Origin of the sequence: Aquimarina sp. AU58, assembly GCF_900312745.1 — a bacterium.
Classification (GTDB): domain Bacteria; phylum Bacteroidota; class Bacteroidia; order Flavobacteriales; family Flavobacteriaceae; genus Aquimarina; species Aquimarina spinulae.
On the sequence record NZ_OMPD01000009.1, the window covers coordinates 1 to 115,343 of the forward strand.

The 115,343-nt window shown below is 32.8% G+C and carries 112 protein-coding genes, 1 tRNA gene and 1 pseudogene (1 of these 114 running past the window's edge); 39 read left to right on the forward strand and 75 right to left on the reverse strand.

What is annotated here, in order from left to right:
• Nucleotides 1-202 precede the first annotated feature (202 nt).
• The 4 genes from DK441_RS06660 to DK441_RS06675 are packed head-to-tail and all read right to left on the reverse strand — an operon-like array spanning nucleotide 203 to nucleotide 4,718.
• On the reverse strand, nucleotides 203-1,879 hold the full coding sequence (locus DK441_RS06660; RefSeq protein WP_109098027.1) for a 3-coathanger stack domain-containing protein: 1,677 nt from the start codon (nucleotides 1,877-1,879) through the stop codon (nucleotides 203-205).
• Nucleotides 1,880-1,882: 3 nt separating this feature from the next.
• Entirely contained in the window at nucleotides 1,883-2,635 is a 753-nt protein-coding gene (locus DK441_RS06665) for a hypothetical protein (protein WP_082994807.1), read from the reverse strand.
• Between the two features lie 29 nt (nucleotides 2,636-2,664).
• Nucleotides 2,665-3,666 carry a hypothetical protein gene (locus DK441_RS06670; protein ID WP_109098028.1) on the reverse strand — a complete coding sequence of 334 codons (1,002 nt, stop codon included), beginning with the start codon at nucleotides 3,664-3,666 and terminating at the stop codon, nucleotides 2,665-2,667.
• Between the two features lie 32 nt (nucleotides 3,667-3,698).
• A complete protein-coding gene (locus DK441_RS06675; RefSeq protein ID WP_109098029.1) occupies nucleotides 3,699-4,718 on the reverse strand; it encodes a hypothetical protein in 1,020 nt (339 codons plus the stop codon).
• Between the two features lie 214 nt (nucleotides 4,719-4,932).
• Between DK441_RS06675 and DK441_RS06680 the strand changes: the two genes are divergently transcribed.
• From DK441_RS06680 to DK441_RS06690, 3 genes are all read left to right on the forward strand, one after another.
• Entirely contained in the window at nucleotides 4,933-5,304 is a 372-nt protein-coding gene (locus DK441_RS06680; RefSeq protein ID WP_025663470.1) for a BlaI/MecI/CopY family transcriptional regulator, read from the forward strand.
• A complete protein-coding gene (locus DK441_RS06685; RefSeq protein ID WP_109098030.1) occupies nucleotides 5,301-7,172 on the forward strand; it encodes a M56 family metallopeptidase in 1,872 nt (623 codons plus the stop codon). Before DK441_RS06680 ends, DK441_RS06685 begins: the two co-directional genes overlap by 4 nt.
• A 115-nt stretch (nucleotides 7,173-7,287) precedes the next feature.
• Nucleotides 7,288-8,388, forward strand: coding sequence for a DUF4407 domain-containing protein (locus DK441_RS06690; RefSeq protein WP_109098031.1), 1,101 nt, complete (start codon nucleotides 7,288-7,290; stop codon nucleotides 8,386-8,388).
• A gap of 241 nt (nucleotides 8,389-8,629) precedes the next feature.
• Here DK441_RS06690 and DK441_RS06695 read toward each other — a convergent pair whose 3' ends face one another.
• Nucleotides 8,630-10,837: a leucine-rich repeat domain-containing protein gene (locus DK441_RS06695; RefSeq protein ID WP_109098032.1), complete on the reverse strand. Its 2,208-nt coding sequence runs from the start codon at nucleotides 10,835-10,837 to the stop codon at nucleotides 8,630-8,632.
• 426 nt (nucleotides 10,838-11,263) lie between these two features.
• Between DK441_RS06695 and DK441_RS06700 the strand changes: the two genes are divergently transcribed.
• Together DK441_RS06700 and DK441_RS06705 are read left to right on the forward strand one after the other, a co-directional pair.
• Complete coding sequence (locus tag DK441_RS06700; RefSeq protein WP_160111973.1) at nucleotides 11,264-12,910, forward strand: AraC family transcriptional regulator; 1,647 nt, start codon at nucleotides 11,264-11,266, stop codon at nucleotides 12,908-12,910.
• A 132-nt stretch (nucleotides 12,911-13,042) separates the two neighbouring features.
• Nucleotides 13,043-13,225 carry a hypothetical protein gene (locus DK441_RS06705; RefSeq protein WP_109098034.1) on the forward strand — a complete coding sequence of 61 codons (183 nt, stop codon included), beginning with the start codon at nucleotides 13,043-13,045 and terminating at the stop codon, nucleotides 13,223-13,225.
• A 63-nt stretch (nucleotides 13,226-13,288) separates the two neighbouring features.
• On the opposite strand, the gene DK441_RS06710 is transcribed toward DK441_RS06705, so the two are convergent.
• The 5 genes from DK441_RS06710 to DK441_RS06730 form a co-directional block, all read right to left on the reverse strand.
• Entirely contained in the window at nucleotides 13,289-14,536 is a 1,248-nt protein-coding gene (locus DK441_RS06710) for an FAD-binding oxidoreductase (protein WP_109098035.1), read from the reverse strand.
• An 81-nt stretch (nucleotides 14,537-14,617) separates the two neighbouring features.
• Nucleotides 14,618-15,628, reverse strand: a complete 1,011-nt coding sequence (locus DK441_RS06715) for a 4-hydroxyproline epimerase (RefSeq protein WP_109098036.1) — start codon at nucleotides 15,626-15,628, stop codon at nucleotides 14,618-14,620.
• Complete coding sequence (locus DK441_RS06720; protein WP_109098037.1) at nucleotides 15,621-17,351, reverse strand: DUF885 family protein; 1,731 nt, start codon at nucleotides 17,349-17,351, stop codon at nucleotides 15,621-15,623. The genes DK441_RS06715 and DK441_RS06720 overlap by 8 nt, the downstream gene beginning before the upstream one ends.
• A 39-nt stretch (nucleotides 17,352-17,390) precedes the next feature.
• On the reverse strand, nucleotides 17,391-18,974 hold the full coding sequence (locus DK441_RS06725) for an aldehyde dehydrogenase (NADP(+)) (protein WP_109098038.1): 1,584 nt from the start codon (nucleotides 18,972-18,974) through the stop codon (nucleotides 17,391-17,393).
• A gap of 90 nt (nucleotides 18,975-19,064) precedes the next feature.
• Complete coding sequence (locus tag DK441_RS06730; protein WP_109098039.1) at nucleotides 19,065-19,991, reverse strand: dihydrodipicolinate synthase family protein; 927 nt, start codon at nucleotides 19,989-19,991, stop codon at nucleotides 19,065-19,067.
• Nucleotides 19,992-20,126: 135 nt separating this feature from the next.
• On the opposite strand from DK441_RS06730, the gene DK441_RS06735 reads away from it, so the two are divergent.
• The gene (locus tag DK441_RS06735; RefSeq protein WP_109098040.1) at nucleotides 20,127-20,987 is read left to right on the forward strand and encodes an AraC family transcriptional regulator; all 861 of its coding nucleotides are present in this window, start codon (nucleotides 20,127-20,129) and stop codon (nucleotides 20,985-20,987) included.
• A 12-nt stretch (nucleotides 20,988-20,999) separates the two neighbouring features.
• Here the strand turns inward: DK441_RS06735 and DK441_RS06740 are convergent, their stop codons facing one another.
• The 25 genes from DK441_RS06740 to DK441_RS06860 form a co-directional block, all read right to left on the reverse strand.
• Entirely contained in the window at nucleotides 21,000-22,232 is a 1,233-nt protein-coding gene (locus DK441_RS06740) for a phytanoyl-CoA dioxygenase family protein (protein ID WP_109098041.1), read from the reverse strand.
• 212 nt (nucleotides 22,233-22,444) lie between these two features.
• A complete protein-coding gene (locus DK441_RS06745; protein WP_109098042.1) occupies nucleotides 22,445-22,933 on the reverse strand; it encodes a GNAT family N-acetyltransferase in 489 nt (162 codons plus the stop codon).
• An 8-nt stretch (nucleotides 22,934-22,941) separates the two neighbouring features.
• On the reverse strand, nucleotides 22,942-23,430 hold the full coding sequence (locus tag DK441_RS06750; RefSeq protein ID WP_109098043.1) for a hypothetical protein: 489 nt from the start codon (nucleotides 23,428-23,430) through the stop codon (nucleotides 22,942-22,944).
• Nucleotides 23,431-23,706: 276 nt separating this feature from the next.
• Complete coding sequence (locus DK441_RS06755; RefSeq protein ID WP_109098044.1) at nucleotides 23,707-24,210, reverse strand: GNAT family N-acetyltransferase; 504 nt, start codon at nucleotides 24,208-24,210, stop codon at nucleotides 23,707-23,709.
• Between the two features lies 1 nt (nucleotide 24,211).
• The gene (locus DK441_RS06760) at nucleotides 24,212-24,643 is read right to left on the reverse strand and encodes a MarR family winged helix-turn-helix transcriptional regulator (RefSeq protein ID WP_109098045.1); all 432 of its coding nucleotides are present in this window, start codon (nucleotides 24,641-24,643) and stop codon (nucleotides 24,212-24,214) included.
• A gap of 85 nt (nucleotides 24,644-24,728) precedes the next feature.
• Nucleotides 24,729-25,094 (reverse strand): cupin domain-containing protein, encoded by a 366-nt coding sequence (locus tag DK441_RS06765; RefSeq protein ID WP_109098046.1) that lies wholly within the window; start codon nucleotides 25,092-25,094, stop codon nucleotides 24,729-24,731.
• A 79-nt stretch (nucleotides 25,095-25,173) separates the two neighbouring features.
• Nucleotides 25,174-25,587: an OsmC family protein gene (locus tag DK441_RS06770; protein ID WP_109098047.1), complete on the reverse strand. Its 414-nt coding sequence runs from the start codon at nucleotides 25,585-25,587 to the stop codon at nucleotides 25,174-25,176.
• 12 nt (nucleotides 25,588-25,599) lie between these two features.
• Nucleotides 25,600-26,205 carry a TetR/AcrR family transcriptional regulator gene (locus tag DK441_RS06775; protein WP_109098048.1) on the reverse strand — a complete coding sequence of 202 codons (606 nt, stop codon included), beginning with the start codon at nucleotides 26,203-26,205 and terminating at the stop codon, nucleotides 25,600-25,602.
• A 198-nt stretch (nucleotides 26,206-26,403) separates the two neighbouring features.
• Nucleotides 26,404-26,844, reverse strand: a complete 441-nt coding sequence (locus DK441_RS06780; protein ID WP_109098049.1) for a carboxymuconolactone decarboxylase family protein — start codon at nucleotides 26,842-26,844, stop codon at nucleotides 26,404-26,406.
• A 63-nt stretch (nucleotides 26,845-26,907) separates the two neighbouring features.
• Nucleotides 26,908-27,483: a Crp/Fnr family transcriptional regulator gene (locus DK441_RS06785; protein WP_109098050.1), complete on the reverse strand. Its 576-nt coding sequence runs from the start codon at nucleotides 27,481-27,483 to the stop codon at nucleotides 26,908-26,910.
• Between the two features lie 63 nt (nucleotides 27,484-27,546).
• Nucleotides 27,547-28,488 carry a threonine/serine dehydratase gene (locus DK441_RS06790; protein WP_109098051.1) on the reverse strand — a complete coding sequence of 314 codons (942 nt, stop codon included), beginning with the start codon at nucleotides 28,486-28,488 and terminating at the stop codon, nucleotides 27,547-27,549.
• A 134-nt stretch (nucleotides 28,489-28,622) separates the two neighbouring features.
• Entirely contained in the window at nucleotides 28,623-30,392 is a 1,770-nt protein-coding gene (locus DK441_RS06795; RefSeq protein ID WP_109098052.1) for a DNA mismatch repair protein MutS, read from the reverse strand.
• 112 nt (nucleotides 30,393-30,504) lie between these two features.
• Complete coding sequence (locus DK441_RS06800) at nucleotides 30,505-30,861, reverse strand: MmcQ/YjbR family DNA-binding protein (protein WP_109098053.1); 357 nt, start codon at nucleotides 30,859-30,861, stop codon at nucleotides 30,505-30,507.
• 9 nt (nucleotides 30,862-30,870) lie between these two features.
• Nucleotides 30,871-31,275, reverse strand: a complete 405-nt coding sequence (locus DK441_RS06805; RefSeq protein ID WP_109098054.1) for a GNAT family N-acetyltransferase — start codon at nucleotides 31,273-31,275, stop codon at nucleotides 30,871-30,873.
• Between the two features lie 6 nt (nucleotides 31,276-31,281).
• Complete coding sequence (locus DK441_RS06810; protein ID WP_109098055.1) at nucleotides 31,282-31,899, reverse strand: DUF4230 domain-containing protein; 618 nt, start codon at nucleotides 31,897-31,899, stop codon at nucleotides 31,282-31,284.
• A gap of 48 nt (nucleotides 31,900-31,947) precedes the next feature.
• Nucleotides 31,948-32,322, reverse strand: coding sequence for a hypothetical protein (locus DK441_RS06815; RefSeq protein WP_109098056.1), 375 nt, complete (start codon nucleotides 32,320-32,322; stop codon nucleotides 31,948-31,950).
• An 84-nt stretch (nucleotides 32,323-32,406) separates the two neighbouring features.
• On the reverse strand, nucleotides 32,407-32,769 hold the full coding sequence (locus DK441_RS06820) for a DUF4260 domain-containing protein (protein ID WP_109098057.1): 363 nt from the start codon (nucleotides 32,767-32,769) through the stop codon (nucleotides 32,407-32,409).
• Between the two features lie 2 nt (nucleotides 32,770-32,771).
• Nucleotides 32,772-33,518, reverse strand: coding sequence for a cyclase family protein (locus tag DK441_RS06825; protein WP_109098058.1), 747 nt, complete (start codon nucleotides 33,516-33,518; stop codon nucleotides 32,772-32,774).
• A 30-nt stretch (nucleotides 33,519-33,548) separates the two neighbouring features.
• On the reverse strand, nucleotides 33,549-34,685 hold the full coding sequence (hemW, locus tag DK441_RS06830) for a radical SAM family heme chaperone HemW (protein ID WP_109098059.1): 1,137 nt from the start codon (nucleotides 34,683-34,685) through the stop codon (nucleotides 33,549-33,551).
• 61 nt (nucleotides 34,686-34,746) lie between these two features.
• Nucleotides 34,747-35,304: a crossover junction endodeoxyribonuclease RuvC gene (gene ruvC / locus DK441_RS06835; RefSeq protein WP_109098060.1), complete on the reverse strand. Its 558-nt coding sequence runs from the start codon at nucleotides 35,302-35,304 to the stop codon at nucleotides 34,747-34,749.
• Nucleotides 35,305-35,572: 268 nt separating this feature from the next.
• Nucleotides 35,573-37,189 carry a discoidin domain-containing protein gene (locus tag DK441_RS06840; protein WP_109098061.1) on the reverse strand — a complete coding sequence of 539 codons (1,617 nt, stop codon included), beginning with the start codon at nucleotides 37,187-37,189 and terminating at the stop codon, nucleotides 35,573-35,575.
• A gap of 261 nt (nucleotides 37,190-37,450) precedes the next feature.
• Nucleotides 37,451-37,930, reverse strand: a complete 480-nt coding sequence (locus DK441_RS06845) for a hypothetical protein (RefSeq protein ID WP_109098062.1) — start codon at nucleotides 37,928-37,930, stop codon at nucleotides 37,451-37,453.
• Nucleotides 37,931-38,069: 139 nt separating this feature from the next.
• A complete protein-coding gene (locus DK441_RS06850; protein ID WP_109098063.1) occupies nucleotides 38,070-39,839 on the reverse strand; it encodes a M56 family metallopeptidase in 1,770 nt (589 codons plus the stop codon).
• A gap of 5 nt (nucleotides 39,840-39,844) precedes the next feature.
• Nucleotides 39,845-40,204 carry a BlaI/MecI/CopY family transcriptional regulator gene (locus DK441_RS06855; RefSeq protein ID WP_109098064.1) on the reverse strand — a complete coding sequence of 120 codons (360 nt, stop codon included), beginning with the start codon at nucleotides 40,202-40,204 and terminating at the stop codon, nucleotides 39,845-39,847.
• A gap of 153 nt (nucleotides 40,205-40,357) precedes the next feature.
• Nucleotides 40,358-40,810 carry a hypothetical protein gene (locus DK441_RS06860; RefSeq protein WP_109098065.1) on the reverse strand — a complete coding sequence of 151 codons (453 nt, stop codon included), beginning with the start codon at nucleotides 40,808-40,810 and terminating at the stop codon, nucleotides 40,358-40,360.
• Between the two features lie 169 nt (nucleotides 40,811-40,979).
• On the opposite strand from DK441_RS06860, the gene DK441_RS06865 reads away from it, so the two are divergent.
• Nucleotides 40,980-41,480, forward strand: a complete 501-nt coding sequence (locus DK441_RS06865) for a DUF456 domain-containing protein (RefSeq protein WP_025663438.1) — start codon at nucleotides 40,980-40,982, stop codon at nucleotides 41,478-41,480.
• A gap of 26 nt (nucleotides 41,481-41,506) precedes the next feature.
• Here DK441_RS06865 and DK441_RS06870 read toward each other — a convergent pair whose 3' ends face one another.
• The 4 genes from DK441_RS06870 to DK441_RS06885 all read right to left on the reverse strand — a co-directional run bounded on the left by DK441_RS06870 (nucleotide 41,507) and on the right by DK441_RS06885 (nucleotide 44,062).
• Nucleotides 41,507-42,238 (reverse strand): SIMPL domain-containing protein, encoded by a 732-nt coding sequence (locus DK441_RS06870; protein WP_109098066.1) that lies wholly within the window; start codon nucleotides 42,236-42,238, stop codon nucleotides 41,507-41,509.
• 325 nt (nucleotides 42,239-42,563) lie between these two features.
• Entirely contained in the window at nucleotides 42,564-42,821 is a 258-nt protein-coding gene (locus DK441_RS06875) for a GIY-YIG nuclease family protein (protein WP_109098067.1), read from the reverse strand.
• A gap of 151 nt (nucleotides 42,822-42,972) precedes the next feature.
• Nucleotides 42,973-43,046, reverse strand: a tRNA-Asp gene (locus DK441_RS06880).
• 86 nt (nucleotides 43,047-43,132) lie between these two features.
• Nucleotides 43,133-44,062, reverse strand: a complete 930-nt coding sequence (locus DK441_RS06885; RefSeq protein WP_109098068.1) for a DUF58 domain-containing protein — start codon at nucleotides 44,060-44,062, stop codon at nucleotides 43,133-43,135.
• Between the two features lie 639 nt (nucleotides 44,063-44,701).
• On the opposite strand from DK441_RS06885, the gene DK441_RS06890 reads away from it, so the two are divergent.
• The gene (locus tag DK441_RS06890; protein ID WP_160111974.1) at nucleotides 44,702-45,424 is read left to right on the forward strand and encodes a hypothetical protein; all 723 of its coding nucleotides are present in this window, start codon (nucleotides 44,702-44,704) and stop codon (nucleotides 45,422-45,424) included.
• Nucleotides 45,425-45,570: 146 nt separating this feature from the next.
• Here the strand turns inward: DK441_RS06890 and trxA are convergent, their stop codons facing one another.
• From trxA to DK441_RS06910, 4 genes are all read right to left on the reverse strand, one after another.
• The gene (gene trxA, locus DK441_RS06895) at nucleotides 45,571-45,888 is read right to left on the reverse strand and encodes a thioredoxin (protein ID WP_025663434.1); all 318 of its coding nucleotides are present in this window, start codon (nucleotides 45,886-45,888) and stop codon (nucleotides 45,571-45,573) included.
• 186 nt (nucleotides 45,889-46,074) lie between these two features.
• Nucleotides 46,075-46,761: a hypothetical protein gene (locus DK441_RS06900; RefSeq protein ID WP_109098070.1), complete on the reverse strand. Its 687-nt coding sequence runs from the start codon at nucleotides 46,759-46,761 to the stop codon at nucleotides 46,075-46,077.
• Between the two features lie 275 nt (nucleotides 46,762-47,036).
• Complete coding sequence (gene dnaE, locus DK441_RS06905; RefSeq protein WP_109098071.1) at nucleotides 47,037-51,422, reverse strand: DNA polymerase III subunit alpha; 4,386 nt, start codon at nucleotides 51,420-51,422, stop codon at nucleotides 47,037-47,039.
• A 216-nt stretch (nucleotides 51,423-51,638) separates the two neighbouring features.
• Entirely contained in the window at nucleotides 51,639-52,478 is an 840-nt protein-coding gene (locus DK441_RS06910) for a DUF6252 family protein (protein WP_074407190.1), read from the reverse strand.
• A 343-nt stretch (nucleotides 52,479-52,821) separates the two neighbouring features.
• Here DK441_RS06910 and DK441_RS06915 point away from each other — a divergent pair, with 343 nt between their 5' ends.
• From DK441_RS06915 to DK441_RS06925, 3 genes are read left to right on the forward strand one after another with little or no spacing between them, the layout of a single operon-like run.
• Nucleotides 52,822-53,367, forward strand: a complete 546-nt coding sequence (locus DK441_RS06915; RefSeq protein WP_109098072.1) for a 30S ribosomal protein S16 — start codon at nucleotides 52,822-52,824, stop codon at nucleotides 53,365-53,367.
• A gap of 14 nt (nucleotides 53,368-53,381) precedes the next feature.
• Complete coding sequence (gene rimM / locus DK441_RS06920; protein WP_109098073.1) at nucleotides 53,382-53,906, forward strand: ribosome maturation factor RimM; 525 nt, start codon at nucleotides 53,382-53,384, stop codon at nucleotides 53,904-53,906.
• Nucleotides 53,907-53,938: 32 nt separating this feature from the next.
• The gene (locus DK441_RS06925) at nucleotides 53,939-54,652 is read left to right on the forward strand and encodes a tRNA1(Val) (adenine(37)-N6)-methyltransferase (RefSeq protein WP_109098074.1); all 714 of its coding nucleotides are present in this window, start codon (nucleotides 53,939-53,941) and stop codon (nucleotides 54,650-54,652) included.
• Nucleotides 54,653-54,760: 108 nt separating this feature from the next.
• On the opposite strand, the gene DK441_RS06930 is transcribed toward DK441_RS06925, so the two are convergent.
• A complete protein-coding gene (locus DK441_RS06930; protein WP_074407194.1) occupies nucleotides 54,761-55,078 on the reverse strand; it encodes a hypothetical protein in 318 nt (105 codons plus the stop codon).
• Nucleotides 55,079-55,519: 441 nt separating this feature from the next.
• Between DK441_RS06930 and DK441_RS06935 the strand changes: the two genes are divergently transcribed.
• Entirely contained in the window at nucleotides 55,520-56,698 is a 1,179-nt protein-coding gene (locus DK441_RS06935) for an acyl-CoA dehydrogenase family protein (protein ID WP_074407195.1), read from the forward strand.
• Between the two features lie 183 nt (nucleotides 56,699-56,881).
• Here DK441_RS06935 and DK441_RS06940 read toward each other — a convergent pair whose 3' ends face one another.
• The 3 genes from DK441_RS06940 to DK441_RS06950 all read right to left on the reverse strand — a co-directional run bounded on the left by DK441_RS06940 (nucleotide 56,882) and on the right by DK441_RS06950 (nucleotide 58,806).
• Entirely contained in the window at nucleotides 56,882-57,124 is a 243-nt protein-coding gene (locus DK441_RS06940; RefSeq protein WP_051576040.1) for a hypothetical protein, read from the reverse strand.
• A gap of 349 nt (nucleotides 57,125-57,473) precedes the next feature.
• The gene (locus tag DK441_RS06945; protein WP_109098075.1) at nucleotides 57,474-58,220 is read right to left on the reverse strand and encodes a hypothetical protein; all 747 of its coding nucleotides are present in this window, start codon (nucleotides 58,218-58,220) and stop codon (nucleotides 57,474-57,476) included.
• A gap of 1 nt (nucleotide 58,221) precedes the next feature.
• On the reverse strand, nucleotides 58,222-58,806 hold the full coding sequence (locus DK441_RS06950) for an RNA polymerase sigma factor (protein WP_108808967.1): 585 nt from the start codon (nucleotides 58,804-58,806) through the stop codon (nucleotides 58,222-58,224).
• Nucleotides 58,807-59,131: 325 nt separating this feature from the next.
• Between DK441_RS06950 and DK441_RS27255 the strand changes: the two are divergent.
• From DK441_RS27255 to DK441_RS06965, 3 genes and pseudogenes are all read left to right on the forward strand, one after another.
• Nucleotides 59,132-59,248, forward strand: a pseudogene (locus DK441_RS27255) (glycerophosphodiester phosphodiesterase family protein); the annotation flags it as partial.
• Between the two features lie 145 nt (nucleotides 59,249-59,393).
• Nucleotides 59,394-60,608, forward strand: coding sequence for an NAD(P)/FAD-dependent oxidoreductase (locus DK441_RS06960; protein ID WP_109098077.1), 1,215 nt, complete (start codon nucleotides 59,394-59,396; stop codon nucleotides 60,606-60,608).
• Between the two features lie 159 nt (nucleotides 60,609-60,767).
• On the forward strand, nucleotides 60,768-61,556 hold the full coding sequence (locus DK441_RS06965) for a hypothetical protein (protein WP_109098078.1): 789 nt from the start codon (nucleotides 60,768-60,770) through the stop codon (nucleotides 61,554-61,556).
• A 90-nt stretch (nucleotides 61,557-61,646) separates the two neighbouring features.
• Here DK441_RS06965 and DK441_RS06970 read toward each other — a convergent pair whose 3' ends face one another.
• Together DK441_RS06970 and DK441_RS06975 are read right to left on the reverse strand one after the other, a co-directional pair.
• Nucleotides 61,647-62,216 carry a TetR/AcrR family transcriptional regulator gene (locus DK441_RS06970; RefSeq protein ID WP_025663419.1) on the reverse strand — a complete coding sequence of 190 codons (570 nt, stop codon included), beginning with the start codon at nucleotides 62,214-62,216 and terminating at the stop codon, nucleotides 61,647-61,649.
• A 26-nt stretch (nucleotides 62,217-62,242) separates the two neighbouring features.
• Nucleotides 62,243-62,716 (reverse strand): TspO/MBR family protein, encoded by a 474-nt coding sequence (locus DK441_RS06975; protein WP_109098079.1) that lies wholly within the window; start codon nucleotides 62,714-62,716, stop codon nucleotides 62,243-62,245.
• Between the two features lie 272 nt (nucleotides 62,717-62,988).
• On the opposite strand from DK441_RS06975, the gene DK441_RS06980 reads away from it, so the two are divergent.
• From DK441_RS06980 to DK441_RS06990, 3 genes are all read left to right on the forward strand, one after another.
• Entirely contained in the window at nucleotides 62,989-64,074 is a 1,086-nt protein-coding gene (locus DK441_RS06980) for a diphosphomevalonate/mevalonate 3,5-bisphosphate decarboxylase family protein (protein WP_109098080.1), read from the forward strand.
• A 149-nt stretch (nucleotides 64,075-64,223) separates the two neighbouring features.
• Nucleotides 64,224-65,159, forward strand: coding sequence for a mevalonate kinase (locus DK441_RS06985; RefSeq protein ID WP_025663416.1), 936 nt, complete (start codon nucleotides 64,224-64,226; stop codon nucleotides 65,157-65,159).
• Between the two features lie 11 nt (nucleotides 65,160-65,170).
• Nucleotides 65,171-66,079 (forward strand): geranylgeranylglycerol-phosphate geranylgeranyltransferase, encoded by a 909-nt coding sequence (locus tag DK441_RS06990; RefSeq protein WP_109098081.1) that lies wholly within the window; start codon nucleotides 65,171-65,173, stop codon nucleotides 66,077-66,079.
• A 58-nt stretch (nucleotides 66,080-66,137) separates the two neighbouring features.
• Here DK441_RS06990 and DK441_RS06995 read toward each other — a convergent pair whose 3' ends face one another.
• Nucleotides 66,138-66,482 carry a hypothetical protein gene (locus DK441_RS06995; protein ID WP_109098082.1) on the reverse strand — a complete coding sequence of 115 codons (345 nt, stop codon included), beginning with the start codon at nucleotides 66,480-66,482 and terminating at the stop codon, nucleotides 66,138-66,140.
• Between the two features lie 450 nt (nucleotides 66,483-66,932).
• On the opposite strand from DK441_RS06995, the gene DK441_RS07000 reads away from it, so the two are divergent.
• Entirely contained in the window at nucleotides 66,933-67,886 is a 954-nt protein-coding gene (locus tag DK441_RS07000) for a carbon-nitrogen hydrolase family protein (RefSeq protein WP_109098083.1), read from the forward strand.
• Between the two features lie 51 nt (nucleotides 67,887-67,937).
• On the forward strand, nucleotides 67,938-68,822 hold the full coding sequence (locus tag DK441_RS07005; RefSeq protein ID WP_109098084.1) for a pseudouridine synthase: 885 nt from the start codon (nucleotides 67,938-67,940) through the stop codon (nucleotides 68,820-68,822).
• 96 nt (nucleotides 68,823-68,918) lie between these two features.
• Here the strand turns inward: DK441_RS07005 and DK441_RS07010 are convergent, their stop codons facing one another.
• From DK441_RS07010 to DK441_RS07050, 9 genes are all read right to left on the reverse strand, one after another.
• Entirely contained in the window at nucleotides 68,919-69,746 is an 828-nt protein-coding gene (locus DK441_RS07010; protein ID WP_109098085.1) for an alpha/beta hydrolase, read from the reverse strand.
• Nucleotides 69,747-69,759: 13 nt separating this feature from the next.
• A complete protein-coding gene (locus DK441_RS07015; RefSeq protein ID WP_235015721.1) occupies nucleotides 69,760-71,049 on the reverse strand; it encodes a mannosyltransferase in 1,290 nt (429 codons plus the stop codon).
• Between the two features lie 107 nt (nucleotides 71,050-71,156).
• On the reverse strand, nucleotides 71,157-72,629 hold the full coding sequence (locus DK441_RS07020) for a cellulose synthase family protein (protein WP_109098087.1): 1,473 nt from the start codon (nucleotides 72,627-72,629) through the stop codon (nucleotides 71,157-71,159).
• Nucleotides 72,629-73,321 (reverse strand): glycosyltransferase family 2 protein, encoded by a 693-nt coding sequence (locus DK441_RS07025; RefSeq protein ID WP_109098088.1) that lies wholly within the window; start codon nucleotides 73,319-73,321, stop codon nucleotides 72,629-72,631. The genes DK441_RS07020 and DK441_RS07025 overlap by 1 nt, the downstream gene beginning before the upstream one ends.
• Nucleotides 73,322-73,801 (reverse strand): toxin-antitoxin system YwqK family antitoxin, encoded by a 480-nt coding sequence (locus DK441_RS07030; RefSeq protein WP_160111975.1) that lies wholly within the window; start codon nucleotides 73,799-73,801, stop codon nucleotides 73,322-73,324. It lies immediately after the preceding gene.
• A 302-nt stretch (nucleotides 73,802-74,103) separates the two neighbouring features.
• Nucleotides 74,104-75,561, reverse strand: a complete 1,458-nt coding sequence (locus DK441_RS07035) for a S41 family peptidase (RefSeq protein WP_109098090.1) — start codon at nucleotides 75,559-75,561, stop codon at nucleotides 74,104-74,106.
• Between the two features lie 162 nt (nucleotides 75,562-75,723).
• On the reverse strand, nucleotides 75,724-77,325 hold the full coding sequence (locus tag DK441_RS07040) for a 4Fe-4S dicluster domain-containing protein (RefSeq protein WP_109098091.1): 1,602 nt from the start codon (nucleotides 77,323-77,325) through the stop codon (nucleotides 75,724-75,726).
• A gap of 80 nt (nucleotides 77,326-77,405) precedes the next feature.
• Nucleotides 77,406-78,707, reverse strand: a complete 1,302-nt coding sequence (locus DK441_RS07045; protein ID WP_109098092.1) for an NAD(P)/FAD-dependent oxidoreductase — start codon at nucleotides 78,705-78,707, stop codon at nucleotides 77,406-77,408.
• A 441-nt stretch (nucleotides 78,708-79,148) separates the two neighbouring features.
• Nucleotides 79,149-80,426: a T9SS type A sorting domain-containing protein gene (locus DK441_RS07050; protein ID WP_160111976.1), complete on the reverse strand. Its 1,278-nt coding sequence runs from the start codon at nucleotides 80,424-80,426 to the stop codon at nucleotides 79,149-79,151.
• A gap of 251 nt (nucleotides 80,427-80,677) precedes the next feature.
• Between DK441_RS07050 and DK441_RS07055 the strand changes: the two genes are divergently transcribed.
• The 5 genes from DK441_RS07055 to DK441_RS07075 all read left to right on the forward strand — a co-directional run bounded on the left by DK441_RS07055 (nucleotide 80,678) and on the right by DK441_RS07075 (nucleotide 85,986).
• Entirely contained in the window at nucleotides 80,678-81,388 is a 711-nt protein-coding gene (locus tag DK441_RS07055) for a DUF547 domain-containing protein (protein ID WP_109098094.1), read from the forward strand.
• A gap of 107 nt (nucleotides 81,389-81,495) precedes the next feature.
• Nucleotides 81,496-82,410: a hypothetical protein gene (locus tag DK441_RS07060; RefSeq protein WP_109098095.1), complete on the forward strand. Its 915-nt coding sequence runs from the start codon at nucleotides 81,496-81,498 to the stop codon at nucleotides 82,408-82,410.
• Between the two features lie 45 nt (nucleotides 82,411-82,455).
• The gene (locus tag DK441_RS07065; protein WP_109098096.1) at nucleotides 82,456-83,457 is read left to right on the forward strand and encodes a glycoside hydrolase; all 1,002 of its coding nucleotides are present in this window, start codon (nucleotides 82,456-82,458) and stop codon (nucleotides 83,455-83,457) included.
• A 23-nt stretch (nucleotides 83,458-83,480) separates the two neighbouring features.
• Nucleotides 83,481-84,713, forward strand: coding sequence for an FtsQ-type POTRA domain-containing protein (locus DK441_RS07070; protein ID WP_235015722.1), 1,233 nt, complete (start codon nucleotides 83,481-83,483; stop codon nucleotides 84,711-84,713).
• Between the two features lie 199 nt (nucleotides 84,714-84,912).
• A complete protein-coding gene (locus DK441_RS07075) occupies nucleotides 84,913-85,986 on the forward strand; it encodes a hypothetical protein (protein ID WP_109098098.1) in 1,074 nt (357 codons plus the stop codon).
• Nucleotides 85,987-86,258: 272 nt separating this feature from the next.
• Here DK441_RS07075 and DK441_RS07080 read toward each other — a convergent pair whose 3' ends face one another.
• Entirely contained in the window at nucleotides 86,259-86,453 is a 195-nt protein-coding gene (locus tag DK441_RS07080) for a hypothetical protein (RefSeq protein ID WP_160111977.1), read from the reverse strand.
• Nucleotides 86,454-86,765: 312 nt separating this feature from the next.
• Between DK441_RS07080 and DK441_RS07085 the strand changes: the two genes are divergently transcribed.
• The 3 genes from DK441_RS07085 (at nucleotide 86,766) to DK441_RS07095 (ending at nucleotide 88,964) form a co-directional block, all read left to right on the forward strand.
• Nucleotides 86,766-87,179 (forward strand): nuclear transport factor 2 family protein, encoded by a 414-nt coding sequence (locus DK441_RS07085; protein WP_200822830.1) that lies wholly within the window; start codon nucleotides 86,766-86,768, stop codon nucleotides 87,177-87,179.
• Nucleotides 87,180-87,338: 159 nt separating this feature from the next.
• The gene (locus DK441_RS07090) at nucleotides 87,339-88,316 is read left to right on the forward strand and encodes an alpha/beta fold hydrolase (protein WP_200822831.1); all 978 of its coding nucleotides are present in this window, start codon (nucleotides 87,339-87,341) and stop codon (nucleotides 88,314-88,316) included.
• 162 nt (nucleotides 88,317-88,478) lie between these two features.
• The gene (locus DK441_RS07095) at nucleotides 88,479-88,964 is read left to right on the forward strand and encodes a hypothetical protein (RefSeq protein WP_160111978.1); all 486 of its coding nucleotides are present in this window, start codon (nucleotides 88,479-88,481) and stop codon (nucleotides 88,962-88,964) included.
• On the opposite strand, the gene DK441_RS07100 is transcribed toward DK441_RS07095, so the two are convergent.
• From DK441_RS07100 to DK441_RS07155, 12 genes are all read right to left on the reverse strand, one after another.
• On the reverse strand, nucleotides 88,954-89,667 hold the full coding sequence (locus tag DK441_RS07100; protein WP_370444305.1) for a TIGR04283 family arsenosugar biosynthesis glycosyltransferase: 714 nt from the start codon (nucleotides 89,665-89,667) through the stop codon (nucleotides 88,954-88,956). The genes DK441_RS07095 and DK441_RS07100 overlap by 11 nt on opposite strands.
• 78 nt (nucleotides 89,668-89,745) lie before the next feature.
• Nucleotides 89,746-90,495, reverse strand: a complete 750-nt coding sequence (locus tag DK441_RS07105) for a DUF547 domain-containing protein (RefSeq protein ID WP_109098103.1) — start codon at nucleotides 90,493-90,495, stop codon at nucleotides 89,746-89,748.
• 379 nt (nucleotides 90,496-90,874) lie between these two features.
• Nucleotides 90,875-91,771 (reverse strand): DUF547 domain-containing protein, encoded by an 897-nt coding sequence (locus tag DK441_RS07110; protein ID WP_235015723.1) that lies wholly within the window; start codon nucleotides 91,769-91,771, stop codon nucleotides 90,875-90,877.
• A 212-nt stretch (nucleotides 91,772-91,983) separates the two neighbouring features.
• Nucleotides 91,984-93,489 (reverse strand): hypothetical protein, encoded by a 1,506-nt coding sequence (locus DK441_RS07115; RefSeq protein WP_109098104.1) that lies wholly within the window; start codon nucleotides 93,487-93,489, stop codon nucleotides 91,984-91,986.
• A 179-nt stretch (nucleotides 93,490-93,668) separates the two neighbouring features.
• Nucleotides 93,669-94,787, reverse strand: a complete 1,119-nt coding sequence (locus tag DK441_RS07120) for a histidinol-phosphate transaminase (protein ID WP_109098105.1) — start codon at nucleotides 94,785-94,787, stop codon at nucleotides 93,669-93,671.
• A gap of 101 nt (nucleotides 94,788-94,888) precedes the next feature.
• A complete protein-coding gene (locus DK441_RS07125) occupies nucleotides 94,889-96,007 on the reverse strand; it encodes an inorganic phosphate transporter (RefSeq protein WP_109098106.1) in 1,119 nt (372 codons plus the stop codon).
• A gap of 149 nt (nucleotides 96,008-96,156) precedes the next feature.
• Entirely contained in the window at nucleotides 96,157-97,125 is a 969-nt protein-coding gene (gene arsM / locus DK441_RS07130) for an arsenosugar biosynthesis arsenite methyltransferase ArsM (RefSeq protein WP_109098107.1), read from the reverse strand.
• Between the two features lie 98 nt (nucleotides 97,126-97,223).
• Nucleotides 97,224-98,036 (reverse strand): purine-nucleoside phosphorylase, encoded by an 813-nt coding sequence (locus DK441_RS07135; protein ID WP_109098108.1) that lies wholly within the window; start codon nucleotides 98,034-98,036, stop codon nucleotides 97,224-97,226.
• An 8-nt stretch (nucleotides 98,037-98,044) separates the two neighbouring features.
• Nucleotides 98,045-98,650: a TIGR04282 family arsenosugar biosynthesis glycosyltransferase gene (locus tag DK441_RS07140; RefSeq protein ID WP_109098109.1), complete on the reverse strand. Its 606-nt coding sequence runs from the start codon at nucleotides 98,648-98,650 to the stop codon at nucleotides 98,045-98,047.
• Nucleotides 98,647-99,144 carry a rhodanese-like domain-containing protein gene (locus DK441_RS07145; protein ID WP_109098110.1) on the reverse strand — a complete coding sequence of 166 codons (498 nt, stop codon included), beginning with the start codon at nucleotides 99,142-99,144 and terminating at the stop codon, nucleotides 98,647-98,649. The genes DK441_RS07140 and DK441_RS07145 overlap by 4 nt, the downstream gene beginning before the upstream one ends.
• Before the next feature lie 18 nt (nucleotides 99,145-99,162).
• The gene (gene arsS / locus DK441_RS07150; protein WP_109098111.1) at nucleotides 99,163-100,230 is read right to left on the reverse strand and encodes an arsenosugar biosynthesis radical SAM (seleno)protein ArsS; all 1,068 of its coding nucleotides are present in this window, start codon (nucleotides 100,228-100,230) and stop codon (nucleotides 99,163-99,165) included.
• A 132-nt stretch (nucleotides 100,231-100,362) separates the two neighbouring features.
• A complete protein-coding gene (locus tag DK441_RS07155; RefSeq protein ID WP_024771685.1) occupies nucleotides 100,363-100,698 on the reverse strand; it encodes an arsenosugar biosynthesis-associated peroxidase-like protein in 336 nt (111 codons plus the stop codon).
• Between the two features lie 281 nt (nucleotides 100,699-100,979).
• Here DK441_RS07155 and DK441_RS07160 point away from each other — a divergent pair, with 281 nt between their 5' ends.
• On the forward strand, nucleotides 100,980-101,990 hold the full coding sequence (locus DK441_RS07160; protein ID WP_109098112.1) for a LacI family DNA-binding transcriptional regulator: 1,011 nt from the start codon (nucleotides 100,980-100,982) through the stop codon (nucleotides 101,988-101,990).
• 123 nt (nucleotides 101,991-102,113) lie between these two features.
• Here the strand turns inward: DK441_RS07160 and DK441_RS07165 are convergent, their stop codons facing one another.
• Both DK441_RS07165 and DK441_RS07170 read right to left on the reverse strand, forming a co-directional pair.
• The gene (locus DK441_RS07165) at nucleotides 102,114-102,995 is read right to left on the reverse strand and encodes a phosphatase PAP2 family protein (protein WP_109098113.1); all 882 of its coding nucleotides are present in this window, start codon (nucleotides 102,993-102,995) and stop codon (nucleotides 102,114-102,116) included.
• A gap of 101 nt (nucleotides 102,996-103,096) precedes the next feature.
• Nucleotides 103,097-103,978, reverse strand: coding sequence for an AraC family transcriptional regulator (locus tag DK441_RS07170; RefSeq protein ID WP_109098114.1), 882 nt, complete (start codon nucleotides 103,976-103,978; stop codon nucleotides 103,097-103,099).
• A gap of 99 nt (nucleotides 103,979-104,077) precedes the next feature.
• Here DK441_RS07170 and DK441_RS07175 point away from each other — a divergent pair, with 99 nt between their 5' ends.
• The 9 genes from DK441_RS07175 (at nucleotide 104,078) to DK441_RS07215 (ending at nucleotide 113,308) form a co-directional block, all read left to right on the forward strand.
• Nucleotides 104,078-104,491 carry a DUF983 domain-containing protein gene (locus tag DK441_RS07175; protein WP_109098115.1) on the forward strand — a complete coding sequence of 138 codons (414 nt, stop codon included), beginning with the start codon at nucleotides 104,078-104,080 and terminating at the stop codon, nucleotides 104,489-104,491.
• 10 nt (nucleotides 104,492-104,501) lie between these two features.
• The gene (locus tag DK441_RS07180) at nucleotides 104,502-105,326 is read left to right on the forward strand and encodes an AraC family transcriptional regulator (protein WP_035094620.1); all 825 of its coding nucleotides are present in this window, start codon (nucleotides 104,502-104,504) and stop codon (nucleotides 105,324-105,326) included.
• Nucleotides 105,327-105,427: 101 nt separating this feature from the next.
• Entirely contained in the window at nucleotides 105,428-106,156 is a 729-nt protein-coding gene (locus tag DK441_RS07185; RefSeq protein WP_109098116.1) for an isochorismatase family protein, read from the forward strand.
• A gap of 183 nt (nucleotides 106,157-106,339) precedes the next feature.
• Nucleotides 106,340-107,443, forward strand: a complete 1,104-nt coding sequence (locus DK441_RS07190; protein WP_109098117.1) for an AraC family transcriptional regulator — start codon at nucleotides 106,340-106,342, stop codon at nucleotides 107,441-107,443.
• Nucleotides 107,444-107,524: 81 nt separating this feature from the next.
• Complete coding sequence (locus DK441_RS07195; RefSeq protein WP_109098118.1) at nucleotides 107,525-109,933, forward strand: TonB-dependent receptor; 2,409 nt, start codon at nucleotides 107,525-107,527, stop codon at nucleotides 109,931-109,933.
• A 5-nt stretch (nucleotides 109,934-109,938) separates the two neighbouring features.
• Entirely contained in the window at nucleotides 109,939-110,811 is an 873-nt protein-coding gene (locus tag DK441_RS07200) for a DUF4249 family protein (RefSeq protein WP_109098119.1), read from the forward strand.
• A 101-nt stretch (nucleotides 110,812-110,912) separates the two neighbouring features.
• Entirely contained in the window at nucleotides 110,913-111,521 is a 609-nt protein-coding gene (locus DK441_RS07205; protein WP_109098120.1) for an alpha/beta hydrolase, read from the forward strand.
• Between the two features lie 6 nt (nucleotides 111,522-111,527).
• Complete coding sequence (locus tag DK441_RS07210) at nucleotides 111,528-112,403, forward strand: hypothetical protein (protein ID WP_109098121.1); 876 nt, start codon at nucleotides 111,528-111,530, stop codon at nucleotides 112,401-112,403.
• Nucleotides 112,404-112,615: 212 nt separating this feature from the next.
• Complete coding sequence (locus tag DK441_RS07215; protein WP_109098122.1) at nucleotides 112,616-113,308, forward strand: intradiol ring-cleavage dioxygenase; 693 nt, start codon at nucleotides 112,616-112,618, stop codon at nucleotides 113,306-113,308.
• 160 nt (nucleotides 113,309-113,468) lie between these two features.
• On the opposite strand, the gene DK441_RS07220 is transcribed toward DK441_RS07215, so the two are convergent.
• Nucleotides 113,469-114,041 (reverse strand): hypothetical protein, encoded by a 573-nt coding sequence (locus tag DK441_RS07220; protein WP_109098123.1) that lies wholly within the window; start codon nucleotides 114,039-114,041, stop codon nucleotides 113,469-113,471.
• Between the two features lie 337 nt (nucleotides 114,042-114,378).
• On the opposite strand from DK441_RS07220, the gene DK441_RS07225 reads away from it, so the two are divergent.
• Nucleotides 114,379-115,343, forward strand: partial view of a helix-turn-helix transcriptional regulator gene (locus DK441_RS07225; RefSeq protein ID WP_109098124.1) — the 5' portion only. It continues 736 nt past the right edge of the window; only the first 965 of its 1,701 coding nucleotides appear in the window; it begins with the start codon at nucleotides 114,379-114,381; its stop codon lies beyond the right edge, outside the window.

Here is a 115,343-nt window from a genome sequence, read left to right on the forward strand (position 1 = left end):
AAACCCTGGAGTACTTCCTTTTGGAGGAGCAATAACCGAAAAAGGAAACTATTTCGTAAAAATAACATCCAAAGGAACTTCAGAAATACATACCATTGTAAAGAAATAACCTAATAAATCTGGTTGTAAATGAAGAAACATAAAGCGGGTGTCAGTTATATACTGTACACCCGCTTTTTTATGTAGAAATAAAATAAATTAGTTATCGTTTGATCAGTAATTTTTTAGAAATCGAAATTCCGTTATTAGTTGATATAATAATATAATACAAACCTTCTTTAAGAGTTTGAACATTTACATTGTTTTTGGTAGATGAGATATCTTGTTTTAGTTTTATAGCCCCCAAAATGTCATAAACTTTAACAGATGCATTATCTAGATTTTTTAGAGAGTATGTAGAAATAGTGAACTCATGATTTGTAGGATTTGGGTGTATTACAAAACCCTCAAATTCAGGTTTGTCTATGGCAGAAACACTTTTATTTTCTTCTATTGATGTGGATTCTACTTCTCTAGAAGTTGTACAATTTTGGATTTTTGCAGTAAATTTTGACCCACTTGAAGCTTTGAAACCAGTTGAGAGTGTCACTTTTTGACCAGCAGTATATGTTGCAATACCACCATTTGAGATGGTATTATTTGCAGTTAACATATTTGCGGCTTCTTGATTATCAGTGGTTCCTGACGGAACATTTTGAGTCACAGTCAAATTATCAGGACATCCGTTTGATGGGAGAGCATTTGGAGGTAAGTCATTACCCAAATTCTGAATAATTTCTTCAATAGGTACTCCTCTGTTTGGGCAATTGGCGCAATGATGTAAAGCAACTACAAGATCATCACCATATCCCAAAACAGGAGATCCAGAAGATCCACCTTGGGTATCGGCAAAATATCCTATATCATTACCACTTCCACCACAACGAGGTCGAGTTAAAGAAAATATACGGGCTACACCTCCTTGATCATTTGTATTTGTAGAAAGTAATGCAATTCGTTTACCCCAAGCTCGTGGATGTTGAGGGATATAGATACGTTCGTTTATAACCGCACCAGTATTTCTTAATTGTAAAAACCCATAGGTTTGCGGTAAATTAGTAGTCGTGTTTAATTGTAAAAGAGCATAATCTAATGGTGCATTTGCACGAATAAGATTTGCAGAAGTAGCCTCAACGGTACCTGAGCAGGCAAGCCAAGAATCACAATTTGAATTACAATTTGCACCTTGTGCCATGAATTCTACAGTCACATTATTAGCATCAGCTTGGTTTTGGATACAATGTTCATTGGTCATTAATTGACCATTATCTCCGATTAACCAACCTGTACAAGCAGATGTTCCGTTAATTAGTAATCTGGCTACTGCGCGTGAACGATTATAGGCATTAGGCTCGTTATTTGAATAACAAATAGCATTTCTAGAGTCATCAGCTCCACAAAGAGCTTCATCCTGTTCAGCTCGTATTGATTCTAAAGGATATCCTTTTGCAACTATATCAATAATATACCCAAATCCTCCTTTAGGATTACTACTAAATATCTCAATGATCATTTTATCATCATAAATAGGAATACTCCAAAAACTATTACCTCTTTTCTGAATTGTATTATCAGAGTATTTCCAGGATCTAGTATTGTTTACATCTCTTACAACGATATAGTCATTTGCTGCTAATTGTATTTTACTGAAATGTACTGCCACATAACCTGCATCTTTTTGAGATACTTCTTGACTCCAGACCATTTTATGTACACTGGTCATGTTACCTTGATAAGGATGCGGACTTTGGTGAGTGCTAGTAACTTCTTCTCCTACTTTGGTCTGCGCTTGAATACTACAAGCAATTAATAAACAGATACCGTATAAATATTTTTTCATCGTTTAGTTTTGATTTTTTAATTGTAAGTTTTCCTTTTCTAATTCATCGACCCTTTTATTTATTTCGATAATGTATAGAGTTAACTCTTCAATTTTTTGAAGAAGTTTTGCATCCATTTCTCCTAAGAAAATTCCATTTTCTTGCACTTCTGATGCACTGGGAATATCTTTTAAATGTCTATTTTCTTTAATATGATTTTCAACTTCTTTTAGAGTAGGTAATTTGTAATCGTCATAGAAAACAAAATCAGACCAAGTCCCCGCTTCTACAACCATTTCTCTTGCACCTATGGATCCTTCGACAGCTAACCTGTGAGAACCGGTATTTGTTGTTCCTATTCCTACATTTCCTGTCTGTCCATCTATAGTCATTCTGGTGATTCCGCAACAGGTGCTAGTTCCTCCTATTCGAAAATTCATTCTGGCAGGATAATTACCAGGTGTAAATGCACCTGTTGTAGTAACCGATATTCGTCCTATTTGTACGTTTGATTGTCCATCAAATCCAGAATAAATAATTGTCCCTAATAATCTACTTGCAGGAGTTGATGTAGGTGTAGTAGAGTTTCCTCCTGTGTTTAAAAAATACAAATGTGGGTGTCCTCCATTAAATAAACCTTGTCTAGTTGTAATATTTAAAGATGGATATTTATTGTTTAACTGATTGATGGTTATTTTATCATCAAAAGTTTGCTGACTGTAGGATGTCGTTTGAATTGTTATGATTAATAACAAAATGCTTAATATTCTTTTCATCTGTTATTTTATTAAGTTTAATTAGGTTTTTATTTTTTAGATTCTATTAGCTTTTCAAGCTGATCTAATCTTTCCTCAATAGATTTTAACCTTTTGATTTCTTTTTCTTGTTGAATGGTGTATAGTGTTAATTCTTCAACTTTCTGAAGAAGCTTAGCATTCATTTCTCCTATCGAAATTCCTTTTTTAAATACTTCTTTTTCTGAAGGAATATTTTTTAGGTGCCCGTTAGTTTTTATATGCCGTTCAACCTCTTCTAAACTCGGTAGTATATAATCAGATTCGAATACAAAATCTGACCAAACATTAGGCTTTACTATGACTTCTTTGGTTTTTGTGGTTCCGTCAATGGCTAAATTCCCTCCAGAAACACCAAGAGTATTATTATCTCTTAAAATTAGCCTCATATCATAGTCAGTTGTAGGATCATTAGAGAAATCAAAATAGGGAACTCCATTACCTCTTAGTTCAATAGAAGCACCTTGATCTGTATTTATTATAGCTCCGGTATTTCCCCAACTAATACTCTGGCCTGTAGATAGCTTATTACTCATTTTAACATCGCCGCCTTCAAAAGAAAGTAAGTTATCATTCCTAAGGATTAATCTCATATCATAGTCGGTAGTAGGATCATTAGAGAAATCGAAATAGGGAACTCCATTACCTCTTAGTTCAATAGAAGCACCTTGATCTGTATTTATTATAGCTCCGGTATTTCCCCAACTAATACTCTGGCCTGTAGATAGCTTATTACTCATTTTAACATCGCCGCCTTCAAAAGAAAGTAAGTTATCATTCCTAAGGATTAATCTCATATCATAGTCGGTAGTAGGATCATTAGAGAAATCGAAATAAGGAACTCCATTCCCCCTTAGTTCAACAGAAGCACCCTGGTCTGTATTTATAATGGCTCCTGTGCTTCCCCATTTGATTTGTTTAGTCACAGTAAGTTTGCCATTAATAGTTTGATCTTGAGCCGTAAGGTTAAATACAGCTACAATGCATAGAATTAAGCTTGATAATTTTTTCATCGTTTTGGTTTTAAGAGTTATAGAATGAATTTTTATTCGCTGAGGTTTTGGATTTTATTTTGAAGAGCAGATACTGTTTTTCGCAAAGTTTTCAATTCTTCATCCTGTTGAATTGTGTAGAGCATTAGTTCTTCTATTTTTTCGAGTAATTTTGCATGCATACTTCCGATTTGAATTCCATTTTCTCGAACTTCTTTTTCACTTGGTATATTAGGAAGATGCCCTTTGTTTTTAATATGTTCTTTGACTTCATTTAGCGAGGGTAATTTGTAGTCAGAACGAAATACATAGTCTGGCCATGGTGAGGCTTCTACTACAATCTCTTTGGCTCTAATATTGCCATTTACGGCAAGCTTATAACCTCTTGTATTAGTAGTTCCTATACCAACAGTGCCATCGGTATCAATAATTCTTAAACGTTCGACTCCTTTGGTTTTTAGAATTAGATCATTGTTGTAAGAAGAAAACGCATTTGTAGTTGTATATACATCTTTGTTAAAGATAAACTTGGGCATATCGGTGTAGATATGTGCCCAACTACTGTTAAGAGGACCAACATCGATGTATCCATAAGTTCCGTTAACTCGTAATGCCCCTCCTGCAAGATTTCCTCTAATACTTCCATTAATATGGAGTCTAGTTTGAGGATTAGAAATACCGATCCCCATATATCCGTTTTCGTCTTTAATCCTTAAACGTTCGGTTCCTTTGGTTTTTAAGATGAGGTCATTGTTGTAAGAAGAAAATGCATTTGTAATAGTATATACATCTTTATTAAAGATAAACTTTGGCATATCGGTATAGATATGAGCCCATCCGCTGTTAAGAGGACCAACATCTATGTATCCATAAGTTCCGTTAATACGCAGTGCTCCTCCTGCAAGGTTTCCTCTTATGTCTCCGTTGATATGTAGTTTGGCTGCCGGATTGGTGACTCCTACTCCTACATTACCACTTAAGCTGTAAATGGTGTTCTGATTGTCGTAATTGTGCTGTGCAGACAATCCTATAGCGCTCAAGAGAGTCACTATTGATAAAATAATTTTTTTCATTGTGTAATAAATTTATTGGTTAAATCTTATTTCTAAAGGTACAAATTCCCTATTTCTATTCTTTTTTTTTAAATGTAAAGTATATGTTAAATAATTGATTATTAATATGTTACATATGGGTTTTCCGTAAAAATAGTAATGTAATCACAAATAAGTTTTGTATGTAAAATATTTTATTCTACATTTGTAGAGTTAATTCTAATAGTGTAGAACAATGCAATTATCAAAAACTGAAGAACAATTAATGCAATATCTCTGGAAATTGGAGAAAGCCTTTATGAAGGATTTATTAGATTCTTTTCCAGAACCTAAACCTGCAACTACTACTGTAGCTACACTATTGAAAAGAATGATTGATAAAGGTTTTGTGAATTATACGTTATATGGAAAATCAAGAGAATATTATCCATTAGTAAAAAAGACAGATTATTTTTCTAAACATGTAAATGGACTGATTAAGAATTTTTTTAACGATTCGGCTTCACAGTTTGCATCATTTTTTACATCAGAAACCAACTTATCTACTACAGAATTAGAAGAACTTAAAAAGATAGTAGATAAACAAATCCAAAAACAAAAGCAATGATTATATATATAATAAAGTCATCTCTTTGTTTGGTGCTATTATGGTCTTTTTACAGGCTATTTTTAGAACGAGAGAATATGCATCATTTTAAAAGGTTTTACCTTCTTTTTAGCTTGATTTTTGCATACACGATCCCTCTGGTTACTATTACTTATGAAACAGATACAGTACTTAATCAAGAAAATATTCAACAACCTGTAAATCATCTAATCCTATCAGATAATGTACAGGTAGAAGCCACGTCTTCAGACTATTTTTCGACAATTATATGGATCGTTTATGGTATAGGTGTTTTGATTTTTGCAATTAGATTTATAAAAAATATATACCATTTGATTAAGAAGGTAAGAAGAAATGAAAACCTGAAAGAGTCCTCACATATTAATGTGCTACTTACAAATTCTATTATTCCGCATACATTTTTACATTACATATTTGTTCCTAAAAAAGAATTTCAGAAAAAAGCTATTCCGCAAGAAGTATTATTACATGAGAAAACTCATGTACAACAAAGACATACTTTAGATATTCTGTTTGTAGAGATTTTTCAAGTGATTTTTTGGTTCAATCCAATATGGTTTTGGGTAAAAAAATCAATTAAGTTAAATCATGAATTTCTTGCAGATCAAAAAGTATTGAAGCAACAGTTTTCAATACATCAATATATGGACCTACTCGTTAATTATCCAAACAGTTCTCATCAAGCTGTATTAGCGAGCCCTATCAATTATTCATTAACCAAAAAACGAATCGTTATGATGTCGCAACAATTTTCTAAAACTAAAGCAACAACTCGATTGTTGCTGTTTCTACCTATCCTTTTAGGATGTATTCTTTTGTTTAACAATAAGATGGTAGCTCAACAAAAAAGTACTACAATCAGTACTACTGTAGCGCCAACTCACCCTGATAAAAAAATAAAAATCAGAGTTAGTGGAGAACAAATTAATATTAATGGAATTACCACCGATTTATCTGGTGTGGCTGCCGTTATTGATAATGCTACAAAACAGTGGAAAGACCATGAGTTAACAGAGTTTCAATTTAGTGTTAAACTAGAAAACACGAATGATAAGTTTCTCAAAAAACTCAATAAGGTATACCGAAAAACAAGGTTATATAAAGCTAATCCAGATGGGCATGATCTTATTCCACCTTCACCTCCGGCACCACCAAAAATGAGAACGAGTGTCGTTCCTGGACCTCCGCCTTCTCCTAAAGCACATAAAAAATTAAAAGCTCCAAAGCCTCCAAAACCGCTTAAGGCGCCAAAAGTGTCAAAGCTTCCGAAAGCACCTTCTTATTCTCGGACAGAACTTGAAGAACTTGAAAGAGAAGCAGAACTTATAAAGGAAGAAGTAGAAAGAGAAAAAACTGAACTCGCAGAACTGGCAGAAATAGATAAAGCTATCGCTATTGAACGAGCAGAGGAAGTAAGGTATGAAGCAGAGGAAGTAAAAGAGGAAATAGCAGCCTTGGCAATGGAGAGGGCAGAAGCATCAAGATATAAAGCAGAACAAGTAAGAGCGGTAGCGATGGAACAGGCTGAGAAAGCCAGAGTAATCGCTATGGAAGAATCAAATAGAGCCCGGGAGCAATCTTATAAGATAAGAGAAGAAGCCATGAGAAATGCTGAAAGAGCAAGATTTGAAGCTGAGAAGGTAAGAGCTATGGCGCGAGATAATGTAGAGAAATCAAGAAGACAAGCAGAAAAAGCCCGCAGAAAAGCTATAGACCAAGCTAAAAGGGCTCGTGATGTAGTAAGAAAAGAGGCTATCGAAGAGAGAAAAGAAGCGCGAAAGCGTATACAAGAAGCCAGAAAAGAACAACAAAGAGCTCGGGAAAAAGCGCAAAAAGAGAATAATTAACAGATCAATTTTCTGATAATTTTAAAAACGAAAACTCCCCTTAGGGAGTTTTTTTGTGCAACATATCGCTATAAATCAGCGTTATACTTATTATCAATCAAAAAACCCTTAGATGATGTTAAAACGTTTTTTTATTTTATGCTCCGGCGCAGATGCCGATATATTAGCAGATAGTTCTGATGGAGAACAGAATAAATATGCTGGTATCGGAGCAACAGTTTTCTTTACGGCGGTAATGGCTTTTATTGCTGCCAGTTATGCCTTATATACCGTATTTGATACTTATTTTACTGCTATCTTCTTTGGTTTAATCTGGGGCTTGTTGATCTTTAATCTGGATCGATTTATTGTATCTACTATTAAGAAGAAGGATAGTTTTATGGATGAACTCCTACAAGCTTCACCAAGAATTATTTTGGCCGTAATTATTGCAGTTGTTATTTCTAAACCTTTAGAATTAAAGATTTTTGAGAAAGAAATTGATCGTGTTTTACTCGAGCAAAAGAATGATTTTACTTTAGCGAATAAAGAACAAATCGCAACACAGTATACTCCGGCTATTGCTACAATTGATTCTGATATTAATACACTTAAACAAGAAGTAACAACCAAAGAAACCGAGGTTAACGATCTTTATGAAACCTATATTGCTGAGGCAGAAGGAAGAAAAGGTACAGAGATTATTGGAAAAGGACCTGTATATAAAGAAAAACGTGAGAAGCATGATACAGCTTTGGCAGAATTAGCCGAATTGAAAAAAGCGAATGCAGAGAAAATAACTACCTTAGAAATTCAAAAAACAGAATTGACTGCCGAGTATGCTAATCAAGTGACGACATCTCAACCTATTATTGATAATTTTGATGGATTAATGGCTCGAGTAAATGCTTTAAATGAGTTACCCTGGTTACCTTCATTTTTTATCTTTTTATTATTTCTAGCTATAGAAACCTCACCTATTTTTGCAAAATTATTCTCTCCAAAAGGAGAGTATGACTTTAAATTAGAAGATGTAGAAGGTGAAATAAAAACATGGGTTGCTCAGAAAGAAGATCAGCGAAAAGTACTATTAGAAACAGATCATACGATTAATGATAGAGTATATGGTGATCTTTCTGAAGAAGAGGAATTATATGCATATAAGAAAAAGATTGCCCGAGAAATGATGAAAAAACAGCAAGATGCTTTTTATAAAAAGCAAACGGGCATTTTATAAATTTGGTACTTCTCAAAATAAAAATAGACCTCACAAGCTCATACTATGGCTTGTGAGGTCTGTTCGTTTAACAATGTTTTATATAAGAAAGATAGGTTATACTATGTGTAGAAAAAAAGTTGTGAATATGTATTCTTCATCTTATGACAGGTGTTTTGTACTTCTAACTCAACCTATTTCCCTGATCATTTACAAATAATAGCGAATAACACAACCTCTTTTCTTTAAGTAGTATCGCGATTTAGTTTTTAATAAATTTCGTTGTTAATAACCCTTTACTGGATTGAAGATGAAGAATATATTGGCCAACAGGCAATTCAGTAACATTAATCAAAACAGAATTAAGACCCATTAATATATCATTTGTGCCTTTTGGAGTTGGAGCAGCAAAAGGATCTTCTTTTATAAGTTCGTCTCTAGGATCAACGGTAAATTTAACAATTACTTTTTTTACAATTTCCCCAGAAAGCCTTAGTATAGTTACAGTAGCATTACCAGTAGTTAAAGGGTCTTTAGGAGTTATTGCTAAATAGTTACTTGCCGGATTTGGCGAAAGTATAAAGTGATTATCAAAAGCACTTGTTTTGGTAGGTTTACAACTAGTATTAACGTTACATGTAGAGTACCCCAATGTAAATCTTATATAGTTGCTAATCTCGTTTAAAAAAGATACCGAATTAACACAAACAAAATTTAGTTTTGGGCATCCATCTAAGTAAAGACGTCTAGCATGATGAACTACCCCAGAGAAATGCTGGTAACTTTGGTAAAAAGAATGATTTCCTGTTAGATATGCTTCTCTTAGATTTGGATTGTTGCTAATGTTTAATTTATTTACAGATTTACAATTTCTAATATCAATTTTGGATATTAAGTTTCTACTAACATCCACAGTTTCTAAATTAGTATTTGATGTAATATCTAATGTAGTTATTTGGTTATTAGACAATCGTAGTACTTGTAAATCTACACTACTGTTTAGAGATATTTGCAATAATTGGTTGTTATCAAGAGTAAGATAACGTAATAGAGTCTTATTGCTAAGATCGATTGAGGTTAGCTTATTATTGGCTAGATCTATGGTGTTTAGTTTATTGTTTTTACTAAGGTTTACAGAAGAAATTTGATTGTTTTTAAGAAGAAGAACTCTTAGGTTAACAAAATATTCAATCCCAATTATATTACTAATGTTTTTATTTTCAAGATTGATAACACCTACCTTTTCTGCTTCGTCTACAGAGATTTGATTATCACTGTCAATATCATATTTAGATACGAGTCCAGCTTTAAAATTAGGGTCATTAAAATTAATGATTTTAGAAGTAGGAGCTAAGCTACAGTCACTACTAATAACACAATTATAACCTAATGCATCAACTCTATTTTGTATGTATGCAGTATCAGAATAATATTTGTGTAAGCAAATAAATTCTAGTTTCGGGCATTTTTCGATCTTAATATATTTACTTAGGTATCGATGTGTTAAAAACATGGTCTTTAACTCACTATTGTCACTAACATCTAGGTTAACTATTTTACAGTTTCTGGCATCTAGTTTAGTTATCTTGTTTTTTGAACAATATAGAGAAACGAGGTTGATATTTTTAGAAAGATCTATTTCTGTTAAAACATTAGAGCCTATATCTAATCTTTCTAGATTTGAGTTTCCGGTAAGATTGATAGACGTTAATTTGTTTTTCTCAACGTTTATACGTCTCAATGTTGAAGTTACAGGCAATTTTAAACTAGTCAGTAGACTTTCTCTTACATCTAGATGAGTAAGCATTGTATTTTTAGAGGCGTCTATGTTGGTTAGTAAGTTGTTACCGATATTTAATTCATCTAATTTTGTGTTTTTGGAAACATCTAAGCTTGTTAATTTATTCCCCCACACATATAACCTGGTTAAATTTAGGTTTTTAGTACTATTTAATTCTTCTAATTGGTTAGTCCATGCATGAAGTATCGATAATTTTGTATTACTATTAATATTAATTCTTTTAAATCTATTATTGTATATTTTTAATTCAAATAATATCACATTTTTAGATACATCCAATTGTGCTAATTGATTGCTATTTGCATCCAATCGTTCTAATTGCGTACATGCGGATATATTTAAATTAGTCAACTGATTTTGACTAACATCCAAGTATTGTAATTTTGTGTTTTTTGTTAGATTTAAAGAGGTTACCTTATTCTTAGGAATAGTGAGGTATTTTAAATTTATAAAATGTTCTATTCCGGTAAGATTTTCAATATTCTTATTTACAGCTTTTATGGATATAGCTTTTTCTGCTTCTTGCTTACTTATGTTTGCATCATTATTGGTATTTATTGATGATGCTAGTAAAGCATTTTTAAAATTAGCATCAGGGATATAAATATTTTGCGCATAAGAGGTTAGGGTAAGGCATAGTAGTATACCCAAAAAGATAATTTTTTTCATAAGTACGAATGAGTTAGTTTTAATTTGATAAATAGTTAATAGAATTTGTTTTTTAGGCTTTGTATTGAGGATGTTTTTTGATTATTTATATCAAATTTTGTGTAGATCTTGCTGGCTTATTTGAAACAAAGATAAAGGTGGAAATTGCACTATAACAACAGGAGTAACTTAGGATTTATAAATCTTGATCAGTATATTTATAAATCTTAACCATTGTTTTTAGCTTCAAAATGCTTTTTATCAGAAGGTTTGTTTTTTTTAAGAAAGTTTCATGATTTGTTATTGAAATCATACTCTATTTATATGGTTATCCCTTATCTTGTCAACAATTTTTAACTATTCACTTTGAATATAAGAATGAAGAATATTTATAGTATTGTTTTAATTTTTATAAGTTTCACCTTTCTCTATGGTAAAGGAGTAAGTATGATAACGAAAAACAGGATTAGTGAAAAGCAATATTCAGTTTCGGATTCTTTAAATCATAAAACCTTTGATGAATTGCGGTCGCTTTTTATTAAACACTACAAAGATTCAGTTTTTATAAAAAAATTATCGAATACATATCTTACCAGAGCAAAGAGAGATAAGGATAGTATTGAAATAGCAAATGGATATCAGATATTCTTTGAAATGAATATAAATAATCCAAAAGCAGCTTTGGCATACACAGATTCTATGATTGTTGTTACCAAAGGCGTAAAAGATGAATTCTACCCTGCAAGAGGTTACCTTTTAAGAGGTTATCTTTTACAAAAATTAGAACGATATAATGAAGCTTTAACTTCCTATTTAATTTCGAAAAAACATGCAGAGATCAATGATAATATTGGTCATATCATTGCTATAACACATAATATTGCAATACTTAAGACCATCTTAGGAAAAGATGGAGAATCTTTAGAAATCTATAAAAAAAATTTAGACCTCCTATCGACTCAGGATACTATAGGTAAATTTAGGTCACATTATATAGCTACTCTCTGTAAATTGTCGGATAGTTATAATTTATTTAAAAAATATGATACCGCACATTTCTATTTGAAAAAAGGAATTACATCCACTCTATCAGGAGATATCCCACATTTCTATTCTGAGTTACTTTCATCATATGGGGTTAATAGTTATTATAGAAAAGAATATAACATAGCACAGGATAGTTTAAAAAAGTCTCTATCTCTTTCCAAAAAGACTCCATATACTAATATACTTATTACCTATTTGTATTTAGGAAAAACACTGTTAGAACTAGAACAGGAAGAAGAGGCTATAGGGTATTTTAAAAAAATAGACTCTGCGGTACACGTTTCTAATTATATATTAGAAACCAGAGAAGCATTTACATTACTTATAGATCATTATAAGAGGAAAAATGATAAAGCAAATCAGCTAAGAATCATGGAAAAACTGATAAAACTAGATAGTAGTTTTTCTGTAAAGTATAAAAAGTTACACATAGATATTGAAAAAAAGTATGATAACGTACAACTTATTAAAGACAAAGAACGATTAATAGATAGTATTAAAAATCATAGTAGAACAACCATAAACCAGCTATGGGTTTTTGGTGGATTAACCATCGTATTGATAAGTCTGGGGTATTTATATTATTACAAAAAGAGAAAGAAAAGCTATGAAAAAGTATACCAGGAAAAATTACTAAATGCAGAACATCTAAATAAAAAGAAAACGCAGAAAACAAAAGATATTGAAATCGCACCAGAATTAAGAGACGATATTTTAAAAAATTTAGAAGAATTTGAGAAAAATAAAACTTTTTTAAAAAATGGCTTAACATTAGCCATAGTTGCCAAAAAACTAAAAACAAATTCTACATATTTATCCAGGATTATTAATATGGATAAACAAAAAAACTTTGCTAACTATATTAATGATTTACGTATTGAATATTGTATACAACAAATAAAAAATAATAAAAAATTTAGACACTATTCTATAACATCTATGGCAAAAGAAGTAGGCTTTAATAATATTCAGTCTTTTGTTAAAGCATTTTATAAAAAAAATGGTTGTAATCCTGCTGAATACATAAAAGAGTTTGTCAGTGAGTGAGTTATGGGATTTCAACGCTTGATAAATACCACTAAATATTTATAAATCTTACCCAGAACATAAAGGGATATGTCTAACAATTAGTGTTTGTTAGTTACATTTACATTATAACAAAGTTCAAATTAACTCATCATGAAAACGAATAAGAAAGTAAAACTAGAATTTAAAAAAATTAATGTAACCAAACTTACCGATTCTAATATCGCCAGAATAAAGGGAGGAAATAAGGATGATCTTATTAGAGTTGACGGTACAGATGGTGGTAGCCTGATATCTCGTATTATAAATGGCGTGAATCATTCATGCAATAGATAATAAGATCTAAAAATATTACTTATAGAAAATAAAAACCTTCTTTGAATATAGAACTTTCTTTGATTAAAACTTACGATCGGGATGATAAGCTTCTAGATTCAAAGAAGGTTTTTTATCAGAAATAATTTCTGAAACCAATTTTCCCGTAGAGGTTCCCATGGTCCAGCCCATCATAGCATGCCCTGTAGCAATAGTAAGATTATTGCAAGTGTTAGATTTACCAATATAGGGTAGTCCATCTGGAGAAACAGGCCTAAGACCAGATGTAGCTGCCTCTTTTTCTGCATTAGAAAGTTTTATATCGGGATAGTATCGTTGCGTGGCGTTTGCGATAGTTTCTACTCTCACCTTATTAATCTTATGGTTAATACCCGCTATTTCCATAGTACCGGCAAATCTGGTAAATCCCTGCATTGGGGTTACTGCAATTTTAGCTTCAGTTAGTATAGCCGGCATAGTTATTCCTAAATCTCTTTCAGTATTAATACGGTACCCTTTTCCGGCTTCTAATAACAGTTTGATTCCTAGTTTTTTGCTTAGCAAATTCGACCATGATCCTGCCGCTAGTACAAATTCATCTGCTGTGTAGGATGTATTCTTAGTATGTATCGAAGTAATTTTATTGTTCTGCGTACTAATATCTTCTACTTTTTCATTTTTGTGAATTGTTACCCCAGAAGCTTCAAGAAAAGCTTTCATTTCATCCATAAAGGTTTGTGGGGTGGTATGCCAATCACATTCATACAATACAGCTCCTTTTGCTTGCAATTGTACATTGGGTTCCATTTGTTTTAATTCGTCAAATGAAAGCTCTTTTACGGGCAATCCTTCTTTGGTTGCCATCTTGCCAACATGAATTTCTTCTTCGAGCATTTTTTCGGTTTGACAGATCATTAAAAGCCCTTTTTTTTCTAACTGAAACGTAAAATTTTCATCAGATCTGATTTCAGAATACAAATCTCGACCTAATACTGCAATATCTTTAATGGCAGCAATACCTTGATTTACATTTTTTACCGAGCAAGATTTGTTAAATGCCCATGTCCAACGTAAGAAATCTGAATTGAGACGGGGCTTTATAAATAATGGGCTAGTGGGGTTAAACATCCATTTTAGTCCTTTTTTCATTACACCAGGTGCTGCAAGAGGGATGATATGGCTTGGCGAAAGATAGCCTGCATTAACGTAAGAAGCACCAGAATCCATTGCAGATTGATCAATTACAGTAACATGATGCCCTTCTTTATGTAAATAATATGCAGAACATAATCCTATGATTCCGCCTCCTATGATAATAACTTCTTTGCTCATAATTGTAATACACTTAGACAAGCTTAGTGTGGTATTCTGTTGTGTTTACTTAGTATTTTATTACGTCTTATTTAGTTTTGTCTAAATAACCTGAAAACCATGTGCATAAGGATCATCTTCATCATCAATAACGATAGTATTGTATCCATAAACTTTTGCCCAGCCCTGAATACTTGGGATAATGGCTTTTATGTCACCTAATTGTGTTTCTTCTTCGATTCTACCAATGAATGTACTTCCGATAAAACTTTCATGAACAAATTCTTCTCCTTGTTGTAGTTTTCCTTTGGCATATAACTGTGCTATTCTTGCAGAGGTTCCTGTTCCGCAGGGAGAACGATCAATGGCTTTGTCTCCATAAAAAACAGCATTTCTACCCGACGAATCAGGATTGATAGGATCTCCTGTCCAAAGCATATGACTTACATCTCTAATCGTATCATTTTCTGGGTGAATAAATGCATTAGGATATTTTTTGTTAATACGTTCTCGTACTACTTGAGAATACTGAATTAACTTACTTGCTGTAAAATCATGAACCCCGCTAAAGTTTTTTTGAGGATCTACAATAGCATAAAAATTTCCACCATAAGCAACATCAAAAACCAATTCTCCTAGTTCTGGACATTCTATAGTTAAATTTTCTGCTGCTAGATATGATTTTACATTTTTGAGTTTTACCCAATCTACTTTTTTATTGGTTTGCTGATATTCTATTTCTACCAAACCTGCCGGAGCTTCCATTCTAATTTTTCCAGGAGTTTTGGGTTGTATCAATCCTTCTTCTATTGCTATGGTGATGGTTCCAATAGTGCCATGACCACACATAGGAAGACACCCAGAGGTTTCTATAAATAGAATAGAAAAATCATTATCGGGATGGTGGGGTTCGAATAAAAAACTACCACTCATCATATCGTGTCCTCGAGGCTCATACATTAGCCCTTTTCTTATCCAATCATAAGTGGTGAGAAAATGTTGCCGTTTTTCACTCATCGTTTTTCCAATTAGATCAGGTCTACCTGTTGTAACTACTCTTACTGGGTTTCCACAGGTATGAGCATCGATACATTTAAAAGTGGTTCTAGCCATTTTTTGTTTTTTCGATATAAGTATTAATTCTATTTTCTAAAATTGAAAGCGTAACTGTACCTTGCTCAAGAACGACTTCATGAAATTCGCGGATATCAAATTTATTTCCCAATGCAGTTTCAGCTTTTTTACGCAATTCTCTAATTTTTAATTCACCAATTTTATAAGACAAAGCCTGGCCTGGCCATGAAATATATCGATCGGTTTCTGTATGTATTTCATGTAATGATAATGCTGTATTCGAAGACATAAAATCGATGACTTGTTCTCGTGTCCATCCTTTTGCATGGATTCCTGTATCTACTACCAAGCGACATGCTCGCCACATTTCATAGGTTAGTTTCCCAAATTGCTCATAAGGAGTAGTATACATTCCCATTTCTTCTGCCAGAAACTCAGCATATAATCCCCAGCCTTCTCCATATGCAGATAGATATAGATCTTTTCTAAATTGTGGTATGCTATCTCCTAATTCATTGTTTAAACTACCTTGCAAATGATGCCCGGGTACAGCTTCATGTACGGTAAGCGACGGTAGTGTATATAGTGTTCTGCTTGGTAAATCATAAGTGTTTACCCAATAATATCCTGGATCGGTACTATTGGCTTCTGTTCCTACATATCGACCACTGGTGTATTTTGGAGCAATAGCATCTGGTACAGGGGCTACCCCATATGGTTTTCTGGGTAATGTTTTAAAAAAACGAGGTAGTTGTTCATCTGCTCGCTTGGCCATATCTCGGGCAATCATAAGCAACTCATCTGGTGTTTTTGCATAGAATTGCTCATCGGTACGAAGAAATTTAAAAAAGTCTGAAAAGCTACCCTGAAAATTAAGCTCTTTTATGATGATCTCCATTTGCGCTTTTATTCTGGCAACTTCTTTTAATCCGATATTATGAATCTCATCTGCAGTATATGTAGTGCTTGTAGTATAAAAGTTAATCCTGTTTTGATAATAAGCTTCGCCATTTGGAGTTTGAGATACACCAATGGCTGTTCTTGTCTTAGGTAAATATTCGGTTTCAAAGAATGTCTTTATTCTTTTAAATTGAGGGATAACCTTATTTTTAATTACTTCTTTGGCCGCATTATGTATTGAATCCTTTTGAACCTTTGTTAGTATTTCTGGCAAGCTTTTAAAAGGAGAATAAAAATAACTGTTTTTAACACTATCAACGATATGGTCATTATATGTTGATTCATATCCTTTAAAAATAACTCTTGGTTGAGAGACTCCTTTTTCAAGACCTTCTCTTAGATTTATAAAATGCTGATCAACAAATTCGGGGATTGCATTAAGTTTGTTTAGGTAATTTTTAGCTTGTTTATAATTGGCCAATGGTCTAACCATATAATTGAGATTGCTATGAAATCCAGAATCAGATAATAAGGGATTGAGATAGGCTTCAAACTCATAAAAATCAACAGTTCTTTGTAAAGTGAATTTTAATAACTCAAGAGATATTTTATCGGTTTCTTTAAGTAATGTAGCATCAATACCATTTAGTTCTTCTATCTTTTTTTGAGCAAAATCAGCTTCTTTTTTGAAATACTCTTTGGTAAAAAGACCTAGAGGATATGCCTCTTCATCATACCCTTCTCTTTCTTCAATTTCTGTAATAATTTGATGTAATGAAGCCGATGGGTTTTTCTGTTTTTGTTCCTTACAGCTAAAACAGAAAAACAATATTAGAATTGCTATGATTTTAAAAAATTTCATGCTAAACGAGTATTATTTTTTTAATATTAATTCTAAAAATTAGATTTTAGAATCTGTATGCTTACCATTTACTAACCTGGAAATCCCTAGAGGGTTTTCATTCTTAAGTTCGTTAGGTAATAAATTATTAGGCCAGCTTTGATAGCTAAATGGACGCACCCATCGTTTAATAGAATGAATACCAACTGCTGTAAACCTACTATCTGTTGATGCAGGATATGGACCACCATGTAACATAGATGGGCATACTTCTACGCCTGTAGGAACACCATTAAATATGATTCTTCCTACCCTGTTTTGTAATGCATCAATTACTGTATTGTATTGTAGTGCTTCTTCGCTTTCTGCAATAATGGTTCCTGTGAGTTGCCCTTCTAAGGTGTTAATTATGGTTTCTAATTGTTCGATATCCTGGCATTGCACAACCATAGAGAATGGCCCAAATACTTCTTGATGTAAGGTTGTGTTTTCTAAAAATGTTTTTCCTTCTACTGTGGTAACTGTTTGTCTTGCATAATTTACGGCAACATCACTATCAAGCTCTGCGGTGACAGATAGTCCACTTTGTTGTAATGCATTTGCTTTGTTTCTTTCAAAATTTCCAATAATGTTGGGATGCAACATACAGGAAGGTTCAATTTTTATAATTTCTTCAGAAAGTGTTGTTATAAAATTAGTTAAGGCTTCTCCTTTAATACCAATAAGCAAACCAGGATTTGTACAAAACTGGCCAGCTCCTAACGTTATTGATTTTGCGTAGGTTTTAGCTAAATCGACTCCTTTTGTAATTGTTGCTTCGGGTAATAAGACTACAGGATTTATACTTCCCATTTCTGCAAATACCGGAATTGGCTCTGGTCGTTTTGAAGCTAAATCAAATAAAGCTCTACCTCCTCTAATACTTCCTGTAAAACCAACAGCTTTTACTGCAGGATGTTCTACTAATTGAACACCTACTTCGATTCCTGAGCTATTGAGGTTAGAAAATACTCCATTTGGCATTCCTGTTTTTGTGGCAGCTTTGATAATTGCGGCAGATACTAATTCTCCCGTTCCTGCATGCATAGGATGTGATTTTACAATAACAGGACATCCTGCGGCAAATGCAGCGGCAGTATCACCTCCGGCTGTAGAGTAGGCTAGAGGAAAATTACTTGCTCCAAAAACAACAACGGGTCCTAAAGGGACCAGCATTTTACGAATATCTTGTTTAGGAATAGGACTGCGATCTAAATCAGCAGTGTCTATAGAAGCTTCTACCCATGAGCCCTCGGCTACCAGATCAGCAAAGGTTCTTAATTGTCCTATAGTTCTACCTCGTTCACCTTTTGCTCTTCCTTCTGGCAAACCAGTTTCCGATCTATATGTTTCTATTAGAAGATCATCTAAAGCCAGAATCTCATCGGCAATTGCATTTAAAAATTCAGCTTTTTTAGCGCCAGAAACCTTTCTGAAAATTTCAAAAGCTTCTGAAGCTAATGATACGGCTTTTTCGATTTCTTCTTCTGAAGCTTCAAAAAATGTATGTTCATTTTCAATATTCAACTTAGGGTTAAAAGTCGTGTAGGTTTTACTTCCTATAGCCGAAAGTTGATTTCCTATATAATTTTTGCCTGTTATCATAGTTTCAAAATGATTTAATGTGAAAATAGATCAATTTCTAATGAAAGAATGATGCTGTCTTTATTATTTTTTGATACATCACTTTAAAGACTAATCTATTAATTCAATGTTTTTGTATTTGGGTAATTGTGGTCTTGTTTTTAGGCCGGTTTCAATAATTTCTAATACTTTTTTACGTTCATCTCCAACGAGTGGTAGCCTGGGTGGGCGCACATACTCTGTGCCGATTCCGGTAGCTACTTCTGCCAGTTTTATATTTTGTACTAATTTAGGGTTTATGTCTAACTCCAGCAAAGGTAAAAACCAACGATAGATTGCTATAGCTTCTTTAATCCGACCAGCTTTCTGAAGCTCATAAATAGCTACAGTTTCTTCTGGGAAAGCATCTACTAGTCCTGCAACCCAACCATCGGCACCCATCAATAAACTTTCGAGAGCTAATGTATCTACTCCACTTAGGATTTTTAATCTATCACCAAAGCGATTTTTAATTCGTGTTATATTAGAAATATCTCTTGTAGATTCTTTTACGGCCTGTATATTATCTAATACTAATAGCTCTTCAAACATATCCAAAGAAACTTCTATCTTATAGTCAACAGGATTATTATAAATCATTATAGGTAGATCTGTACTTTTGGCCACTTCTTTAAAATACACTACAGTTTCTCGATCTCCTGCTTTATATCGCATTGGTGGGAGCATCATCAAACCACTAGCTCCATCTTCTTTTGCTTTTTTAGCAGCTTTAATCGCTCCTTTTGTAGTTTGTTCTGCAATATTAATGATTACAGGAACTTTGTTTTTAACGATATCAACAGTGGTTCTAACCAAAATTCTTTTTTCATCATCACTTAATGTACTTGCCTCGCCTAAGGTCCCGCCCAATATAATTCCGTGAACTCCGGCTTTAAGTTGTGCATTGATATTAATTTCAAACATTTCTAAGTCTAGTGTATCGTCTTTTGTGAATTTTGTAGTCACTGCAGGCATTACACCTTTCCAATCTATAGCCATATTTAAATTTTTTCAAAGATATTATGAAAGCGATGAAAGATACATTGAGAAATTATCTATATCTGATACTATATTACCTTTTATTGTTAATATATGCATAATTATGATTAATATTGATTCATAGATGAATTAGAAATGAAAGCATTACCTTTTAAAATACCAAAGTCCTCGACAGACACCCTAATTGTTCAGGAAGATAAGGAAGTTGTCTTTTATGATAAATTTCATCAGCATGAGGAGATACAGATATCGATCATAATATCGGGAGAAGGGAGTTTAATTGTTGGAGATACGATTACCGATTATAAAGCTAATGATATTTTGATTTTTGGGAGTAATGTTCCTCATGTATTAAAAAGTGCCTCTTCTCCTGTAAAGTCATATATGATTTCTCTTTTTTTTACCAAAGAATCCTTTGGGAATCTATTTTTTAAACTTCCTGAGTTTAATGATTTGTCGGGATTTTTTAGAAGCTCGGTATATGGGATTAGGGTGTTTTCTAAAAAAGAGAAGTTAAAAAAACAGTTTTTGAAAATTGTTGAGAAAAAAGAAAAATTAGATCGTTTTACCATTTTTTTGAAGATCTTAAAAATACTGAAAACATCAAAGACCAAAACCATATCATCGTTCATTTCAAAAAGAGCATATACCGATAATGAAGGAAAAAGAATGGCTAAAGTTTTTCAGGTGGTGATGAATGAGTTTAATAGAGATTTTTCACTGAAAGAAGTTGCTGATCTGGCAAATATGACACCTAATGCTTTTTGTCGGTATTTTAAACAACGAACCAATAAAACCTTCTTTCAGTTTTTGATCGAGGTACGAATTGAGAATGCATGTAGGTTAATATCGAGAGAATTGGATATCACTATTTCTGAAGTTTCTTATCGGAGTGGTTTTAAAAATCTCTCTAATTTTAATAGAAAATTTAAGGAAATAAAAGGAATGACTCCTTCTGATTATAAAAAAAGATTACATGAGCCGAGTTTTGGTTAATTTTGACTTCTTTCAGGACGAGGGATATTCTGCTATAATATTATTAGTTTTTGAATGTTTAGGGTTACCACATACAGGGATAGAAGGTTCTTTATGTACATTATACGGAATACCACCACTTTTGGTTGGTAATACAGAAGTAGATTCATGTTTAAATATATGAACATCTGATCGAGTATATCTTCCTGCCAAAGCAAGACGTACACGATCATTAGAAGTATTTGCATACGACGCATGAGTATTTAAAGAAGTAAAAATAATTGCCTCACCTGCTTTCATTTCCAGGTCTCTAATAATAACATTCTCAAAAAGAGATGGCACTTTTTTTTTAATTTTTTCGAATACTAGTTGTGCTTTCTTGAAATTACCTGTAGTATACCAAATAGTTTTTAAGGTTTTGATAATTTCTGAGTAGGGCAGTGACATTAGATAACCAGATAAATCATCTTGGATATTCGTTACAATTCTTTCGAAACGCCCATCCCGAAATGAGCCTTCTATCATACGTAGGCATCCTGTCTCTTTATTGGTATCCCGTAGAGCAATCCATACAGATAGTTGCGCAATTGCAGGGTGTGTAGGATGAGTGGGTTCTAATTTTGGCTTTTCATCAGATTCTCGAAATGTACCCGTTTGATGCCAAAATGTACCTTCCTGGTCTGGCTTTTTTTCAAAAAACTGGGATCTCCAACATAATAAATCATCACCCAAAATACTTTGAAGAGGTTGTGATAATTTAGGATGTATTAATACATCCCAAAGCCTTTTGTATTTTGATCCCTGAAAAAACCCCAGATAATTAATAGAGTAATCACCAGATGCTTTTAACGAACTCAAAATATCTTTACCAAATAGAGTAGTTTTATGAAAGTGTTTTCTAAATAGGTCATCACTTTCATTTGCAAGATTTTCGGCTTCTATAGTGTCTAATACACGAAATGGCCCATGAATACCACTACTTATAAATTTGTCTATTTCTGGTTGTGTAAGGTAATGTTGTCCAAATTCTTCTTTTCTTTTACTCCCTAATATGTCAAATTCACCTAAATCCTCATCAATATTAGCGAGTAAATTAAAGTTTTTACCAAATATGAATCTGATAGGTTTAATGATAAATTTAAATACGGTAATTAAAATAGCAGCAGCATGTACTTTTAGTTTCTGTAGCAAATTTAATTTTGTTCTTGCCCAGTAATCATTTAGGCTTTCATAGCCATCCATCATAAAATTATCTTTGGTATTCACTTGCTTTATTAATTCGTTAGAGCTATTATTAATCTAATAATCTAGACATAATGGAGAAAAAAGATAGCGTCTAATCTACTAAATTTTGTTTGTTTTATTCGTTTAAAAACTTCAACATATTTAAAAATCCCCCTTAAGTTCTCAATATATAAATAGAAGAGATGATCTATTTTGCATATTTCAGGAGCCATTTAGGTAATTCATGAATTATTTTATACTTTTTTTTCGAGGATGATCATATGTTTACATTGAATTCCGTTTTCAAAAATTGGTTCATCATAATTATTGATAAAAAAATCTTTTTCAATACTACAAATCTCGAACCCCTCTTTTTGGTATAAAGCTAGTTGTTTAATACTTGAATTACCGGTACCAATAACAATTTTTTCATACATAGATCTTGATGCTATTTCATGTATATGCCTCAATAATTGTTTGCCATATCCCTGATTCTGGAAAGATTCACTAACTACTATATTTTTTATTTCTATAGTAGTTGATGTTAATTCTTTTAACACAATACTTCCAACAAGTTTAGAGTTTAATTTTGCAATATAACATTGCCCAGTCTTTACATATTCTTCTATTTGATTTCTTGATGGATCAGCCAACTCAAGTAATTCGAAAGGAATTTTATGAGTATTGTCTACCTGTTCCAGAGTCAATTTTTTTTCTTCACTTCCTGGTTTCTTTAGATTCATCTTTGAGGCTAAAAAATAACAGGTATTTCAAAATGTATTGATTCTCCTGCTTCGTCACCGTCTCCTTCTCCCGGATTGTTATGAACGATTAGTTTACCAGTTTCTATATTTTTTGAATCAAAGGTTAAGGTGGCCGAAAACATTACAGGGCCACTTTTCATCCAATCCCCATCTGCACTTAATATTCCTTTTGCTAATTCATTTCCTTTGTCATCAATTAACTGGATCCATCCAAGTTCTCCTTCACTGGCAAACCAAACACCTTCAGAATTCACTTTTATTTCGATGGGGGAGTTTATTTGATCATTTGGCTTAATGTTTAATGTAGGATATTTAGTTGGTTTAGGTTCTTCTTCTGTTAGTGTAGTATTTTCTTTATCTTCTTGCTGAGGTACGGGACTTTTACTTTCCTGAGCATTCGAATTGTTTTTACAAGAATTCAGTGAAACATGAACGATACAGATGAGTAGGATATAGATTATGTTTAATTTTTTCATATCACTTTTTGTTGATAACGACGTTTTGGCTATAAAGGAGATACTATTTTTCAATCATAGCCATGATTTATACTACTGTTTTGGTAACGATATTATTTCTACCAGTATTTCTTAGCTATACAATTTTATGAAAATTTAATTGAAATATTGACGTGAGGGATGTATAAAATTTCTGAAAAGGGAGATATAAATTATCGTCAAAAAGAGAAGAATACATCATGATGATTCATTATGTATTTCTTTATCTTCTTCAATAGTTTTTATTAAAACTTACATCTAGTTTTTAGGTATAGTCGACAAGTCATAGCGATTTTCTATCAGAGGTTTTTCAAAAGCGATTGATTTTTTTGACTCTGTTAATTTAAATCCATGCTTTTTATATAACGAAGCCGCAGCAGATAATTCATCGGTAGTCCATAAATAGGCCGATTGATACCCTTTTTTATGAAAGAAATCCATAAAAAGAGACATTAATTTTTTCCCCAGTCCTAATCCTCTATATGCTGGTTCGAGATAGAAATATCGAAGTTGAGCAGTTTTATTCTCTCTATGCATTAATAGAACAAAACCTACAATTTTGTCATCATGCTCACATATCCAGACTCGGTCCATTTCGGGATTATAATTCATATAAAATTCGTGCATTCCTTCTCCAACATAGGTTTCGAATGCTACGCCATAATTATATTCTTCTCCATATATTTTACCATGACGATGAATGATATACCCCAGGTCACCGGGTTTGATGGTCGTTCTGATAGAAATGTCATTAAGCTGCATTTTAATTTCTTTTTTTAGTTAGTAAAATTTCTATTTTTTCATACAATAGAATTAATTCTTCCTGCTCTTTTGGGTTAAGATGTTGGATGATCTCAGAAATAGCATTTGATGAGCGTTGATTAAGGGTTAAAAATATTTTTTTACCATTTTCTGTGAGATTTAAGTATGATATCCTATAATCGTCTTGCGATTTTATTTTATTGATGATGTTTAGTTTAACCATTTTTTTTATCAAGCGACTTAAGTAGCCCTCGTCAACTTCAATAATCTCTTTTATTTGTCGAGCTGTAATTTGAGGATTATGATAAATCTCGTACATAACACGAACCTCAGAAAGTGAATATTGACTTTCTAATATGTGATTATTAATTACCCCTATAACTCTGGTATAAAAGCGATTAAATCTTCGAATTTTGTTGACTATGTTTTTCATAATACAAATTTAATAAATACTTGCCTTAAGCAAGTATTTATTAAAAATATTTTATACTATTAATTTTGAATTTAGAATAGATTTTTCATGATTCTAATTGTTGTTCTTTAATATTTTTAGTGATTTCGGAGTTTACTTTTCCTGTATGTGCTGTCGTTTTGTTTTCTATTAGCATAATTTTACATTCCTCTGTTGAAGATACTCTATGATTAATACCTCGTTTTACAATAAACAAATCTCCTTGATTCATGACAAAAGGGTCTTGCCCTTCTACTTCAAAAAGAAGGCTTCCTTCGATAATGTAGAAGAGTTCGTCTTCATGTTCATGGTTATGCCAGGGTACTTTATCACCTTTTATTTTTGCTAGCTTAACATAAGTATCATTAACTTCTCCAATTATTTTTGGAGAGAAGTAGTCTGTAATGTCTTTAAATTTTTCTATAAGTTTCATATTCTCTTCATTTTAAATTATGTGATTAATTGTTATTGCATATAAACATTGTGCTGGGATGAATAATTTTTTTCATCTTTTATTTTTGATGTACTTTAAGCCCCATTCCTTCTTTAATGGTATTAATTGATATACAACCCATTTCTGCAATTCTGAGTAGCTTTTTAAAAACTACTGGATCACTGCATTTTTTATAAGATACATCAAGGCGTATATCTGTAAAACGCTTGGGTAAGTCTTCACTTTTAGTTGCGATAACATCAACCTGAAATCCTTCAATTTCGAAACTTCTGGATTGTGCTGCAGCAAAAAATGTACTACAAAAACAGCCACCAATACCTGTCAATAAGTATTGACCTCCCATTAACCCATTACCGCCACCACTTTGACTTATAGGTCGATCTACAATAACTTTTATGGTGTCATTGTTTAATTGCATTGCTGTATTTGATATTTGTTCTAGTGTTATTCGAATTGCTTCCATTTCATTCATCTAATTAAAAAATTATGCTAACTGCTCTATATAACTTTTTACAGCTATAAGATATTCGTCTAATATTTTATCATTATTATATACTTTTCTAATACCTCTTACCCCTTCAAAAGCACTTATCAGAAAAATGGCTGTTGCCGATGTGTCAACATTTTTTCTAATTTCACCCTTAATTTTGCCTTGCTCTAATAGATCGACCATGATCTTCTGCCAATGATCAATTATATCTCTAAGCATTTCCCTGAATGAATTTTCTGAATACCCAATTTCGTTAATCAAGTTATTAGCAGGGCAACCTAAATCTTTTTCCAAGTCAGAATACCCCTCGATACGTTTGATAAAAACATCACATAACAATGGTATTACAGGTGCGCTATCCGGATTTTTGAGAGGTGCAACCATTCTTTCATAGACTCTTTTCCTTACGGTAAGATCAATTACTTTTTCTCCAATATTTTTCTTGCTATTAAAATGATGATAAAAAGCACCTTTAGAAAGCCCTGTGCCCTTTATGATTTCAGGAATACTGGTCTTGTTATAACCATGCTTGTAGAATAGTTCAAAAGCGCTATTAATGATCAAATTCTGAGTTTCTTTGGATTTGATTTTTTGGTTCATATGACAAATATACAAAAAACATTCTTATCGGTATGTTTTTAAAACTCATATTACTTAGTTGATGTTGAGAATGGCTATTACTCTCTATGTTACTTGTATATTCTATGTAAGTCACAAAAGAGATAACGATTTGATTATAAAGTCAAATCGTTATCTCTTTTATGAAGTATTATGAACATTATGTGTACTAAAGACGAGTTATTGATCGATAGGTTTATGAGTACTTATTGCAATTCTGTTCCATGCATTTATATTTATTATCGCCATTATTATTTGGGATACATACTTTTCATCAAAATTTTCAATAGCTTTTTGATATGTTTTGGTTGTTAATCCGTTATTATGGATCATTGTTACTTCTTCGGTAATTTGCAGAATAACCTTTTCTTCTTCTGTAAATATATCGGTTTCCTGCCAGGCATCAAGTAAAAAAATACGTTGTTGGGCCTCACCATTTTCAAGGGCATCCTTGGTGTGCATGTTTATGCAAAAAGCACAGCCGTTTAGTTGCGATACTCTTATGTTTATAAGTTCTTTATGAATATCACTTAACTGGCTTTGTCTTACATAATTTCCAAGGGTATACATGGCTTTATATGCTAAAGGCTCGCTTACATCAATTTGAATTCTTTTTTCCATTGTTTTAGTATTTGAATTTGATGTAAAGGTATTTGCTGTCGTCAAGAAAAAACTTAAACTGGTTTAAGAACGTTTTTTATTTCTGATTTCGCTTACATATTCTGGTGTAAGTCCTAAAAAAGAAGCAATTAAATACTGCGGAACTCTTTGGGCAAATTCGGGAAAATGTTCTGTGAAATGAAAATAGATTTCTTCTTTAGAAAGATCAAGTAAATACTTCGTTTTGATCAGAGATGCTCCGTATGAAATTTGATAAATTACTCTAAAATACTTTTCGAGTTTTGGAAATTCGTATAATAAATCTTCTTGCTTTTTGTAAGAGATAGTAAGGATTTTTGTGTTTTCGACTGCCTGAATATAAAAGCCTGTTATATTTTGGTTATGATAGGCCAAAAAGTCTGTCATCCACCAATTCTCAATGGCAAATTGAATAGTTCGTTCTGTTCCTTTATCATTGATATAAAACATCTGAAGGCACCCATTTACTACAAAATGATTGAAATTACATGTATCTCCTGCCTTAACAATAATTTCTTTTTTGTTTACGCTACGCAAATCAAAGAAAGTTAGTATTCTTTGAAAATCTTTTTCGTCAATTTTGACAAACTTGTTAATATGTTCAAAAAATTGCGTAGCCATTTTATTTTCAATACTAAGTTTGCTAACTACTTCATTAAAAATGGTAGATTTTTTTCTTATTGGTTAAAGACTAAAAGGTAATTGATTTAGATCAACATTTCCTCCTGAAATAATAATACCTATTTTCTTATTTTTGAAACTATTTTTCTCTTTTAGCATAGCTGCCAACGCTACAGCAGAAGATGGTTCTGAAACAATTTTTAAGCGTTCCCAAATTAGTCTCATGGCCTCTACAATTTCTTCTTCTGTAACTCGTGTTATCTTTTTTACATATTGCTGGATTATAGGAAAATTTTTATTTCCTAATTGTACTCTAAGCCCATCTGCAATAGTATTTGTAGTCAAATTAGACTCGATAACTCCGCTTTGTAAAGATCGATATGCATCATCAACTTCAAAAGGTTCTCCTCCAATTACAGTACAATCATTTCCAAAATGAAGAGCAGATAAAGCTGTCCCTGCAATTAAGCCTCCGCCACCAACTGGTGTAAATATGTAATCTAAATCAGGTTGTTTTTCTAACAGTTCTTTACAAGCTGTTCCTTGTCCCAGGATAACGTTATTATCATTATAGGGATGCACAAAAGTAGCTCCTTCTTTTTGTGAGATTTCTTTGGCTGTATTTTCTCTTGCTACTAGTGTAGGTTCGCATTCGATGATATTTCCTTGATAACCTTTAACCGCATCTTTTTTAACTTGAGGGGCATTAGAGGGCATTACGATAAATGCTTTGATGCCCAATTTTAGAGCTGCAAGAGAAAGTGCTTGTGCAAAATTCCCTGAAGAATGCGTAACAACACCTTTTTGTTTCTGTTCCTCGGTAAGTTGCATAATTGCATTTGTAGCCCCTCTCATTTTAAACGCTCCTGTTTTTTGAAAGTTTTCACATTTAAAATAAAGAGTTGCTCCTGCTATTTCATCAATTAATTGAGAGCTAAACACAGGTGTTTTATGAATATATGGCTCAATTCTTTGATGGGTTTGAATCAGGTCTTCTTTTTGCATGAATTTAGTATTGAATCTAGTTGAGAATTAGAGAATTTTGCATCAAATACTTATTTTGATGGTTTTACTCTTCAAATCTAAGATTATATTTTATCTATAACTATCGAATTGATAGTTGTTTTTCGATTTCAGGATCACACAATCCCCATTTTCTTTAATAAGAATGAAGCATTCATATTCTGACAAACTCCATCTTTAAATTTATAGTCAAAGAATAACTCGTCATTTACAATTTGAGCATCAAAAAAGCGGTTTTCTACTTGACGTAATTCTGATGCAATCTCACAAAGACTTAGATCATGTGTTGCTATAATACCTGTTGCTTTTGCCTTAACCAGTTTTTCTACAAATTTACGTGATCCTGCAGCTTTGTCTTTACTATTGGTACCTTTTAGAATTTCATCGAGGATGATAAAGTATTCATCTTTTTCCAGGGCATTTACAATTTTTTTAAGCTGTGTTAATTCTGAAAAGAAATAAGAGGCGTCATCACTTAATGAGTCTGATGTTCTCATGCTACTAATCAATTTAATAGGGCGATATTCGCATGATTTTGCACAAATAGGCAATCCTATGTTTGACATCACAATTTGTAAAGCAACGGTACGCAAAAAAGTACTTTTCCCAGCCATATTGGCTCCAGTGATGATTAAAAACTGCTCTTTGTCTATAGTAATGTCATTATCTATTCTTTTATGAGCATTAAGCATTGGATGCCCTAATTCTTTGGCTTGGAGTATACTATTGTTTGATGTTATCTTAGGGTATACATAGTCAGGGTGATTAAAGGCAAAATTACCCAGGGAGTTATACGCATCAAAAAAGGCAATAACCTCGAACCATTGTGCTACTTTAGTATGATTTTTGGCAATCCATTGTTCGATACGATAACTCTGTAGGATATCCCATAATAGTAATCCGTTGGCAAGAACTCCAAACATCATATTATTACGTTGATCAAAGGCATTAAGAATACTGGCAAACTGTTTTAGGGTTTGCGAAGCTTTTTCTTTGTCGCTAATTACCAATTGCTGCTTTTCTTGTAATAGAGTGGCTTCAAAATTCGCATTTTCAATTTTATCGACTAGTTTATAATACTGCTCAAAGGTATCTTTTACTTTATTGGCGTTACTATATAATTTGTTGATTTTTTTAAGCTGTGTCCCGGTTATTCCTAAGCCAATAAAAAACCAAATCAAAAACATAGTAAAAGTAATCATATCCAGAAATAATAGTGTTAATAGTATCAACGAGATACCAGATACTATTGCAGGAAGTATGCGCATTATCTTAGGGACAAAAGCGGTGTAGCTTTGCAACCATTTTTGTATTAACGAAACCGAAACACTTACATTAACCAGTGATGCAATGGCACTAAATTCTTGTCGCCATTCGGGAAGTTTTGAGGCATTTTTTATTGCTTCTTGTTTTTTCTCGATATGCTCAATAGCATTAGCGCTAAGGATAGTTGCTAATTTGTTTTTTCCGGCCAAAGTAGTTGTGCGATTGGCGTATTGAAAAAAAGATTGTTCGCCAAAAAGGTCGATATCATGACTGTAAGGATGTGTAGCATCGATATACTCTTTTCCTGGAGTGAGGTTTGTTACATCACCTTCAAAAACATCAAGTTCTAGTGTATTGATATCGATTAGTTTTTGTAGTTTGTTTTTGGAATAAGAAAGATCAGTATGTCGATTTACTAAAAATATAAAAGCTGTAATTCCTATAATAATACTACCAATGATAATCTGGGTATTGGGATATCCAAAGTATATCCCAGCTACTATTGCCAAAAAAACAAACAGACGAATAGTGCTAGAGATGGTGAGTTGTTTTTTTATTTTTTTTAGTGATACAGTATGAAGAGAAATTTGCTCTTTATAAAATTGTTGTGGGTTGTTCATTTTGTACTTATCAAATGAGAATGTTGATACCTCTCTGTAAAAAGGGTCGGGGGTATAAAACTCCCTTATTATCCCTAGAGATGATTATCAATGATTCTACTATTTTTTACTATTAAAGATTTTCTAATTCTTGTTTTACCTTTTTGGTCAAACCACTTACTACTAGGTCATAAGAGTGATTGATCAATTCGAGTATCATATTAGTAGGTAAACTACCAGAAAAGTTAACAGTATTCCAATGTTTTTTACTCATATGGTATCCTGGAGTTATTTCTGGGTGATATTCGCGAAGTTCGATAGCACGATCAGGATCACATTTTAAGTTTACACTAAAAGGCATTCGATTTAATCCTGTTAAAGCAAACATTTTACCCATTACTTTAAAAACCAAGGTGCTTTCATCAAAAGGGAATTCTTCTGTAACTCCTTTTTTTGATAAACAATAGTTTCTAAATGCTTCGATGTTCATTTTTAAAGTTTATATATTTAATTTCCCCATCACCCACGAAGGGTTGTCTATACTATCAAATCCAAACTGCTGATACAATTTATGAGCATCTTTTGTAAGTAACATCCATCTTCGAATAGCTTGTAGTTCGGGGTGATCCATAACTACTTGCATTAATTGCTTAGCATATCCATTTCCTCGTTGTTGTTCTATAATAAATACATCCATTAAGTATGCATATACTACATAATCGGTTAACACCCTTGTAAAGCCGATTTGTTTTTGATCGAGATATATTCCAAAGCACATCGAATGTTCGATAGTGGTTTTTACTTGTTCTTTAGTTCTTCCTGTTGCCCAATACGAGCGAGTTAAAAACTTATGGATAAAGTCGATATCTAATTTTTCTTTATCGGTAGAAATAACTATACTCATTGTTCTTTATTCTAACTGTTTTGCGTCTTGATTATTGTTTTCGATTTTTAAAGCAGAATAATCCAATGTCCATCCAATAGATTCTGCAAGAGTTTCCATAAGTGAAATAGCTGTCAGGGCTTCTTTTTTTGCAGATTCCATGAGTCCACTCTGAGGGATTTTATCTTTTATAAATTGCTTAGCTTCTTTGTTAAGATCTGTAAGATCACCAGAGGTAAAAGGATTTAGCCAACCTTCTTTTTTATCATAGTACTTAAAATCTGTTTCTATAGTTAAGAGTTTTGGCTGCGGAAAATGAGTAAGGATAATTCGTTTATTTTTGGTATCACTCTCTAGTGCTATTTGGGATAAATCAAATCCTACATATGCTTTGGCTTCAATAATGATTAATGCTTTTTTGGTTCCTGATAGTAATTTGAAAAACTTTTCTTTTACGCTTTCATAATGGTAGATTTCAGCAAAATCACCTTCAACAGTAACTAACTTGCAAACGCTTTTGATTTTTTCTTTAAGTACAACAGATTGTGTTTGTACAGATGATTTATTTTTTGCGGCACTAAATCTTGCAAAAATAAAATAGGCTAGAATAGCGCCTCCCAAAAGTCCAATAAACAATAACTCCATGGCGTAAAGATATGAAGAATATCGTTTAAGAAAATAAAGGTGTTTATATTAATTAACCATTAGAGAAAACCCTTCTTTAATCAAACGATCAACATGATTTTTGTCTACTTTTATAGTAATTGTAGGGCCAGAACAAACCTCGCAGGCTTCGCACATTGCGATATCTTTTGGAGTAATATTTTCGAAATCTTTAAGCTCGATGTTTAAGTCTTTTAGGTAGTTGTACACTTTATTTTCTAATGTATTTCCTTCTGCATGTAACCACGGTTCTTTGCATTGCTTAGTCGTTATTTTAAGCTTTGCCAAATCGGTATTAGAATCTGTTTTTTTGTTATCATCACCAGAACAGGAGAATGAAAAAGTAGTACATAAAAAAAGAACACTAAAAAATTTCAGTAAGGAAGAAAATGGTATTGTTTTCATGATTTTTGAACTTTGATCTATTACCTAGATGAAATGTTATCAAAAAAGTTGTCTGTAGAGATTGTTATATTTTAGTTAAAAATTTTAATCTAGTCTCTTTTTACCTATTTCGCCCAGATGTGTGAATTTAAACCCTTTTTCATATTTTAGACCATATCCCAGAACCCTATCGAAAGCAGCGTGCGAAAAAAGAATGATTCCAGAAAGTTGTATTAATTCGTTCGAGAAATATATTCCTATAACATATATCGAAATTGCTATCCCTTTATGATGAAATATATTATAAGTGAATGCTCCAATTTTATTATTTATAATGTATCCTAACATTCCAATGTCGGGTATAAGGAATAAAGCTAAAAATAACCACCATGAGTAGGGTAATAAACCAAATAAATATACTCCTAATCCGAGCATTGCAATTTCTTCAAGTTGTAGAGTTGTTTTCATTTTCACAACATTTTATACAAGATAGGTTTACTTGGTGAGGCATCATTTACAAAAGATGCTATCTGAAGATTAAGAAGATATTGCCCATCTGGGATTTTGGGATCTACATAAATCATTTCTGTGATGGTGGCATGATGTCGGGTTGCTTTGGGATAGTCCCAGAAGGCCTTGTGGGCTAATAATTTTCCATCATCTTTTTCTTTATCTACCGACGGCAAATCAATGAGAAGATGTTCTATATTCAACTTTCTAATATAGGTAGCAGCTTCTTGTGTAAGATACGGCCAGTTGGTATTAGAGTAGTGTTTATCGCATTTATTCTTTGTATTTGGAAGCGTTCTTATAATAAGCGCTTCGGGGTGTACAGAAGTTATCGCATTTTCAATATGACCTTTGGTAATTATATGATCTTCTTCTTGCTTTTCTGGTAAGATAGAAATGACTTCGGCGATAAAAAAGTAGTGTTTTAATGCATCGTTGACATTATAGAATTCGGGAGTGATATGGCCAACACACTCGGTATGAGTACCATGACCATGAGGGTTGAAATAAATATTATTAAAGTTGGTTGAAGCGCCTTCAGATACTTTTCCGATCCATTCTCCATCTCTTACAGGTTCAATTTTTGGGGCATCGATATACCAGGCATTTACATTTTCTTGCGATGCTCTTAAAGGAATGGATATATCTAACGGTTTTGAAAGATCAATTTTATAAGACTGATTATTGTGTTCTATTGTTGTAATCATATGTTCTTCCAACTATTTTTAGGGAGAAAATCACTCTAAATTTAGTAAGAAAAGATCACTTGCAATACCATCGCTTAAAAACTTTCCTTTTTTGGTTACAAATAATGTATCGCCATCTAAACATAAAAGATGAGTATCAATATGTTTTTGAGCTTGTTTAAGGAGGTACTCTTTGTGTTTTTTTCCGAAATCCTTTTCTGTTTTTTGTAAGGATACACCCCAAATGGTACGTAATCCTGTCATTATATATTCATTGTAGGCATCGGTAATAGTTAAGTCTTCAATCTCTCTGGGGAGTAGATTTTGCTGTAACGCTTTGATGTATTTTACATTATTATTAATGTTCCAACTTCGTTGTTTTCTGTTATAGGAATGTGCAGAGGGTCCAATACCCAAATAGCGTTTCCCTTGCCAGTATGCCGTATTGTTTTTACTGAAGTATTCGGGCTTACCAAAATTGGATAATTCATAATGCACAAAACCTTCTTTTTCTAAAGACGCTACGAGGATTTCAAAATGTTTTTGTGCCATATTATCATCGACCGAAGGGATTTCTCCTTTTTCGATCAATTTTGGTAATGCGGTGTTAGGCTCTACTGTTAAGGCATAGCAAGAGATATGCGGCACTTTAAAACCTAATGCTAATTGGATATTTTGTTTCCATTGATCTATTGACATATTTGGGATGCCATAAATCAAATCTATCGAGATGTTATCAAAGTAGCGAGTTGCCATAGAAAGGCATTTTTTAGCTTCTTTGGCATTATGAGCACGATTCATCATTTTAAGATCTTTTTCAAAGAAAGACTGGATACCTATGCTCAAGCGATTTACATTACTTTTGGCTAATAATTCTATTTTCTCTTCGGTAAGATCATCGGGATTGGCTTCGATGGTGATTTCTGCATGATCAGCAACTTGATAGTATTTATAAATCACATTTATAATATGCTGCAATTCATCTATAGATAGTACAGTTGGTGTACCACCACCAAAGTATATGGTTTTGATTGTTTCGTTGGTGTCAATTTCTGGTTTTCGTAGTTTAATTTCATTACATAGAGCAGTGATCATTTCATCTCTTTTCTTCATCGAAGTCGAAAAATGAAAATCACAATAGTGACAAGCTTGCTTACAGAAAGGAATATGGATATAAATACCGCTGATATTGTTAGATTTTAGAATTAAGATGTATAGATTTTAAATCATCAAAAATCATAATTTATAATTATTTTTTCACCCTTTTTTCGTTCTGTTTTACAAAAGCCGCCCAACCTGTATAGCTTTTGCCTACGATGTTGGCTCGGCCCATATTATAAAAATGACATACTGCCGCAGCCAGACCATCGGTAGAATCCAGGTTTTTGGGTAAGGTTTTGAGTTGTAAGAGGCTCTGTAACATTTTTGCCACCTGTTCTTTAGTAGCATTACCATTACCGGTAATTGCCATCTTGATTTTTTTTGGAGAATACTCGGTAATTGGTACTTCGCGACTCAGACCTGCCGCCATGGCTACTCCCTGGGCTCTCCCTAGTTTAAGCATTGATTGTACGTTTTTGCCAAAAAAGGGAGCTTCTATTGCGATTTCATCGGGGTGATAGGTGTCAATAAGTTCTATAGTACGTTCAAAAATAAGTTTTAGTTTTATATAATGATCGTCATACTTACTAAGTTGAAGTTCATTTAATTGTAGAAAAGACATTTTTTTATTTTGAACTTTAATAAGTCCAAACCCCATAATTGTGGTTCCGGGATCAATACCTAGTATAATTTTTTCGCTACTCAAAAGAAGGGATCGTTTTATATTACAAAGCTAAGCAATTCGAAAATAACTAAGTGATTGGTTACATATAGAAAGAAAAACTAAGCTGTACTTTATAAGAAAGTAAGTGCGGTAACTAAATAAAATTTTGAGTTTTTCTTTATTATTTTAACAAAGAAAAACTCAAAATTTTATAACATAAATATACCAACAGGTATAGGATACAGATAGTTTTATCAAATTATATCAGAGGAATTAGTACTGAAGTCTCCTTTAGATAGGTATTTTAGTGTTACTCTGTGATATCTATTTCAGAAAATGATAAGTTTTCGGCAGAAGTACTAGAATAAACCTCATCTACAATGATTCTCAAATGTTGTGCCCATATGCTTTGTCCAAAATTTATTTTTATTTCACGTGCTTCATTTTCAGAAGCAATATGTATATGTTTCATAACTGTCCAATTATCACCATAATAACTGGTTTCTACTTTTACGCTTTTGGGTCTAAAGTATCTCCCTTTTTTATCTGATAAAAGATATATACCATTAATGTATTTCCACTCATTGAAATTGGCTGTAATCACATGATTTCCTTTTGAGGAGATAATATAAGGCCACATACTATGCCAAAAAGTAGTTTTATCGCCATCAATCATTCGACTGGCGATATTGTTTCCTGATTTAGAATTGGCTGTAATTGTCCATGCAGACCGATTGGTATGACTAAATACGTTGTCTGATTTATTTACATCATCATTAGGTGTCTGTTTTGATACATCTGTAGTATAATCGTATTGTAACGGTGTGCTTTTTCTTCCGTTTTCGGTTACTACATACACCGATAAGGCCATTTTGTTTTTGTTGTTATCCTGGTAACCGTTAAAAATATCAGAATAGGGCATTACCAAACGAAATGAGTATTCATTTACATTTCTGGTAGCACCAGGAGTGGTAGTAAATGTTACCTCATCGTATCTGGGATTACCATTACCATTTTTGGGATACCCGTTATGTCCTATATAAATATGAGTAGGCCTTACAGAAGAAGTAAATTTACCTTCGGCAATAATCGCATTTTGATTGTTTTCTTTTTTGATCTCATATGTTACCATGTTTACTCCGGGATTATTTCCATAATAATTGATCCCGTTATTTCTACTATTAAACGTTTGGCTAACATTTAGCAAGGCACAACTAGATGGCAGCAAGAATGTTTCGTCTTCATTTCCTCTTTGGTAATGTCGATTACCAAATGACATCAACGATATATTTGGTAAATCTGATTTCCTATGAGCCATATGCGGTAGATTAAGCCCATGCCCCAATTCATGCATGATTCCTCCTAATTTATCACATTTTTTTAATTCGAACCCGTTAAAATATTTACCTGTAGGTTCAAGTTTAAAATTTTTGGAAGAAGCAAATGCCATTTTTCCTACTCCTACAAATGGAAGACCACTTCCTTCTTTTCCTAACACAAAAATATGTTGGCTATCTTTTTCACTAGGATTTTGTCTGAAATAGTTATTTACTTCACCTTTTATTTGAAGTCGGTTTTTACTATATTCTGAACTAGTTTTTTTACCTTTTATCTTTATTAGTTTCACTTTCCCATTTGAATTTATATTCAGTCCAAAGGTTTTTTTACCGTATCCCTGGGCATCCATTTGTACAGCATACCATTCCTGAATATATAACATTACATTGCTAACTCTATCTAAGAAGGCTTGGTTTACAGAAACATCGGTGGGTTCAAAAAATACTACATTTAGAGTGTGCTGATTCTGAGTGTTTATATTTTTGACGCTATTCAATTTTATTACAGATAAATCTTCAGTAATTTTTTCTTTTGAGCATGAAAAAAGCCCAAAGATTAAGAAAATAGATAAATACAATTTTGTTTTCATTTCATTATTGGTTTTAAGTTGAGTAAAATATATAATAAGGTGTTGGGATACACTTTAGGTTAACCTTAAACAATATTCTTTAGGAGATGGATATATCATACTATATACTCTATAGCAATAAAACATATCTTATTTTATTTTTTACTCCAGAACACATTGTAGAATTCTTAAGTAGGAAAGGAATATGAACGATTAAGAGTGTATGTTATTGTCTATGAGTTAAATATGGGTAAAAATGTACCATACTTAGATAATTTTGTACTAATCGATATGTATTACCAAAGGAAGTTTATAGAGTGTAGTGACAGGTGTACTACGGGTATGAGCAGGTTTAATCTCTGGTAGAGAACGAATACTTTTTTCTAAACGGTCTTTTAGATCTGGAATTTGCGCTTCTATATCGGGTGGTAAATTAAAATCTTCGAGTATAATTTCTCCCTTATTGGTTATAAGTAAAGGAACCCATATGGTATCATTAACAGCTTCTTTTACAGTAATCGTATGTTTTATAAGATCGTTATGTATATGTTGTGTGATTGTGTTCTGAAAGCATTGTTCTAGCTCTTCTTCAGATTTTCGTTTACAAGCTGCAAATAGTGGAGGTTGTTCTACCTCATTCCAATTTAGTTTCTCTAATCCTTCTTTTATGATATCGTCTTTATGCTCTTTTTTGAGCACAAAATCTTTACATGAAAACAACGTAAAAACCAATAGACCTATATACCAATTCCTTACACTCATTATGCGTAGACTATTTCGGATAGCCAAACTACATAAAATTTTTAAGAGAGAGAAATGATGATATTATTAAAGCCGAAGTTGTGTGCTTCGGCTATCTGGTCTTGATCTTTATTAGATTTTATCTTTTCATATTTAAAAATTAATGAATAGGATCATTATCATTTAGATCTAGAGTAATATTATAAGATGGAACATTATTACCTTTATCAGTTTTGATAACTGTAAAGTCAAGAATATCTTCACCAATTTCATTTGCTTTCTCATCTTTAAAGTATGCTATACAAACTCCATCTACTGTTTTTTCAGCATAATTGTCACCATATGAGATAATAAGCCTATATTCATTTTCAGGTATATTTCTAATAAAATACACTTCATTTCTTTTTATATAAGCCGTTCTGATGCTTTTTTCTGTGTCTAACGTAACAATTTGAACTATAACTTCAGCAGTATTACCAGTCGTAATCCTTAGATAATTATCTAGTTTTTTATCGTACGAAGAATTTTTATTAGGACATTTAGGCTCAGCCTGCCCATAATTATCTCCGTTAACAGTGGTGTTTGATTCTTCAGAAGATTCATCAGGTAATTCTGATTCTTTTTTTGTCATATCAATAGATAAATTATAGGATGGTATATTTATTCCTTTTTCCGTTTTTAGAATATTGAAATCTAGAATACCTTCACCAATTTCATTTGCTTTTTCATCTTTAAAGTATGCGATACAAACTCCGTCTACTGTTTTTTCAGCATAATTGTCTCCATATATAATATTGATCGTGTATTTTCCTTCAGGTATATTTCGTATATAAAAGGTTTGATCTTTTAAAAAATGAATAGTTCTTATTTTTTCTGAAGTTTCGGTGGAAATAATATCAAGAATAGCTTCAGAACTTTTTCCATTTCTTACTTTTAAATAATTGTCAATGTTTTTATCGTATAAAGATTGTTGATTAGGACATTGAGGTTCATGGCTTATTGATGGATTTGAGGAATCAGAATTTTCATTACTTTTTGAATTTTCAACAGTGTTGGTTAACTGGTTTGATTCTTCACCACAAGAGGTATAAACAAGTATTCCTGCAAGGATGGGAATCAATAGTAGATATTTAAATTTTGCAATAGTCTTAGATTTGGATTTTTGTAACATAAGGATTCTTTTTTTTATTAAGGATTGATTAAAAAATTGATTGACAAATGTGATTTCCTGTGTTTGAAAAGTCACATTTAATAATTGTTCGATATAATTTCGTTTATCTATAGTTGCAATAACAGTTGCATCTGCGATATATTCATGTAATATGGTAATTCTCGATTGGTAGATATGTATTATTGGATTCCACCACAATACAATCTTAAGTAGTTCAAACCATACTTGATCTAATGAATGTTTTTGTTCGACATGTACAATCTCATGAATTAGGATTTGCTTTTTTTCTGCTTCACTCAAAGCATCTCCCAGATAAATAGTATTCCAGAAAGAAAAAGCCTGATTGCTATTTGGGAGTGTGATAATCTTTTTGCTATTAAAATTAGCTTTAAACGAAACAGTTTTCAAAACTTTAAGTTTATAAAACTTTAGTATAAGTAACAATAAACTTAACCCCGCTCCAGTACAATATATAACCATCCACCAGTTCGTCGGGTTTTGATCGGCTCCTGTTGTGCCAAGAACAACTAAGTTTTCAGAAGAAATTGTAATAACCCGTTCCAGTTTTGTAACATACACTTGAGATGTTTGATTTCTAAAGGCCTGGATTTTTACAAAAGGCAGAACTAATGATAAAAGTGGTGTAATAATCAAATACAACCTATTCCAGTTAAAGAAGGTGTCCTTTTTATGAAAAACATCATAAAGCGCTAGAAATAGTACTTGAAAAATAACAGTTTGTAGTAGGTAGTAGAGCATGATTTCTATTTTTCGTTATCTAATTCTTTTAAAATCTGTTCGAGATCTTTGATATCCATATCGTTCTTTTTTACAAAAAAAGAGACCATATTTCTAAAAGATCCATTAAAATAATTGTTCATCAGCTTGTTAAGAGATTGATTGCTATATTCTTCTTTTTTTACAAGAGGGAAGTAGATATATCCTTTGCCTTTTTTACGATGAGAAACAAATTTTTTGTTTTCCAGGATTCTTATGATGGTAGAAATGGTGTTGTATGCAGGCTTGGGTTCTGGCATTTGCTCAATAATAGAAGCGACATTGGCTTCTTCTAATTGCCATAACCACTGCATTACTTCTTCTTCTGCTTTTGTGAGTTGTTTCATTTATTTGTTATTAAATTTCGTTTCAGTAAAGTGAAAATAATTTAACTAAAAACTTAGTTCTATGAAGCAAATATAACTAAAAAATTAGTTTAAACTAATTTTTTAGTTAAAAAAATGAAGATTGGATGTGTGTTTAAAAACTAAGATTCAGAATTAATCGTTACCCGTTATTCGTTTTTGTGAAGATAAGTTGATCTCTGTTGTTTGTACATCAAATACAATAGGTAAGGTATATACGTCTTCAAAAATTTCTTTCTCTTTTGAGGAGGTTTTTTCTGATTTTGGAATTGTGTACGGAAAAGATTGTAGGGTTTTTATGGCTTCTAATTCTAACTCCATAGAAGAAGATTTTGCCTGGATATCAACTATTCGACCAATTTGATCGATTTTAAATCGTACGTACACTCTGTTGGTTCCTGGTTTTGCATATGGTGTTATTTCGGCAATATTATAATTGGTATCTACAAATTCTTGTATTACGGTAATAATGCAGTTTTGTCTTATGCGTTCATTGGTCGAATCTTTGCATTTTAGAATTGGATTATTTTGGGAAAAAGATGCCGAAAATATCATCAATCCAAAAAGTAATACTAAAAAAGATCGCATAATTTTGGGGTAGTTTTAAATCAATTATAGGATTGTTTGTATTTGTTGGAGCAAAAAAATAAAATAAAAATGTATTAAAAGAGATATGAAGGTATTAATAGATGAAACGCATTGTTAATTGATATTTGCGTAACAAATCAGAAACATTTTCGTCATATAAATAAAGAGCATGGATATAGCATTAATCATCATAGGGTTTTTATTTTGCCTTCTGGGTTTGGTAGGAAGTTTTCTTCCTGTACTACCTGGGCCATTTACTTCGTGGATAGGGTTATTGATTATTCATTTCACAGATGCTATCCCACAAAACTGGACTTTTTTAGGAATTACTTTAGGGATATCGATAGTAGTTTGGGTTCTTGATTATATCGTTCCTGCTCTGGGTACAAAACGGTTTGGAGGCACCAAATATGGAATGATAGGTAGTTCTATAGGCCTTATTATCGGGATCATTTTTATGGGGCCTTTTGGTATCATAATAGGCCCTTTTGCGGGAGCTTTTATAGGCGAACTCATAAGAGATAGTAGTGAGTCTTCAAAAGCATTAAAAGCTGCTTTTGGTTCCTTTATTGGTTTTTTGGCGGGTACATTTCTTAAGTTTATTGTATCCGTAGGATTCCTCATATTCTTTTTTGTAAAAGTATGGGAGAATTGGGGAGAACTGTTTTAAATTCTCGAGCAAAAACTATAAATACATTATTTTAGTGTGTAGATAAGTTTTGTGGTAATAGAAGCCGTTTTTTCTCTCGAAGAGGTATTCAGTGCTCCACCCCATGAATGATCTTCTCCAGAATATTTACCGGTTATTTGAAAAATACCCATTTTGGCAAGAGTTAATTCTCCGAGTGTTGAACCAGAATTCTTAGCTATTTTTTCTGCTCTTAGTTGTGCGTTTTCGGTTGCTTTAGAAATCATTTCGATTTTTAGCTCTGCTAGTTTTGTATAGTAATATCGCGGTTTTTTTGAAGAAAACTGAACTCCTTTGTTTAATAATATTGTGATCTCTCTAGATATTTTTTCAACCTTTTCGATTTCATTAGAATTTATTTTTATGGTTTGTGATAGTTGATATCCTGTAAAGCTTTCACCAAGATAATTACCGATACTAGAGTAATTAGGTTTTGTAATACGATTGGTTGTCACTGCATCAAAAACTACAGTTTTTATATCGATACCGTTGGCACTTAAATAATCAGCAACTGTTTTTTTATCTTCTTTAAGATCGTTATACGCTTGTTGCAGGTCGGTATTTGCTTTGATGAATTCTCCTTCCCAAACAATAAGGTCTGAAGTGAAATTGGTGGTACCATGACCTGTTACGGCAATTGTTCTTTCAGTTTTATTGCGATTCATGTACGCATTTCCTAAAACAATAGAAGAAATGACTATGGCTAACGAAAATAGAACAGAGCTAATATTGGTTTTCATTTTTTTGAAATTTTATGCAGGTCTAAGGTAAGCATAAAAAAAGCGTTGAAATCCCCCGAATACAGTGAATTTTAGATGATTAATTGTTAAAATTATGATTATATGTTCTTGTTTTGAACTTGATTAGAAAAAAGAGAAATTTTTGTGAATTAAAAAAAGCCTCTCCAAATTTATGGAAAAGCTTCTCATCGGTTTACTACTAAACCATTCTCACATTAAGCGTGAGACAACACAACATTTTCTTGCTAAAAAAAGCCTCAACAAGTATTGAGGCTTTTTTGCAATTTTGCGGTCTGGATCCCGAGTACTCGGGAAACCCGCGATCTCAATTTTTATTTTGAATTAACTTGAGGTAGAAATTTTTGTTTTTCTGTTTTTTAAGAAAACGTTCTCTTTTGATTGCATCACTTTTTGAAGAAAACTCTTCGGTATAAACTAGTTTCCACGGAATTTTTTTAGAAGTATATCTGCTGTTTCCATTATTGTGTTTGTTTATTCTTTCTTCAATATTAGCAGAGTATCCGATATAAAAAGAATCATCTTTCAAACTTTGAATTATGTATACGGTGTATATTAGATTCATTTTATATTGAATTAAAAAAAGCCTCTCCAAATTTATGGAAAAGCTTCTCATCGGTTTACTACTAAACCATTCTCACATTAAGCGTGAGACAACACAACATTTTCTTGCTAAAAAAAGCCTCAACAAGTATTGAGGCTTTTTTGCAATTTTGCGGTCTGGACGGGACTCGAACCCGCGACCCCCTGCGTGACAGGCAGGTATTCTAACCAGCTGAACTACCAGACCAAAGCCTTATTGCGGATGCAAATATACACCTCATTTTATTACCTGCAAATGTTTTTTTTGTTTTTTTTGTTTTTGAAATAGTTAACTTATATAAATTTCTGTCTTTCAACAAAATAAGTGGTTAATATTTTATCAAAATCTTTTGTGGTATCGGCCTCGACATATTTTATACCATATTGGGCACATTTCATTTTTAAATCATAAAAATAAGAAGATACTGCTTTTTGATAATTATCTTTTATGTTATCGGCGTATAAGTTGATATGATCACCTGTTTCTACATCTACAAATCGAGTAGGTCGGTTGCTAAAATCAAAATTTAATTCTTTCTCGCTATCAAACGTATGAAAAAGAATAACTTCATGTTTGTTGTATTTAAGGTGTCTAAGAGCTTCAAATAGCTTATCAGGATTAGAGGTCGCTTGTAGCATATCTGTGAACAAAAAAATCAATGATCGACGATGTATTTTTTCGGCAATCAGGTGTAGAAACTTAAACGTATCTGTATTCTTACTTTTGGATGTACTTGTTATCGTTTGATTTAATTGGTTAAGTAACATTTGATGATGTCTCTCGCTACCTTTTTCGGGAGCATAATAATCGTATTCATCACTATAAATGCTTAATCCAATAGCATCGCGTTGTTTTTTAAGAATATTCATTAAACAGGCCGTAGCTAATACCGAAAAACTAATTTTGTTTAAAGAATCCAAGTGATGCTCCTTTACATAAGGATAGTGCATAGAAGAAGAATTGTCGATAATAATATGACATCTTAGATTTGTTTCTTCTTCATACCGTTTGGTAAATAATTTATCTGTTTTGGCAAAAAGTTTCCAGTCTATGTGTTTGGTGCTCTCCCCATTATTATACACTTTATGTTCTGCAAACTCTGCAGAAAAACCATGAAAAGGACTTTTATGCATTCCGGATATAAATCCTTCAACAACTTGTTTTGCAAGTAACTCCAGATTAGTGAACCCTCCGGTTTTATTAATCTCTTTTTGAATGTCCATAATCATTTTAGTAATTGAAAAGAATGCTGCATTTAGAAAGAATAATAAACATAATTTATTACTGCTAAAGATAATAATTGTTGTTGAATATCTGTAATCACCAATAATTAATTACAAAGTTCTTTTTTTGAGAAAAGGTAATTTAAACATCTTTTTAAAGAAATAAACACGCAATTAGAGCAAGATCTAACCATATTAAAGACTCCTGTCTTTACTATAGAGTTTTTATTTAGTCTTTTAAAACTCTTAAATGAATAATTTGTTTTTTTAAAAAACCGATATTTTTTTGAGAAAAAAATTAAAAAACTAATTTGAAGTATTATAAAAGTGTAAATCATTTGTACATTTTATGTATTTTATTTCGGATATACTTTGATAAATTAGGACTGTATTTAAAGTAGTAAATACATTTATATTGAAATAATTTTATTCTTCACTCTAGAAGTAATATCACAACATGTTTTTAACCTCTTTTAAGGTTAATTCTTAGGAACTTGCCTTGTATAAAGAGGAAAATTTAGAAATCTAATGTTTTTGTTAAAAAATGAAAATTTGATTATATACCCCATGTAGTTTATCACATGGCTTGCTTAATTCAAAAACCAAACTCACGTATAGCTATCTTAAAACCAAATTATTATGAAAAAAGTCCAATTTATAAAAAGAGTGAAGTTATTATCAGTAGCTCTTATTCTCGCAATTTTTATGACAAATTGTGAAAAGGATAATGCCAACGATTTTGTTCAAGAAGAAAATTCTCAATCTATTAACTGGGAAACTACTGATCCTGATGTTATAAGATCTATTTCAGAGGAGATAGAATCTAGTATTAAAAGCAAGAGACTTCAAGTTGAAGTGTATCGTAATTTCAGACTTTATGTGGATCAGAATACCCCACGGGATATAATCAATATAGCAAAAGGAGAGATTGACCAGGTTTATTCTGTGGGATTAAAAAGCACTACAGTAAGACGTATGAATAATGTTAGATCAATTCACTTGGCTCCAACAGGACAAACAGGGCTGTTTTACTATAACAGGCGAATAGTTATTAATGATTATGATACCTATAGAAGGGTGGCAAGAGGTGAAGGCAATGTGGCTTTTCATGAACTTGTGCATTATTATCATGATGTCTATATACCGGGAGGATTTCGTAATAGACAATTGACAAATCTTTATTATAATGCCAGATCTAGGAATATATACCCTCGACAAGCATATGTAATGAGTAACGTGGTTGAATATTTAGGTGTAAGTGCAGAGGCGTATTTTACAGGTACGGGTCGTGAACCTTATAATAGAGCTAGGGTAAATAGGTTAGACCCTGACTTAGCCGCTTATATATCTAACAATTTTTAAATTTTTAATAAACCTATAATTTATATTATATATGGGTTTGGTCTTTTATGTATAATCGGATTAAAATGAGTTTTACATAAAAACAAAAACCAGGTTGTCTAAAAAAAGATAACCTGGTTTTTTTAATGCTGATAATTAATGTTCTTCTACAAAAGAGAGTCTAATGCTTCTGCATATACATTCTTAGGAGAAACTCCTACCTGACGTCCTACTACTTCTCCATTTTGAAAAACCAATACTGTAGGAATATTTCTTACACCGTATTTTGCAGCAAATTCTTGATTCGCATCAACATCTACTTTGCCTACAACGGCTTTTCCGTTATATTCTTCACTAATTTGTTCGATGATAGGGCCTACCATTCTACATGGACCACACCAAGCTGCCCAAAAATCAACCAATACAGGTTTGTCACTTTTAAGTACTACCTCGTCAAAAGTAGCATCTGTTATTTCTAGTGCCATAGTTATTTATTGTTTAAAAATTCTTATTATTTTAATATTCACAAAATTAGTCAATAATTCTACCAAAGCTTACATCAGTAATATTTGTTTTGACTATAGGGTTATTTGGTTTTCTGATACCAAATATAATATGAAAGTATTACTTTATAGCAAATTACATCTCAAAAATGAGTGATATGAGCTTAATTATTTTAGAATTTTAAGTTGTTTGGATAGATGTTGTATTGAAACCAGATGAGAAAATAATACAATAGGAACTACTACAGATGCTAACCAAACGAATGGAAAATACAACAAAGCAATATTAGGCTGATCAAAACCAAACTGCTGAAATGGGAAAGGAAAGGAAAGTATAGCATTTACCACTATAAATAATAATAAGAATAGGCATACCAAATTCCATCTTAATAGAAATCTAGTAGAGGCGATTTTATGTATATATCCAAAATAGCATACAAATGGAGCTGTTATTCCTGCAAAAATATCAAAATTTCTACCCGAAAAAGTCATGAGCTCTGGTATAGATTGATGTAAAAATAACCAGTATAATACAAGCTCTATCGGTATTCTTATAATATGTAGTAATGTGAGTATTTTGATATTAAGCTTACTAATGAATGTCTTTCCTTTTTGTATAAAAAACAAGAGAATGATAAATAACACAGGAGGAATAATAGCTAAGCCAAAGCGAGGAGGTAGTGAAGTTTCTAAATAAAAAGATGAATATCCTAATATCGCCTGTATACTTGCCCATATTATAATAAGAGACAAAGCCGTTTTTGAACTATGTGATGCTTTATAAAATAAAAAAATAGTAATACATGTAGTGATAATAAAAATAATTGAAATATAAGGAGCTGAATTTTCTAACATAACAGAGTTTTATACCTAACAAAATTGCTGTGTATTATATAGTGTCATGAGCAATTGTACTTGGTGTTATTTGAGTACATGTTCTTTATTGTAATGTTGTATACTCACAACAAATGTAATAGGTTCTCAAATCAAAATTCTTGACTTATGACAAGAAAAGTAATAAGTGAGAAGTTTCTGGTAATTTTCTAGATATAAGAAAATTATGTTCGACTTAACAGTTTTTTATTACTTGTTTTTTCATAGATCGCAAGCTATTTCTGTGTATAGATAGTTTAATTTAACTTATAATAGATAGATTCATCCTCAAGAGCTATGAGTAATTCTTGAGAAATGTTTACTTTTTGTTTTCGACTAGGCATGTGCAGTTTTAATTGTTCGGCCATTTCGTAGATTACAAAATTAAGTGTATGATTTCCCGAATGTTCTGTTAGTAATTCTTTTAGGTTGTCTATTCTAGAATCAGAAAGCTCATTAATATCCATTTGAATTGTAAGCTTTCTTGCATAGGTTTCCATCACATCGTGTAGCAGTTGAAAACTATTAAATTGTATCCTGGGATCTCCTTTTTTACCAGTATCACGGTTTACCCAACCTTCTTTAATAAAAGCTTTAGCATATACAAATGTACTTTTTACCAGGAAAGGACGATGTTTTAAATATTCTTCACCAAAAATTCTGAATTCGTGTGCTGTATTATAATCTTCTATCACAAATGTAGCCCAGCCTTTACCGTTTTTAGATGTACGATGTTCTACGTTAGAAATTACTCCCCCAAAAGAAATTTCACGATTAATGTTGCTTTCGAGATCTGCAAAATTAAGCAAGGTACCATTACAAAAATATTTCATTTCATATTTAAAATCATCTAGCGGATGACCAGAGAGATATATTCCTACTACTTCTTTTTCACGGGCTAATTTTTCCATTGTTCCCCATTCTTCACAGGGTGGTACAATGGGTTCTGGGATTTGTACATCGCTCGACTCTCCAAATAAACTAACTTGTGAAGAATTTTCACTTTCCTGAAATTTGGATCCATATCGTACTGCTTTTTCTAAGAAAGTGACACCATCTCCTTCTTCATGAAAATATTGTCCTCTATGAGTTTCAGAAAAGGAATCAAAACCTCCTGCCAAAGCTAAACTTTCAAATGCTTTTTTGTTAGCAGCTCTAAGATCGATACGTTTCGCAAGGTCAAAAATAGATCTGTATGGTCCGTCTTCTTTTCGGTTTTCTACTATGGTGGCTACAGCACCAGTTCCTACTCCTTTAATAGCTCCCATTCCAAAACGAACGGCCCCATCTTTGTTTACCGAAAATTTACGGTAGGATTCATTTACATCGGGTCCAAGAACATCTAGCTTCATGCGTTTACATTCTTCCATAAAGAAAGTGACCTGTTTGATGTCGTTCATGTTATTAGACAGTACGGCAGCCATATATTCTGCAGGATAATGTGCTTTAAGATATGCTGTCTGGTATGCAATCCAGGCATAGCAGGTAGAGTGAGATTTATTAAATGCGTAAGCAGCAAAAGCTTCCCAGTCTTTCCATATTTTTTCTAGTTTGTCTTCTGCATGGCCTTTTTCTGAAGCTTGTTTTATAAACTTAGGCTTCATCTTATCAAGTACGGCTTTTTGTTTTTTACCCATTGCTTTACGAAGCACATCGGCTTCACCTTTGGTGAAATTTGCCAGCTTTTGAGAAAGCAACATCACCTGCTCTTGATATACTGTAATTCCGTACGTTTCTTTTAAGTACTCTTCGCAAGCTTCGAGGTCATAAATGATTTCTTCTGTACCGTGTTTTCTATTGATAAAACTAGGGATATATTCTAATGGTCCGGGGCGATACAAGGCATTCATTGCAATAAGATCGGCAAAAACAGTAGGCTTAAGTTCCTTCATGTATTTTTGCATCCCGGGAGATTCATATTGAAACACTCCAACAGTTTCTCCTCTTTGGAAAAGAGCATAGGTTTCTTCGTCGTCAAGAGGGAAATTTTCGGGATCTAATTCTACTCCATGCTTTGCTTTTACAATCTTAACGGTGTCCTTAATCAGGGTTAGTGTTTTTAACCCCAGGAAATCCATTTTTAGTAGCCCTGCATTTTCTACCACAGAGTTATCAAACTGCGTACAATACATGTCAGAATCCTTAGCTAATGCTACAGGGACAAATTTGGTAATGTCGTCTGGTGTAATGATAACACCGCAGGCATGAATCCCGGTGTTTCTAACCGAACCTTCTAATACCCTGGCCTGGTTAAGTGTTTCTGCTTCAAGATCACTACCTTCGGCGATATTAAGGAGTTCATTAACTTTTTCTAATTCATCACTTCTAAATTTTTTCTTTAATATAGCTTCGTCCACACCAAAAATCTTTCCGAGTTTCGACATGTTAGGGATAAGCTTTGCAATACGATCTGCATCACCAAGAGGAAGGTCTAGTACTCGTGCCGTATCTCGTATAGAAGATTTTGCTGCCATCGTACCATATGTAATGATCTGTGCTACTTGGTTGGCACCGTATTTTTCGATTACATAATCCATAACACGACCTCGACCTTCATCATCAAAATCAATATCAATATCGGGCATACTTACACGATCTGGATTTAAGAAACGCTCAAAAAGTAAGTCGTATTTAATAGGGTCGAGATTAGTGATCCATAGACAATAAGCTACTGCTGATCCTGCTGCCGATCCACGACCAGGCCCTACAGAGACTCCCATATCCCGGGCGGCACGAATAAAGTCTTCTACAATCAGGAAATATCCTGGATATCCGGTTTTTTCAATTACTTTTAATTCAAAATCCAGACGTTCATCTATTTCAGGAGTAATTTCATTGTAACGAATCTTTGCACCCTCATAGGTGATATGTCGTAGATATGCATTTTCCCCTCGTTTACCACCATCGATTAAATCTTCTTCAGATTGAAACTCTTCTGGGATATCAAAAGCTGGTAACAATACATCTCTGGCAAGCTCAAAAGGTTCTATTTTATCTACAACTTCCTGAATATTTATGATGGCTTCAGGTAAGTCTTTAAAAAGACTTTTCATTTCTTCCTGAGGCTTAAAATAGTATTCTTGATTGGGTAACCCGTATCGATACCCTCTGCCACGACCAATAGGGGTGGCTTGTTTTTCTCCGTCTTTTACACATAAAAGAATATCATGGGCATTAGCATCTTCTTTTTCGCAGTAATATGTGTTGTTAGAGGCAACGAGTTTAATGTTGTGTTTTTTTGCAAATTGAACCAATACCTGATTTACTCTATTTTCATCTTCTTGGTTATGCCGCATAATCTCGATATAGAGATCATCTCCGAATTCCTGATGCCACCATAATAATGCTTCTTCAGCTTGTTTTTCTCCAATATTGAGCACTTTACTAGGAACTTCACCATACAAGTTTCCGGTAAGAACAATAATATCTTCTTTGTATTGTTTAATGACTTCTTTGTCAATCCTGGGAACATAATAAAATCCATTAACAAAAGCGGTAGAAGACATTTTGGCCAGATTGTGATACCCGTTTTTGTTTTTGGCTAACAGTACTATTTGATATCCGTTATCTTTTCTGGATTTATCTGTGTGATTTTCACAAACAAAGAATTCGCAGCCTACGATAGGCTTCATTTCTATCCCTTCGGGTTCTTGTCCATTTTCTATTGCTTCAGCATTAGCTGCTTTTACAGTTTTATTGTGATTAGAGACTCCCTGAACAAAATGAAAAGCTCCCATCATATTGGCATGGTCTGTCATGGCGACAGCATTCATTTTATGTTGTGCAGCCACTTTTATTAAATCAGGGATACTGGTTGTTGATTGTAATACCGAGAACTGAGTATGATTATGCAGATGGGCAAAGTCAACTTTATCCAGAACAGCAATATTATCATCGATCTCTTGTTGAGATAAGTCAGAATCTCCTTTTTTTGTAAGAGCTTCCTGGATTTTTTGAGAAGCCTTTTTGAGATTTATGTGTTTTAAACCTATTAGCTGAATCGTTTGAGGATTAGCCTCTACGAAATTTTGAAAATAATCTGGTGCTACATCAAGTTCTTCAATGGTAAAAATTTGTTTACGAATCAATTCAAGAAAACATCGGGTAGTAGCTTCTACATCGGCAGTAGCGTTATGTGCTTCGCCAAAAGCGGTACCAAATAGGTGCTGATGAAGTTCTGTAAGTGTAGGGAGTTTAAATTTTCCTCCACGACCTCCTGGGATTTGGCATAATTCTGCCGTGACTTCGGTACAAGTATCTAAAACAGGAAGCTCCTGTAAATTATTTTCTAGGCCAAGGCGGTAGAATTCTGCGCCCATAATATTAACATCAAATCCAACATTTTGTCCGACAACAAATTTGGTTTTGGATAGGGCGATATTAAATTTATCTAATACTTCTTGTAGTGTAATCCCGTCTTGTGTTGCTAACTCAGTCGAAATACCATGAATTTTTTCTGCATCATATGGGATATTAAATCCATCAGGTTGTACCAGGTAATCTTGATGTTCGATACAGTTTCCCATAGCGTCGTGTAACTGCCATGCGATTTGTATACATCTTGGCCAGTTATCGGTATCGCTAATAGGGGCATCCCATCGTTTGGGTAAACCAGTGGTTTCAGTATCAAAAACTAAGTACATAAAAAGAAGTGTTTCAAGAAAATTATCCCTTACAAAGGACTTTCAAAAATAACCAAAATGACACTTCGATTTTCGAAAAGTTATTCAGAATTATTAACTATAGTTTTGTGTGTTATCGATACAAGAAAGTAAGTGTATGAAAAAAGCGATCATTTCATGAATGATCGCTTTTTATGAGCAAAGTCGAGTAGGGTAATTATTTAGGGGTAATAAATATTAATAACCAAAATCAAAGGAGCCTTGTGATATTTGAGAACCACTTCTGGTTTCAAATTCAAAACTTCCACTAATACATTTGGTTTCGATATCGTGACTTGTAATAATAAGAGTTCCTGACAATGCAGAGGACTTATCATTATTTACTTCGTAAGAAGCACTATAGTTTCCAGATCCAGTTAGTGGGTATGTGCCTGGTGCTACATTAGCCATAAACACAATATTTACTTCTTCGGTTTCATTGGTAGCAGTAATGAGAATAGAAGCATCATCTACACCAAATAATTTGGCAGTATGATTATCGGTAATCATTTCTGTATTATTCACCAAAGCAGTTAAAGATGCATTAAGCAAACAAGGGTTAATTTCTTGAGTTACCTCTTCTTCAATTGTGCCATTTTCTAATGGTAATCTATAAAACCATCCATTATTAAAATCTACTGGATTACCATTGTCATCTTTAAGATCTTTAAAATGAAAATTACCAGAAATTTCATTGTTATATATTTCTGTTATCGACACTTCGCCTTCGGTTTCTCCGTCTTTAGAAATGAATTTTGTTTGATTTTTTTGAAAACTAACCTTGCTTATAGTTTGAAGAGCTGTCTTATACGTTCCAATGTTAGTAGATGTAGTCGTAAAGCTTATCGATTTGTCTCCCGAGCTTCCTGATATTACTAATGTACCATCTTCATAAATAACAGCTTTTTTAATAGATGATCTAAATAACTCACCATCAATTTTTGCTTGTAAAGCAGGTGTGTTTATTTCGATATCTGTAGAGCATGAAGTTAAAAAAAGGCAGATTACTGCCAATAGAGGGGTAATTTTTTTAATCATAGGCTTGGGGCTTTAGTATGATTTTATTACGGAAAAACCGTAAAAATATGTTTACACCTACAAACATATGATGAAAATATTAAGAAAACAATTTTTTCATCGAAAAAAAGCATATTTTATCGATGAAATACACAAAATATCATTTTGTCCTAATAAAATACGGGATTAAGAAGTGTTTTTTATCATAAAAATAGAGTTTATGAGCCTGCTTTTGTGTACATCATTTCTATAAATGATTATTTTACAGAGAATAAACTTTTATTTGTTGATTCGAATTGATTAAAAATAGTTACCTTTGCGCCCTTAATTATGAACAGGGTCGAGTACCCAAAAATTAATTTATATGCCTGTTAAAATTAGATTACAGAGACATGGTAAAAAAGGGAAGCCTTTTTACTGGATCGTAGCAGCAGATGCTAGATCAAAAAGAGATGGTAGATTTCTTGAAAAATTAGGGACTTATAATCCTAATGTAAATCCTGCAAGTATTGACTTAGATATTGATGGAGCTGTAAAGTGGTTACAGAATGGTGCACAACCAACCGATACTGCAAAAGCTATCTTATCTTATAAAGGAGCATTATTAAAAAATCACCTTGCTGGTGGAGTAAGAAAAGGTGCTTTAACAGAAGAACAAGCTGAAGAAAAATACCAAGCTTGGGTATCTGAAAAAGAAGGATCTGTTGATGCAAAGAAAGATATATTAGCAAAGGCTGAAGCGGCGGCAAAAGCTAAAGCTTTGGAGGCTGAGAAAGAAGTGAATGCTAAACGTGAAGCTGCAGCAAAAGCTGAAGAAGTTGAAGAAACTGCTGCTGAAGCGGAAGAAGCTGCTACAGAAGAAGTTGCTGAAGCAGAGGTAACAGAAAAAGCTAGCAACGAAGAAGAATAGTTGCATTATTGACGATGAAGAAAGAAGAATGCTTCTATCTAGGTAAAATCGTAAGTAAATTTAGCTTTAAGGGTGAGGTATTGGTTAAATTAGATACCGATGAGCCCGAAAGTTATACGAAAATGGAATCAGTATTTGTTAACTATAACAATAATCTGGTTCCATTTTTTATTGAAAAATGTTCACTCCATAAAAGTGATTTACTACGTATAAAATTTGAGGATATAGATGCTGAAGAAGATGCAGACGATCTCATGAAAGCAGAACTGTACTTACCACTTACATTATTACCAAAACTTGAAGGAACTCAGTTTTATTATCACGAAATAATTGGTTTTACTATTATTGATACTGTTTTTGGAGAAGTAGGGGTTATTAAAGCTATTAATGATACAACCGCTCAGGCTTTATTTGAGGTTGATCGTAATGGTGTCGAGATTCTTATTCCTATGAATGATGAGTTTATTGATAAAATTGATAGAGAGTCGAAAACGATTACAGTTCGTACTCCCGAAGGACTCATTGATTTGTACCTTTAATCTTATTTTACATCCCGATAAATGTTAATAGTATGACTAAGCCTTTTGTGTTTAAAGACTTTACGGTTCATCAAGATCGATGTGCCATGAAAATAGGTACAGATGGAGTCCTGCTTGGAGCCTGGGTTCCTATTAATGATACCGTAACCTCAATTCTTGATATAGGAGCAGGAACAGGAATCATAGCTTTAATGACAGCACAACGTTCTCAGGCAGAAGTGATCGACGCTATAGAAATTGATGTAGATGCTTATGAGCAAGCTGTCGAAAATTTTGAGGCATCGCCCTGGGGGGACAGATTATTTTGTTATCATGCCTCTTTTCAGGAGTTTGTGTCAGAAATTGACGATCAATACGACTTGTTAATCAGTAATCCCCCATTTTATGTAGAGGACTATAAAACGTCGGATATCAAACGAGATATGGCTAGGTTCGAAGATGCTCTTCCTTTTGAACATCTTTTAATCGGAGCATCAAAACTGTTATCGCATAAAGGGAAATTTGCAATGATTATCCCATATAAAGAAGAAACACGTGCTATTGATATAGCTGCACAGGTAAATTTGTTTCCGCAAAAAATCACAAGAGTAAAAGGAACACCAGCTTCAGAAATAAAAAGAAGCTTGTTGTTATTTGGTCGGGATCAAATGAATTTTGAAGCTAATGAATTGGTCATAGAAACGAAACGACATCACTATACAGATGCATATATAAACCTTACTAAGGCATTTTATCTAAAAATGTAATTCATAAAAAAAGGAAGACTTACATCTTCCTTTTTCTAAATTCAATCACTCTACAGTTTAATTTATATCACCAATAAATTAAACCTTTTCTTATATACCATTAAAGGTTTATCCCTTTTTAGAGATCCATTTTCCATCTGCATCACAGAAAACTTCCATTTCCTTATCACCTTGTTTCAATATTAATCTAAATTCTGAAGCATCTTCTTTAGCTCCAGCACTTTTGATAGTCGCACCAGCATAATCTTTTGCAACTGCATCAAGAACAGGTTGAGGTAAGTTTTCTACAGCTAAATCTATATATTTTTCCTGAACAGGAGTAATTACTTCTGTATCATCATTAGAAGCTACTTCCTGAGCATTCATGTTTTGAGTTCCTACTAATAGTCCAAAAGCTAATACCGGTAATACAAATAAATTTTTCATTGTTATTATAATTTTAGTTTTAATAAATTTTAATGCTATTATGTATTTATATATAGAATAATTATGCCAGAAGAAACAAGAGAGGTTATTTGGAATGCAAATAACTGATAAACAATTGTTTATGTGTTTATTGAATAGGTGTTTTCTCTTTTAAGTGATCTTGTTTGTGTAGAAAAAAGAGGTGAACTGCGGAAATTATACACAAATTTTTTGGTAGACAGATACGATTAATTTTAAACTCTGTAAAAACTAAATTGACTTTTGTTATCAAAATAAATACAATAAAGTAACGTATTTGGATGTCTTTTTGATCAAAAAATATTAAATGCAATAGGAGAATGATCAATCTCTTTAAAAATGTCAAAAAAATTGCTTGCTTTTTTAGCATTACCTACATTTGTTTTGCACTTATATGCAGTAATTTAGAAAATATTTTAAAAAATGAAACCAGATTTATTCCAGGCACCAGATTATTACCAAATTGATGAATTATTGAGTGATGAACATAAAATGGTTCGTGATGCTGCTCGTAGTTGGGTAAAACGCGAAGTATCTCCTATTATAGAAGATTTTGCACAGCGAGCAGAATTCCCTACACAGATTATTAAAGGACTTGCAGAGATAGGAGCATTTGGGCCTTATATACCCGAAGAGTATGGTGGTGCTGGATTAGATCAGATTAGCTATGGTTTGATTATGCAGGAGATAGAGCGAGGAGATTCTGGAGTACGATCTACATCTTCTGTACAATCTTCATTGGTGATGTATCCAATTTGGAAATACGGCTCTGAAGAACAACGAAAAAAGTATTTACCTAAGCTAGCATCTGGAGAATTTATTGGATGTTTTGGTCTTACAGAACCAGATCATGGATCAAATCCTAGTGGGATGACTACTAATTTTAAAGATAACGGAGATCATTACTTACTTAATGGTGCTAAACTTTGGATTTCTAATGCACCTTTTGCTGATATTGCAGTGGTTTGGGCAAAAAATGAAGAAGGAAGAATCCATGGGCTTGTCGTAGAACGTGGTATGGAAGGATTTACAACTCCAGAGACACATAATAAATGGTCGCTTCGTGCATCTGCAACAGGAGAGTTAATCTTTGATAATGTAAAAGTGCCAAAAGAAAATATATTACCGGGAAAAAGTGGTCTCGGTGCACCATTGGGATGTTTGGATTCTGCACGATATGGTATTGCCTGGGGTGCAATTGGTGCAGCTATGGATTGTTATGATACTGCTTTAAGATATGCAAAAGAACGCGTTCAGTTCGATAAACCTATTGGAGCAACTCAATTACAACAAAAGAAACTGGCAGAAATGATTACCGAAATCACCAAAGCACAATTATTAGCATGGCGATTAGGAGTGTTGCGTAATGAGGGTAAAGCTACTAGTGCACAAATCTCTATGGCAAAACGTAATAATGTAGAAATGGCGATTAATATCGCAAGAGAAGCCAGACAAATTCTTGGCGGAATGGGAATCACTGGTGAGTATAGTATCATGCGTCATATGATGAACCTCGAAAGTGTGATTACCTATGAAGGAACACACGATATACATTTGCTAATTACAGGAATGGATATTACCGGAATGCCTGCTTTTAAATAAGAAACGCTGAAATCCTTATTCGATTGTCTGAAAATAAATATCTATACCTTATTAATCTGAACCAGTCAAGGACCATTTGGCTACCCACTTTCAAATGGCTTCGACCGGTTCAGTGATACATAAACCTATACTGTATTCAGTTTTTTTGTAAAGAATGACCTGATTTAATAGATCATGATCTTATTATCCAACAGAAGAGTGTAATTCCTTTGTACTTCTTTCTTTTATAAAGAATCCAAATTTAAAACCTACAGATTTTACATAAACATAACTTTGTAGATCGATATCATATTCTAAAGGAGCATTTAGTTCCTTCATAATGTTGATGATGCGATAGAGTTTTGTTTTTGAAATTCCCAATCGCTCTGCTAGTTCTACAGGGTTCCCTGTAGCTTTTAAACGAATTAGTTGGTCGATTCGATTCATAAGCTCAACGTGTTTGATGATAACATTCATAATTATTTCTTTAGAGTGAAGATTGAATTATTAGATTAATCAATATATATGGGGTTCATATATTTATGTCATGACATAAAATTTTGTTACCTCGTATATTCTATTTTTTTAACGGGTACTATTTTTTTAGCTTGATTAGTTATAAATGTTTTGTTTTGAGTATTATAGTTATGAATACGATGTACAGAAAAACAAATGTTTTAATTATAGTATATAGTGAGAGAGAAAAGAGATAAGTGTTTTATAGAATTGTGTTGATCTTGTTTCAGAATCCTTTCTGATCTATACAATTCAATATAGGCTGTTATGGAGAAAAATATTATCTGTTTTTTTCTAAGGCATTAAGTAGCCTTGTAGCTTTATCTTTATATGCTCCATTATAAGTAATGATTTCTTTAAGAAGTGGAATACTTTTTTTAGGAGTATTTAATTTTAAATAGGTGAGCGATAAATACCATTTGGCAACTTCATAATACTTACCGCTACTTTTAATGTCTTTAAATAAAGAAACAGCTTTTTCTTCCTGATCAATATTTAAGTAACTATTGCCTAGGTATAGTTGTAGTTGGTTGTCTAAATTTGGGTGTTTTTCTAACACAGCAGCGACAGAGTCATAAGCACCTTTAGCATAGTTTTTTACAATACTCTGCATTTCTTCATTATTGGTATTACCTCTCATTGCGTCTTCTACAGGAAAAGGTTCATAATAGGCGCCATATAAATCTTGAGTATTATTATGCTGATTGATATAGGTGTACCATAATAGCATTCCTACACCCAATAGTATAGCAATAGATGCTGCAATTTTCCAATAAGGAGCAGATGTCGGAGCAGAAGGATTGTTTTGTTCCTCTTTGATAGTAGTGCTAATCTGCATTAATTTTTCTTTAAAATCTAAAGTATCTTGATCACTTAAGGTTTTATGCAGAACCCTGTGCTTTTCGACTTCTTGTTGCAGTTCTGGATTAGCAGCTAATTCTTTTTCAAAAGCAATTATTTCTTCTTCAGGTAACGTATGTGAAAGATACCCTTCTATTTTATCGAATATTTCTGGAGTTCTTTCCATACTATAATTCTTTTTCAGGGTTTAGTTGTAATTCTTGATAGGCGTGATCCTTTTCGATCATTTCTATTAGATATCGTTTACATTCAAATTTTTTCTTTCGGGTATATCCTTCAGAATATCCGGTGATATGTGCAATATCTTTCATGCTATTTCCTTGAAAAAGTAAGCTCAATACTTCACGACATGTATCACTTAGCTTTAAGAAGTGTCTGCGATACACATGCTCTCGTTCTTTATATTCTATATCTTGGATCACTGTAGGGGTAATTATTTCTGCATCTTCAGGTAATTTTTCTGTGATGATCATTTTTTTGTTTTTTCGTAATCTGTTTCTCCACATATTTTTACAAACCCCATAAAAATAGGTTCGTAATGAAGAATGTAACTCCAGAGAATCTGTTTTTAATTTCTGATATATCAAAATCAACGCATCCTGAAATACATCTTCGGCATCCTCTTCATTACCAGAATTTTGTAGGATGTATTGTCTTATATAGGGTAGGTTTTTTCTGTAAAATGTAGTAATAACAACCTCATTTCCGGTGACGATACCTTCCAAAATTTTGTGATCCTCGGTAGTATTCATAGGTTCATGTACTATAATAACAGATTGTTACCTTTGGGTGATGTTAAATTGTTGTAAAAGTAAGAATTTTAGTTTCTTTGATATCAATATAATAACATATAATTAAGAATGTAAAATAATAAATATGCTCTTCGACAAGCTCAAAGGGACATAAGTGACAATTATAATGGTCTAAACAAAACCTGTCTTGAATCTGTCGAAAGACTGAAACTTAGTTAGATAACTCATGAAAATATTCGGGCATCGTGGTGGAGCAGGTTTTTAGTCACCGAAAATACATTAGAATGGATCACCGAAACCTTCGTGTTATAAAGTAGATGGTGTCGAGATTGATGCATATTGTTGTAAAAGTAAAGAATTGGTAGTTATTCATGATGAAACTCTGGATAGAACTATCAATGGTAAAGGAAATGTATTAGAATATACTTTACAGGAGTTGTGACAGTTTGAAACAAAAGAAGGATTTACGATACTTACATTGAGCGGAGTGCTGAATATGATCGGTAGGCAATGCGAACTTAATATAGAATTGAGAAATCAAAATCATGGAAAGTTGAGGGTATCATCACAGATTTTCCGAATTTTGCATGATGAACTATGATTTAATAATTGTTGGTGGCGGTGCAGCTGGTTTTTTTACAGCTATTAATGTAGCAGAAAATGATCCAAAACTAAAAATAGCTATTCTGGAACGAGGAAAAGAAGTGCTGTCCAAAGTTCGAGTATCTGGCGGTGGGCGATGTAATGTAACTCATGCAGAATTTATCCCTAACGAATTAAGTAAAAATTACCCAAGGGGAGAAAAAGAACTTAAAGGACCTTTTCATACATTTATGACAGGTGATACGATGGAATGGTTTGATCGTCGTGGAGTAGCACTTAAGATAGAGGACGATGGTAGGATATTTCCGGTTTCAAACTCTTCAGAAACGATTATCGATTGTTTTCTGTCGGAAGCAAAGCGATATGGGGTTGAAGTTTTAAAAAACCATGCCGTTAAAGATTTCTATCAAGAAGATGAGCAATGGCTCTTAGAAACCAGTCAGGGAGATTTTAGGACTACCATGTTAATGATTGCCACAGGGAGTAATTCTAAAATCTGGAAAATAGTTCAGGATTTAGGACATCAGACCGTTGATGCAGTTCCTTCCCTATTTACTTTTAATAGTAAAGATCCAAGAATTGCAAATCTACCAGGTGTCGTAACAAATGCGTCAGTACAGGTCAAACATTCAAAACTATCGAGTGAGGGGCCATTGTTAATTACGCATTGGGGGATGAGTGGACCAGCAATTCTAAAACTTTCGGCCTGGGGGGCTATAGAGCTAAATGCATACCAGTATAATTTTGAAATTATAGTGAATTGGCTTCAGCACTATTCACAGCAAGAGGCTTTTGAGGGACTTAAAGCGTTAAAAAATCAATATTCGAAACAACAGATAAGTAAATACACTCAATTTGAATTACCAAAAAGACTTTGGCAAAGTTTGATTTCGGCTTCAGAGATAAGAAATGATACACGTTGGGCCGATGTGAGTAAAATTAAGCTTAAAACGTTATCAGAACAGCTTACACAAGGAGTTTTTATGATAAAAGGAAAAAGTACATTTAAAGAAGAATTTGTAACTGCAGGAGGAATTGATCTTAAAGAAGTTAATTTTAAAACTTTTGAAAGCAAGAAGTGTCATAATTTATATTTTGCAGGAGAGGTGTTAAACATAGATGCAATTACAGGAGGGTTTAATTTTCAGAATGCATGGACCGGAGCTTTTATTGCAGCAAAAGCAATCACATCTGGATAGTTGTTGAAAAAATGAAATATAATACCATAGTCGAAAACTTTAAAAACAGTAATTAAGTTGTTGGAATTAAGTAATTTGAGATAAAGAATAGTGTATTAATATTAGCGATTCTGAGTAATTTTTCGTACCTTAATAAGGTTTAACTAATACCCCATCACTATGAAAAAAATTACTTTTATTCTTATCCTTATATTTTTATTTAGTAGTGTTCACCCGGTCAAAGCATTTAATGAGAATGATCCTATAAAAAAATTATTGGTAGATTATATCAATAAAATGAATGCATTAACCGAGGGAACCCAAAAAGAAGATGTACTGAATTTGTTTGACGAAAAATATAGAGGAAATACTGTCTATGTTAACCTATCTGGAACTTTGGTGAGAAAAAACTATACCAAAAAAGATGTTTCTTCTCAATTAAGTGATATTGTTGATGATAATAATTATCAGTTTAGATTAACCATAGATAAAATCGTTTTTCAAAGTCAAAAAGAAAGAGCAGGAACTATTTCTGCAGTTATTAGTTTTGAATCATTTGTCGATAAAAGACTAGCCGAAAAGGGAACTATGTTAATGGATGTAGTTGCTATACGTATTAATGGCGGATGGAAGATCGTGCAAAATAATATGATTCGGGTCTCTGAAGCAAAAGATATAGGAGAATGTGTTTGCTATTTTTATGAGAAAGGTACTACTAAGTTTATTGCCGAAGTATATTTCCCGTCTGGCCTCGAATATAGCCAGGAACTCAATGCTTTTCAAGTAATGATCAAAGATAAAAAACGTATTATTAAATCTGATAGTAAAGAGTATTATTGGAATGAAAATACAGGAAAACTTACCTATAAAGGAGGATTAATCGGGCAAACGAGTAATTCTCGAAAAGCGGTAGAGTTCGTGCTTAAGAATCTATATAGCGAATCTTGTGTAAATATTGTATTTAATTAAATGTATGAAACGAATTTAATACTAAGTAGAACACATCCTGCTGAAAAGTAGGATGTTTTTTTGTAATAATTTCTGTCGAATTAATTTGCATTAAATAATGGTTTGATCCTTTAGAAAACCTCTCCAGGAAATCTCAATAGCTTGATTGATATGTTTTTCCTGTAGTTTTACTTGTTCATTCTCATGAATCTTTACCAGTGATACCACATTACCAAAGAAGAGTTCTTCCATGATTAGAGTGTTATAAGATTTAAAAACCTTTTGTTTTACGCCTTTTTTGAAATAGCTTTCGATTTCTCCATAGTATTGCCTTGCTTTATCTTTTAAAGATTGAGGAATTTCTGGAGAACGTGCAATCTGTTCAGAAAATATAAAAGCAAGAGGGTTATTGACAAAATAATAGAACAGATTAAGCCACATTACGGTAAATTGTTTCTTTATGTCGTCTTCTGGGGTATTACGCATAACAACAGTGCCAAAATCCTGGGTAAGCATTAAATAGAGTTCTGTAATGATCTCTTCTTTGTTTTTAAAATGATGATATACAGTTCCGTTTGCTACGCCTGATTCTTTAATAATTTGAGAAAGAGATGTGGCATGGATACCTTGTTTAGTTATTAATTCTAGAGTAGTCTGTAAGACTATTGCTTTTTTACTCATAAAAAATCATATTCCTTATTCCTGGTTTAATTTAGTTGCCATATGCCAAAATTTAAAGCAGTCGCAAAAGCAACCCAAACAATATAAGGGATAAGTAGGTAGGCAGCGGTAGAATTTACTACGGTAAACCATTTAATGGTAAACAGCAATAGGATAAATAGGGCAATTATATCCAATAATGCAATCAATGGATTTTGTAGTCCAAAGAAAAAAATAGACCACGCTGCATTGAGTAACAATTGAAATCCAAAGTGATATAACGCAGTTTTTACCCATTTATGATAAAAGCCTTTGCTCCAAACAATTCCGGCCGCAATTCCCATCATAATATACAGCAGAATCCACATTGGTCCAAAGATCCAATTTGGTGGAGTAAAAGAAGGTTTATTTAAAGCAGCATACCACGTATTAATAGAAGTTTGGGTAGCAATACTACTCAAAAATCCGATCAAACCACATACCAATACCGCAATACCAATACGAAATAACTTTTTTTTCATTGAAACAAGTTAGCGCAGTACTAAAATAGCAATTTATTTTTACTACCCATGCGCTTAAACTCGCTTTATTCATTAGAATTTTAAAAGTACAACACATACTCGTGTTTTATTAATTTTAGTATTGCACGATTATCGATAATACCTGAATTAAATTAAAAAATAAAATAAAGCAATAATGTTTCAAATAATTTCGGCCTATACCAGATTTTCTAATACATAAAACAGATTAAAATATAGGATACACTTATCTTTGCTTAAAATCATTGTATACTATGTCGGATTATCCAGAATTTACCTTACCTATAGTTTCAAAATTACCCGAAGAAGGTGTAGTAACTTGTACCTCACCCAGTAATATTGCTCTAGTTAAATATTGGGGTAAAAGGCCTGTGCAATTGCCTGAGAACGCATCGATTAGCTTTACGTTGGATAATTGTAAAACAACAACAAGTTTAGCATATAAAAGACGAGATGATGCAGGAGAAGATTTTGATTTTGAACTCTTTTTTGAAGGAAAACCTAAACCAGATTTTAAACCTAAGATTCAAAGTTTTTTTGAAAGAACTCAAGAATATCTTCCTTTCCTAAAGCAATATACGTTCAGGATAGAAACCAGTAATACATTTCCGCATAGTAGTGGGATTGCATCATCAGCTAGTGGGATGAGTGCACTGGCATATTGCCTGATGCAGTTAGAAAAAAAGATAAACCCGGATATTTCAGATTCAGAATGCCTTCAAAAATCTTCTTTTTTGGCTCGTTTGGGCTCTGGTAGTGCATGCCGAAGTATAGAAGGACCAGTTACCGTTTGGGGAGAACATTCAGATATAAACCAGAGTAGTGATGCATATGCAATACCGTTTCCGTTTCCGGTTCATCAAAATTTTAATGATTACCAGGATACAATCTTATTAATTGATAAAGGAGAAAAACAAATAAGTAGTAGTGTAGGTCATAATCTAATGTATGGTCATCCTTTTGCAGAAAAACGATTTGAACAAGCAACTGGCAATGTTACTAAATTAAAAGAGATATTAATTTCGGGGGATTTAGACGCCTTTATCAAGATAGTAGAAAGTGAAGCGTTGACACTACATGCAATGATGATGACTTCTTTACCTTATTTTATATTAATGAAACCTAATACGTTATCTGTAATTCATAAAATTTGGGAATATCGCACAACAACAGGATCAAAAGTTTGTTTTACACTAGATGCCGGAGCAAATGTTCATGTGTTGTACCCAAATACCGAAAAAAATCAAGTTTTAGATTTCATTACCAACGAGTTAGTTGCGTATTGTCAGAATGGACAGTATATTTGTGACAAAATAGGATTAGGTGCAAAAATAGTGTAACTTTATCCTGGTAAGGCGACAAATTTAGATATAACTATTTATAGAGATGATAAAATGAACTCGATTAAAAAATCTTTAATCATGCAAAGTAATGATTATTGTAATCGTCAAAGATTTTATCTAACCTCTAAAACAATATAAATGAATAGATGAAAGGACCGTTATTTTATTCTAAAATACTTCTGTTTGGAGAATATGGTATTATTAAAGATTCTAAAGGTCTTTCTATACCTTATAATTTTTTTAAAGGTGCATTAAAAGTATCAGAAACACCTGATCAAGAGGCTATACAATCCAATGAAAATCTTAAAAATTTTGCAACCTATCTCGAAGAGATTCAAGATAAAGGAGTTGTGAAATTTGATTTTGAAAAACTTCATTCAGATATCAATTCTGGGATGTATTTTGATAGTAGTATTCCTCAAGGATATGGAGTAGGAAGTAGTGGTGCATTAGTAGCGGCGATTTATGATAAATATGCAGCTAATAAAATTACTGTATTAGAAAACCTTACTCGAGATAAATTATTAAAACTGAAAGAGATTTTTGGACTTATGGAATCTTTCTTTCACGGAAAGAGTTCTGGACTGGATCCTTTAAATAGTTATCTTAGCCTACCTATTCTTATTCATTCTAAAGATAATATCGAACCTGCAGGAATTCCTTCACAAAGTGTAGAGAATAAAAAAGGTGCCGTTTTCTTATTAGATAGCGGTATAGTTGGAGAAACTGCCCCGATGGTTAGTATTTTTATGGAAAACATGAAGCAAGAAGGCTTTCGTAGTATGCTCAAAAACCAGTTTGTAAAATATACAGACGCTTGTGTAGATGATTTTTTAAAAGGAGATGTTAAATCTCTATTCTTTAATATAAAAGAGCTTTCTCACGTGGTTTTGGATAATTTTAAGCCAATGATACCAAAGCAATTTCACACCTTATGGAAACATGGTATAGAAACCAATGATTATTATCTTAAGTTATGTGGCTCTGGAGGCGGCGGTTATATTTTAGGATTTACGCAGGATTTTGATAAAGCACAGGCTTCACTTAAGGATTATAAGTTAGAGGTAGTCTACAATTTTTAATAAGCATTGTTATGCTTACCAGAAAAAATAAACTCATTTTTCTCAAGTTATTGAGTTTATTTTCTGTAGTTAGAGGGTATAATATCTTGATTATTGTATTTGCACAATATCTTACCTCAATATTTATTTTAGCACCTCAGATTAGATTACGACATGTTATTCTGGATCCAAATCTATTTGTTATTGTATTGGCTTCTGCCGGTGTGATTGCAGCGGGGTATATCATTAATAATTTTTATGATAAAGAAAAAGATCTAATTAATAGACCACAAAAGACCATGCTGGATCGATTAGTGAGTCAACGTACAAAACTTACGGGATATTTTGTCCTTAATTTTCTCTCTGTGGTATGTGCCAGTTATGTTTCTTTTAGAGCAGTTATTTTTTTCTCTTTATATATTTTCGGGATATGGTTCTATTCTCATAAACTAAAGAAATTTCCTGTTATTGGAAATATTATCGCTTCTCTATTAGCAATAACTCCATTTTTTGCTGTATTTATTTATTATAAAAACTTTGACGAAGTTATTTTTGTTCATGCAACATTTTTGTTTTTGATGTTGATCATGAGAGAAATGATTAAAGATTTAGGAAATTTAAGAGGAGACCTTGCCCAGAACTATAAAACGATACCCATTGTGTATGGAGAGTTGATCTCAAAAAGAATAGTAACCATTTTGGTTCTGGCTTCTTGCGTTCCTATTTACTTACTACTCACTCGATATGAGATAGGATTTATGTACCTGTATTTTTATGCATGTATCATACTCCTTTTTGCATTTTTACTTGGCTTATGGAGATCAAAGGGAAGAACACATTATGTTTGGCTACACAATATTTTAAAACTTATTATTGTTGCAGGAACATTTAGTATTATTCTAATTGATGTGCATATGATCCTGGATAGAATTCTTTGGTAAAAAAAAGCAGCTGTAAATACATACAACTGCTTTCTTAATCCATGAATAGACAGAAAGTTTATACTCCTTCTGACTTTAAGATTTTTAAAGAAATCTTAAATACTTTGTTCCCTATGTTTGATATTTTTGAATCTACTTTCTTATAGTTCAATCTTGATTTTACAAAACTTTCTACATCAAGATCTTCCGAATCTACAGTTAATACTACAATCTCTCCTTCACCATTTAAAGTAAATTCGATATTAGCCTTAAGTTGTTGTTTGTCTACTTTAAACCCTGGGTTTTCTAGAAGAGTTGCTATTTGATTTCTTAATTGTTGTTCTGAATTAGTAGGGTTATTTGAAGCAAAAATTTGCGTTGACCCTAATACGAATACTGCGAATAAAATTGTTAACTTTTTCATTTTTTTGTGTTTTAAGATTTGAGCTTGAACTATTATTTGTTTTAATTGTACAGGACAAATGTAGAGTCGAATACTCCATTATTTTTGTTTTTTATTTTATTAGAATGTATTACAATGATTACGATTATGTTAAAAGGCATATGTTTTAACGTAAATTAAACTTTGCAGAATAAATACTTTTTATATGTTTACTTTTTAAGAATGGATATAAAATTGGTTATAGAATAGTAAATCCTTAATATTTGTATCATAATAATGCCGATTTATAGGTTTTTGATAGAATTTTAATGTTACCATAAGGTTAAGTTAAGGTTTTACCATATCACTTTTATGACGTTTAATGTGTTGCAAATCAATTTTTTATATGTTAACTATTTGTTAATCATATTTTGGAAATCTCTTAAAAGCACGCGATCATTAGAAATAAATACATACTATTAATACATTTTCATGAAAGATCAATTACTAACAGTTGCATTAGCTCAAATCTCTCCGGTTTGGTTAGATAAAACGGCTACAATTAAAAAAATTGAAAATTCTATTACTGAGGCAGCTTCTAAGAAAGCAGAGCTTATCGTTTTTGGAGAGTCGCTGTTACCAGGATATCCGTTTTGGGTGTCATTAACAGACGGTGCAAAATTCGACAGTAGGATTCAAAAAGAGATTCATGCACATTATGCTCAGAATTCGATTGTTATCGAAAATGGAGATTTAGATACCATATGTGAACTTGCTGCCGAATACAATATTGCAATATATTTAGGAATCATTGAGCGACCGATGGATCGGGGAGGACATAGTTTATATGCATCATTAGTATACATTGATCAAAAGGGAGAGATTAGATCTGTACACCGTAAATTACAACCTACATACGAAGAACGACTAACCTGGGCACCGGGAGATGGTAATGGATTGCTGGTACACCCATTAAAGGCTTTTACCGTTGGAGGATTAAACTGTTGGGAAAATTGGATGCCCCTACCCAGAGCAGCATTATATGGGCAAGGAGAAAATTTGCACATAGCGGTATGGCCAGGTAGTGATTATAACACCAAAGATATTACTCGTTTTATTGCCAGAGAATCTCGCTCGTATGTGATTTCGGTTTCTAGTTTGATGCGAACCGAAGATTTTCCTAAAACTACGCCGCATTTGGATGAGATTTTAAAGAAAGCTCCTGATGTTTTAGGTAATGGAGGCTCATGTATTGCAGGTCCCGATGGAGAATGGGTAATGGAGCCTGTATTACATAAAGAAGGATTGTTAATCGAAACTTTAGATTTTAGCAGAGTGTTACAAGAGCGCCAGAATTTTGACCCTGTTGGACACTATTCGAGACCAGATGTGACCCAATTACATATAAATAGAAAGCGCCAAAGTACAGTTCGGTTTGATGAATAATAGTTGTTGTACCTATGCTTTAAACAATTATCTTTGCACAAAATTTAAGATATGAGTCGTGGAGATAATTCTGGTAAAGGGAAAACTAGCAGAAAACAGGAAGGAAAAGGAAAGAGTAAATCGAATGCACATGATAAAGGTAAATCTAATTATGGAAATAAACCTTATGTAAGAGGTAAAGCATTAGCAAAAAAAGCTAGTAATGCAGCACCAAAAAAACTCACCGATTCTGATGAGATAAGACTTAATAAATATGTAGCTAATTCTGGTGTTTGCTCCAGAAGAGACGCCGATTTATATATTAAAACAGGAAGTGTATGGGTAAATGGTAAGCCCATTACCGAAATGGGATATAAAGTAAAACTTACCGATGAAGTTAAGTTTGATGGAAGACTCATTACCCCTTATAAAAAAGAGTATGTACTACTTAATAAACCTAAAGGTTTTGTAACGAGCACTAGTCCCGAGAAAACTAAAACAGTAATGGATCTAGTAGCAAATGCATCTAAATCTGTACTAAAACCGGTAGGTAGACTAGAAAGAAATACAACCGGATTATTACTCTTTACCAATGATGTAGATTTAGAAAAGAAATTAACACATCATAAAAGTGGAGTTCGTAAGATATTTCATGTAGAATTAGAACGTAACCTAAAATTTGAAGATCTTCAGAGAATAGAGAATGGAATCAAATTGGAAGAAGGTTTTATAAATGTAGATGAAATCTCTTATATAGAAGGTGCGTCTAAAAACGAAATAGGGATTCAATTGCAATCTGCTAAAAATGGAATTATTCATAAGCTTTTTGAACACCTTAATTATAGTGTAGTTAAATTAGATAGAGTAATCTTTGCAGGATTAACCAAAAAAGATCTACCTCGTGGTCACTGGAGAATACTTACAGAACAAGAAGTGATTAATCTTAGGATGATGTAGGTTTTAAAATAAAAGATATCTTGTAGAGTAATAACTTCTTTAATTTTACAAAACTTGTTTTAAACTAAAGAGAGTTTGTTTTAAGATAAATCTTTATTAATACCGCTCCAACAGATTCTTGAGCTCATCATAGTATTGTTTTGTGATATAGATACCATTATGACCAGCACCCTTGATCATTGTATGTTTAATTTTATCTGGGTATAATGCTTCAAGTCGTTTAGAATTTTCTTCTGGTTTAATTAAAAAATCGTGAGTACCGTGAAAAATTCGAATAGGACAGGTCACTTCTTTTAAGAATTTATAAGAAGGAATCTCATAATTGATAAGCATTTTGGGTACCGGAGCAATACTTGCTATAAAATCATTCCAGGCATAGTACGGGGCTTCCAGTATAAGAAGTTTTGGGTTGTTATTTGCTGCAGTATAAGCGGCAAACCCTGTTCCTAGAGAAAAGCCTAAAACAATAATGTTTTTTTCGTCATATCGTGTCTTTGCATAATCATAGACTTTTTGCGCATCGTTATATAGTTCTGATTCTTCTTCGTAAAAACTATCACTTTTTCCGTAGCCTCTGTAATCGACAAATAGAATGTCAAACTTGTTTTCGGTATATAAAGAAGCACGTGTTCCCCATTCATGAATTGCCCCGGCATTACCATGAAAATATAGAATAAGACCTTTGCTGGTGGTATTTGTTTTAAAAAGCAAAGCATTAAGAGCAACATCCTTTTCTACATCGATATTGATCTCTTCAAAAGGCTGATCAAAAGAAAAAACGTAATCTTTCTCCAAAATTTTTGGGTTAAAGAAAAAACGCTCTTGCCTTAGATATAAAAACAGGTATCCAGAAAGAATAAGAATAACAATAAATACTATAAATCTTGCAAATCTACGACCTATTTTCCTGAAATTAATTTTCAAAATTGATATGCTTTTATGAGTTGTTTTCTATTGTATTATGGATTCTGTTTTGATAGGCCTTTATAATCTCTTTACTAAAGATAGTAAAAACAAAAAGATACTCAAGTCCTACCATCCATAGGTTTTCTTTGAAATCAGGATGAAGATACGCGGTATAACTAAAAATAACTACAAAAGACCAAATGATAGGAAATCTGTAATTTGTAAATACACAAAGTGATAATGGTACCGCTATATACCAGGGATGCACCGTGGTTGATAAGAAATAGTAGACGCAAATACCTAAAAGCATAGCTGTAATTAGTTGTGGAGTACTTCGGTTGTTTTTAAAGAAGGTTAACCCTAAAAGAATTACTATAACTACCAGGGGTAAAATTTTACCGGTAGTCTCAATAATATTCCATCCTACAACTTGAAATCCAATCCAGCGAATAATAAAATAAATACTGGCATTAAATTCGAAAGTCTGAAACCAAAGGGTGATTGTTTTGCTGAAATTGGCTAAGAATTCTTCGGATAAGAAAGGAGCAAAAATTAGAAGGCATGTGCCTATAACGATACTATAAAAGCCAACTAATTTTGGCAATCCTATAGTAAGACTGGATGTATTGAAACTCTTTTGTTTATTAAGAATAAATTTCTGAAAAAATAAAGGTAAAAATAATAGAGGGATTAGTTTCACTGAAACAGAAAGTGCCAGAACAACAGCAGCCCAGTACCAATAGCCTTTATGTAAAAGATATAATGACCATATGATGAAAAATACCATCACAGCTTCAAAGTGAAGATTGCCAGTAAGTTCTATAATGATAAAAGGATTAAGTATATACCAAAAGATTCTTTTTTCGGGTAGATTAAATGATTGTAATAATTTTCTTCCGAAGAAAAAAGTACCGATATCCGCTAAAATGATAAGTATTCTAAATACCATTGCAGATCCCAAAATACTTTTACTGGCAAATAAAGCTGCAATAACATAGCAAAACTGACTTACGGGAGGATAATTGGTATAATGGCTTCCGTTAAGTGTACCCATACCAGTATACAACTCTTGTGCTTGTGCAATTGGAGCGTCTCCTTGAGTTATCCATACCTCGGGAAGGGATAAGTAAGGATTAAAGCCTTCGAGGAGCATACGTCCATCCCATATAAATCGATAAAAATCCTGCGATAAATTGGGTATAGCAAACAAAAAAACTATCCGAAATAATAATGCTGTAATGGCCAGTAGTTTCCAATTACCAGGATTGAGATGAATAATTTTATAAGAAACAAAAAATAAGGCAGCCCAAAGACTGATCATTTTAATAAAATCTGTTCGTTCTAACTGATAAGAAAAACTCCAGTAAAAAAGTAAACCAGCTACAATAAGGAGAATGGAAAATCGGTTATATTTCCATTGCCGAAACATTAAAATTTAGACGTTACAGATTTAAAGAATACAAATCCAAATCCAAGAAATAGCATAATGTGAAACAAGAATAACCCAAAATCCTGAAGCTTAAAAGCACTGTATAAAGCAAAACCAAAATATCCCATGAGTAATGCTTCTATAATGGTGTTTCCAGAGATGTTCTTGCTTACATATTTATTTCCTTTCCAGGAATCTTTTAGGGTATTGATATTAAATTTTGGAGTACGTATAAATTCACTCTTTTTCCCAAAATGTCCTTCGAGAACTGCCATAGAATTATGAACAGAGAAGCCCATTGCGATAGAGAAAAAGGTGAAGAACATTTTTATGTATTCCATAAAATTCCAGAATCCTTTACCATGAATCTTTTTAAAAGTAAACCAATAGCAAAAGAAAAATATGACTGTACTTAAGGCAAAAAATGCAATGACATTAAAATACCAGCTAAATAATGGATTACTATTCTTAATATACATTACCGGAACGCTTAATACGGCAACCAATAATACTAATAAGAACATGCTACTGTTTAATAAGTGAAAAAAGCTATGAAATTTAGTTTTAAAAGGAACGGTTTTATCCCTAAGCATTTTCCAGTATAACTTCTGGAAGTTCTCTGCGGCACCTTTATTCCATCTAAATTGTTGTGATCTGGCTGCACTAATAACCACGGGTAATTCTGCAGGAGTCTCTACCTCTTCTAGGTATTTAAACTTCCACTTTTTTAATTGTGCCCTATAACTTAGGTCGAGATCTTCGGTTAACGTATCTCCTTGCCAGTTTCCGGCATCTTCAATACAGGTTTTTCTCCAAACACCAGCTGTACCATTAAAATTAATAAAGTGATCTTTATAATTACGACCTACCTGCTCCATAGTAAAATGAAAATCCAAAGCAAATGCCTGAATTTTGGTAAGCATCGAGTAATCTCTATTAATATGTCCCCATCGGGTTTGTACCACACCTATATTTTGATCTTTAAAATATGGGATAGTTTGCAGTAACCAATTCTTACCAGGTAAAAAATCTGCATCAAAAATAGCTATAAACTCACCTTTGGCAATCTTAAGTCCTTCTTTTAGAGCTCCGGCCTTAAATCCGGTTCGATCTTCACGACAAATGTGTTTTATGTCTAAGCCTATTTGTTGCAGCTTTTCTATATGTTTTGCTGTAGTAATAACAGACTCGTCTGTAGAATCGTCCAGGACTTGAATCTCTAATTTGTCTTTTGGATAATCAAGTTCGGCAATGTTATCCAGTAAACGATCCATTACATATAGTTCATTAAATACCGGTAGCTGAACCGTTACATGTGGAATTTCTTCTTTTTTAGAAAAATCAAAAGTTGGCGAAGTATCAGCTTGTTTTCGAGACTTTAGATAGTTGAAAAGCAGATTGAGCTGTGCCAAACTATACATAAATATGATTAGTAAGGCTAGTGTGTAGGTTATGATGATAGCAATATCCATTACGTAAAGCTATATTTAAAAATCCAACTTAAAATCTTAACGCCTGCAAATATAGCACCTTTTATGGTTCCTGAAACTTTTGAGACGCCAATTCTCTTTTTGTAATGTACTGGGACTTCGGTATAATTATAACGTTTCTTTAACACTTTTAATTGCATTTCTACTGTCCAACCATAGGTTTTATCAACCATCTCAAGGGCTAATAGTTTATCATACTTAATGGCTCTAAAAGGTCCGAGATCTGTAAATTTTGCACCAAAAAAAAGTTTCATTAGTCCTGTAGCCAACCAGTTTCCGAAAATTTGAGGAGATGTCATCGATCCAGATTCACGTAAGTGTTTGACTCTAGATCCTATAACTAAATCCATATTTTGTTCTATAATAGGTGCAACTATATGAGTAAGCTCTGCAGGATAGTCACTATAATCACCATCTAAAAATACAATGATATCTGGTTTTGCATCTTTTGATGCTATATACTCCATTCCTTTCAGGCATGCATAACCATATCCTTTTTGCTTTTCTTGCAGCACTGTTGCTCCTGCTTTTTTTGCAACATTTTCGGTTTGATCTGTAGAGCTATTACTTACCACAATAACTTCAGAAACGATATCTGGTATTTCTTTGATTACATGTGCTATGGAATCTTCTTCGTTAAAAGCAGGTATGATTACGTTTATAATGGGAGGCATTTATAAGGAAGCGTTAGGATTGTCTCTTTTAAAACTAAAAATATCAGTCCATTCACCGGTCTTCTTATCATTGATATAGCGTTCGGCTTTAAAAAGTTTGTTGTTTTTATACAATAGACAGTATCCTTCTTTTTTATTATTTTTATATTGATATTTTCGAGTTATTTCGGCTGCAATATCGTAAATAATCCACCATTTTTCAGCTTTATCGTTTACAAAATGCCCTTCTTTCAATAATTTACTGTTTTCTGAATAAAAATACCAGTATCCGTTTTTTTTATTATTTCTGAAATGTCCTTCTTTTGATACTTTTCCGTTAGGATGATAAAAATGCCAAAAATCTACTTTGTACTCTCCTAATTTCCACCCTTCAGCTTTAAGTATACCATTAGGATAGTATTCATAATGGTATTCTTTTGTAGTAACCTGATTTCCGGTAAGGGAAAACATAAATAAAAGGATACAAAGATTCTGAATCATGGTAACAGTTTTATATGGACTCTTAGACGAAAGTAAATACCCATACTAACATTTTTTTAAAATTATTTGATAAAAAAACTACATCAGAGTTTGGACTCTGAATATAATCATTACTATTTGAAATGCTTTGTTATGGTTTCATAGATTTACAATTATGAAAATCTATACATATTAATTGTTATTTTGATTTTGTATAACGGTGAATCTATATATAAACTGATGATTTTGAGAGGTTTTTTTTGGATCACACCATAGAATCAGACTTTTGTTCTAACTCTATGATGTGATAAATACTACTTGTTTTAATGTAAATACGTATCAAATAAAAATTGTATTTCGGGATCTTTTTCCAAATGAGAGTACTCTAAATATTTTTGTATAGGAATTTTATTGTCTGGTATAATTCCATGTTTTGATGTTGCGTTCTTGTCAAAAAATAACTCTGTTATTGGAATTCTTACCTGTAATTTTGTTTTTGGGAGTTTATAAGTTAAAAAATACCCTGCAAAGGTTGAATTTTCATTACCTCCGGTTTCTTCTCCAATAATTTTTCCTCTATTGTGATCTTTAAATAGTTTAGCAAAATAAACAGCAGCAGAAAAAGTTTGCCCACCTACAATTAGATATACATTACCTTTAAAATTGTCTTTATCTGCAGGGAAATTTTCTAACACTCCTTCCTTTAGTCGATCATTACCAATATAGAGGCTGTCTTTTGTTTCGTTAAACCTTTGATATAAGAAGTTTTCAAAACCTCGTATTTCATCTTCTCCGACTGGATTACCATAATCGTTAAGCAAGTTTTCTTTTTCAATTTTAATACTAGAAGCTCTATAATTAAATACATTTTTAAAACTAGAATCCGTAATAAATGAAAATAACAAAGCAGCTATATTTGGGTTACCTCCTCCGTTATTTCTTAGATCAATAGCAATGTTACTGTATTTTTCTTTATTAATACGCTTAAAAAACTTGCTAAACTCATCATACGCATAAGTTTCTGTAAGATCGAAAGTATTTACGGTGAGCACACCAAATTTTTTCTCTTTATAATAATGAGGGTGTATGGTACTCTCCTTTTCTAATTTATTAATAGGTAAAATAGATAGCTTCTCTATTCTATATAGTTCGTAATAATCGATAGAGGGTAAGGTTATCGTTTTTACATCTTTGGTCTTTATATCTAAATATTCGATTTTAAATGTTTTTGGGTTTCTCTCAATAAGATTAGAGAAGTACAAAGGGAACGAAGAAGTAAGTTCTGATGCCGTTTTGGTCACATTATAATTATCTCCATGAATATGTTTATTCATTCTGTCTACTAATTCTTGTGTAGCAATATTTTGAATCCTGGTTATTTCTGTACCATAAGGAAGTATTTTGCTCTTTATATTGGTAAATATTCTATTGTCTTTAACAAATACAGGGAAAGGAAAAAAAGATGAATTTTCGATCATGTCGTAAGTAAACTCATCAGGGGGACCGTATGCCAAATGCCCATCACCAATTCTATTGATACATTTTAGGAAATTAGGATATGAAGGCGTTTTTTTTAATAGAGCTATAGCCTGTTTTTTTTCCTTTAACTGCTCTTTTTCAGAGATTATTTTATAAGGGTTTGGATGTTGTTTTTTTATAAGTTGATTTAATAAAGACAAATCAGAGAGGTAATCATCTGATGTTAATTCGTCTATTTTTAAGGTTTGCGAAACGCAAGGAATAAAACATAAAAAAAGAAGTAAGAACAGAGAATTTTTCATAGGGTATAATACATATTTAAATTAGTGAGAGGAATCCTCAATAATTATACCAATACGCATTATAGAAGTCGATTATTCTAAAATATATAAACGTCGGTATATACCGACGTTTATATATTTTGATACTCTATTATTTACCATACGTAAGTAATGTATGTGATATTATTTTTTATTTACAAAATCCATTAAGTCTACATCATTACCTAATAAAATCTCGTTAGAATTAATACGTCCGTCTAGTGTGTCATTTTCAAGCTTTAGTACTCCGCGTGGGCAAACTGCAGAACAAACTCCACAGCCTACACAACTGGATCGTACTATGTTTTCACCTTTTTGAGCATAGGAACGTACATCGATTCCCATTTCGCAATAAGTAGAACAATTACCACAAGATATACATTGCCCGCCATTGGTGGTAATTCTAAATCTAGAAAATAAACGCTGTTGAAATCCAAGGATTGCCGCCATAGGACAACCAAATCTACACCAGGCACGGTTACCCAAAATGGGATAGAAACCAGTACCGATTACACCAGAAAATATAGAACCAATGTATAAGCCATAGGCGGATCTAAGGCTTCCGGATTTAATAAAAAACACTTCGTTTGTAGTACCGGTATAATGCATTACCAGAAATGAAATTATGATAACAAAGTATCCAATCGCACCGTATCTGGCATCTTTACCCAACTCTTTTCTTTTAAAAATCATCACGACAGAAAAAACAAGAGTCAGGATAGTGGCTGCCCCGGCAAGGAAAGTACCTCGGGTTAACCAATATTTATTAGGATCACTTCCCAGATATGTATATATCATAGCCATAGTCATCACTACAGAAAAGACTAAAACGGTATGGATTAACCAACGTTCTATTTTCCAGGCACTCAGTTTTTTACTTGATAATTGTCTAAAAGAGTCTCCTGCAGTTTCTGCTAATCCACCACAACCGCAAACCCATGAGCAATACCATCTTTTTCCGAATTTGTAAGTTAAAATAGGAGTTATTACAAAGATAGATACCACTCCAAAAATTAGCATTCCCAGTCCAAGGTTTTGTGATGATAAAAGACCATCAATAGACCATCCATCAAATAAATAATAATTAAGGGGCCATACACTTTTTAGATCATAATAAGGAAGGTTATAATCTGGACTTGTATTTAATCGTGCCATAAATTCTGGAATCAGGAATGCAAATCCAAGTTGAAAAAACATCACCGAAACAGTTCGTATCTGCTGATAACGATTGTGTCTGTATTTTAGAATGAATTTATATCCAAAAGCAATGATGGCAATAGTATACAACGTTCCGTATACGAACCATTGGCTGGCAGGATTGCCACTTAAAATTCTACTTAGAGGATCGAATAAAGCTACTAATCCTGTATTGGCTTCACCATTAGTGCCTAACCCGAGTAGTTCTGCATAAAAATATAATACAATGTAAAAAGCGGTTAGTCCTACACCTGTGAGCCATCCCAAAATACCTCGAGATGAGATAGATTTAAACCAGACTCCATCATTTTTGATTCCTTCTAACTTTTTTAAATATATATCGTTTGCAAATAATATAGTACCCGCAGTAATTAATACCAGAGAAAGGGTTAAAAACACTCCTTGATTCGGGAAATTAGTATTAAAAATGGCAAGGACCAGAATAAAGAGTCCAACCAGGCCTACGGCTAAAGCTATTTTTTGCTGTACTGAAACCCCTTTGGTATTAGGGTTTGCAAGAGACATGCTATGATCTAATTTGTTACTCATTGTATGTTTTTTAGTTGGACTTCGCAAGAAATATTGAAACAGGTTAGTTCAGTAAGTCTATGAAATCTATAATTTATTTTTTAAGCAGTTTGAAGCTGTGATTTTTTATAAGCTGAAAGAATATCAGACTCATAGACCGAATAGAATTCTGGATCAAAATTGGCTTCTGCAAGATGTTGCATCACATAATTCACATCTCTTTTTTCTGTAAGCCAACGATCAAAAACTTCGTGTCGCATTCTGATTCCGAATGTATTGATACCCAAAAACTCTGCGGTTTCCTTATGATAGGATACTGTAATACATTTGGTATCATCCTCGTGTATCCAATGAAACTGCTGTTCATATTCTTTAGGTCTACCAAATACCCAACCATAAGTTTGATATTCGATATCAAGAAATTTTGCGCTATTAAACCAATGTCCGGGTTTGTATTCAGTTCTATTTCCGCAGATAGTCTGTGCTAGTGTTTCTCCCATCATACGACCGGTATACCAAACAGCTTCAATAGGGCGGCGATTTCCTATCGCTTCATGTTGTTCTGCACAATCACCAATAGCATAAATGTTGGGGATATTGGTTTCGAGAAATCTATTCACTTTTACACCTCGACCTAATTCGATACCAGAATCTTTTAGGAAATCTACATTGGGAGACACACCTGGTGTTAATCCAACAACATTACAATCAATAACTTCTCCTGTTTCTTGTACGACTACAGCTTTAACTTTGCCGTCATCATCAGCAACTATTTCTTTTAAGTTTACACCTAATCTAAGGTCTATATGATGATTTTGGATATGCCTATTAATCATTCCGCTTTCACCAGCAGGTAAGACAGCATCCCAAAAACTATTTTCGCGTACCAAAAATGTAACCGGAATATTACGAGAATGAAGCATTTCTGCCAATTCTATACCGATTAATCCTCCTCCAACAATTACAGCACGGTTACATACTTTATTATTGGGGGCGTGTTTTTCTAGATTTTCAAGGTCTTGTTTATGATACATACCCATGACTCCATCAAGATCCTGACCCGGCCAACCAAATTTATTGGGTTTAGAACCTACTGCAATAATAAGTTTATCATATGCCATGACCTCTCCGCTCGCAAATACAAGTTCATTAGCCTGATGATTAACTTCGGAAACAAAACCATTTTTGAGCTCAATCCTGTTTTTTTTCCAAAACCAGTTTTCATAAGGTTGAGTATGTTCGAATTTCATATGTCCCATATAAATATACATAAGAGCAGTACGTGAAAAGAAATATTCGGTCTCGGCAGATATGATAGTGATTCTTTTGTCAGACATTTTACGTATATGCCTGGCAGCAGTAACTCCCGAAATTCCATTTCCAATAATTGCAATGTGTTCCATAAAAGATAATTGTTGGTTGTCAATAGTTATTGAAGTGATTTAAACTTTTTTCAATTCGCTATAAAAATGCTCTTTTTCACTCAATTTTCGTCTTTTTATTACTTCGTAGCGCTGCTATGAAGTGCAAAAACACTTCAATTGATCAAAAAACAGCTATTTTTCGTCAGAATCAAAAAAGTTTAAATCACTTCATTAAGAAGTGAACACTTCGGTCAGTAAGTCGTATATAAATATAAGAACTTAAATAGCTGGATTAATTTAGAATGAATCTAAAAAATAGTGACTTTGTAAGGGTCGCTGCTTTATATCGAACGGGAGGGATATGTTTTTGGTGAAATAAAAAACTGCCTGAGAAAAAGCTTCTCAGGCAGTTTTACTTTTTTTGTTTACCCTGGATTTTATATCAAATTGAATTTGGTATTAGTACTTCTGGGTATTCTTTTATTGCTTTACTATTTTACGAGTGATCACTCGATCTTTGGTTATTATTTTTATAGTATACAATCCTGTTTTGTAGGCACTCATATCAATAGAAACTACACCTTTGTTATCTGGGATATGTTTTTGGGTACTACTTCTCGCATTGTTTAATGCTGTTAAAGCGATAGTAACAGGAGATTTTTCTACCTGACCAGTTTGTATATACAGTATATTTTGAACCGGGTTAGGATAGGTTGTGATCTCTTTTTGGTGAAGATTTTCTTTTTTTGCTGTTCTGGAAATAGCTCTGGATCTTTCTGGGCAAAATTCTGTTTCAGGATCTTTTAACCAATTAGCCCCATTTGCTGGATGTCCTACTATACAATCAATAGAATTGTATCGAGCATTCATATAATCTAATTTACTGTTATTGGATGCTATCAAGCTAGTTAGATTATTACTGCCACATGTTAAAATCTCCAAAGTAGTGTTTTTACTTACATCTAAACTCTTTAGCTTATTACTATGACAACGTAATTGTTTCAATTTAGTATTCTTACTTACATTTAGACTTGTTAGATTATTAAAGGCAGGTGTTAAGTAAATTAATTTAGTGCTTTTACTTGTGTTTAAGCTTTTTAATTTATTATAAGAACAATTTAAATGCTCTAATTTAGTACTGTTACTTATATCTAATTGTGTTAGTTTATTATGTTCACAATACAATGTTTTTAATTCTTTTTGTCTGCCTAGTTTTAGTTCGGTTATCTTATTATTACGACAATTCAATTCTTGTACTTTCCTGCTATTTGGCAAAAACAGTTTGCTTAACTTATTGTTACTACAATTTAATTCGATCAAATTACGGCTGAGTATTGTTAGCGATTCTAGGTTGTTTCGGTTACACCTTATACTTTCTAATTTAGTATTCTTGCTAAGATCTAAACGGGTTACTTTATAGTTTTTATAGAAAAATAATGCTAATAATTTTGTGTTTTTGCTAAGATCGATTTCTCTAATACGAGTTTTCCAAATTGATAAACTATTAATGTTTTTAAAAGCTTCAATACCAATAAGGTTAGATACTTGACTGCCGGAAACAAAAATATGCTGTGTATATGCCTGGGCTTCGCTAACTTCTATTTTGCCATTGTTATTGGTGTCAATATTATGATCTTCGAGTAATGCTCTTTTAAATCTGGCATCAGGAATAATAACTTCCTGCGCTTGTAGTGAGAGGGTAAGCGTTATTAATGCAATACAACTGCATACCCATTTTTTTTGTGTTAATACGATCATGATTTTGGTTTTTTTGTTGAACGGCGAATTTAAATAGGGGAGTGATGATGTATGTCCTGATTTCTTGATTATAAAAGAATCAGGACACATTGTGATCTATGATCTGGGAGCTGTGTAGAAAAATAAAATCTAAAATTGTTTGTAAGTTGATGATTTTCCATTCGACTGAATGCCCATTACCAAGGTAAATTTTAACAATATAAAATACGATGAATTCAGTTTTTTGATGGAACTGATAAAAAAGGTAAAGGATGAAAAAAATAACAATGCTATTAGTTCTTCTCTCAATTCAATTTGGGTTTTCACAAAGTAGTACAGCGTTTTTTACTAAAGCAGATAGCTTTTTTAAAACCTATGTATCTAATGGGAGAGTTAACTATAAAAGTATTAAAAAGAATCCGTCTTCATTAAACGAATTATTAGAGATGGCTGCAACCATAAAAGTTACTACAGGCAAACCAAAAACCTACCAGGCTTTTTATATCAACGCTTATAACTTGGCAGTTATAAAAGGTATAGTAGATAAATACCCAACAAAATCACCATTAGATATTAAAGGTTTTTTTGATAAAACGACCTATATATTAGGAGGTAAAAAAACAACACTTAATGATCTGGAAAATAAGATCCTTCGCAAAAATTTCCCTAAAGAAGCTCGATTTCACTTTGTGTTAGTTTGTGCAGGTCTGGGTTGCCCTCCGATTATACCTTCGGCTTATAAACCGTCAACATTAGAAGATCAATTACAACGCCAAACGGTAAAAGCTTTAAATAACCCCAATTTTATTAAAGTGAAGGGTAATAAAGTACGGTTGTCACAAATTTTTGAATGGTATAAGGTAGATTTTACTCAGAATGGATCAGAGGTAGATTTTGTAAATAAATTCCGAAAAGAGAAAATTCCGGCAAAAGCCAAAGTATCGTATTACTCCTATGATTGGAGTTTAAATCAAGTTAAATAATTACAATTATTTCAACATAATCTTTAACAATAAATAAGAATTTTTATCAAAGTTTTTTATGTCAAAGCTACTTTGAAAGAGGATACTTATGTAAAAAAAAAGCAATAATGAAAACCAAAAGAATACTAATAACAACAATAAGTCTTTTTATTCTGACTATAGGATTTGCACAGGACGAGGATTCAGGAAAGTCAAATATCCAGGAGTTTACACCTTCAAAACTTTTAAAGAAAGGACAATGGGATATTAAGTTCTTTAATAGCATATATACACAAACAGAACAAACCGACTCGGGATCTAAATCGATAACTATAGATAGACAAACTTTTTTTACCAATACTACTGAAATATTTACGGGGATTAGTAAAAATTCGAGAGTTAATATTGGGCTTATCTTTCAGGTTAGAGCAAATACTTATGGAGGAGCGGGAGCATTGGAAGTACTGAGTTTTAAAGATAATACTACTGATGCAAGAAGTGGACTTACTACAATTGCACCCTCAATAAGAATTCAACCTTTTAAAAATGTTGCAAATTTTTCTTTTACCAGTTCGTTTTTTATCCCTGTGTTTGAAGATGTTCCAAACGCACCTTATTTAGATAAAAGAAGTTTTTTCTGGGAAACTAAGTTTTTCTATGATAAAACTTTTGGAGGGAACAAATGGCAGATTTTTACAGAAGCAGATTTCGGATATAATTTTGGAGAAAAGTCGGTAGATGCTGATCCAGCTAGCGAAAATGTATCAGAGCGATTCGCAAATAATAGTTTGTTTGTACCATTAAGTGCTTTTTTGAGTTATTTCCCAAGTTCAAAATCTACAATTTTTGTAAATGCTCAACAAGCTTTTTTGTTTGATTTAGGAAATGATTTTGATCAGGATTATACGCAGTTAGGATTTGGTGGTAAATATCAGCTTACTAAAGTTCTTAACTTAGAAGCATCCTTCGGTAAGATTGTTAGAGGAAATAATTTTCAAGGATTAGGGCAAACATTTAGTTTAGGTTTAAGAGCATTATTCTAGAATACTAGTATAAAAATTGTATTTTCAACAGTAAAAAAAGAGAGCATGAAAAATATTTTTCTACTGTTGTTAGCCTTTATTTTTTGTACGTGTTCTGGGCAAGGACCTAAGATTAATGGAGTTAGTTTTGTAGGTTCTCCAGAGGAGATTACTGCTGCAGAGATTGATCCTGTTGTAGAAGTCAATGCCAATTGGGCTGCAGTGATGCCTTTTGGATTTATAAAAAACTTAGAGTCTCCCACTGTGGTTTTTAATATCGAAAGGCAATGGTGGGGAGAGCGAAGAGATGGAGCCAAACAAACGATTGAGTTATTGCAGGATAGAAAAATTAAGGTGATGCTAAAACCTCAAATTTGGGTGTGGAGAGGAGAGTTTACAGGTAACATTAGTATGAAATCTGAAAAAGACTGGAAAACACTCGAAAAATCATACGAAGATTTTATACTACTCTATGCAGTATTGGCAGAAGAAATGAAGGTTCGTATACTTTGTATTGGTACAGAATTGCATACGTTTGTTCAGACAAGACCCGAGTTTTGGAATCAATTGATTACTAAAATACGATCGGTTTATAAAGGGGAATTAACCTATGCAGAAAACTGGGATCAGTTTGATAAAGCACCCTTTTGGGATCAATTGGATTATATAGGTATAGATGCCTATTTCCCAATTTCTCAAAGTAAAACACCAACGGTAGAAGAGCTTAAGGAAGGATGGCAAAAACATAAAAATGATATTATCACAGTACAGACCAAAATGAAGAAACCTGTTTTATTTACAGAATATGGCTATCGAAGTGTTCATTTTACAGGGAAAGAACCCTGGGATTCTAGTCGGTTCGATGGTAAAGTTGATCTGGATGGGCAAAATAATGCATTGACCGCTTTGTATCAGGAATTCTGGAACGAACCTTGGTTCGCAGGAGGATTTCTTTGGAAATGGTACCATAATCACAATAAAGTTGGAGGAGAACGTAATAATCGATTTACGATACAAAATAAACCTTCAGAAGAACTAATAAAAGAGTTTTACTCAACAAAAAAATGAATCTTTCTCGAATAGTTTTTTTTATGTTTTTTACCACTTGTGTTGCTTTTGCGCAAAATAAAGTGATTTCCGAAATTCGTATACAAGGAAATAATAAGACCAAAACCTCGGCTATAACAAAACTCACCAATATTGAGCAAGGAAAAGCCCTTGATTCTTTACAGATAGAGGCAGATATTAAAAGATTAAAAAGATTACCTTCTATTGCACATGCGTATTACCAGGTGTATGAAAAAGAAGAAGGCTATGAAGTAGTTTATGGAATAGAAGAGAATTTTACGATCATTCCTTCTGCCAATCTCTATACGACCAATAATGATGAGTTTGCTTTTAGAGTAGGATTATATGAGTTTAATTTATTTGGTCAAAATATAGTTCTGGGAGGATTGTATCAAAATGATATTTATAGCTCCTATGGAGCAAATCTAAGAGCCCCATTTTTATTTAGTAAGAAATTGGGAATAGCCTTTAATTATAGTAATCTTACTACCGAAGAACCTGTGTTTCTAGAAAATGGTACTGCAGATTATAAGTATAACAATACCTCGTATGAAGTATTAGGGTTATATCAATTTAATCTTCAGAATCGTATTGAGTTGGGTGTGAATTACTTTAATGAAGATTATACGTACAAACGCGGTGCTACTGAAGCAGGAATACCACAAGATTTTGATGTTAATAAGCTATTATATAAACTAATATACGAATACGATAACCTGGATTATGATTACCAATATGTATCGGGATTTAAAAGCACATTAAATGCACAATATGTGGTGAGTACCGAAAACGTCTTACCCGATTTTCTTATTGGGTGGAATGATTTTTTATACCATAAAAGAATAGGTAAAAAAGGAAATTGGTCTTCCAGGTTACGATTAGGACTAGCAAGCAATGATGATTCTCCATTTGCGCCGTTTGCGGTAGATAATAATCTTAATATTAGAGGAGTTGGTAACACTATTGATCGAGGAACGGGAGTGATTGTCCTTAATACCGAGTATAGACACACATTATATGAGAAAGATTGGTTTGTATTGCAAAGTAATGTTTTTGTAGATGGAGGAAGTTGGCGTAATCCTGGAGGAGATTTTGGAGATTTTGGAGATTCTCAAAATTTTAGAATATATCCAGGTGTAGGTTTACGTCTTATGCATAAACGAATTTTTAATGCCATTTTTAGAATTGATTATGGGCATGGAGTTACAGACGATGCTACCAAAGGATTTGTATTTGGTATCGGGCAATATTTTTGATTGAAGTGAAAAAAAACATTTATACCTAAAATATCAAGCACAAAAAAATAATGAGTAGGTACTACACCTTCTTTATTTAAGACATATTACGGACATGTCCCTTTTTTGTCCCCCCACTTTTTTTTGTTATTCATTAGTTAATAGATAGAATTGTGTGATAAAATGTAAAAAACCAATTTTAACAAAAACACAATTAATTATGACAAAATTTAAAATTAGTGTATTAAAATCTATAACTATCGCTTTTATAGGGCTTTCGATAGTCGTACTAACCTCCTGCCAAAATGATGACCTTATAAAGAATACAGAAGCCTTAAGTCTAGAACAAGAGGAGCAATATCTAAGTGAAGACAGTGATGGAAATTCTAGTGAGATAAAGTATACCTATGGACCAGTAGTCAGAATAAAGGATAATTTCTCTAAAGATAGTAACTTTTCCATAGGTAAAGGTCTATTTTCTAGGAATAGCGTTACAACTGATTGGCAAAAAATAAATATGGATCACCTCAAAAAACTAAGTAAAAATGCACATATTAGTTTTACAAATGGAAATGATCTTTTACACAGGTTCACACGGGTTCTAGATAAAGGAACAACGACGCCCAAAAATGTTTGTATTAATGATTATAAATTCGGAAACGGAGGTCAAAATCCTAATAAAAAATATGATTGGCACGCTGAATTTAGAACTAAAGCTTATATCTATAAAGGAGATCCTGGAGCAAGTTATACACCTTACAAAAGAGTTCAAGGAACTGCATCTAGGTCTGAAAGAAATAGATCGGGAAAGAGAAAATGGATGAGTTTACCAGGGCAATGGAGAATAGAAACTACAAATCAAAAAAATTGGAATGTAACAGGTTCTATAAGTACAGAAGTTGGTGGTAAGATTGGAGTACCTCTAGTAACAGAAGGATCAATAAAAGTTACCGTTGGTTTACAAGCTGGAGGAGGAGGAAGTTATTCTAAGAAAATAACCGAGGTTGTAGAAGGTGGTGGAATTTGGGTTCCAGACGGAAAAGTTGCGAATTGGGAGTTGGTTGAACGGCACAAAAATTATAAAACAAAATGGAAGACTCCACTTGAGTTCAAAGGATATGTTGGTTCGGATTATGGAAAAAAACATCATGGGCATTATTTTTGGGCTGTTTCTGCCTCAGGAATTTTCCATGAATATACTGGTTACTATGGTATACAAAAAGAGTATATAATCGATGTTAATGAGGAATATGAGAAAAATCTTAGAATTAGAGCATGGATAACAGACAACTAATTTCTTTGAAATATTGTGGCTTAATATTTTAAATCTGAACAACTTTTATTAAATAGTTTATCGTATAAAGTTTTTGATTTTTATTAATACGATAAGGATGTATTAAATTTGAGCAGTATATCAGTTAAAAACACAGAGAGTAAGACTATTTAATAGTCTTACTCTTTTTTCATATATGGTTAAGAATTGATTGGGGAATGGTAGCTTGTTTTTTTGTTCTCCAATTAGACTGCTCATTTTAGCAAAGGGCTTGGTTTTACATAAATCAAATGTCAAAAATCTATCAAGCATTGATGCACTATTGGAGATCCCATACAACAACCATTGAATAATGAACCACCACCACAAAAGGTACATATTTCAGGAGGATATGTTTGGCAATTTCCTGCTCGACCTCCATTAACAGATTGTTGCTCATCTTTGCTTAATCTTTGAGCACTACTTAAATTCAAAATGTTTTTTAACATAATTAAGGTTTTAAAAATATGATTTTCCTGAACAATTAAAGACATCCAGGTCTATGTCTATTTTTGCAAGAATTTTTTTGATATTATTATAGGCTGAAGTTTTATTTTGTTGGTTTTTAAAAGAAGTATTTTTTTTCTTTAAAATCGCCTTTTTGTACCCATACACACCTATTCGTTAAAAAGAAGTTAATTAATTACCGAACGTTTGGTAAAAAACTATATGTTTATATATTTGTACTCATATTAGAAGTGAAATACCAAGCTTAGACAAGATCAATTACTGGAAAGAATAAACACCAAAACAGAATTATTATGGAACAGAAATTCCCGCTACCCCCGTTTTCAGAAGAAACAGCAAAACAAAAAGTACAAATGGCAGAAGATGCCTGGAATACAAAAAATCCAGAAAAAGTTAGCCTGGCCTATACTATAGATAGCGAGTGGAGAAACAGAGATCAGTTTCTGAAAGGAAGAGATAAAATCGTTAGGTTTCTTACCCAAAAATGGGAAAAAGAACTCACCTATACATTAAAGAAAGAGTATTGGGCACATACAGATAATCGCATAGCGGTAAGATTCGAATATGAGTATGAGAATAAAACAGGAGATTGGTATAGAGCATATGGAAATGAAATGTGGAAGTTTGATGCAAATGGTTTAATGAAAAAGAGATATGCAAGTATTAATGATATGGCTATAACCAAAGAGGAGAGGAAGTATATTTAGAAATTATAAAATTCATCTTCGTACGGTATTAAGACTAATATAGTTCGTACTAAAGTAAAACAGAAAAGAAAATTATAGTAGGTTACTATTTTTTTATATAAAAAAATTACCGAACGTTCGGTAATTAAAATAAATTACTAACATTACATTTTTGAAATCATGAGAATAATAAAGATCACATTAGGAATTACAGTACTTGCGATGATTACGTTAACAATGTATTCGTTTACCAGGAACTTAGAAACAGGAAATACGAATACAAAATCAATACGTACATCAACACTATATAAAACTATTGAAGTAGATGGAGTAGATATATTTTATAGAGAAGCAGGATCAAAAAATAAACCTACCATTGTATTGTTGCATGGATATCCCACATCATCCCATATGTTTAGAAATCTAATTGTAGATCTGGCAGATGATTATCATATTTTGGCACCAGATTACCCAGGATACGGAAGGTCGGAACAACCATTACTATCAGAATTTGATTATACTTTTGATAATATGGCTACTATTATTGAAGGTTTTTTGACTACACTGGAAGTAAAGAAGTTTAGTATCTATCTTATGGACTATGGCGCTCCTGTAGGATTTAGAATCGCTTCTAAATACCCTAACCGTATAGAGTCACTAATCATCCAGAACGGTAATGCATACAATGAAGGTATTAGAGAGTTTTGGGATCCTCTTAAAACATACTGGAATGACCCATCGATTAAAAACGGTAAAGCTTTAGAGGGTTTTCATAAGATAGAAGGGCTAAAATGGCAATATACTCATGGTGTTAAAGAGGTTAATAAGATTAGTCCTGATAACTGGGAAATTGATTTGCAGCATTTAACACGAAAAGAGAATAATGAGATTCAACTAGCGATGTTTTATGATTACAGAACCAATATTTCGTTATACCCTAAGTGGCAAAAATACTTACGGGATTACCAACCACCCACATTAATTGTTTGGGGTAAAAATGATCATATTTTTCCGGCAGAAGGTGCATATCCCTATAAAAGAGATTTAAAAAATATAGAATTTCATTTATTAGATACAGGGCATTTTGCACTAGAAGAAAAAGGAGATGAAATAGCAAGTTATATTCTTAATTTTTTAAAGAAAAATAACATTAAATAGAGTGTCTAACTCAATAAACGATGCAAAACGACTTTTATATTAATCTATATAAAAGTCGTTTCTTTTTGTTATATGTAGTGTTATTTAATTCTGATTCTGGCATTTGGGTATACGCAACCATTTTTTATATCTGTTATCTACTAAGTATAAAAATATATACAGATGAAATCGTTTTACCTTATTTTAATTTCCCTTACTTTTTTGTTTTTGTCCTGCAATAACGATGATGATACTATAGAAAATACTATTGAATCTTTAGTTTTTGGCAAATATGCTGGAGAATGTCTTGAAAATTGTTTCACTGTATTTAAAATAGATACAGAAAAAATAACAAAAGATACTACTGTAAAGTATTATAGTGATGATTTTACATTTAAAAACTCTTTTGTGTATTCTAAAGAAGTATTTGAAAAATACAATTCATTATTATCGAGTATTCCTAATGAGTTAAAAAATGGTACTGGCAAAACGTATGGGTGTCCGGATTGTGCAGATCAGGGAGGATTTTGTTTTATATTACAAATGTCTGATGGAAAAATAAAGAAATATAACGTCGATGTAGATAATACAGAAGATCAAAGTACAGAAATAGTAGTGTTTAAAAATAAGATTACCAATATTATTGAAGAACTAAGAGTTATAGATTAACAACTTTTTCTTTATAGTAACGATATAAATCTTCTGATGAGGCTCCCATCCATCTTCGCATATGAATATTTAAAAAGTGATATTGCAAACGCCAGACACCAATCTCTTCATAACGTCTGGCAGAAGTAATCACGTATTTAGGGATAATTACAAACTGTTTGATGGCAAATAATCGGTCGACAAGGTCATTATCTTCATAAACGATAAAAGATTCATCATAACCGCCGATTTGCCGAAATAGCGTTGAGGTTATAAATTGACTCTGATCACCACCTCGACATCGCTTACTTTTAAATTGTGTTAACCACCCAAGAAAACGTAACCACCAATGATTAGAGTCAAATTTCATCCTAAAACAACCCGCATTATTTCCTTTTCTTACTTCTGTTATGATATCATTATCAAAACCTTGCGGAGGAAAAGAATCTGCATGAAGAAAATACAGAACATCACCTTTTGCAGCATTACCACCCGTATTTAATTGTTTGGCACGACCTTTTTTTGAGGTAAGAAGTTTAATCAAAATTGATTCATTTTTTAGTGCCGTATTTACAATATCTTGAGAACCATCAACACTACCGCCATCTACAATTATAATTTCTTTTATATTTTCTTTAGTATCACAGGATTTAATTAGATGAGAAATCAAATGACTAATTGTTTCTGCTTCATTTAGTATGGGGATAATAATGGATATTTTCAATTTTATTCAGAATTCGATTATACTGTAAATTTACTCATTTATGCTCCCAATCATATTCTTTATTCTCTTTTTTGTTTTCTAATCCAGTACAACTGCCGAAGGATAATCTTTTGACTGTTCATTTAATCCCCAGTTGTATTCTTTATACCCTTTCTTTGGTTGTTTTTCAATTTTTATTGCAGCGTATCTGTTAATAAAATCCTTAACATCGCCACCATTTACTTTAAAATCTCTTTTATACCAGCTAAATATTTTCGAAACTATGACTTTGTCTTTTGTAATTGTGTTTCGGGTAGGGTCATTAATAAACTTTTCAGTTTGGCTATCCAAAGCACTATTAAGGTTGTCTGCAGTATATGCTCTGTTCCATACCACAGGACAAGAAATCGAAGCACAATTAATGGCAAAGTGAATTCTTGGATCCCCAAATTTTCTCAGAATCTTGTGTTCTAATTCACCCAGACTATACCATACTCCATCAATTTTGAAGAATTTTTTACCCCAGGGATCTTCAAGATCTTTGATACTTTTTAATGGGTAACTATCTATAACAAGTTTTATAGTATAAGCATTGTAAGCATTAATCCAATACGCTAATTTCTCTTCTCTTGTCCAATTTTCTTGAGGTGGATTATCAGAAAGTTGTTTAAAATATCGGTATAATTGAGAGCTGTCTCTCATAAATCCATTATAATCCACTTTTCCGTCATCAGATACATTTAGTAGTAATGCTTGATCCCAAAGGATGTGATCAAAACTGTTTTGTGATTGAATCTGATTTAAAGATAATATGGCAAATAACACTAATATAATTTTGGGAGCTTTCATTTTCTTAGGTTTTAGATGGTTATTATTTAATTTTTAGTAACTCTTCTTTTAAAATCTATGGTTTTAGTAGAGAATCAGGAAATGAACTTACAGTTAAAATTTAGTTTCAGCTGATTTTTGGGAGAATGATTAGAAGTATAACGTATAAGGAGAAGAGGTAGTTTGTGATTGAAAAATAGAATTTAAACACTTGATTATCAGTAATTAATGATAGTATTGGTTTTTTAAATAACTAGAGTAACTCTGCCAGTATTAGATTAAGGTTTTTTAGGTAAATTTTAACTTTTTAAAAAGCCAGAATCAACTACTTATTTTCCCTGAAATTTTGGATTGGAATAAAAGTCAGACAAGAAATGAGTAAAATATTGTGGTGTTTTTACTATTCATTTAAGCTCCAATTATATTTTTTGAAGCTCTTTTTTGCATTAGAATTAATAGTAATTCTAGAGTATTTATTTAAAAAATGAATTAAAGAACCTTCGGTTTTAAAATCTTTTGCAAACCAGGTAAATATTTTAGAAAGTTGAACACTATTAGGAGTTATTGTATTTCGTTTAGTATCATTGATAAAGTTAATCGCTAATTTTTCTAGCTCACGATCCACATTTTGAGCAGTGAACGCTTTGTTTAATAATGGAGGGCAAGAAATCGAGGCACAATTGATACCAAAATGAATCCTGGGATCTCCCATTTTTCGTAAAATTCTATGCTCTACGTCATTAAGAGTATACCATTTGTTTCCTAGCTTAAAAAAACGCAAATCCCAGGGTTCTTTAATGTCTTTGATACTTTTTATAGGATAATTGTCGAGGATTAATTTTACAGTAAATGCATTATATACATTTATCCAATATGCTAAGACATCAGATTTACTCCAGTTTTCTGCGGGGATATTTTTACGTAATGCCTCTAGATATGATTTCAATACAAGGTAATCTTGTTTAAAACCGATATAACGTACAGTGCCAGTAGGAGAAACATGCTTCTGTAGTAAGTCATTCCACGATTGATGATTAAATGCTTCAATGATACCAACTTTTGGATCTTCTTTTGGTGTCATTGTTTCTTTTTGTTGCTGTGAAACTTCTTCTTCTGGTTCTACTTTTTCAATCGCTGTATCTGGTGCTTTTTCTTCTACTGGAAGAGTAACTGTAGGATAATTTTCCTTTTCTTCAGTTGTAGGATGCTCATTGGGAGTAGTATTCTGAATGGCTTTTTTACTTCCGCCGCAGGCAACAAATACACAAATTAATACGATAAAAAATAGGTTCTTCATTTGGCAATCACTTTTTAATTTAACTAAGATACATTTCCTGTTGGATAAAACTCTGAGTACGATGAAGATTCTCTGAAAAACTAAACGTGATGTACTTTTTGGTGTTTTTTAATTTTGAAATTTGTCAATTTAAGTGCTTCGATTTTTAGGAGAAGAAGCACTCAAACCGACACTTTTTACCTTAACTCTACGAAATATAGAACTATAGATCATCAATCTGTATGAATCTCTAATGGATCGACTAAGTTATCTGAAGTATCATCATTAGGATTAGTTCTAACATAGAATCCAAAATCGGCCTCTACACCATGTACATTAGGGATCTCCATAATACCTTTCTTTAATAATCTGCCCAATTCTTCGGGATGAAGTCGATATCCACTAGCCAGGTTAATCATTCCTACCGAAGAACCGTGAGCTCCTTCTATTTCGAATACATCGTGTTCTACATTATCTATTTCATCGCGATTAAGCCCTGAAAAAGCAAGAATACTATGTGTGTAATGCCCATTAAGAACCCAGGAATCTTGCCCAAAATCCATAAAAGGAATTTCATCTTCTCCAGAAAGCCCTCCGACATTACCAATCATGTCCCGAAGTGCTTCACCGACCTCTTCTCTAAAAGCTCCTCGTACAAGATCAGGTGCTTCGTCTGCCTCACTAATTTTTGGAGCAATCAAAGTAGCATCAAGTATCCAGCCAATAGGCCCTAAAACAAATAAAAATGCTCTCAACAGTTTGATATACCAAGGGATGTCTACATCAACATCAATTCCACTGGTAAATACATTTACAAATCCATCATGCCAGCGAATAGAGCCTTTTACATTATAAAATTTTCTGAAAAATAAAAGTAAAACCCCATCCCATTCTATGGTTGCCCCCGATTTTTCGGCTTCACCACTTATCTCAATTCCTAAATCATGCATACTCATTTGCATCGCATTTATAGTAGCTCCTTCAATACTTTCTCCTACTTTTTCTTCTGCTTTTTTGGCCAATACAGTATCCATAGCATCTCTGGATATAACAATTTGAATTCCGGTATTTTCTGGAACTATAGAATGATTTTCAGGCATTTGAGCAGATTCCCCGGGTAATGCTAATGTGGCGATTAATGCAGGAGTAGTGTCCAACATCGTACTATCGTTTACTTGTGGATTTTGTGGCTGTCCCGGTGGAAACCCAACCTGTACATGTTCTATTTGTGAGATAGCTCCTAGATAGAAATCAGTATTCCAGGTGGATCGGTTAGGAATTTCATCTTCTTCAAAAACAGACCCTTCTATTCCTCCGATCAGCGAATTATAAATAGGAATATCCATATTTTGTAAGATATCATCGATTAAACCAGTAGCAAATGTACCTACAAGTCCACCGATATCTTCTGGAGTAGCTTCTTCTACTTCATCAACAGATAATGCTGCAACGGGAGATGAACCAGAAACACTTCTTACAAAAGGTCTAAGTTTCATCCAAATATCAAATGGAGAAGCATCAGAATCTCCATTCTTAAACTCACCGGTAATATGTAAACCTAGCCTGGCATTGTTAGTGGCAGGCTCTCTAACCTCTATTGTTGGTTCATTGATTTGAATTTGAATATCTCCAAATTCAAATGATGAAGGAATAACTTCTGTAGCATATAAATGAGTAACAATCCCCTTAATAATATCTACGTTGATACCAACTGCAATTTTTACTTCTCCTAAGTCCATACTCGTTTTTTTTTATTAATATTCGAACTTAAAATAAAGTATTATACAAATAGTGATCAAGGGGTAAAAAACTAATATTTAATGGGTTAATAGACTATTTGTAGTGCGTTATGCGATTTGTTTCTTTAAAAAATGATGGCTTTAAATGTAGCATCTAATCTATAATAATATTATATAAATTACTCATAAAGACTGGCTAACGCCTGGGTAAAAAGTGTAACCTCTTCGATAGTTCCTGTACTTATTCTACACCAATCAAAGAAAGGAGGAAACGGTCTACCAATTAAGACTCCTTTTTCTAACATTTGTTTATGTAATGTGCGTATATCTTTTCCAGATTTAAAGAAGATGAAGTTGGTATGCGATTTTACATAAGGTAGTTTAAAAGTATCCAAAGTTTTATAAATCATTTCTTTCGCTTCCCGGGTCTTTTGTAGGCTAAAAGTATAAAATTCCTTATCATTTAATGCTTCTTTAGCTGCAGCAATAGCGGGAACATTACTATAAGCTACCATATTTCTTCGAAGCTTTTCTGCTAAAGCTGGTTTTGCAATAAGATAACCAATACGAAGCCCTGCCATACCATATACTTTCGAAAATGTTCTGGATACGATGACATCTTTTTCTTGTTTTACGAGTTCGACCATCGAAGGATAATTAGGATCTTCGATATAGTCATAATAAGCTTCATCACTAAATAAAATAGTCTTATTACTAATAGCATCACAAAAATCTATTAACTTTTCTGAAGGAAGAATAGTAGAAGTTGGGTTGTTGGGGTTGCAGAGAAAAACTAGTTTTGTTTTTGAAGAAATTCGTTTTTCGATCTCGGCCATATCGTACCCTTTATCATCACCTACTGGTACCCAGTTTACGGCTGCTCCCCATCGCTTAGCATATGTCATCATAGCCAGAAAAGTGGGCTTCCCGGCAATAATTTCTCCTCCATTTGCAGCAAAAGTAAGCCCTGTGATTTTTAAACCTTCTGTAGAACCACCACAGATGATAATATGATCTTTGGTTACTCCTTCTTTTTGAGCTAAAATTGTAGCTAATTCATCGGCATATGCATATGGATATCTACAGCTATGATCAAAAGCAGCTATAATAGCTTTTCTTACTTTTTCTGAAGGGCCATAAGGGTTCTCATTAGAACTTAATCGTATATGTTTTGATAGTGGTCTGGGATTGAATGTATTGATTTCGTCTAATGTTAATGCATTAGTGATCCCTATACCTCCTAATAATGCGAAACTGCCTCCCAACGAAGTAGATTTTAACCATTGTCTTCTATCCATGATATTTTATCTTTAAAATGATTTGCTTTCTAAAGATAACAATTTATTGATTTTAAAACTCTTATGGATTTAATCAAACTTCATAAATTTTTGAAACTTAACTATAGTATAATTTGAAGCAATTTAAATAATAATCCACTCGCAATAGCTGCTATCGGAAGTGTAAGTACCCAGGATAATAATATTTTAGAAATCATCTTAGGATTTGCTTTTTTGGTTACGGTACCAATCCCAAATATAGAACCAACAGATACATGTGTTGTAGAAACGGGTAAACCATGAATACTTGCTGTGGTTACTAATAGACCTGTAATCATGTTAGCTGTAAACCCTTGCCCAGAATTCATAGGTGTGATTTTCTTACTCATAATAACACCAACTTTCTTGGCGTTTATGAGTCCTCCTAATGCCATAGTTACGGCAACAGCAATCATTCCCCATTTAATATCCAAAGCATTAATGATTAACAGTAAGCCCACAATTTTAGGAGTATCATTAAGTCCTCGTGCAAAACTAACAATCCCGGCACTTAGGTAATGTAAACTGTCTAATATTTTCTGTGAATTAACACCTAATAATTTTCCATTATAGGTCTCTACTTTGGTGTGGCGGATAGAAGTTGTAATCTTGGTTTCTGCAGCAACTGTATTCATATGATGTGCAGAAACTGGTATGGCCTCTGCTTCTTGTTTTTTATCAATATAGATACCACTGTTTTTTGTGATATTAAGTTTTTTCCTGATATATCTAAACATGATATACAATAATAAACTTAATACGGCTGCCATTAATGGACTTACAATAAGAGGAACTAAAAACGTTTTTCCGAGTTTTGTAAAATTAAACTCGGTACCAATGGCCATTACTCCAGCACCAAAAAGGGCACCTACTAGGCTATGAGTTGTTGATATTGGCATTCCTATTTTTGTAGCCATAAATACGGTAAAAGCAGCTCCAAGAGCAATAGAGATTGCAAAAATTGGCATTTGGATTAATTCGTTAGGCACCAGTCCTTTTCCAGAAAAGTTTTTTACCAGTTCTTCTGCTAAAAAGATAGCAGCGACAGAACCTGAGAATGTTGTTATTGTAGCCCAATTTATTGCTTTTTTGTAATTCGTAGTTCCACTTCCGAATAGTGTGGCAACACCTTTAAAATTATCATTAGCACCATTACTATACGCCAAAAAACAAGCAGCAATAAAAAGAAGAATCAATATCATCGGGATGTATGTAGTTAAGAATTAATTGTCCATAATCCGACGTATTGTTTTGAGTTACCTTACAGTATCGATAAAAGAAAACAAAAAAAGAAGCCGAAGGCAAATACTTGTCTTCGACTTCTCAGGTTATAGTTAATTAGCCCTCGCTTTTAACAGCACCCACCTCCATCATAATGGTAGGTAGATTCGCTAATAAATATATCATCTCTGTTTAAATCAGCTATGGCACTAGCAGTTTTATCGCATATTGCTATGGGTTGATTTTTTAGTAATACGTGTCCTTTTTTATCATCAAAATAATCTTCGTCTCCGTAGTATATTGCTGCTTTTCCTGTAAATACACAAGGGCCATCTTTTGGCATTGGATCTTTGATTGCTGCTACTTCTATAGATTCAATATAGATCAATTCATCGGTATCATAATGTTTGGGATCCAAAATTCTGTAAGGTTTACGTGCCCTAATTTCTATAGTACCAAAACCTACATCGGTTAGTGCTTTTACATATTCTGCAATAGGTAAACTCCCGCTTAAGCATAAAGCTCTTAATCGCTCATCGTTACGTAGTGTATCATTCATCGGTTGTTCGCAAGTTGGATCACTCATAACCAATCTTCCATGTGGTTTTAATACACGATACATTTCTTCGATTGCTTTTCGAAGATCATCTGCCTTAAAAATATTAAACAAGCAGTTTTGTGCAGCAACATCGATACTATTATCTTCTACAGGAAGATTAAGGGCATCTCCATACCTTAGATCAACGAATTCACTTTTAAACCAGTCATTTTGAGCTTCGGCTTCTTCAAAATTCTTACGAGAAGCTTCCAACATTTCATTAACAACATCAATTCCTATAACACCACTTTTCTGACGAGAAAAATATGAGAATTGTAATAATTCCATTCCACCTCCAACACCTACATATAAGGTTTTTGGAGAATTAGTCAAATCACGTGCATTTACCGTACTACCACAGCCATAATTCATTTCCTGCATAATTTTAGGGATTTTAAGCCCGGGTAGTTCCCAGATAGGGTTAGTAGTACAGCATAAACCTATATCTGGAGTTAATGCTGCTTCTTTATACACATCGTGAGTGGTATTTAAGTAGCTCATATATTAATTTTTGTCGTTTCCAATTAAGAAGGAAATATAAGTTATTTTGGGTTATAATCAGTTTTGTCGAAAAGCGAGGAAAAAACTTTCACTACTGTTTACAATGATTTTATTAATTCTTTAAATAATAGAATCATTTCTGGCTCTGCTTTTCCTGCCATTGCAATAATTTCATCAATATTGATCGGTTTTAAATTATCGGGATCACATTCGTCGGTAAGAACAGAAACAGCAGCTACAGAAAGATCCAGATGATTAGCAACAATCACTTCGGGAACCGTACTCATTCCTACTGCATCGGCACCGATAATTTTAAGATAACGATACTCTGCACGAGTCTCGAGTTGAGGACCCACTACAGAGGTATATACTCCTTTGTGAAGATTGATGTTATTTTCTTTGGCAATAGATTCGAGTTTTGCATTTATATCTGCATTATAAGGAGCACTCATATCTGTAAAACGACTTCCTAATTGTTCTACACCTTTAAAAGCCAAAGGCGAACCTCCTTGTAAGTTAATATGATCATCGATAAGCATTAATTCTCCTTTTTTGAAATTGAGATTAACAGCTCCAGAAGCATTAGAAACTAATAATGTTTTGATCCCCAGTTTGTGCATGATGCGTACCGGATAGGTCACATCCTGAAGCGAATACCCTTCATAAAGATGAAAACGCCCTTGCATAACGATTACATTTTTGCCTCCTAGTTTTCCATAAATTAGTTTTCCTTTATGAAACTCTACAGTAGCTGTCGGGAAATTAGGAATATGATTATAACTTACTTCTTTAATGACTTCTATTTCATTAATTAATTGTCCTAATCCTGTTCCTAGTATAATTCCTATTTCAGGATTTTCAAAGCCTTTTTTCTGAAGGAATTCTGTGGTTTCTTCGATGTATTTGATCATATTGTTTGTTAGCTTAGAAATTTTTGAAAAACTGCAATGTCTTTAATATCTTCATAATAATCAATATCATTGCGTTCTTCTAATAATTTTAGGTTTTCGTTTTGAATATTTTTTAATGTATCCTTAAGAACAGTTTCTGTTCCCCAGGTTTTGTTTTTAAAAACTTGTGAATTTAAGGATTTCATTCCAAATAAATAGTATCCTCCATCTTCTGCGGGACCAATTACATATTCATGAGATGCCAAAGCCAGAAATGCATTTTCAATATCTTTTTGGGTTACATCATACAGATCACTTCCGATAATGATAATATTTTGATATCCATTAGCAAAACCTGCTTCAAAAGCATACTCCATTCGCTGTCCCAAATCATCTCCAATCTGCTGTTTTTTAGTATAAATCTCAGGACTCCAAGAGTCATTATCTCTTATTTTCACAGAATAATGAACTTCTTTATGAACATCTAGATTTTTAGTAATTTCAACTGTATGTTGTAGCAGAAATTTATAGATATCCAATGCTGCCTGATTTCCAATAGTGGCTGCTAGCCGGGTTTTACATTTACCCAATTCTGGATTTCGGGTAAAGATTAGAAGTAGATTTTTTTCTTTCAATTTGAATAGATTTTTTTTCCTTTAAATAGCCATTTACTCCATTCTGCAGAATAGGTATGGACTTCATCTGTTAATTCTTCTTTAGCGTTTAGAATAGGCAGGCCTCTATTTTTCCATTCAAAAATACCCCCATACAAATTATAAACATTAGTATATCCAGCTTTTTTAAGCTGCTCTGAGATATCTTCTGATCGAATGCCAATACTGCAATAGACAACTATATGTGAGTTTTTTGGAATCGGTTGTTTTGTAATAGAATCTATTTTGAAGTTATCATACCCAACATGAATTGCCTCTTTTAAATGACTGATCTGATATTCTTTTCGCTCTCTTGCGTCCAGAACTAGTACTGTATCCTGAATAGTTTTTAATGTTGAAACCGAAATATAAGGAATACTTTCGTTATTGTATAGACGTAGTAATTCATCTAACGAATTCTGAGCACTAGCTATAACAGAAAAAAAGAATGATATTGAAAGTATAAAAATCCTCATTTTGGGTTTCAAGAAATATTAGGCCACTGTTCCCTGGCAACTACTTCCTGCTCCGGCTGTACACCCATAACAATGTTGCGAAATGATAATATTTCTGTCCTGAAGTAATTCTTCGTTATACTCACTTATATGTTTTACTTTACTGGCTACTTTAAGATCTAACATCTGATTAAAATCACAATCATATAACCATCCATCCCAACTTACAGAGATTGTATTAGTACACATTACATTTGCTACAGCAGCCGGATTATATGCTTCTACCAAAGCATACATATAATCTTCGTAATTTTCTGAAGCAATTAGGTAATCCAAAAACCTACTGATAGGTAAATTGGTAATTGCAAAAAGATTATGGAATTGGATATTGAAATCTTCTAACAATGCCTTTTTAAAATCTTTCTCCATTGAAGCCTGATCTCCCGGTAAAAATGCTCCCGAAGGATTGTATACCAAATCTAGCCTTAAGCCACTATCTGGCATACCATACCCTCTGTCATTAAGCTCCTGAAGTGCTTTTATAGATTTGTCAAAAACACCACTACCACGTTGTTTATCTGTTTTTCCTCTGGTCCAGTGGGGCATAGAAGAGACTACATGTACATTATGTTTTTTGAAAAAATCAGGAAGATCATAATATTTTTTATTTGCTCTAATAATCGTAAGATTACTACGTACAATAAAATCTTTGATTCCTGCTTTACTTGCTTCTTCTACAAACCATCTAAAGTTAGGATTCATTTCGGGAGCTCCTCCTGTTAAATCCAAAGTATGGGCTCCGGTTTTTTTTATAACATCCAGGCATTGCTGCATGGTTTCCCTAGTCATAATTTCTTTACGATCAGGACCTGCATCTACATGACAATGTTCACAAACCTGATTGCACATATACCCTACATTAATTTGCAAAATTTCTAACTTATTAGGGCGCAAAGTAGAGTGACCAATTTCTGCAATTTTATCAGAAAACCGAGGGAGTTCACCACTAGCAAAAATACCGTTGTTTAGGATTTCTAGTTGTCTGTTTGCATTTGCTAACTGATCATTTCGTTTATGTAAAGATTGTTTTGATTTAACTTCTGACATCTTCTGTTCTTGGGTTATATTTCTTTTGGGGCTAATCTAATTTGGGTGATCTTTTTTGGTTTCACTTACCTTTCAATACAAGCTAGTATTTAGACTTATAAAGCTTTACTTCTTCTATATATCCAAATTCACCTACATAGAAAGCTTATCATATTTATTCATCATCTGTACTCCATGAACCAAAGTAGCACCACTTTCTATAGCAGCGCCGGCATGTACTGCCTCCATCATTTCTTCTTTTGTAATCCCTCGTTGTAGCCCGTCCTTGGTATAAGCATCGATACAATATGGGCATTTTACAACATGAGAAACAGCAAGTGCAATTAATGATTTTTCTCGAGCGCTTAGCGCTCCTTCTTCAAAAACCTTACCGTAGTAATCAAAGAATTTAGTACCTAATTCTTCACTCCACTCGGTGATTTTTCCAAATTTTCTTAAGTCGGCAGGGTCATAATATGTTTTTGACATATGGGATTATTTTTTTTGAGTTACAGACATGCAATATTATGTCGTTGATGGCATATTATACTTACATTAGAAATTGTTTATTTCTTTAAAAAGTATGTGAATTCTTAAAGATATGTAAGATAAAAAACCCTAATTAATAAATGAACTATTTTTTTGGCAAAAATATAGGAATTACACTACAAACTCATCACTATATTAATATTACGTTAAGAAAAAAGCTTAATTTAGGCGTTGAAGTTCGACAGTTCTTCTTCTAATACTATGAAGCCAAAATTGAAGCTATGAGGAAAAAAGTAACCCTAAAACAACTTGCCAGAGAATTAAATCTTTCTATTTCTACAGTTTCAAAATCGTTAAAAAACGATTCAGAGATTAGTCAAAAAACAATTACCAGAGTGCATGAACTTGCAGATTTTTATAATTATAAACCAAATGCACTGGCAGTAAGTTTAAAAAGCAATAAAACCAAGACGATAGGAGTAATATTACCCGAAATCCTCAATCATTTTTTTGCAAAAGTTCTTTACGGAATTGAACAGGAAGCTTCAGAAAATGGATATAAAATTGTGACCTGCATTACAAATGAATCGTATAAAAAAGAAGTAGAGTATGTAGAGATGCTAAACTATAGTAGTGTCGATGGGTTTATTGTATCACTAAGTCAGGAAACTCAGGTTCTCAATAAATTCGAACATTTTAAAGAGTTAAAAAGAGATAATGTACCGATAGTAATGTTTGATAGAGTAACAGAAGAGATCGAATGTGATAAAGTGATTGTTGATGATAAACAAGCTTCAAAAACAGCTGCAAAATATCTTATTGATACGGGTTGTAAGAAGATAGCCATAATTACAACAATCGGTGGTCTAAGTGTAGCCAATTTGCGTTTAGAAGGGGCAAGAGAAGCTGTAGGTGTTAATGATCAGCTATCCTTAATAGAATTGGTAGTAAAGGATTCTAATAATAATGAACACGAAATAGAGAAATTTCTTAAGAACAATGATATTGATGCAGTTCTAGGATTAGACGAAACGGCTGCTGCTATCACTATAAATATGTCGCATAAATTAGGGTATAAAATCCCAGAAGATATTTCGGTTATAGGGTTTACCGACGGATTATTATCTAAGTATTCGTACCCAAAACTTACAACCGTTTCTCAACATGCCGAGGACTTAGGAGTAAAAGCTGCTCAGATTTTAGTAAACCAACTTGATGATTTTGTTGAAAACCACAAAACGAATACCGAAATCGTTAAAACATCTTTAATTTTAAGAGATTCTACCCATTAAATTATCAGCAGAGGTAAATATCTAAATTGGGATAAAACCCTACTTGAAACCGAAAATAGATATCTTGATTTGTGATTACAGGGTGCTGCTACTTATTATGAAAAAGAACTTGTGTGAAATAGGTTAAAACCTACCAACAACACCTATTTGTCTAACGCCTACTCGTAAATTCCATCGGATTTTGTGTTTTTTAGAGCCAAAAGCATAACGTTTATCCTTCTTTAGATAATTATCAACACTGTCAACAATAAATACACTCATTACTATCCCAAGTGTTACATCGGTCAACCAATGTGCTCCATCCCATAATCGCGAAACCGGAGTGATCAAGCCCAGAGCATAAATTCCTCCCTTTACAAACAAGTTATCAAATTGTTTAGCAAATGCATGTGCTGTAGTAAACGCCAAAATTGCATGCCCAGAAGGAAAAGAATGATATCCAGCTTCATTAGACCAAAAACGAAAACTTAAGTTTCCCTCGCCTTCTAAGGGTCGTGCACGACCTACAGCAGTTTTTCCTAACGTTTGAAGAAGCCCTCCCGCAGTTGCAGATGCAATAAGAAGAACGCCGGTTCGTCTAATTTTTTCATTTTTTGTAATAAGTCCTAAAGTATAAACGCTAGTCGTTAAACCATAGTTTAACAAGGGTTTTCCAAATCTAAAACCAGCTTCTTTTATAAGGTCGGGAACCCCATCGCCTTGTTTTCTGAAAACATCATTGGCAGGCTCATCTACTGCCAAAAGAATGGCATTCCCAGCAATAACTCCACCAAAAGTTAACCAATCTTTTCCCTTCCATCTTAATGGACCTGTATAAACATGTTTTACACCACCATATACAGACACACCATCATGCTTTATCATTTGCCAGGTGGTCATTTCGGGCTTAGTGTCTAGTGTATCACCAACATTTTGAGAATCTTGCATGTCAAGAGAGTCCTGAGCGTAAATAGAGAATGTAAAGGCTAATAAAATGCAGATTAGCAGTGGATTAGTGTATTTCATAGTAGGGATTTGCTATGCAAAAATAGTAACTTATTCATAAATAAATCATACCACAGGAAATATTTGAGCAAAAAATCGAAATGTGATGCAAGAATAAAAACTTAAGTTTTTTTTAGATACATTTTTTGAAATTGAGAAGGAGATATACCGCTTTTTTGTTTAAATAATTTTGAAAAATGAGAATAGTCATCATATCCTAAATCCCAGGCGATCTCTGTTAGATTATTTTCTGAGTATAGAATTTGTCTTTTAGCTTCCAGAATAACTCTTTCTAAAATAAGATCTGTTGTCGTTTTGCCGATGGTCTCTTTGCATATTCGATTTAGGTGTTTTACACTTATATTCATGAATTCTGCATAGGCAATAGCAGATTTTTGCCTCTTATATTTTTCTTCTATCAATTGTTCAAACTTATGTAGTTTCATCGTAAGATTTTTAGAATTTACCAGGTCTTCAAAATTGTCCTTTAGAACAAGACGTGATAATTCTATATAAATGAGATCAATAAGGTTAACTAACTTCTGTTTTTTTAATAGTGCATTAGATCGAGATTCATTTAAAATAGAAATAAAAAGAGGCTCAATCAATGTCTGTGTCTTTTTATCCAGATAGATACAGGGAGAGTTTTGATTTGAGAAAAAAAACGGAAAAATAGAAAGATTTTTATTCTGCCCTCTGGTTTCGTAAAATTCCTTAGAATGAAAAATAATATACCCTTTTCCTTTTGTATTAAATTTCCAAAAATGTGTCTGACCAGGCCTCAAAAGAAAAATACTACCGGGTTTAATTGGGTACGATTCAAAATCAATTTCGTGAACTCCACTTCCTTCAATAAATAAAACAGAAAGATAAAAATTATGCTTGTGCGGATGAGATAGGATATCTCGATTATTTAATAGATGAGTTGCAAAGTCATTTGCATAAAAATTTTCAACACTTCCGGTATCGTGAAATTGCGTAATATCTAAAATAGGAAGATTCATAGGATGTAATAAATGTCTTAATTATACAAATAAAAGTGTAAATAGTGAAATATAAAAACACCAAAATGTCCATATTTTGCAGTAAAAATAATAGTTTTTATGAAAACCGTGATAAATATCCTAAAGGGAAAATGTTCAAAGTGTGAAGAAGGAGATGTTTTTATTAAAAAAGGAGGAGTGTTTGCATTACAATTGCCTAAAATGAATGAGAAATGTCCGCATTGTAATCATAAATTTTTGATTGAACCGGGTTACTTTTATGGAGCAATGTATGTGAGTTATGGCCTAACCGTTGCCGAAGGGATTATAATTTATTTGTTAAGTAGTTTTTTTATAACAAGACCAGTTCATTTCTTTATTATTTTATCTGTGAGTGCGGTATTGTTGAGCACTACAAATTATAAGTATGCCAGGATATTTTGGATATATTTGTTTACCAGAAAAGCACAAAATAAACCAGAATTAACTAATTCGTTTATTCGAGAAGGTACAAAAGAAACAGAATTACCGTAACTTACTTTGTATGATATTTTTAGGAAACATAAAGGAGTATCTTCAATTAGAGACCATTAATAATCAAAATAGTAAAATAATAAATGAAACTATAGAGAGTAGTCTAACTATTTTATGGTTTGAATCTGATTACAATGAACTCATAATTGATGGGAAAAAGCAGGCATTTTCTAAGAATGAAATTGTTTTCTTAACAGAGTTTCACAATGTGGTAATCGAAAAAATTGACTGCATTAGATTTTTAAGATTTAATAGACCTTTCTATTGTATTCTTGATCATGATACCGAGGTAGGTTGTAAAGGTATTTTATTCTTTGGGGCATCACAATTACCAATCATTCAAATTCCAGAAGAAGAATTAGTCAAATTCGAGACGTTATGGAAAATGTTTACCATAGAGATGCAATCTAATGATAGTTTGCAAATAGAAATGTTGCAAATGATGCTTAAAAGGTATTTGATTCTTTGTGCCAGAATATATAAGTCAAAAGAGAATTATCCCAATGAAAAAGCTGATTCTGATATTGTAAGAGAGTTTAATTTTTTGGTAGAACAACACTTCAAGACAAAGCATCATGTATCTGAGTATGCCGAGTTATTATATAAGTCTCCAAAGACATTGTCTAATATTTTTTCAAAGATGGGCTCTAAAACACCTTTGCAATATATACAAGATCGTAAAATGTTGGAAGCAAGAAGACTTTTACACTATACAAGTATGCAAATAAAAGAAATCGCTTACGAAATTGGGTATGAGGATATCCAGGCATTTAGTAGATTTTTTAAAAATCAGGAAGGGATTTCTCCTTCAGAATTCAAAGAAAAAGTAAGCTAGGAAAAATTGCCAACACTTCGGGAATAGTTACCTAACAAAGACTTGCTTCTCTACACCATCTTTGCATTGTCAAATTAAGTATTAATCTAAAGAATAAGACAATGAAAAATTTAGTAATAATAGTAACATTAATCATATCAGGTTTAACAAGTGTATATGCACAGTTGCCTGATCCGGGATTTACTGTAGATCAAAATACAGCCATTGTAATTACAGATCCTCAAAACGATTTTTTAAGTCCTAACGGTGTAACCTGGGGAGTAGTAGGAGAAAGTGTTACAGCAAATAATACTGTTGATAATATCGAAGCATTATTTAGAGTAGCACAACAAAAGAACATTACCGTTTTTGTTTCTCCACATTATTATTATCCTCATGATCATACCTGGGAAATAGAAGGAGCACTAGAAGCATTAATGCATAAAATTAATATGTTTGATAGAAAAGATGCATTATCTACAGAAGGTTTTGAAGGCTCTGGAGCAGATTGGTTGGATAAGTATAAAAAATATATTAAAAAGGATAATGTAATTGTAACAAGTCCTCACAAAGTATATGGGCCAGAATCCAATGATTTAGCTTTACAATTACGCAAACATGGATATAGTAAAGTAATATTGGCAGGTATGTCTGCGAACCTGTGTACAGAATCACATATGAGAGATCTTGTAGAATCAGGTTTTGATGTAGCTGTAGTAAAAGACGCTACGGCAGGAGCTATTTTACCAGGTTTAAATGCCTATGAGGCAGCAGTGGTAAACTTTCAGATGATCGCTAGTCATGTTTTTACTACCAAAGATATTGTTAAAGAAATCAATAGTTCTAAATAGTAAACTAACAGGATTACAAAAAAATATGAAATGTGATTATTTCATAATTGAGGATTCATTTTTAAACAATAAACCCTTGCGAGTAATTACTCGCAAGGGTTTATTGTTTAAAAATGAATTTTAATAATAGAAAACAAAAGGAGATTCTTTAAAATCTTATTAAATAATTCTTACTTTGGATCTATGGTTATAGAGCTATCTTTTTTCTCAATTTTAGAGCTTCTTACCTTTTCTGGAGCCCTTATGTTGGGGCTTCTCTTTTTTACAATGAAGTCTGCTAATAAAAAAGCCAATATTTTTTTGGGGCTATTTCTTTGGATTTTTTCGTTTGGTATTTTTATGGATTTATTGGATTACGAAATGGAAGAGGGTGCTCTACTTGATCGTATTTTTTTTCTTGTTTCTTTATGTATTGCTCCGCTTTTATACATGTATACCTATCAAACGATAAATAAGCCTTACATAAAAATGTTGAAGTATTTGTTTGTCCCTTTATTTATAACCTATTTGGTTATTCTATTTGTTATAAACTCTGAAGAAATGATTTGGGGTATCGATTTAATCGAATATATAATAGAAATTATATTATACGTATTGATTTTGAAAAAATTACAAGGACTTAAATCAGAGTTAAATAATTTCTATTCAGAATTAGAAAATAAGAGATTATCCTGGATAAAAACCATCGTTTATATTAGTCTTGCATTTATTGTATTTGATTTTGTAGAAGGTTTTATAGGTTTTGAAGAGGAAGCGGTAGATCCGTACCTAGGTTCGATTTCGATAGTGCTTTCCTTTATAATGGTGTATTGGATAGCCTACAATGGGTTTTCTCAATCAGAGATATTTAAAGCATCTCTTTTTATCCATGATTCGCAAGATCTACCTTCAGAATCATTCAAAGCGCATACGATTACTATAAATGAAACTAGTGCTGAAGATCGAAAACGATTTGAAGAAGTTAAGGGTACAATCGAAAAAGAAAAGTTGTATGCAAATTCTGAATTAAATTTGCGAACACTCTCCGAATCTCTTCAAATAAAAGAAAAAGAACTCTCCAGGCTTATAAATATTCATGCCAAAACTAATTTTTATCATTTTATAAATGGTTTTCGGGTCACCGAATTCAAAAGATTAGTACAAACCCCAATGGCTCAACAGTTATCGATTTTAGGGATAGCTCAGGAAGCAGGGTTTTCTTCTAAATCAACATTTTATAACACCTTCAAGACCATAGAAGGTATGACTCCCAAACAGTACGAGCTATCGCTAAAAAAGTCCGAATAGAAGCAGCTGGACTTGTTGAGTGAAACTATGCCTGGATAGGGGCGTTATTTTGTATGTACCTAATTTTTATACATACAATTTATGAAACACCTATTTTTAATTTTTACTTTTTTTTCTGCCTTTTATACGTTACAGGCCCAGTCTCATAGTATCAGTGGGTCTATTAATGATAGCACGACGGGAGAAACATTGTTGGGAGCTACAATCTATGATAAGCAATCGGGAAAAGGAGCTGTAACTAATGAATATGGATTCTTTTCTTTAACCCTTAAAGAAGGAGAACATACATTGATTATTTCTTATCTAGGTTATGAGGATATCATTCAAAATATTGATCTAACGGGAAATAAAAAAATAAACATCGAATTAAAGCCAATCAGCAATAATTTGGATGAAGTTATTATAACCACCAATACAAATAACAAAAGTCAGACAGGAAACATTATTGCAGGTTCTATAAACCTGAAACCTCAGGATATAAAAAAACTACCAGCTTTGCTAGGAGAACCAGATGTAACCAGAGCTATGCTTACACAAGCAGGAGTATCTTCTGTAGGAGAAGGTACATCTGGTTTTAATGTGAGAGGAGGTAATATTGATCAAAATTTGATTCTTCTGGACGAAGCCCCCATTTATAATTCTTCGCATGTTTGGGGATTCTTTTCCATTTTTAATTCGGATGCGATAAAAGATATGAAATTATACAAAGGAGGAATCCCAGCAAGGTATGGTGGTAGAGCTTCTTCGGTATTAGATATTAGACAGCGAGAGGGGAGTAATAAACAATTTAAAGGAGAAGGAGGACTGGGTCTTTTATTTTCTAGATTAACCCTCGAAGGCCCTATTAAAAAAGATAAACTAAGTTATTTAGTCTCTGGTAGGCGTTCCTATTTTGATTTAGCATTTCCGCTCATAAAAAGCTTAAAAGGAAATAAAGTGTATTTCTATGATTTAAATGCTAAACTCTCCTGGGATATCAACGAAAAAAATAAACTATTCGCTTCTGGATATTTTGGAGCCGATGTGATGAAACTAAAATTTGATGATACCGATGAGGATCAACAAAACACACAGCAAAATACTAATGAGAGTATAAATTTCTCATGGAAAAACAGTACAGCTACAGTACGATGGAATCATATTTTTTCTGAAAGATTATTTATGAACTTGTCTGGAGTCTTCAGTCGCTATAATTACTCATTGTCATCAGAAAATAGTAGTGGAGGGCCCGCCGGATCGGCTAGTAATTTTACCTGGAAATCAGCCGTAGAAAATTGGATACTTAAACCCGATTTTACATTCTTTCAGAATACAGATACCAAAATTCGTTTTGGAGTTAATAGTACATTATATCGTTTTACTCCTGCAAAGATTACAGGAAACGATACTTCTATAAATACAGTGAACTTTGGTACAGAAAAAGGCCTGGAAATAGCACCTTATGTGTCTTACGAAAAGAAATTAAATAAGTTTTCTGCAAATATTGGCCTCCGATATTCCTGGTTCGGAAACTTAGGACCGAATAAAGTATCCTTTTATGATGCGCAGGTACCACAAACTGTGAGTAGTATTACGGGATCACGTAGTTATAAAAGCAATGAAGTGATTAAAAATTACCATGGTTTTGAGCCCCGATTAGCCCTTAAGTATGATCTTAACCAAAGGAAGGCTATAAAATTGGGTTACAATAGGATGTTTCAATATATACACCTGATCTCTAATAGCTATTCTACCCTACCCTTTGATATTTGGAAACCTGCAGGATATCATATAAAACCTTTGGAAGTGAATCAAATTTCTGCCGGATATGCTTATGATACTCCTAACAGGAAATATAACTTTTCTGTAGAAGGATATTACAAGACTTTTAAAAACCTGGTAGAATATAAAAATGGGGCAGATTTGTTTTTGAATGAAAACTTAGAAACTCAGCTATTAACTGCAAAAGGATATTCATACGGCTTAGAATTAAGTGGATATAAAACAAAAGGAAAGCTCACAGGAAATGCTAATTATACGTATTCGGTAACCAAAAGAAAAACTACAAGTTCATTTAATTCTGAGAATATTAATAACGGAAATTATTATCCTTCGAATTACGATCGCCCTCATATTTTTAATATTACTTCTAATTATGAATTGTTCAAAAAATGGAGTGTCGGAGCCTTTTTTACGTATCAAACAGGGAGACCAACAACTTATGCAACAGGCAAGTTTGAAGTGGGTGGCAACCAGTTTTTTACCTACTCAGACAGGAATGCATTTCGCTTAAAACCTACTCACCGATTAGATATCTCTTTTACATATACACCTAAAAAGAAACCAAACAGAAGGTGGAGTGGTAATTGGGTGTTCGGAGTCTATAATGTATACAGTCATAAAAACCCGTTCTCGGTGTATTCTTCTGTGAGAAATAATCAACTAAAAACATTTCAATATTCTGTAATCGGAGCACCAGTACCCTTTATAACCTATAATTTTAAATTTTAAGTAAGATGAAAAGTATATATATAAAAATAATAGTAAGTAGTTTGCTTATCTTTTGTATTACCAGTTGTACCAAAGAAATAAGCCTCGATGTTACTCATGAGCCTCAAACTATCATTTTTGGTTCTATTTCTAATGAAAATGTTCCGGTTTCCATACGTATTCAGCAATCGGTTCCTTTACAAGATTCATCATCTTCAAAACCTGTAAATGATGCTTCGGTATCGTTGTATGCAAAAGATACTTCGGGAAATACAAATCTAGTTACAAATGATTTTGTGATTGATCAAGGCGTTTATACTTCAGCTCAATCTATTTCAACTACAATAGGTTATTCGTATTGGATAGAAGTACGATTAAATGATGGAACTCTATTTAAATCAAAAGAAGAGCTGTTAAAACCTGTTGTTCTTATTAACAATACAAGCATTAAAAATGGAGATATTTTAGAGATAGAGTTTAGTGACCCAGGTGATGATACCAACTTTTATAAGTTTACTGTAGAGTTATTTAATGAAGGACAATTAGTCTCATCTAATACATCACAATCTAATGATGTAGTATTTAATGGCAAAGAAAGTGCATCTGTAGAAGTTGATTTGTTTAGGTTACAGGATGATGATGAGGATATTACAGTTCTTTATGATGAAATAAAAGTTACTTTTTGTAATATCAATTTCGACTCTTACCAATTCTACTTAAATCAAAGTTTACAATTAGAAGCAAATGATAGTGAAAGCTCTGGAGATCCGAGTCAATTGTTTGCAACACCACCCGTAAATCTCTTGGGAAATATTACGAACTCAGGCTCAAATAAAGTTGTCCTGGGCAATTTTACTGTCAATGCCGTAAGTACTGTAAATCAAATTGGCAGTAATTAAAAAAAGTCCAGATAGAAGCATTCGGACTTGTTCTGTGGAATAATTTTTAGGGTTTAGCGTCATTTAGATGTTGTAGATATAAACAATAAAATTTTAGAATTATGAAAATGAAAAAAAATCAACTTATCATCCTGTTTTTAATCTCTGTAAGCTTTTTGGCATGTACTAATGATGATGATAACAATGTAGCTCAAGGTGATTTTGGAATTTTTAAATCAATAAATGAAACGACTGCAGAAATGAATGGTACGATTACAAGCGCTACCCCTGCTCATTTTAATAACCTACTGGCAAAATATCCCAAGTTGAAAAAGATAAATATGTTGGATTGCCCTGGTTCTGAAGATGATGATGCTAATTTGATAGTTTCCAAAAAAATGCATGATAGCGGAATAGAATTTCATTTGTCTGCACGTTCTGTCATCGCCTCTGGAGCAGTAGATATGTATGTAGGAGGGGTAAAAAGAACACGCGAACAAGGAAGTCGCATCGGAGTACATTCCTGGGGAGCAGCTCCCGGACAACCAATCGCTACTTCATATCCTGTAGGTCACGCTGTGCATTTACCATATATCAATTATTACAAGTCGGTTGGATTTACACAGAAAGAAGCAGAAGATTTTTATTATTTCACGATTAATGCTGCTTCTGCAGAAAGGGTTCACTGGATGACTGAAGAAGAAATAACCCAATATAAAATAACAAAATAATAAAGTATGAAAAACCATTTTAGAATAGTAAATGTGATAGTAGTAACCTGCACCATTTTAAGTTGTGTAGCTTGCTCAAATGACGATGATATTGCAACAATACCAACAACGGGAACGATTAATGCAGGTAATGATCCAAATTTTAAAATTGTAGAAAATACAGATACGGGTTTTAGTGCATTTAACAGAAAAGTTATGGTTTTTGATATTCCAATTTATGCTGTAGCTGCGGTAGAAGATGTTAAGCTGTTACATGCAGCTAATTTAATGGCTCAATATTTAGATAATGACGAAGATGGTTCGATTGATAATACAACGATTCACAATTCGATGAAATCTAACAAAGCTTTTTTATTTATGTGGAAAACAGAAGCAGATAGAGATAATTTTAATCCTCCTGCAGGGTTTAAAGTTGGCCAAGACCTAGGAGCAGACGAAACCGTGCCAGCATGGCATACAAACGGGCATACGGGATCATTTGATGCTGCTTTAGAAGAAGTGTGGCATATTATCACTAATGGCGGGCATGAAAGAGCTTATCCCAGAGTCTTTAGTTCTCAATCGGGATCAGAAATCAGTAAAGCAATGGATGTTGCCCGTGGAGGGAACTTTCAATCTCCGCCAGCTAGCTATCCTGCCAGTGCCTGGTATACTTATGATGATACTACCTGTGACTACAATTGCCAGGTTGGCGAATATTTATATTGGGTGATGAGTTCTATGCTTGGGGCACAAGAAAATAGATTAAGTGAAATTGACAATGAATGGAGGTTAAACACTAGAGCCAAAGTAGAAGCAACCGATACAAAAGCCTGGGCAATATTTACAAATCCAGCATATAAAATGCCAGCAAAATTGCCAGATGGTACCTATAAAAGATAATAAAAATAGGGTATAATAAACTTTAGTTGTTGTTTATATATAACATTTTGTAACATCTAAATGTATTTCAGTCTTTTGAAAGGGTAGGTAATAGCAAGTAGTGTAATTCATAGTAAATGTTGTAATAGAAAATACAGATTAATAAAGTGTTGTGGGGCGTTTCTATATTATAGTAATGTAATTACGCCCCTGCAACCACAAATGATGATATTATGGATAGAAAGAAATTTTTGAAAAATGGAATGGCAGGAATAGGTTCTATTATTGCAATTCCAACGTTAATAGCATCTTGTAATAAAGATGATGATGCAGGAGGCGCAGTAGATGCTGGATCATGTGTTGTCTCCCCGGTAGAAACAGCAGGGCCGTTTCCAATAAAAACACCAGCAGATTTGGTAAAAGAAAATATAATTGGTAATCGTACAGGAATTCCTTTAAAAATAACAATACAGGTGCAAAATGTAAATGATAATTGTAAACCATTAGCAGGAGCGTTTGTAGATATCTGGCAATGTGATGCAAAGGGAAATTATTCTGAATATTCTGGTCAGTTAGATGGAGATTTTACAAGTCAAAATTTTTTAAGAGGAAGACAAACTACAGATACCAGTGGTAACGCTTCGTTTATAAGTATATATCCTGGATGGTACCCAGGTAGAGCTCCTCATCTTCACTTAGAAATTTTAAAATCATCGGGGCAATCATTACTTATTACTCAAGTTGCTTTTCCCGAAGATATTTCTAAAGCAGTCTATGCTACTACGAATTATAAAGGAGATTTTGATACTTCGAATGCTCAGGATGGTATTTTTTCTGGTGATATTAATCGCAGTATAGCGAATTCTGTAACAGGAAATACAACCGATGGATATGTTCTAACAAAGATCATAAAAGTGTCGGGATAAATCTAGAATGTTAGACTTTTGACTCATGTTATAAAAACAAAAAACCCAAACATCTGTTTGGGTTTTTCGTGGTGTAATTCCTTCAGATAAATATCAACATGTATTTTACTCACAAACTCAAAATGATTTTTGAAGGCACCTTTTCTTATCGATTATATTTTTAATACACCCAGCCAGTTACTCCTTCATATTTATATCCGGCGTTAATACCTTCAGAATAATTTTTGGTATACAGGTGATCAGAATGTTGAGTATTGTAAAAGCGATAGAGTTTTTTTCTTCCGTTACCTGGTTTTTTATGTATTAAAACAAGTCGGGAAACATCTTTCCAACCTTTACTGATTAAAGTTAAAATTTCGGTAGGGCTAGTTGTTAAAACGAAATCTATTTTTCTCGGATGTAACAAAAAGTATAATTCGTTATATGTGTTAAAATCAATTTCTCGACGAGATCTGGCTACGTCGGTCCTAAAGGAAACCCCTTCTCTACGACCTATTCCAATACCTTGACCTCCTTGTGTTTTATAGGTATGAAGAGATGCAGATCCCCCACTATAATATCGATACACATTTTGAGAACTCAAGGCCCTTAATTTGGTGTTGCTACTGTTTTCGGTTGCATTAGAAACTTGCTCTAGAGATAACTCTTCATTTTCTGATTCACAAGAAGTCAGTAGTAAACATATTACAAAAGTCAAATTTAAAATTGAAACTAAGAATTTGGTTTTTTTCATGGTTTTAAGAGTTTTAAAAATTAGTATTTGATGAAATTAGTTTTAAGATTGGTATGTATTTCATCCCCTACAGAATTCAAAAATATGACGATGAGTACATGAAATACAAAGTAATATTCTTGATATTTATAAATTTAAACTGATACTTTGTGTATGTTGCAAGAGTTTGATTTTTGCCATTGTATACCAAACTATGTGTTGAATAAATTATTCACATTGTTTTTTTTGGTAGTTTTATTTCGTATTATTTTTTATATCATTCACTTATATATTGAATTAAAAGATATGGTTTTCGAATTCTGTTGAGCAGTTTTTAAGAACTATAAAAATCACTTTAATGATCAGGAAGCATTCATTTTTAGGGTATCTGCTAATTTTATTTGTTTTTGCGCAGCCATTACGCGGACAAGTTAAAAGACCTAATGGTGCTCAGGATTTACTAGATTTTGATGAATTAAAAGAGATAATTGCAGAGCAACAAGAAGACTCTCTAAAATTAAAAATAGCACAGGGCTCTCTCGATAAAGCCAGATATCGATTAGATACACTACGTATGGCTAATGCGTATTATTTTTTATCCAAATTTAACCGTTCTAATCAATTACGCTATGCCGATAGTCTTATTGTAATTACCAAAGGTAAAAGTTATGAAAGATACCCGGCTTTGGGTTATTTGCGCAAGGGTAATGTGCGTTATGAAGAAGGAAATTACAAAGAAGCTTTAGAGCTTTATCTAATAGCATCAAAATCTGCAAAAGAAAACGGCAACGAACTGCTATACCTTAAGTTGAAATTTAATATAGGATTATTAAAAAATACCGCAGGAGAAAGAGAAGAAGCACAAGCTATTTTTTTGGAGTATTTAAGCTTTTTAGACCAAAACCCTAAATTTAAAACTTCAAAAACCTACAATAGAGTACTATTTGCTCTTACTGATTCATACATTTATAGCAATCAATTTAAACTGGCCGAAGATTATATTGATAAAGGAATTCGGGAAGCATTAAAAACAAATGATATATCTATATATTCTAATTTTGTTGTGTATTCGGGGATGTATGAATATTTCTCTAAAAACTACAATAAGGCAATTGACAGTCTTGAAAAAGGAAAAAATTTAATACAAAAGTCTGATGAGGTAAAGACAAGAATTGCTATCTGTGATTATTATATTGCCCGTTCATACCAGGATCAAGGTAAGGTAGAGCAGAGTATGCAATATTTTAAAAATGTAGATCGTATTCTCAAAGAAACTGAAGATGTTATTCCCGAATTAATAGATACATATGATTATTTGATTGC

Excerpts from the sequence above, each read along its gene's own strand:
- DK441_RS06735 (WP_109098040.1), top strand. The coding sequence starts at position 20,127 with ATGAAAGCATTACCTTTTAAAATACCAAAGTCCTCGACAGACACCCTA.
- DK441_RS07090 (WP_200822831.1), top strand. The coding sequence starts at position 87,339 with ATGAGAATAATAAAGATCACATTAGGAATTACAGTACTTGCGATGATT.
- DK441_RS07085 (WP_200822830.1), top strand. The coding sequence starts at position 86,766 with ATGGAACAGAAATTCCCGCTACCCCCGTTTTCAGAAGAAACAGCAAAA.
- DK441_RS06980 (WP_109098080.1), top strand. The coding sequence starts at position 62,989 with ATGTCGGATTATCCAGAATTTACCTTACCTATAGTTTCAAAATTACCC.
- DK441_RS07190 (WP_109098117.1), top strand. The coding sequence starts at position 106,340 with ATGGTTATAGAGCTATCTTTTTTCTCAATTTTAGAGCTTCTTACCTTT.
- DK441_RS06760 (WP_109098045.1), bottom strand. The coding sequence starts at position 24,643 with ATGAAAAACATAGTCAACAAAATTCGAAGATTTAATCGCTTTTATACC.
- DK441_RS06720 (WP_109098037.1), bottom strand. The coding sequence starts at position 17,351 with ATGAAATTTTTTAAAATCATAGCAATTCTAATATTGTTTTTCTGTTTT.
- DK441_RS07075 (WP_109098098.1), top strand. The coding sequence starts at position 84,913 with ATGACAAAATTTAAAATTAGTGTATTAAAATCTATAACTATCGCTTTT.
- DK441_RS06765 (WP_109098046.1), bottom strand. The coding sequence starts at position 25,094 with ATGAAACTTATAGAAAAATTTAAAGACATTACAGACTACTTCTCTCCA.
- DK441_RS06700 (WP_160111973.1), top strand. The coding sequence starts at position 11,264 with ATGATAACGAAAAACAGGATTAGTGAAAAGCAATATTCAGTTTCGGAT.
- DK441_RS07030 (WP_160111975.1), bottom strand. The coding sequence starts at position 73,801 with ATGATTCAGAATCTTTGTATCCTTTTATTTATGTTTTCCCTTACCGGA.
- DK441_RS07070 (WP_235015722.1), top strand. The coding sequence starts at position 83,481 with ATGTTTTTTACCACTTGTGTTGCTTTTGCGCAAAATAAAGTGATTTCC.
- DK441_RS07175 (WP_109098115.1), top strand. The coding sequence starts at position 104,078 with ATGAAAACCGTGATAAATATCCTAAAGGGAAAATGTTCAAAGTGTGAA.
- DK441_RS06790 (WP_109098051.1), bottom strand. The coding sequence starts at position 28,488 with ATGCAAAAAGAAGACCTGATTCAAACCCATCAAAGAATTGAGCCATAT.
- DK441_RS06780 (WP_109098049.1), bottom strand. The coding sequence starts at position 26,844 with ATGGAAAAAAGAATTCAAATTGATGTAAGCGAGCCTTTAGCATATAAA.
- DK441_RS06795 (WP_109098052.1), bottom strand. The coding sequence starts at position 30,392 with ATGAACAACCCACAACAATTTTATAAAGAGCAAATTTCTCTTCATACT.
- DK441_RS06925 (WP_109098074.1), top strand. The coding sequence starts at position 53,939 with ATGACTAAGCCTTTTGTGTTTAAAGACTTTACGGTTCATCAAGATCGA.
- DK441_RS07000 (WP_109098083.1), top strand. The coding sequence starts at position 66,933 with ATGAAAGATCAATTACTAACAGTTGCATTAGCTCAAATCTCTCCGGTT.
- DK441_RS06800 (WP_109098053.1), bottom strand. The coding sequence starts at position 30,861 with ATGAACATCGAAGCATTTAGAAACTATTGTTTATCAAAAAAAGGAGTT.
- DK441_RS07015 (WP_235015721.1), bottom strand. The coding sequence starts at position 71,049 with ATGATCAGTCTTTGGGCTGCCTTATTTTTTGTTTCTTATAAAATTATT.
- DK441_RS07180 (WP_035094620.1), top strand. The coding sequence starts at position 104,502 with ATGATATTTTTAGGAAACATAAAGGAGTATCTTCAATTAGAGACCATT.
- DK441_RS07110 (WP_235015723.1), bottom strand. The coding sequence starts at position 91,771 with ATGAAGAACCTATTTTTTATCGTATTAATTTGTGTATTTGTTGCCTGC.
- DK441_RS06855 (WP_109098064.1), bottom strand. The coding sequence starts at position 40,204 with ATGAAACAACTCACAAAAGCAGAAGAAGAAGTAATGCAGTGGTTATGG.
- DK441_RS06665 (WP_082994807.1), bottom strand. The coding sequence starts at position 2,635 with ATGAAAAGAATATTAAGCATTTTGTTATTAATCATAACAATTCAAACG.
- DK441_RS06875 (WP_109098067.1), bottom strand. The coding sequence starts at position 42,821 with ATGAATCTAATATACACCGTATACATAATTCAAAGTTTGAAAGATGAT.
- DK441_RS07215 (WP_109098122.1), top strand. The coding sequence starts at position 112,616 with ATGGATAGAAAGAAATTTTTGAAAAATGGAATGGCAGGAATAGGTTCT.
- DK441_RS07205 (WP_109098120.1), top strand. The coding sequence starts at position 110,913 with ATGAAAATGAAAAAAAATCAACTTATCATCCTGTTTTTAATCTCTGTA.
- DK441_RS06730 (WP_109098039.1), bottom strand. The coding sequence starts at position 19,991 with ATGGCTATAGATTGGAAAGGTGTAATGCCTGCAGTGACTACAAAATTC.
- DK441_RS07160 (WP_109098112.1), top strand. The coding sequence starts at position 100,980 with ATGAGGAAAAAAGTAACCCTAAAACAACTTGCCAGAGAATTAAATCTT.
- DK441_RS06985 (WP_025663416.1), top strand. The coding sequence starts at position 64,224 with ATGAAAGGACCGTTATTTTATTCTAAAATACTTCTGTTTGGAGAATAT.
- DK441_RS06770 (WP_109098047.1), bottom strand. The coding sequence starts at position 25,587 with ATGAATGAAATGGAAGCAATTCGAATAACACTAGAACAAATATCAAAT.
- DK441_RS07115 (WP_109098104.1), bottom strand. The coding sequence starts at position 93,489 with ATGGACTTAGGAGAAGTAAAAATTGCAGTTGGTATCAACGTAGATATT.
- arsM (WP_109098107.1), bottom strand. The coding sequence starts at position 97,125 with ATGAGCTACTTAAATACCACTCACGATGTGTATAAAGAAGCAGCATTA.
- DK441_RS07185 (WP_109098116.1), top strand. The coding sequence starts at position 105,428 with ATGAAAAATTTAGTAATAATAGTAACATTAATCATATCAGGTTTAACA.
- DK441_RS06885 (WP_109098068.1), bottom strand. The coding sequence starts at position 44,062 with ATGGACATTCAAAAAGAGATTAATAAAACCGGAGGGTTCACTAATCTG.
- DK441_RS06865 (WP_025663438.1), top strand. The coding sequence starts at position 40,980 with ATGGATATAGCATTAATCATCATAGGGTTTTTATTTTGCCTTCTGGGT.
- DK441_RS07095 (WP_160111978.1), top strand. The coding sequence starts at position 88,479 with ATGAAATCGTTTTACCTTATTTTAATTTCCCTTACTTTTTTGTTTTTG.
- DK441_RS06900 (WP_109098070.1), bottom strand. The coding sequence starts at position 46,761 with ATGTTAGAAAATTCAGCTCCTTATATTTCAATTATTTTTATTATCACT.
- DK441_RS07200 (WP_109098119.1), top strand. The coding sequence starts at position 109,939 with ATGAAAAGTATATATATAAAAATAATAGTAAGTAGTTTGCTTATCTTT.
- DK441_RS07210 (WP_109098121.1), top strand. The coding sequence starts at position 111,528 with ATGAAAAACCATTTTAGAATAGTAAATGTGATAGTAGTAACCTGCACC.
- DK441_RS07020 (WP_109098087.1), bottom strand. The coding sequence starts at position 72,629 with ATGGATATTGCTATCATCATAACCTACACACTAGCCTTACTAATCATA.
- DK441_RS07040 (WP_109098091.1), bottom strand. The coding sequence starts at position 77,325 with ATGAGTAACAAATTAGATCATAGCATGTCTCTTGCAAACCCTAATACC.
- DK441_RS07055 (WP_109098094.1), top strand. The coding sequence starts at position 80,678 with ATGAAAAAAATAACAATGCTATTAGTTCTTCTCTCAATTCAATTTGGG.
- DK441_RS06975 (WP_109098079.1), bottom strand. The coding sequence starts at position 62,716 with ATGAAAAAAAAGTTATTTCGTATTGGTATTGCGGTATTGGTATGTGGT.
- DK441_RS06845 (WP_109098062.1), bottom strand. The coding sequence starts at position 37,930 with ATGAGTGTAAGGAATTGGTATATAGGTCTATTGGTTTTTACGTTGTTT.
- DK441_RS06995 (WP_109098082.1), bottom strand. The coding sequence starts at position 66,482 with ATGAAAAAGTTAACAATTTTATTCGCAGTATTCGTATTAGGGTCAACG.
- DK441_RS07145 (WP_109098110.1), bottom strand. The coding sequence starts at position 99,144 with ATGAGGATTTTTATACTTTCAATATCATTCTTTTTTTCTGTTATAGCT.
- DK441_RS06705 (WP_109098034.1), top strand. The coding sequence starts at position 13,043 with ATGAAAACGAATAAGAAAGTAAAACTAGAATTTAAAAAAATTAATGTA.
- DK441_RS06935 (WP_074407195.1), top strand. The coding sequence starts at position 55,520 with ATGAAACCAGATTTATTCCAGGCACCAGATTATTACCAAATTGATGAA.
- DK441_RS06990 (WP_109098081.1), top strand. The coding sequence starts at position 65,171 with ATGCTTACCAGAAAAAATAAACTCATTTTTCTCAAGTTATTGAGTTTA.
- DK441_RS07035 (WP_109098090.1), bottom strand. The coding sequence starts at position 75,561 with ATGAAAAATTCTCTGTTCTTACTTCTTTTTTTATGTTTTATTCCTTGC.
- DK441_RS06805 (WP_109098054.1), bottom strand. The coding sequence starts at position 31,275 with ATGAGTATAGTTATTTCTACCGATAAAGAAAAATTAGATATCGACTTT.
- DK441_RS06970 (WP_025663419.1), bottom strand. The coding sequence starts at position 62,216 with ATGAGTAAAAAAGCAATAGTCTTACAGACTACTCTAGAATTAATAACT.
- DK441_RS06860 (WP_109098065.1), bottom strand. The coding sequence starts at position 40,810 with ATGCGATCTTTTTTAGTATTACTTTTTGGATTGATGATATTTTCGGCA.
- DK441_RS06680 (WP_025663470.1), top strand. The coding sequence starts at position 4,933 with ATGCAATTATCAAAAACTGAAGAACAATTAATGCAATATCTCTGGAAA.
- DK441_RS06945 (WP_109098075.1), bottom strand. The coding sequence starts at position 58,220 with ATGGAAAGAACTCCAGAAATATTCGATAAAATAGAAGGGTATCTTTCA.
- DK441_RS07155 (WP_024771685.1), bottom strand. The coding sequence starts at position 100,698 with ATGTCAAAAACATATTATGACCCTGCCGACTTAAGAAAATTTGGAAAA.
- DK441_RS07045 (WP_109098092.1), bottom strand. The coding sequence starts at position 78,707 with ATGGAACACATTGCAATTATTGGAAATGGAATTTCGGGAGTTACTGCT.
- DK441_RS06960 (WP_109098077.1), top strand. The coding sequence starts at position 59,394 with ATGATGAACTATGATTTAATAATTGTTGGTGGCGGTGCAGCTGGTTTT.
- DK441_RS07005 (WP_109098084.1), top strand. The coding sequence starts at position 67,938 with ATGAGTCGTGGAGATAATTCTGGTAAAGGGAAAACTAGCAGAAAACAG.
- DK441_RS06670 (WP_109098028.1), bottom strand. The coding sequence starts at position 3,666 with ATGAAAAAATTATCAAGCTTAATTCTATGCATTGTAGCTGTATTTAAC.
- DK441_RS06715 (WP_109098036.1), bottom strand. The coding sequence starts at position 15,628 with ATGGCTAGAACCACTTTTAAATGTATCGATGCTCATACCTGTGGAAAC.
- DK441_RS06675 (WP_109098029.1), bottom strand. The coding sequence starts at position 4,718 with ATGAAAAAAATTATTTTATCAATAGTGACTCTCTTGAGCGCTATAGGA.
- DK441_RS07080 (WP_160111977.1), bottom strand. The coding sequence starts at position 86,453 with ATGTTAAAAAACATTTTGAATTTAAGTAGTGCTCAAAGATTAAGCAAA.
- DK441_RS06660 (WP_109098027.1), bottom strand. The coding sequence starts at position 1,879 with ATGAAAAAATATTTATACGGTATCTGTTTATTAATTGCTTGTAGTATT.
- DK441_RS06825 (WP_109098058.1), bottom strand. The coding sequence starts at position 33,518 with ATGATTACAACAATAGAACACAATAATCAGTCTTATAAAATTGATCTT.
- DK441_RS07135 (WP_109098108.1), bottom strand. The coding sequence starts at position 98,036 with ATGATCAAATACATCGAAGAAACCACAGAATTCCTTCAGAAAAAAGGC.
- DK441_RS06695 (WP_109098032.1), bottom strand. The coding sequence starts at position 10,837 with ATGAAAAAAATTATCTTTTTGGGTATACTACTATGCCTTACCCTAACC.
- DK441_RS07065 (WP_109098096.1), top strand. The coding sequence starts at position 82,456 with ATGAAAAATATTTTTCTACTGTTGTTAGCCTTTATTTTTTGTACGTGT.
- DK441_RS06750 (WP_109098043.1), bottom strand. The coding sequence starts at position 23,430 with ATGAAAAAATTAAACATAATCTATATCCTACTCATCTGTATCGTTCAT.
- DK441_RS07125 (WP_109098106.1), bottom strand. The coding sequence starts at position 96,007 with ATGATATTGATTCTTCTTTTTATTGCTGCTTGTTTTTTGGCGTATAGT.
- DK441_RS07050 (WP_160111976.1), bottom strand. The coding sequence starts at position 80,426 with ATGATCGTATTAACACAAAAAAAATGGGTATGCAGTTGTATTGCATTA.
- DK441_RS06810 (WP_109098055.1), bottom strand. The coding sequence starts at position 31,899 with ATGGAGTTATTGTTTATTGGACTTTTGGGAGGCGCTATTCTAGCCTAT.
- DK441_RS06685 (WP_109098030.1), top strand. The coding sequence starts at position 5,301 with ATGATTATATATATAATAAAGTCATCTCTTTGTTTGGTGCTATTATGG.
- DK441_RS06690 (WP_109098031.1), top strand. The coding sequence starts at position 7,288 with ATGTTAAAACGTTTTTTTATTTTATGCTCCGGCGCAGATGCCGATATA.
- DK441_RS07120 (WP_109098105.1), bottom strand. The coding sequence starts at position 94,787 with ATGGATAGAAGACAATGGTTAAAATCTACTTCGTTGGGAGGCAGTTTC.
- trxA (WP_025663434.1), bottom strand. The coding sequence starts at position 45,888 with ATGGCACTAGAAATAACAGATGCTACTTTTGACGAGGTAGTACTTAAA.
- DK441_RS07195 (WP_109098118.1), top strand. The coding sequence starts at position 107,525 with ATGAAACACCTATTTTTAATTTTTACTTTTTTTTCTGCCTTTTATACG.
- DK441_RS06890 (WP_160111974.1), top strand. The coding sequence starts at position 44,702 with ATGAAAAAAGTCCAATTTATAAAAAGAGTGAAGTTATTATCAGTAGCT.
- rimM (WP_109098073.1), top strand. The coding sequence starts at position 53,382 with ATGAAGAAAGAAGAATGCTTCTATCTAGGTAAAATCGTAAGTAAATTT.
- DK441_RS06930 (WP_074407194.1), bottom strand. The coding sequence starts at position 55,078 with ATGAAAAATTTATTTGTATTACCGGTATTAGCTTTTGGACTATTAGTA.
- DK441_RS06725 (WP_109098038.1), bottom strand. The coding sequence starts at position 18,974 with ATGATAACAGGCAAAAATTATATAGGAAATCAACTTTCGGCTATAGGA.
- DK441_RS07220 (WP_109098123.1), bottom strand. The coding sequence starts at position 114,041 with ATGAAAAAAACCAAATTCTTAGTTTCAATTTTAAATTTGACTTTTGTA.
- DK441_RS06950 (WP_108808967.1), bottom strand. The coding sequence starts at position 58,806 with ATGAATACTACCGAGGATCACAAAATTTTGGAAGGTATCGTCACCGGA.
- DK441_RS07170 (WP_109098114.1), bottom strand. The coding sequence starts at position 103,978 with ATGAATCTTCCTATTTTAGATATTACGCAATTTCACGATACCGGAAGT.
- DK441_RS06840 (WP_109098061.1), bottom strand. The coding sequence starts at position 37,189 with ATGAAAACAAAATTGTATTTATCTATTTTCTTAATCTTTGGGCTTTTT.
- DK441_RS06870 (WP_109098066.1), bottom strand. The coding sequence starts at position 42,238 with ATGAAAACCAATATTAGCTCTGTTCTATTTTCGTTAGCCATAGTCATT.
- DK441_RS06755 (WP_109098044.1), bottom strand. The coding sequence starts at position 24,210 with ATGCAGCTTAATGACATTTCTATCAGAACGACCATCAAACCCGGTGAC.
- DK441_RS06965 (WP_109098078.1), top strand. The coding sequence starts at position 60,768 with ATGAAAAAAATTACTTTTATTCTTATCCTTATATTTTTATTTAGTAGT.
- DK441_RS06910 (WP_074407190.1), bottom strand. The coding sequence starts at position 52,478 with ATGATTAAAAAAATTACCCCTCTATTGGCAGTAATCTGCCTTTTTTTA.
- DK441_RS06775 (WP_109098048.1), bottom strand. The coding sequence starts at position 26,205 with ATGAACCAAAAAATCAAATCCAAAGAAACTCAGAATTTGATCATTAAT.
- DK441_RS07060 (WP_109098095.1), top strand. The coding sequence starts at position 81,496 with ATGAAAACCAAAAGAATACTAATAACAACAATAAGTCTTTTTATTCTG.
- DK441_RS06915 (WP_109098072.1), top strand. The coding sequence starts at position 52,822 with ATGCCTGTTAAAATTAGATTACAGAGACATGGTAAAAAAGGGAAGCCT.
- DK441_RS06745 (WP_109098042.1), bottom strand. The coding sequence starts at position 22,933 with ATGAATCTAAAGAAACCAGGAAGTGAAGAAAAAAAATTGACTCTGGAA.
- arsS (WP_109098111.1), bottom strand. The coding sequence starts at position 100,230 with ATGTCAGAAGTTAAATCAAAACAATCTTTACATAAACGAAATGATCAG.
- DK441_RS06850 (WP_109098063.1), bottom strand. The coding sequence starts at position 39,839 with ATGCTCTACTACCTACTACAAACTGTTATTTTTCAAGTACTATTTCTA.
- DK441_RS06710 (WP_109098035.1), bottom strand. The coding sequence starts at position 14,536 with ATGAGCAAAGAAGTTATTATCATAGGAGGCGGAATCATAGGATTATGT.
- dnaE (WP_109098071.1), bottom strand. The coding sequence starts at position 51,422 with ATGTACTTAGTTTTTGATACTGAAACCACTGGTTTACCCAAACGATGG.
- DK441_RS06940 (WP_051576040.1), bottom strand. The coding sequence starts at position 57,124 with ATGAATCGAATCGACCAACTAATTCGTTTAAAAGCTACAGGGAACCCT.
- DK441_RS06785 (WP_109098050.1), bottom strand. The coding sequence starts at position 27,483 with ATGGCTACGCAATTTTTTGAACATATTAACAAGTTTGTCAAAATTGAC.
- DK441_RS07025 (WP_109098088.1), bottom strand. The coding sequence starts at position 73,321 with ATGCCTCCCATTATAAACGTAATCATACCTGCTTTTAACGAAGAAGAT.
- DK441_RS07105 (WP_109098103.1), bottom strand. The coding sequence starts at position 90,495 with ATGAAAGCTCCCAAAATTATATTAGTGTTATTTGCCATATTATCTTTA.
- DK441_RS06815 (WP_109098056.1), bottom strand. The coding sequence starts at position 32,322 with ATGAAAACAATACCATTTTCTTCCTTACTGAAATTTTTTAGTGTTCTT.
- DK441_RS06820 (WP_109098057.1), bottom strand. The coding sequence starts at position 32,769 with ATGAAAACAACTCTACAACTTGAAGAAATTGCAATGCTCGGATTAGGA.
- DK441_RS07165 (WP_109098113.1), bottom strand. The coding sequence starts at position 102,995 with ATGAAATACACTAATCCACTGCTAATCTGCATTTTATTAGCCTTTACA.